This window comes from Mesorhizobium sp. Arg314, from assembly GCF_053714275.1.
Map to the genome: position 1 here is coordinate 55,018 of NZ_JBSKBP010000012.1, position 115,343 is coordinate 170,360.

90 protein-coding genes and 9 pseudogenes (1 of these 99 running past the window's edge) are annotated in these 115,343 nt (G+C 60.5%); 47 read left to right on the plus strand and 52 right to left on the minus strand.

The genetic code is table 11. The annotated features are described in order from the left end of the window. The first annotated feature begins 192 nt into the window (after positions 1-192). The gene (locus ACWGS9_RS15115; protein ID WP_320308044.1) at positions 193-1,149 is read left to right on the plus strand and encodes a LysR substrate-binding domain-containing protein; all 957 of its coding nucleotides are present in this window, start codon (positions 193-195) and stop codon (positions 1,147-1,149) included. Between the two features lie 127 nt (positions 1,150-1,276). Here ACWGS9_RS15115 and ACWGS9_RS15120 read toward each other — a convergent pair whose 3' ends face one another. After that, positions 1,277-3,487, minus strand: coding sequence for a bifunctional diguanylate cyclase/phosphodiesterase (locus ACWGS9_RS15120; RefSeq protein ID WP_454506009.1), 2,211 nt, complete (start codon positions 3,485-3,487; stop codon positions 1,277-1,279). Positions 3,488-3,607: 120 nt separating this feature from the next. Between ACWGS9_RS15120 and xseA the strand changes: the two genes are divergently transcribed. Together xseA and ACWGS9_RS15130 are read left to right on the plus strand one after the other, a co-directional pair. After that, positions 3,608-5,173 carry an exodeoxyribonuclease VII large subunit gene (gene xseA / locus ACWGS9_RS15125; RefSeq protein ID WP_454506010.1) on the plus strand — a complete coding sequence of 522 codons (1,566 nt, stop codon included), beginning with the start codon at positions 3,608-3,610 and terminating at the stop codon, positions 5,171-5,173. Positions 5,174-5,180: 7 nt separating this feature from the next. After that, a complete protein-coding gene (locus tag ACWGS9_RS15130) occupies positions 5,181-6,299 on the plus strand; it encodes a DmpA family aminopeptidase (protein WP_454506011.1) in 1,119 nt (372 codons plus the stop codon). Between the two features lie 31 nt (positions 6,300-6,330). Here the strand turns inward: ACWGS9_RS15130 and ACWGS9_RS15135 are convergent, their stop codons facing one another. The 6 genes from ACWGS9_RS15135 to ACWGS9_RS15160 all read right to left on the minus strand — a co-directional run bounded on the left by ACWGS9_RS15135 (position 6,331) and on the right by ACWGS9_RS15160 (position 11,310). Beyond that, the gene (locus ACWGS9_RS15135; protein ID WP_454506012.1) at positions 6,331-6,585 is read right to left on the minus strand and encodes a hypothetical protein; all 255 of its coding nucleotides are present in this window, start codon (positions 6,583-6,585) and stop codon (positions 6,331-6,333) included. 652 nt (positions 6,586-7,237) lie between these two features. Beyond that, entirely contained in the window at positions 7,238-7,399 is a 162-nt protein-coding gene (locus ACWGS9_RS15140) for a hypothetical protein (RefSeq protein ID WP_454506013.1), read from the minus strand. 94 nt (positions 7,400-7,493) lie between these two features. Next, on the minus strand, positions 7,494-8,663 hold the full coding sequence (locus ACWGS9_RS15145) for a sensor histidine kinase (protein WP_454506014.1): 1,170 nt from the start codon (positions 8,661-8,663) through the stop codon (positions 7,494-7,496). A gap of 153 nt (positions 8,664-8,816) precedes the next feature. Beyond that, positions 8,817-10,346, minus strand: a complete 1,530-nt coding sequence (locus tag ACWGS9_RS15150) for a helix-turn-helix transcriptional regulator (RefSeq protein WP_454506015.1) — start codon at positions 10,344-10,346, stop codon at positions 8,817-8,819. 189 nt (positions 10,347-10,535) lie between these two features. Beyond that, entirely contained in the window at positions 10,536-10,976 is a 441-nt protein-coding gene (locus ACWGS9_RS15155) for a phosphoribosyl-AMP cyclohydrolase (RefSeq protein ID WP_454506016.1), read from the minus strand. 127 nt (positions 10,977-11,103) lie between these two features. Then, the gene (locus ACWGS9_RS15160; RefSeq protein ID WP_454506017.1) at positions 11,104-11,310 is read right to left on the minus strand and encodes a GTP cyclohydrolase I; all 207 of its coding nucleotides are present in this window, start codon (positions 11,308-11,310) and stop codon (positions 11,104-11,106) included. Between the two features lie 165 nt (positions 11,311-11,475). Here ACWGS9_RS15160 and ACWGS9_RS15165 point away from each other — a divergent pair, with 165 nt between their 5' ends. Further along, on the plus strand, positions 11,476-12,327 hold the full coding sequence (locus ACWGS9_RS15165) for a GGDEF domain-containing protein (RefSeq protein WP_454506018.1): 852 nt from the start codon (positions 11,476-11,478) through the stop codon (positions 12,325-12,327). On the opposite strand, the gene ACWGS9_RS15170 is transcribed toward ACWGS9_RS15165, so the two are convergent. From ACWGS9_RS15170 to ACWGS9_RS15205, 8 genes are all read right to left on the minus strand, one after another. Further along, positions 12,328-13,311, minus strand: coding sequence for an AraC family transcriptional regulator (locus tag ACWGS9_RS15170; RefSeq protein WP_454506019.1), 984 nt, complete (start codon positions 13,309-13,311; stop codon positions 12,328-12,330). A gap of 296 nt (positions 13,312-13,607) precedes the next feature. Continuing rightward, positions 13,608-14,510, minus strand: coding sequence for a hypothetical protein (locus ACWGS9_RS15175; RefSeq protein WP_454506020.1), 903 nt, complete (start codon positions 14,508-14,510; stop codon positions 13,608-13,610). 1,012 nt (positions 14,511-15,522) lie between these two features. Further along, entirely contained in the window at positions 15,523-16,785 is a 1,263-nt protein-coding gene (locus ACWGS9_RS15180) for an ABC transporter substrate-binding protein (protein WP_454506021.1), read from the minus strand. 47 nt (positions 16,786-16,832) lie between these two features. Then, positions 16,833-17,255: a DUF4440 domain-containing protein gene (locus tag ACWGS9_RS15185; protein WP_454506022.1), complete on the minus strand. Its 423-nt coding sequence runs from the start codon at positions 17,253-17,255 to the stop codon at positions 16,833-16,835. Positions 17,256-17,263: 8 nt separating this feature from the next. Next, positions 17,264-18,319 carry an aldo/keto reductase gene (locus tag ACWGS9_RS15190; protein WP_454506023.1) on the minus strand — a complete coding sequence of 352 codons (1,056 nt, stop codon included), beginning with the start codon at positions 18,317-18,319 and terminating at the stop codon, positions 17,264-17,266. Beyond that, entirely contained in the window at positions 18,316-18,687 is a 372-nt protein-coding gene (locus ACWGS9_RS15195; RefSeq protein ID WP_454506024.1) for a TIGR04076 family protein, read from the minus strand. Before ACWGS9_RS15195 ends, ACWGS9_RS15190 begins: the two co-directional genes overlap by 4 nt. Beyond that, positions 18,688-19,176 carry a DUF3830 family protein gene (locus tag ACWGS9_RS15200; RefSeq protein WP_454506025.1) on the minus strand — a complete coding sequence of 163 codons (489 nt, stop codon included), beginning with the start codon at positions 19,174-19,176 and terminating at the stop codon, positions 18,688-18,690. Position 19,177: 1 nt separating this feature from the next. Further along, on the minus strand, positions 19,178-19,906 hold the full coding sequence (locus ACWGS9_RS15205; RefSeq protein ID WP_320308077.1) for a GntR family transcriptional regulator: 729 nt from the start codon (positions 19,904-19,906) through the stop codon (positions 19,178-19,180). 159 nt (positions 19,907-20,065) lie between these two features. Between ACWGS9_RS15205 and ACWGS9_RS15210 the strand changes: the two genes are divergently transcribed. The 5 genes from ACWGS9_RS15210 to ACWGS9_RS15230 are packed head-to-tail and all read left to right on the plus strand — an operon-like array spanning position 20,066 to position 24,804. Further along, the gene (locus ACWGS9_RS15210; RefSeq protein WP_454506026.1) at positions 20,066-20,866 is read left to right on the plus strand and encodes an ABC transporter ATP-binding protein; all 801 of its coding nucleotides are present in this window, start codon (positions 20,066-20,068) and stop codon (positions 20,864-20,866) included. Continuing rightward, entirely contained in the window at positions 20,863-21,630 is a 768-nt protein-coding gene (locus ACWGS9_RS15215) for an ABC transporter ATP-binding protein (protein WP_454506027.1), read from the plus strand. The genes ACWGS9_RS15210 and ACWGS9_RS15215 overlap by 4 nt, the downstream gene beginning before the upstream one ends. After that, positions 21,627-22,535 (plus strand): branched-chain amino acid ABC transporter permease, encoded by a 909-nt coding sequence (locus tag ACWGS9_RS15220; RefSeq protein ID WP_454506028.1) that lies wholly within the window; start codon positions 21,627-21,629, stop codon positions 22,533-22,535. The genes ACWGS9_RS15215 and ACWGS9_RS15220 overlap by 4 nt, the downstream gene beginning before the upstream one ends. Beyond that, complete coding sequence (locus tag ACWGS9_RS15225) at positions 22,532-23,509, plus strand: branched-chain amino acid ABC transporter permease (protein WP_454506029.1); 978 nt, start codon at positions 22,532-22,534, stop codon at positions 23,507-23,509. Before ACWGS9_RS15220 ends, ACWGS9_RS15225 begins: the two co-directional genes overlap by 4 nt. Further along, positions 23,506-24,804, plus strand: coding sequence for an NAD(P)/FAD-dependent oxidoreductase (locus ACWGS9_RS15230; protein ID WP_454506030.1), 1,299 nt, complete (start codon positions 23,506-23,508; stop codon positions 24,802-24,804). Before ACWGS9_RS15225 ends, ACWGS9_RS15230 begins: the two co-directional genes overlap by 4 nt. A gap of 58 nt (positions 24,805-24,862) precedes the next feature. Here the strand turns inward: ACWGS9_RS15230 and ACWGS9_RS15235 are convergent. Further along, positions 24,863-25,166 (minus strand): annotated as a pseudogene (locus ACWGS9_RS15235) (hypothetical protein). Between the two features lie 490 nt (positions 25,167-25,656). On the opposite strand from ACWGS9_RS15235, the gene ACWGS9_RS15240 reads away from it, so the two are divergent. Beyond that, positions 25,657-26,958, plus strand: a complete 1,302-nt coding sequence (locus ACWGS9_RS15240; RefSeq protein WP_454506031.1) for a glucoamylase family protein — start codon at positions 25,657-25,659, stop codon at positions 26,956-26,958. A gap of 546 nt (positions 26,959-27,504) precedes the next feature. Beyond that, a complete protein-coding gene (locus ACWGS9_RS15245; RefSeq protein ID WP_454506032.1) occupies positions 27,505-28,737 on the plus strand; it encodes a class I SAM-dependent methyltransferase in 1,233 nt (410 codons plus the stop codon). A 117-nt stretch (positions 28,738-28,854) separates the two neighbouring features. Here ACWGS9_RS15245 and ACWGS9_RS15250 read toward each other — a convergent pair whose 3' ends face one another. Both ACWGS9_RS15250 and ACWGS9_RS15255 read right to left on the minus strand, forming a co-directional pair. Next, positions 28,855-29,109, minus strand: a complete 255-nt coding sequence (locus ACWGS9_RS15250) for an ATP-binding protein (RefSeq protein WP_454506033.1) — start codon at positions 29,107-29,109, stop codon at positions 28,855-28,857. 203 nt (positions 29,110-29,312) lie between these two features. Further along, entirely contained in the window at positions 29,313-30,203 is an 891-nt protein-coding gene (locus ACWGS9_RS15255; RefSeq protein WP_454506034.1) for an adenylate/guanylate cyclase domain-containing protein, read from the minus strand. Between the two features lie 450 nt (positions 30,204-30,653). Here ACWGS9_RS15255 and ACWGS9_RS15260 point away from each other — a divergent pair. After that, positions 30,654-30,931: pseudogene (locus ACWGS9_RS15260) on the plus strand (IS701 family transposase); the annotation flags it as partial. 275 nt (positions 30,932-31,206) lie between these two features. Continuing rightward, a complete protein-coding gene (locus ACWGS9_RS15265; RefSeq protein WP_454506035.1) occupies positions 31,207-31,590 on the plus strand; it encodes a hypothetical protein in 384 nt (127 codons plus the stop codon). Between the two features lie 126 nt (positions 31,591-31,716). Here ACWGS9_RS15265 and ACWGS9_RS15270 read toward each other — a convergent pair. From ACWGS9_RS15270 to ACWGS9_RS15310, 9 genes and pseudogenes are all read right to left on the minus strand, one after another. Further along, positions 31,717-31,818: pseudogene (locus ACWGS9_RS15270) on the minus strand (SDR family oxidoreductase); the annotation flags it as partial. A 207-nt stretch (positions 31,819-32,025) separates the two neighbouring features. Then, positions 32,026-33,828, minus strand: coding sequence for an allophanate hydrolase (atzF, locus tag ACWGS9_RS15275; RefSeq protein ID WP_454506036.1), 1,803 nt, complete (start codon positions 33,826-33,828; stop codon positions 32,026-32,028). Continuing rightward, positions 33,825-34,175 (minus strand): cupin domain-containing protein, encoded by a 351-nt coding sequence (locus ACWGS9_RS15280; RefSeq protein ID WP_454506037.1) that lies wholly within the window; start codon positions 34,173-34,175, stop codon positions 33,825-33,827. The genes atzF and ACWGS9_RS15280 overlap by 4 nt, the downstream gene beginning before the upstream one ends. Continuing rightward, on the minus strand, positions 34,168-34,836 hold the full coding sequence (locus tag ACWGS9_RS15285) for a cysteine hydrolase family protein (RefSeq protein WP_454506038.1): 669 nt from the start codon (positions 34,834-34,836) through the stop codon (positions 34,168-34,170). The genes ACWGS9_RS15280 and ACWGS9_RS15285 overlap by 8 nt, the downstream gene beginning before the upstream one ends. Next, positions 34,836-36,365, minus strand: coding sequence for an ABC transporter ATP-binding protein (locus ACWGS9_RS15290; RefSeq protein ID WP_454506039.1), 1,530 nt, complete (start codon positions 36,363-36,365; stop codon positions 34,836-34,838). Before ACWGS9_RS15290 ends, ACWGS9_RS15285 begins: the two co-directional genes overlap by 1 nt. A 10-nt stretch (positions 36,366-36,375) precedes the next feature. Beyond that, positions 36,376-37,077 carry a biuret amidohydrolase gene (gene biuH, locus ACWGS9_RS15295; RefSeq protein WP_454506040.1) on the minus strand — a complete coding sequence of 234 codons (702 nt, stop codon included), beginning with the start codon at positions 37,075-37,077 and terminating at the stop codon, positions 36,376-36,378. Between the two features lie 14 nt (positions 37,078-37,091). After that, complete coding sequence (locus tag ACWGS9_RS15300; protein WP_454506041.1) at positions 37,092-38,018, minus strand: ABC transporter permease; 927 nt, start codon at positions 38,016-38,018, stop codon at positions 37,092-37,094. After that, on the minus strand, positions 38,018-39,106 hold the full coding sequence (locus ACWGS9_RS15305) for an ABC transporter permease (RefSeq protein ID WP_454506118.1): 1,089 nt from the start codon (positions 39,104-39,106) through the stop codon (positions 38,018-38,020). The genes ACWGS9_RS15300 and ACWGS9_RS15305 overlap by 1 nt, the downstream gene beginning before the upstream one ends. Positions 39,107-39,162: 56 nt before the next feature. Next, positions 39,163-40,290, minus strand: a complete 1,128-nt coding sequence (locus ACWGS9_RS15310) for a BMP family ABC transporter substrate-binding protein (RefSeq protein ID WP_454506042.1) — start codon at positions 40,288-40,290, stop codon at positions 39,163-39,165. A gap of 263 nt (positions 40,291-40,553) precedes the next feature. Between ACWGS9_RS15310 and ACWGS9_RS15315 the strand changes: the two genes are divergently transcribed. The 3 genes and pseudogenes from ACWGS9_RS15315 (at position 40,554) to ACWGS9_RS15325 (ending at position 42,875) form a co-directional block, all read left to right on the plus strand. After that, positions 40,554-41,258 (plus strand): GntR family transcriptional regulator, encoded by a 705-nt coding sequence (locus ACWGS9_RS15315; protein WP_454506043.1) that lies wholly within the window; start codon positions 40,554-40,556, stop codon positions 41,256-41,258. Between the two features lie 11 nt (positions 41,259-41,269). After that, positions 41,270-41,419 (plus strand): annotated as a pseudogene (locus ACWGS9_RS15320) (two-component system response regulator); the annotation flags it as partial. A 436-nt stretch (positions 41,420-41,855) separates the two neighbouring features. Beyond that, on the plus strand, positions 41,856-42,875 hold the full coding sequence (locus tag ACWGS9_RS15325; protein ID WP_454506044.1) for a coiled-coil domain-containing protein: 1,020 nt from the start codon (positions 41,856-41,858) through the stop codon (positions 42,873-42,875). A 755-nt stretch (positions 42,876-43,630) separates the two neighbouring features. On the opposite strand, the gene ACWGS9_RS15330 is transcribed toward ACWGS9_RS15325, so the two are convergent. Both ACWGS9_RS15330 and ACWGS9_RS15335 read right to left on the minus strand, forming a co-directional pair. Continuing rightward, the gene (locus tag ACWGS9_RS15330; protein ID WP_454506045.1) at positions 43,631-44,677 is read right to left on the minus strand and encodes an integrase; all 1,047 of its coding nucleotides are present in this window, start codon (positions 44,675-44,677) and stop codon (positions 43,631-43,633) included. Next, complete coding sequence (locus tag ACWGS9_RS15335; protein ID WP_454506046.1) at positions 44,641-44,919, minus strand: DUF6538 domain-containing protein; 279 nt, start codon at positions 44,917-44,919, stop codon at positions 44,641-44,643. The genes ACWGS9_RS15330 and ACWGS9_RS15335 overlap by 37 nt, the downstream gene beginning before the upstream one ends. Before the next feature lie 591 nt (positions 44,920-45,510). Between ACWGS9_RS15335 and ACWGS9_RS15340 the strand changes: the two are divergent. From ACWGS9_RS15340 to ACWGS9_RS15370, 7 genes and pseudogenes are all read left to right on the plus strand, one after another. Continuing rightward, positions 45,511-46,559: pseudogene (locus ACWGS9_RS15340) on the plus strand (IS110 family RNA-guided transposase). Between the two features lie 428 nt (positions 46,560-46,987). Continuing rightward, on the plus strand, positions 46,988-47,203 hold the full coding sequence (locus ACWGS9_RS15345) for a cupin domain-containing protein (RefSeq protein ID WP_454506047.1): 216 nt from the start codon (positions 46,988-46,990) through the stop codon (positions 47,201-47,203). Between the two features lie 131 nt (positions 47,204-47,334). Next, positions 47,335-48,629: pseudogene (gene blh, locus ACWGS9_RS15350) on the plus strand (bifunctional sulfur transferase/dioxygenase Blh). A gap of 4 nt (positions 48,630-48,633) precedes the next feature. Further along, positions 48,634-48,972, plus strand: coding sequence for a sulfite-sensing transcriptional repressor BigR (bigR, locus tag ACWGS9_RS15355; RefSeq protein WP_454506048.1), 339 nt, complete (start codon positions 48,634-48,636; stop codon positions 48,970-48,972). Further along, a complete protein-coding gene (locus ACWGS9_RS15360; RefSeq protein ID WP_454506049.1) occupies positions 48,969-49,379 on the plus strand; it encodes a YeeE/YedE family protein in 411 nt (136 codons plus the stop codon). The genes bigR and ACWGS9_RS15360 overlap by 4 nt, the downstream gene beginning before the upstream one ends. Further along, a complete protein-coding gene (locus tag ACWGS9_RS15365; protein ID WP_454506050.1) occupies positions 49,376-49,807 on the plus strand; it encodes a DUF6691 family protein in 432 nt (143 codons plus the stop codon). The genes ACWGS9_RS15360 and ACWGS9_RS15365 overlap by 4 nt, the downstream gene beginning before the upstream one ends. Further along, positions 49,804-50,527: pseudogene (locus ACWGS9_RS15370) on the plus strand (sulfite exporter TauE/SafE family protein). Before ACWGS9_RS15365 ends, ACWGS9_RS15370 begins: the two are co-directional and overlap by 4 nt. 212 nt (positions 50,528-50,739) lie before the next feature. On the opposite strand, the gene ACWGS9_RS15375 reads toward ACWGS9_RS15370, so the two are convergent. From ACWGS9_RS15375 to ACWGS9_RS15390, 4 genes are all read right to left on the minus strand, one after another. After that, positions 50,740-51,345 (minus strand): reverse transcriptase domain-containing protein, encoded by a 606-nt coding sequence (locus ACWGS9_RS15375; protein WP_454506051.1) that lies wholly within the window; start codon positions 51,343-51,345, stop codon positions 50,740-50,742. Positions 51,346-51,547: 202 nt separating this feature from the next. Next, complete coding sequence (locus ACWGS9_RS15380; protein WP_454506052.1) at positions 51,548-52,501, minus strand: nucleotidyl transferase AbiEii/AbiGii toxin family protein; 954 nt, start codon at positions 52,499-52,501, stop codon at positions 51,548-51,550. Next, positions 52,459-53,319, minus strand: coding sequence for a type IV toxin-antitoxin system AbiEi family antitoxin domain-containing protein (locus tag ACWGS9_RS15385; RefSeq protein ID WP_454506053.1), 861 nt, complete (start codon positions 53,317-53,319; stop codon positions 52,459-52,461). The genes ACWGS9_RS15380 and ACWGS9_RS15385 overlap by 43 nt, the downstream gene beginning before the upstream one ends. Positions 53,320-53,440: 121 nt before the next feature. Beyond that, entirely contained in the window at positions 53,441-53,836 is a 396-nt protein-coding gene (locus ACWGS9_RS15390; RefSeq protein WP_454506054.1) for a hypothetical protein, read from the minus strand. Between the two features lie 195 nt (positions 53,837-54,031). On the opposite strand from ACWGS9_RS15390, the gene ACWGS9_RS15395 reads away from it, so the two are divergent. Genes ACWGS9_RS15395 through ACWGS9_RS15405 form a run of 3 tightly spaced genes read left to right on the plus strand, consistent with a single transcriptional unit; the run spans position 54,032 to position 61,035 of the window. Next, the gene (locus ACWGS9_RS15395) at positions 54,032-57,505 is read left to right on the plus strand and encodes a TerB N-terminal domain-containing protein (RefSeq protein WP_454506055.1); all 3,474 of its coding nucleotides are present in this window, start codon (positions 54,032-54,034) and stop codon (positions 57,503-57,505) included. Positions 57,506-57,509: 4 nt separating this feature from the next. Further along, complete coding sequence (locus tag ACWGS9_RS15400) at positions 57,510-58,823, plus strand: ATP-binding protein (RefSeq protein ID WP_454506056.1); 1,314 nt, start codon at positions 57,510-57,512, stop codon at positions 58,821-58,823. After that, positions 58,792-61,035: a DEAD/DEAH box helicase gene (locus tag ACWGS9_RS15405; RefSeq protein WP_454506057.1), complete on the plus strand. Its 2,244-nt coding sequence runs from the start codon at positions 58,792-58,794 to the stop codon at positions 61,033-61,035. The genes ACWGS9_RS15400 and ACWGS9_RS15405 overlap by 32 nt, the downstream gene beginning before the upstream one ends. On the opposite strand, the gene ACWGS9_RS15410 is transcribed toward ACWGS9_RS15405, so the two are convergent. From ACWGS9_RS15410 to ACWGS9_RS15430, 5 genes are all read right to left on the minus strand, one after another. Continuing rightward, the gene (locus ACWGS9_RS15410) at positions 61,004-64,441 is read right to left on the minus strand and encodes a TM0106 family RecB-like putative nuclease (RefSeq protein WP_454506058.1); all 3,438 of its coding nucleotides are present in this window, start codon (positions 64,439-64,441) and stop codon (positions 61,004-61,006) included. The two genes, ACWGS9_RS15405 and ACWGS9_RS15410, sit on opposite strands and share 32 nt — an antisense overlap. 372 nt (positions 64,442-64,813) lie before the next feature. Then, positions 64,814-65,875 (minus strand): helix-turn-helix domain-containing protein, encoded by a 1,062-nt coding sequence (locus tag ACWGS9_RS15415; RefSeq protein ID WP_454506059.1) that lies wholly within the window; start codon positions 65,873-65,875, stop codon positions 64,814-64,816. Next, on the minus strand, positions 65,851-66,999 hold the full coding sequence (locus tag ACWGS9_RS15420; RefSeq protein ID WP_454506060.1) for a type II toxin-antitoxin system HipA family toxin: 1,149 nt from the start codon (positions 66,997-66,999) through the stop codon (positions 65,851-65,853). Before ACWGS9_RS15420 ends, ACWGS9_RS15415 begins: the two co-directional genes overlap by 25 nt. Before the next feature lie 416 nt (positions 67,000-67,415). Beyond that, the gene (locus tag ACWGS9_RS15425; RefSeq protein ID WP_454506061.1) at positions 67,416-67,547 is read right to left on the minus strand and encodes a hypothetical protein; all 132 of its coding nucleotides are present in this window, start codon (positions 67,545-67,547) and stop codon (positions 67,416-67,418) included. A gap of 10 nt (positions 67,548-67,557) precedes the next feature. After that, the gene (locus tag ACWGS9_RS15430) at positions 67,558-68,028 is read right to left on the minus strand and encodes a hypothetical protein (RefSeq protein ID WP_454506062.1); all 471 of its coding nucleotides are present in this window, start codon (positions 68,026-68,028) and stop codon (positions 67,558-67,560) included. 709 nt (positions 68,029-68,737) lie between these two features. On the opposite strand from ACWGS9_RS15430, the gene ACWGS9_RS15435 reads away from it, so the two are divergent. Continuing rightward, a complete protein-coding gene (locus tag ACWGS9_RS15435) occupies positions 68,738-71,164 on the plus strand; it encodes a patatin-like phospholipase family protein (protein ID WP_454506063.1) in 2,427 nt (808 codons plus the stop codon). Between the two features lie 36 nt (positions 71,165-71,200). On the opposite strand, the gene ACWGS9_RS15440 is transcribed toward ACWGS9_RS15435, so the two are convergent. After that, positions 71,201-73,114 carry an ATP-binding cassette domain-containing protein gene (locus ACWGS9_RS15440; protein ID WP_454506064.1) on the minus strand — a complete coding sequence of 638 codons (1,914 nt, stop codon included), beginning with the start codon at positions 73,112-73,114 and terminating at the stop codon, positions 71,201-71,203. A gap of 627 nt (positions 73,115-73,741) precedes the next feature. Here ACWGS9_RS15440 and ACWGS9_RS15445 point away from each other — a divergent pair. The 3 genes from ACWGS9_RS15445 to ACWGS9_RS15455 all read left to right on the plus strand — a co-directional run bounded on the left by ACWGS9_RS15445 (position 73,742) and on the right by ACWGS9_RS15455 (position 77,416). After that, positions 73,742-74,548 carry a hypothetical protein gene (locus ACWGS9_RS15445; RefSeq protein ID WP_454506065.1) on the plus strand — a complete coding sequence of 269 codons (807 nt, stop codon included), beginning with the start codon at positions 73,742-73,744 and terminating at the stop codon, positions 74,546-74,548. Positions 74,549-75,283: 735 nt separating this feature from the next. Continuing rightward, complete coding sequence (locus ACWGS9_RS15450) at positions 75,284-76,216, plus strand: hypothetical protein (RefSeq protein WP_454506066.1); 933 nt, start codon at positions 75,284-75,286, stop codon at positions 76,214-76,216. Between the two features lie 45 nt (positions 76,217-76,261). Further along, the gene (locus ACWGS9_RS15455) at positions 76,262-77,416 is read left to right on the plus strand and encodes a hypothetical protein (RefSeq protein WP_454506067.1); all 1,155 of its coding nucleotides are present in this window, start codon (positions 76,262-76,264) and stop codon (positions 77,414-77,416) included. A gap of 28 nt (positions 77,417-77,444) precedes the next feature. On the opposite strand, the pseudogene ACWGS9_RS15460 reads toward ACWGS9_RS15455, so the two are convergent. Then, positions 77,445-77,747, minus strand: a pseudogene (locus ACWGS9_RS15460) (hypothetical protein); the annotation flags it as partial. A gap of 437 nt (positions 77,748-78,184) precedes the next feature. Here ACWGS9_RS15460 and ACWGS9_RS15465 point away from each other — a divergent pair. Together ACWGS9_RS15465 and ACWGS9_RS15470 are read left to right on the plus strand one after the other, a co-directional pair. Continuing rightward, the gene (locus tag ACWGS9_RS15465; protein ID WP_454506068.1) at positions 78,185-79,234 is read left to right on the plus strand and encodes a DUF2278 family protein; all 1,050 of its coding nucleotides are present in this window, start codon (positions 78,185-78,187) and stop codon (positions 79,232-79,234) included. 33 nt (positions 79,235-79,267) lie between these two features. Further along, a complete protein-coding gene (locus ACWGS9_RS15470) occupies positions 79,268-80,341 on the plus strand; it encodes a DUF3616 domain-containing protein (RefSeq protein ID WP_454506069.1) in 1,074 nt (357 codons plus the stop codon). Between the two features lie 169 nt (positions 80,342-80,510). On the opposite strand, the gene ACWGS9_RS15475 is transcribed toward ACWGS9_RS15470, so the two are convergent. The 3 genes from ACWGS9_RS15475 to ACWGS9_RS15485 form a co-directional block, all read right to left on the minus strand. Further along, positions 80,511-82,538 (minus strand): hypothetical protein, encoded by a 2,028-nt coding sequence (locus ACWGS9_RS15475; protein ID WP_454506070.1) that lies wholly within the window; start codon positions 82,536-82,538, stop codon positions 80,511-80,513. A gap of 14 nt (positions 82,539-82,552) precedes the next feature. Beyond that, the gene (locus ACWGS9_RS15480; protein ID WP_454506071.1) at positions 82,553-85,138 is read right to left on the minus strand and encodes a phospholipase D-like domain-containing protein; all 2,586 of its coding nucleotides are present in this window, start codon (positions 85,136-85,138) and stop codon (positions 82,553-82,555) included. 581 nt (positions 85,139-85,719) lie between these two features. Beyond that, positions 85,720-85,887 (minus strand): hypothetical protein, encoded by a 168-nt coding sequence (locus ACWGS9_RS15485; RefSeq protein WP_454506072.1) that lies wholly within the window; start codon positions 85,885-85,887, stop codon positions 85,720-85,722. 481 nt (positions 85,888-86,368) lie between these two features. Here ACWGS9_RS15485 and ACWGS9_RS15490 point away from each other — a divergent pair, with 481 nt between their 5' ends. From ACWGS9_RS15490 to ACWGS9_RS15500, 3 genes are all read left to right on the plus strand, one after another. Then, a complete protein-coding gene (locus tag ACWGS9_RS15490; protein WP_454506073.1) occupies positions 86,369-87,472 on the plus strand; it encodes an IS5 family transposase in 1,104 nt (367 codons plus the stop codon). A 1-nt stretch (position 87,473) separates the two neighbouring features. Then, positions 87,474-87,818 carry a hypothetical protein gene (locus ACWGS9_RS15495; RefSeq protein WP_454506074.1) on the plus strand — a complete coding sequence of 115 codons (345 nt, stop codon included), beginning with the start codon at positions 87,474-87,476 and terminating at the stop codon, positions 87,816-87,818. Positions 87,819-88,144: 326 nt separating this feature from the next. Next, entirely contained in the window at positions 88,145-88,576 is a 432-nt protein-coding gene (locus ACWGS9_RS15500; protein WP_454506075.1) for a Ros/MucR family transcriptional regulator, read from the plus strand. Positions 88,577-89,241: 665 nt separating this feature from the next. Here ACWGS9_RS15500 and aepX read toward each other — a convergent pair. The 4 genes from aepX to ACWGS9_RS15520 form a co-directional block, all read right to left on the minus strand. Continuing rightward, the gene (gene aepX / locus ACWGS9_RS15505) at positions 89,242-90,168 is read right to left on the minus strand and encodes a phosphoenolpyruvate mutase (RefSeq protein WP_454506119.1); all 927 of its coding nucleotides are present in this window, start codon (positions 90,166-90,168) and stop codon (positions 89,242-89,244) included. A gap of 1,078 nt (positions 90,169-91,246) precedes the next feature. Continuing rightward, positions 91,247-92,680 (minus strand): amidase, encoded by a 1,434-nt coding sequence (locus tag ACWGS9_RS15510; protein ID WP_454506076.1) that lies wholly within the window; start codon positions 92,678-92,680, stop codon positions 91,247-91,249. 336 nt (positions 92,681-93,016) lie between these two features. Further along, entirely contained in the window at positions 93,017-93,853 is an 837-nt protein-coding gene (locus tag ACWGS9_RS15515; protein ID WP_454506077.1) for a polysaccharide deacetylase family protein, read from the minus strand. A gap of 233 nt (positions 93,854-94,086) precedes the next feature. Beyond that, positions 94,087-94,485 (minus strand): RidA family protein, encoded by a 399-nt coding sequence (locus tag ACWGS9_RS15520; protein WP_454506078.1) that lies wholly within the window; start codon positions 94,483-94,485, stop codon positions 94,087-94,089. Between the two features lie 314 nt (positions 94,486-94,799). On the opposite strand from ACWGS9_RS15520, the gene ACWGS9_RS15525 reads away from it, so the two are divergent. The 11 genes from ACWGS9_RS15525 (at position 94,800) to ACWGS9_RS15575 (ending at position 107,332) form a co-directional block, all read left to right on the plus strand. Next, complete coding sequence (locus ACWGS9_RS15525) at positions 94,800-95,615, plus strand: citryl-CoA lyase (RefSeq protein ID WP_454506079.1); 816 nt, start codon at positions 94,800-94,802, stop codon at positions 95,613-95,615. Between the two features lie 202 nt (positions 95,616-95,817). Beyond that, positions 95,818-96,306, plus strand: coding sequence for a MaoC/PaaZ C-terminal domain-containing protein (locus tag ACWGS9_RS15530; protein ID WP_454506080.1), 489 nt, complete (start codon positions 95,818-95,820; stop codon positions 96,304-96,306). A gap of 119 nt (positions 96,307-96,425) precedes the next feature. Next, positions 96,426-97,193 carry an electron transfer flavoprotein subunit beta/FixA family protein gene (locus tag ACWGS9_RS15535; RefSeq protein WP_454506081.1) on the plus strand — a complete coding sequence of 256 codons (768 nt, stop codon included), beginning with the start codon at positions 96,426-96,428 and terminating at the stop codon, positions 97,191-97,193. A 9-nt stretch (positions 97,194-97,202) separates the two neighbouring features. Then, positions 97,203-98,165: an electron transfer flavoprotein subunit alpha/FixB family protein gene (locus tag ACWGS9_RS15540; RefSeq protein WP_454506082.1), complete on the plus strand. Its 963-nt coding sequence runs from the start codon at positions 97,203-97,205 to the stop codon at positions 98,163-98,165. 566 nt (positions 98,166-98,731) lie between these two features. Then, positions 98,732-99,370 carry a TetR/AcrR family transcriptional regulator gene (locus ACWGS9_RS15545; RefSeq protein WP_454506083.1) on the plus strand — a complete coding sequence of 213 codons (639 nt, stop codon included), beginning with the start codon at positions 98,732-98,734 and terminating at the stop codon, positions 99,368-99,370. Between the two features lie 778 nt (positions 99,371-100,148). Then, a complete protein-coding gene (locus tag ACWGS9_RS15550; protein ID WP_454506084.1) occupies positions 100,149-101,201 on the plus strand; it encodes a polyamine ABC transporter substrate-binding protein in 1,053 nt (350 codons plus the stop codon). 226 nt (positions 101,202-101,427) lie between these two features. Next, positions 101,428-102,291: an ABC transporter permease gene (locus tag ACWGS9_RS15555; RefSeq protein ID WP_454506085.1), complete on the plus strand. Its 864-nt coding sequence runs from the start codon at positions 101,428-101,430 to the stop codon at positions 102,289-102,291. Beyond that, positions 102,284-103,066, plus strand: a complete 783-nt coding sequence (locus ACWGS9_RS15560) for an ABC transporter permease (protein ID WP_454506086.1) — start codon at positions 102,284-102,286, stop codon at positions 103,064-103,066. The genes ACWGS9_RS15555 and ACWGS9_RS15560 overlap by 8 nt, the downstream gene beginning before the upstream one ends. After that, positions 103,063-104,127, plus strand: coding sequence for an ABC transporter ATP-binding protein (locus tag ACWGS9_RS15565; RefSeq protein WP_454506087.1), 1,065 nt, complete (start codon positions 103,063-103,065; stop codon positions 104,125-104,127). Before ACWGS9_RS15560 ends, ACWGS9_RS15565 begins: the two co-directional genes overlap by 4 nt. 267 nt (positions 104,128-104,394) lie before the next feature. Further along, entirely contained in the window at positions 104,395-106,035 is a 1,641-nt protein-coding gene (locus ACWGS9_RS15570; protein ID WP_454506088.1) for a carboxylesterase/lipase family protein, read from the plus strand. Positions 106,036-106,840: 805 nt separating this feature from the next. Then, complete coding sequence (locus tag ACWGS9_RS15575; protein ID WP_454506120.1) at positions 106,841-107,332, plus strand: thioesterase family protein; 492 nt, start codon at positions 106,841-106,843, stop codon at positions 107,330-107,332. Positions 107,333-107,475: 143 nt separating this feature from the next. Here the strand turns inward: ACWGS9_RS15575 and ACWGS9_RS15580 are convergent. The 4 genes and pseudogenes from ACWGS9_RS15580 to ACWGS9_RS15595 all read right to left on the minus strand — a co-directional run bounded on the left by ACWGS9_RS15580 (position 107,476) and on the right by ACWGS9_RS15595 (position 113,183). Next, positions 107,476-108,956, minus strand: a pseudogene (locus ACWGS9_RS15580) (NAD-dependent succinate-semialdehyde dehydrogenase). A 1-nt stretch (position 108,957) separates the two neighbouring features. Beyond that, complete coding sequence (locus ACWGS9_RS15585; RefSeq protein WP_454506089.1) at positions 108,958-110,238, minus strand: 4-aminobutyrate--2-oxoglutarate transaminase; 1,281 nt, start codon at positions 110,236-110,238, stop codon at positions 108,958-108,960. A 74-nt stretch (positions 110,239-110,312) separates the two neighbouring features. Further along, positions 110,313-111,959 (minus strand): electron transfer flavoprotein-ubiquinone oxidoreductase, encoded by a 1,647-nt coding sequence (locus ACWGS9_RS15590; RefSeq protein ID WP_454506090.1) that lies wholly within the window; start codon positions 111,957-111,959, stop codon positions 110,313-110,315. Between the two features lie 108 nt (positions 111,960-112,067). Beyond that, positions 112,068-113,183, minus strand: a complete 1,116-nt coding sequence (locus tag ACWGS9_RS15595; RefSeq protein WP_454506091.1) for a nitronate monooxygenase — start codon at positions 113,181-113,183, stop codon at positions 112,068-112,070. A gap of 428 nt (positions 113,184-113,611) precedes the next feature. Here ACWGS9_RS15595 and ACWGS9_RS15600 point away from each other — a divergent pair, with 428 nt between their 5' ends. Beyond that, positions 113,612-114,400, plus strand: coding sequence for an SDR family NAD(P)-dependent oxidoreductase (locus ACWGS9_RS15600; RefSeq protein WP_454506092.1), 789 nt, complete (start codon positions 113,612-113,614; stop codon positions 114,398-114,400). Between the two features lie 510 nt (positions 114,401-114,910). Here ACWGS9_RS15600 and ACWGS9_RS15605 read toward each other — a convergent pair. Then, positions 114,911-115,343 carry the 3' portion of a MaoC/PaaZ C-terminal domain-containing protein gene (locus ACWGS9_RS15605; RefSeq protein ID WP_454506093.1) on the minus strand. 44 nt of this gene lie beyond the right edge of the window, so 433 of the gene's 477 nt are visible here — the last part of the coding sequence; its start codon lies beyond the right edge, outside the window; its stop codon occupies positions 114,911-114,913.

A 115,343-nucleotide genomic window follows, 5' to 3' on the forward strand; every position in this document is an offset into this window, starting at 1 on the left:
GCGCCTTGGGAGAAGCGCCGTTCCGGTTTCCATTCATTGACGTGATGCATGCCGTTGTCCCCAAAACCGGGGACCACTTTTGGGCGACATGCACTGCTTTCATGTGGACGGTGGCAATTTGCCATCGCGCGATTGATTAATCCAACGAATGTTTTTAATCTGTAGCATCAACATCAATGATAGGTTGGACCGATGAAAGCGCCGCTCGACCTCGATCAGTTGCAGACCTTCATCTCGATTGCCGACACCGGCAGCTTCACCCGCGCGGCCGAAGAGGTGCACCGCACGCAGTCGGCGGTGTCGATGCAGATGCGGCGGCTGGAAGAGCGGATCGGCAAGCCGCTGTTCGAGAAGGACGGCCGCACCAACAAGCTGACCGAGGAAGGCGACCGACTGCTTTCCTATGCGCGGCGGCTGATCTACCTCAACCGCGAGACCTTGGCCGCCTTCGACGACCAGCGGCTCGAAGGCACGATCCGCATCGGCACGCCGGACGACTATGCCGACCGCTTCCTGCCCGAGATCATGGCGCGCTTCTCGCGCTCCAACCCGCGCGTCGAGCTGACCGTCGTGTGCGAACCGACGCCGGGGCTGGTCGAGCACATCAAGCGCGGCAATCTCGACCTGGCGCTGGTGACGCACAACGACACGCGCGGCCAGTCGGAAGTCGTGCGGCGCGAGCCGCTGCTGTGGGTGACCTCCGCCAACCACGCCACGCATGAGCAGGAAATCCTGCCGATGGCTTTCGGCCGGCCGAACTGCATCTGGCGCCGCGCCGCGGTCGACGTGCTCGACCGGCAAAAGCGCGACTACCGCATCCTGTTTTCGAGCTTTTCGGCTACCGTCATCACCGCGGCCGTGCTTTCGGGCCTGGCTGTCTCGGTGCTGCCGGAATGCGCGCTTCGGCCCGGCATGCGCGTGCTTGGCGAAGCCGACGGCTTCGGCCAGTTGCCGGACTGCCGCATTGGCATCATGCGCGGCCAGACCTCGCAGCCGGAGATCGTCGACGCGCTCGCCCGTCACATCGCGGAGAGCCTCGACAATATCTCGGTGCCGATCAGCGAAGAGGCGGGAAGCTTCGACTTTGCCGCACTCGCCTTCGCCAAGATGAAGCGGGTCAAGGCAAACCAGATCATGCCTGGATGGTAGGCCGGGGCAATTCCAGGAAAAGTGTCGAGCGGTTAGGCTCGGCGACTTCGCCGTAGCCTTCCGTTCGGAATTGCGTCAAAACAAAGAGATAGAGCGGTTCGCCGTTTCCGTGAAGCGGTGAAACGCTCTAGGCGCGAGCGGCGGAACGTTCCTGGTTGGCGGACGAAACACCCGGCAGTGCAAGCAATTGGCCGGGCTCCAGCGGCGGCGACAGCAGATAGCCCTGCAGCTGGTCGCATCCCATGCCGACCAGCAAGTTCTTCTGCTCGTTGGTCTCGACGCCTTCTGCGGTGACCTCGACCTTCAGCGCCAGCGCCAACTCGATCAGCGCCTTGACGACCGCGGCGGCACTTCTATCCTCGTCGAGCAGGCGCACGAAGGAGCGGTCGATCTTCAGCTTGTCGATCGACTGGCGGCGCAGATAGCTCAGCGACGAATAGCCGGTGCCGAAATCGTCGAGAACGATGCGGATGCCGGATTGACGCAAGGCCGCGATAACAGAAGCAATCGTGTCATTGTGCTCCAGCAGCACGCTCTCGGTGGTCTCCAGCTGCAGCCGGGCCGGATCCAGCCCGGTTTCGCTCAGGACCGATGCGACCTGCTCGGCAAAGCCGGCGTCGCGCAACTGCATGGGCGAGATGTTGACGGCGATCCAGGGCAGTTCGGTCGTGACCGCGAAGCGGCAGGCTTCGGTCAGCGCCCATTTGCCGAGCTCGCCGATCAGCCCGCGTTCTTCGGCGATGGCGATGAATTGCCCGGCGGGCAGCGCGCCATGCACCTCATGACCCCAGCGGATCAGCGCCTCAGCGCCGAGGATCCTGCGGCCGTCCACCGCGAAGACAGGCTGATAGGCGAGCTTTATGCCGCCGTCGCCATCCAGCGCCTTGCGGAGTTCCGCCTCGACCTTGCGCTTACGCAACAAAAGATCGTCCATGTCACCGGCGAACACCTGGTAACGGCCGCGGCCGTTCTTCTTCGCCTCGTAAAGGGCGATGTCGGACTTTCGCAGCAGGTCATCCGCGTCGGTGTCCGATCCGGACGACAGCGCGATGCCGATGCTGGCGCTGACGAAGACCTGGTCGTCGATCAGCCTGAACGGCTCACGCAGCTTCAAGAGCAGCCTTTCGGCGATATCTTCAGCGCTTCTGACGTCGGGAACGTCGAGCAGGATGATAGCGAACTCGTCGCCGCCGAGCCGCGCGACGGTATCGACTTCCCGGATGGTATGCTTGAGCCGCGCCGCCGTCTGGCGCACGAGCTCGTCGCCGGCCGGATGACCGAGCGTGTCGTTGATATGCTTGAAGCGATCGATGTCGAGGTAAAGCAGCGCCACCCGCGTTCCGTCCTGGCCGGCGAACAGCAGCGTGCGCCGCAAGCGATCCTCGAACAGCGCGCGGTTGGGTAGGCCGGTGAGCGTATCGTGGAAGGCGAGGTATTGCGCCTCATCCTGGCTGGTCTGCAGCGCGGCCGAGGCACGCCGAAGCCGCCGCAGCAGGAAGGCCAGGACGCCTCCCGCCAGAAGCAGCGCGATTGCCAGCGCCGGGGCGGTCTTGCGCACCAAGGTTAGACCAGGCCGTTCCTGGTCCCAGCCGATATAGCCAAGGATGACACCGTGAGAATTGAGCAGCGGAACGGCCGCCGCACCGACTGGTGCCGAGAACGGCAGCAGATGGGCGCCGTCGAGCAGGTATTTTTCGGCGATCTTGCCGATGACGACATCGTTGATGAACTCGACAGACACATGCAGATATTCGCTGCCGGGCTCCTGCTTGAGCCGATCCGTGCTCGGCACCAGCGGCATGACGCTGAGAATAGCCGGCCGGCCGCCGAGCGACACCAGATCCTCAGCCACCATTTTGGCCGGCTGGTCGGTGGCATCGAGCTTCGGCGGCTGATTGAGCATGCCGCGCAGTTTCTCGATGGTGGGGAATATCTCCGGCTTGTCGGCGTCATAGGCAGACGGATCAACCACCTTGCCTTCCTGCATCGCGTGGATTGGCCGGTCCGCGGCATCAAGTATGTAGACCCGGTTGTGGCCGTAGTAGGTATAGAACCAGACGCTGAGGTTCTCCTCGATCCAGGCCTGGTTGCCAGCTTTCACGTTGGTGACGGAGTCATCCCAGACGGTGACGCTTTCCTGCTCTCGCTGGACCGCCGCAACCTGGTTCTTCAGGCCATCGGCGATGAATATCTTTTGCCGTTCGAGCGAGGTATCGTCGACCTGGGCTGCGGCGTAGAAGCCGAAGCCGACGACCATGGCCAACGCGAAAGCGGCGAGCGTCAGCACGGTCAGCGTGACCTGGTGCGTCAACGGGCTGCTGTTGTGGCGTGCGCTCATCGCGTCCCTGGCCGGCTCTCCTGCCGCCTGTCAAAGCAAATCGGACTTAAGATCGCGTTATAATATTAGCGAGGTTTCTCCGTGCTTGACGCGAGCCGATAAGCGTTCCCCAATCGGGCGATGAGTGAAACAGCAACCGAATCACGCAGCAACGCCACCGAATACACGGTGAGCGAGATTTCCGGCGCGTTGAAGCGCACTGTCGAGGACGCCTTCGGCAATGTGCGGGTGCGCGGCGAGATTTCCGGCTATCGCGGTCCGCATTCGTCCGGCCATGCTTACTTCGCGTTGAAGGACGACCGCGCGCGGATCGATGCCGTGGTGTGGAAGACCACGATGGCGCGGCTGAAGTTCCGCCCCGAGGAAGGCATGGAGGTCATCGCCAGCGGCAAGCTGACGACCTACCCCGGCAAATCCAACTACCAGATCGTCATCGACAATCTGGAGCCCGCGGGCGCCGGCGCGCTGATGGCGCTGCTCGAAGAACGCAAGCGCCGGCTGCAGGCCGAAGGCCTGTTCGAAGCAAGCCGGAAGCGGTGGCTGCCATTCATGCCTCAAGTCATCGGCGTCGTCACCTCGCCGACCGGCTCGGTGATCCGCGACATCATCCATCGCATCAAGGACCGGTTTCCGCTCACTGTGCTGGTCTGGCCGGTCAGGGTCCAGGGCGAGACCACGGCCAGGGAGGTGACGGCAGCCGTCAACGGCTTCAATGCGCTGACCTCGGACGGCCCCATCCGCCAGCCCGATCTCCTGATCGTGGCGCGCGGCGGCGGCAGCCTCGAAGACCTCTGGGGCTTCAACGACGAAGGGCTGGCGCGGGCGGTGGCGACGTCCGGCATCCCCGTGATCTCCGCCGTCGGGCACGAGACCGACTGGACGCTCATTGATTTCGTCGCCGACATGCGCGCGCCGACGCCGACGGGTGCGGCCGAGATAGCCGTGCCGGTCAGGGCGGACCTGGAGGCCACCTTGGCGAGCCTTGGCGCGCGGCTTAACGCGTGTGTCTCGCGGCATCTGGAGCGCAAGCGCCAGGCGGTGCGTGCCGCGGCGCGCGCGCTGCCTTCGCCCGACCAGTTGCTGGCCTTGCCGCGCCGCCGTTTCGACGATGCGACAAGCCGCCTCGGCCGCGGGCTGACCGTGAATATCGAGCGCAAGCGGGCAACGCTGGAGCGGCAAAGGCTGACGCCGGCCACGCTGTCGAGGCGACTCAACGAAGCGCGCACGCTGACCGGCCGTGATATTGCCCGGGCGCGGGCCGCGTTCTTTGCCATCGTGCGCGAACGGCGCGCGCGCTTCAAACGCACGGCGGCAAGACTGTCGCCGGCGCCGATCGTCCGGCGCCAGAAGCGGCAGACCGACACGCTGATGGGACTGTCGCACAGGCAGGATCAGGCGATGGCGCGGCGCCTCGATCGGCTGCGCGCAGCGCTGACCCAGGCCGACCGGCTGTTATCCACGCTGTCGCATAAGGCAGTCCTGGCGCGTGGCTTCGCGCTGGTCAAGGACGCCGACGGCGCCGTCATCAAGCGGGTCGCGGAGCTGGCGCCGGGGGCGTCGCTGCAGCTGGAATTCGCCGATGGCACCGCCGAGGCCATCGCCACTAGCGGCGGCGCGCGGCCGAAGCTGGCCGCGAAGTCGCCCGCGAAAGCCAAGGAGCCAGGCAGTCAGGGTTCGTTGTTCTGAGGACCGCATGAGCAACCACGACCCGCACCTTCACACGCCTTCGCGCAAGCCGCGCCTGCGTGCCTTCGGCGTCGCCCTCGATGGCACGGCTGGCCGCTTCAACGCCATCACCGACGTACCGGGCGTGTCGGTGGGCTACACGACACTGATTTCAGGCCACGGTCCCCTGCAGGTCGGCAACGGTCCGGTGCGCACCGGCGTGACCGCGATCCTGCCAAGGCCGATCGCCGATCTCGCGACGCCGGTATTTGCCGGTGTGTTCAGCCAGAACGGCAATGGCGAGCTGACCGGCACGCACATCATCGAGGAGACCGGCGCCTTCAACCTGCCGATCACCATCACCAACACGCATTCCTGCGGCGTGACCCGCGACGGCACGCTGCGCTGGATGAACCAGGTGTTGCCCGCCGCGCTCGACGGCGCCTGGGGATTGCCGGTAGCGGCCGAGACCTATGACGGCTTCCTCAACGACATCAATGGCCATCATGTCGGCTTCGACCATGTCGCCGAAGCGCTTGACGGGGCAATGGGGGGCGCCATCGAGGAAGGCAGCGTCGGCGGGGGCACCGGCATGATCTCGTTCGGCTTCAAGGCCGGATCCGGTACAGCCTCGCGCATCATCGAATGGCAGGACAGGCGTTATACGCTCGGCGTGTTCGTGCAGGCGAATTTCGGCAAAAGGCACAATTTCACCATTCGCGGCCGCCGCGTCGGTCCCGAGCTGGTCGAACCGACGATTCGCGAGGCTACGACGCTCGCCGAAAAGGGTTCGATCATCGCAATCGTCGCCACCGACGCGCCTTTCCTGCCGCATCAGATGAAGCGGCTGGCGCGGCGCGTGCCGCTCGGCATCGCCATGACCGGCGGGTACGGCTACCACAGCTCCGGCGATATCTTTCTGGCGTTCTCGACCGCCAATCCGGAAGCGGCGCTTGGGGCCTCGGGCACTATCGGCCGCGCGGAATTCGTCCCGGACGTCGACATCGACCCGTTCTTCGACGCGATCGTGCAAGGTGTCGAGGAGGCGATCCTCAATGCATTGATCGCCAACGAGGATATGACGGGGCGCGACGGAAATTTCGTGCCGGCGCTGCCGAAGGCCTGGCTGAAGGAAAAATTCGGCTAAGAATGACCGCCAGCCTGTGGCGGGCGGGTATTTATTCCGCGGGCTTGTCCGGCTTGGCGTCGCCGGTGCCCTCTTCGGCGGCTTCCTCGAGGCGCGATGCGATCAGTTCCTGGATATCGCCGACCTCTTCCTGGATGTCCTCCAGGAGAATGCCTGCCTCGGCGGCCTTGGCGCAGCACTCCTTGGCAAGGGTCTCGGCCTGCTTGTCGACCTCGATCGGCAAATGCTGGCATTGGACTTTCTCGCCAATCCACCCGCGCAAGAACTCGATCGCATGTTCACTCATACTGCTTCTTCCCTAGCGGCTAAGCCGGTTGGTAGCCATGAACGTCCGCACCCCCGCAAAGGATGCATGCCCCATTCGAGCCGAGTCGGCCTCGACCGGCAAGACATCTTGCCTGTGGGACAAGACATCTTGCCCATGGTCCGCAGAGCCGAAGGAATGGAGGGGTTCAAGGTGCACGTTCAGATCGTTGAGGATGGTGGTACCGTTGGCTGGGATCGCTACGCCACATTAGTTATTGTTTTTGCTCTATTTTTTCTTCTTTTGGCAGCGAATTCGTATCACAATGGGTATCGCAAAACGCACCCAGCCATTGCCAAGGGCAGGCGGTATATAGAGACGTCCTCCTTGAATGTCGACTCCGGAGCCATTCTACTTTTGCAGGGAAGCCTATCGGGAGTTGCAGTTCGCATTGAAGTTCCGAAGGCCCGTAGAGGTAAGACTGGAAAACAATGCAGCCGAAGGAGCGTCAGCATAGCGCCGCCAATGGCGGGACGCGGGACCGACGGCCCCCGGCGAGGAGCACCATATGGGTCCGTTGCGACGAGAGGATCCTATCGAGAACGATACCGCATCCAATGTTCGTCCGCAGAGGCGGCGATAGGGTTGCGTAGTGCTATTTGAAGCTCCCGCAACTGCCTTCACTAGCATCTCTTTATCGTGTCCGGTGGCGATTGAGGTGGCGCTCCAGCACGCGCACCAAGGTGATCAGCAGGAGATTGGTCGCCAGGTAGAGAGCGCCCGCAATGGCGAATATCTCGAACACCGCGAAGGTGCTCGATATCCTGCCGATCGGCCTCATCGTCTTCAAGGACATGGAAATCCAAGAGAATTTCGCCGACAAGGCGAAGAAGCTCGGGATCAAATGCTTCGGCTTCCGCAGGGGCTGCGCTTGGGCGCTGCTCCTTGGTTCACGCGCATCCGCTGCTCTCGATGTCTTTTGGAATCTCGACGACAAACCGGGCGCCTGGCCCCGGATCGACCGAGACCTTTCCTTGGAACTGATCGACGATCGACCGAACGAGGCGCATTCCGAGGCCCTTGCCGCCCTCGAATATGAAGTCGCTCGGCAAGCCGACGCCATCGTCGCCCACACTGAGGCGCGCGATCGGTCCCTCGGCCTTCAGCTCGACCCTGATGCTTCCGCGACGACCGTCAGGATACGCATGCTTCAGTCCGTTCATCACCAGCTCGGCGACGAGCATACCCGTTTTCATGGCGCGCTTTGAACCGAGGACGACAGGGTCCGCGCGCACCTCAATCCCATCAATATTTCCCGGACGATGGACGGCGAGCGCTCCGCAAATCCCATCAAGGAACACCGCCATATCGACCCTGTCGCTGCCCGACGCGCGATAGAGCTGATCATGTGCGGCTGCCACGCTCGCGATCCGCCGGTGCGCCTCCTCGAGGGCGTTGCCGGCTTCGCTGTTGCCCAGCCGACGCGCCTGAAGCATGAGCAGGCTGGAAACCAGCTGCAGGGAGTTCTTCACCCGGTGATCGACCTCCTGCATCAGCATCTTGTTCTGGGCCAATAGCTGATCTTTGTCCGCCAGAAGCTTCTCGGCCTCTCGAAGCGCCTGCCGCTCTGCCTCGAGCGATCGTCTCAGCTCCAACTCGTTGATCACCCGGCGAGCGAGCGCTTTAAGCAAGGATTTTTGCTTTGCCGTTAAGTCACGTGGTTGGTGATCGAGGATGCAAAGGGTACCGACATGTCCGCCGTCAGGCGCCAAAAGGGACGCGGCGGCATAGAAGCGTATGGAACTGTCCGGATGCGTTTGTAGAAAATTCCTGAAGCGCGCGTCCGCGGCGACGTCGCGGACGACGACGATATCGTCAGGCGGCAAAACGCGCGTGCAAATCCCGGGCGGATCGTCAATACAATCCTCAGGCAGGCCGGCAACGGCTTGGATCCATTCATGCTCCTCGTCCACGAAATTGATTGCAGCGACGGGCGCATCGCAGACTGCCCTCGCCAGCTGAACAATTTCATCAAATTCCGGTGCCGGGGTGATCCGGGCTGCGTCGTAACGGTGCGAGACGACGAGCCGCGTATGCTCAAGATCTTCGGCAAATTGCATGGGCTCTCTCCTTATGAGCGAACCTTGCCGAAGGCAGGTGGTGGGCAGAGTGAGTGCGCCTATTCCTTGGGCGTTCGCCGCCTCTTCATACGGCCCTGCCAAACTATTCCGTAGACACGCAAGGACCAAGCCGTCCTAGTAATCTTGTATCATTCAGCGGCGCGGATGCCGCTTGGGCTCGGGCTTGCGGTTACCGGTAAATCCGCGCTCGCGGGCCCAGACAACCGCACCCGCCCTGTCATGCACGTCGGCCTTCATATAAATCCGGGCGACGTGGTTGCGAACAGTATTCTGCGTCACCCCTAGCTTTTTAACAATATCGATATTGCTCAGCCCTTGACACATCAGGCCGAGCACCTCCAGCTCCCGCGGCGTCAAGTCCGCCAGGCTCACCGTCGGCTTATCCGTTCGCCCCGGGCGGCGCAGATGCGCGAGCTTCTCTATCACCGTGCGGCTGAACCAAGATGCGTCCCGCATAACGGCCTCAATTGCGGCGATCAGTTCCTCTTCCGAACGTTTGCGCTCCGTAATGTCTTGAATGACGGTGAGCACACACTCCTCGCCATGGATGCTGACCGTTTCGGCGGAGACGAGGCAGTCAAGCAGCTCGTCATGCTTGGTTCGCAATGGCAGCTCCAAATTACGGAAGCTCCCCGATGCTTCGAACGCCTTCTCCAGGTGCCTGCGCGAGACGTTGTCCGCCCAAATCGCAAGCTCGCCCCCCGTCCGCCCAATCACCTCTTCCGGCTCGAAGCCGAGCACAGACTGGAAGGCATCGTTGACATCCAGGATGCGCAGTCCCTCGCGCGTCGACAGCATCGTGGGAATGGGCGTCAATCGGAAGGTTCGGGCGAAGCGCTCCTCGCTCTGCCGCAGAGCGTCTTCCATCTGCCTTCGAGGATCCATGTCCATGAAGGTGAAGAGCATGCATTTGTCCTCCCAAATCTCGATAGGCTGACCAGCTACGATGACGGCCTTGGATTTCCCATCGGAGAGCCGAAGTATGGATTCCATCTGAGGAATGGTTCGACCCTCACGCAGACTGGCAAGCGCTGCGTCCTTCCTCTCTGCGTTCTCCAGGACGTCAAACTCATAGGCCGACCGACCCACGATGTCGTCCTTTGAAAAGCCTGTCATTGCCAGAAAACCAGGGTTCACCTTGACGTAACGCAGGTCCGAAAGGCGGCAGATAATTGCTGGCGCGGGATTGGCCGAGAAGGTCCGTTCGAAGCGCTCGTCGGCGCTGGTCTGCTGTGTAAGATCTTCTATTACCAGGACATGAGATTCAGGACTGCCCTTCGCGTCCGGGACAGCGAAGCCCCGGAACCGCAAAACACGCCGGCGATCCTCGGTCGCGTCTGCGCTCATCCGACCAAGTTCCGCGACCACCTCACGGAACTCCTCCCCGGCCAGCAGACGGTCGATGGGATACTGGCTGTCGGCCAGCACGTGATTGTTCCTGTACTTCAGCTCGAACCGCCTGCGGTAGTCGGCTGCCGAAGTACCCAGCTGGGCAAGCTCTGAAACATTGTGAAGGGCAAGCGCGCTTTCGTTCGCCCACACCATGCTGCCGTCTGGATCGACAAGAATTATGCCCTCGCCGAGGCCCGCGATGATCATCTGTAACTGGCGCCGGTTGACCTGGCGCTGCAAGGCGATTTGCTCTGGAACCGTTTGAGGCATGGACGTGTTTCCGCTCGGAGCCTCTGCCCCTGCCAGGCAAGCCGCTGCACCTCTCCAGCTAGCGCCTCCCCGCGTCAGCTTTCCAATCGTCGCGCGCACCAGCGGGATGGCGCCTTCACAATTCTGCGCGATAAGTCTCTCTCTGCGCCAAGTGTCCTGCCCGTCCGGGAAGAGCCGAACCGCAATCGGTCACGGACCACAATTGAGCCGGCGGCCGGAGGAGACGGAGGAAGTTTCGGAGGAGTTGCCGCCGGAGCCGCGCCGGATTCGGTGAGCCCCCATAAATCGCGACCGGATCGAACGTCTTCTCTGCCTCTTCGCAGGCAAGAAGGATTGGGGTTTCGCCAACAGGACCAACGGGAATGGACCGATAAAACAGGAGCGATAGCCGACGTGGCACCTCGCGCTCCCCTCGACTTGGACCCTTGGCCAAATCGCGTCCTGATCATCGTCGGTGCGAATCTGTATGACCTTCTGGACCAGCCCGCTCGTCGCACCCTTGTGCCACAGGCATTGCCGGCTGCGACTCCAATAGCGGGCTTCGCCCGTCTCGATCGTCTGCAGCAAAGCCTCGGCATTCATCTGGCCCATCACAAGGACCTCGCCTGATGCGGCATCCGTCGCCACCACGGGGATCAAATCGACGGCGTTGAACTTGGGTGAAAGGAATGCACCCTTGTTCGACGGCCTCGACCGAGAGCCTTGGCCGGAATTGAACAGGGCGTTCGGCGTTGGCGAAGCTGGTCATCCGAAGGTCTCACGCGATGCCGAGATCGACGACAGGAAGTCTCGCTTTGAGTCCCGCATCCGTTTCGAACGCGCCGATCAACCGGCGCGCCACCATGGTGACGCCAGGCTTACGAATGCCACGGGTCGTCATGCACCTACGCGCCGCTTCGATCACCACGGCGACGCCCTTCGGCTTCAACACCTTGTTGATCGCGTCGGCGATCTGAGCCGCCAACGTTTCCTGGATCTGGAGTGGCTTGGCACGCTCGCTGGCAGATATGACGGATCGTGCAGCATGCAGACAAATCGCGCTGCAAACTCACTGCCCGATGCGGGTTGTCTAAAGTTCTAATGATTTCGGAAACCGTCCGAGTAACTGTGCTGTTCCTACGCTGCACGCATGGACATCCAGCCGCCGCTTCTTCGAATCACATCGAACCGTCAGATAGTCGTCATATCGGCGATCATCACGTCGATCTCGGTCGCGGCTCCCGTTGGGTCGATAGCTATTGCACTTGCCTTCATGCCCGGGCTGCCGCCACAAGCCTATTGGGGCGTTCTCGCACTTGCCACGATCATTCCGCTGGTTATCGCGCCGCCAATCGCTGCCGGCGCCCTTAGCATCCTCAAGCTGCTCACCATCACGATAGATCATCTCGACAATTGCGTCCGCTATGACCCGCTCACAACCGTGCTTTCCAGAGTCTACCTATTGGGGCAAGTACGCCAACAGCTGGCCGGCGGCGGGTCGTTCCTGATGATCGACGCGGACCACTTCAAATCGATCAACGACACCTACGGACACGACGTCGGAGACGAAGCGCTCAGGTGCCTCGCACAAGTCCTCAAAACTTCCCTGCCGACCGATGCGTTGGTGGGACGGCTCGGCGGTGAGGAATTTGGCGCATTTCTGCCGCGGGTAACGGATTACGATGCGGGCAGCGTGGCGGACGGCCTGTGCGAAGCCATGCGGAATTCCGGCAGAGTCATTGCCGGCCACCGCATCGACCTCACGATCAGTATCGGGGTGGCTGGCCATCGTTCAGAACGTACGCTTGAGCAGACCATGAAACTCGCCGACAAGGCTCTATACTACGCCAAGCGAACTGGCCGCGACCGTTATCACATTCATGACGAGAACGATTTGGTAAGGAGCAGCGAGATCATTCCACGAGCTGCGGTGCATCAGGCTCGGGAAGCTGCGGTATTTTTCGCGGACGCATCGCGGCGGCGATTTCGCAAGGTCATTTAGTTAGGGCTTCTGGCGAAGCAGTTCTGTTGGGAAAAGGCCGTAAGCCGCCTTGAAGTACCGACTGAACCGTCCGGCATTGGTGAACCCCCAACGCAAAGCAATGATCTCGATGGAGGCCGTCGGGTTTCGAAACAAATCGGCCCGCGCGCGCTCCAGCCGGATCTGCCGTTGATATGCGCCAATCGAAACACCCACGAAACGCCGAAAGCCAGCCTGAAGCGATCGAAGGCTGACGCCCGAGAGATTGGCAAGTTCCGTCCCGCTCGGAAGCAGCTCGGCATGCGCATGGATGAAATCGAGTGCGAGCTTCACATGCTGGGGCGCGATCATTGGCGGTGGTCGGTGCAGTATGTCCGAATGGGTGTTTGGCCAGGTTTCGAGTACCAGATCGACAAGAGCTTCACGGATCCGCTCGGCGGTCAGGCTTGCGCGGTTGAGCTGCGGACCAAATTCAGGGCTGGTGATGCACCGGACCAATGACCTCAGCGCGCTGGCGCCTCCGGAGCCCATGTCGATAGATGGCTGGAAGATCGGCTTCTCAACGATGGGACGATCAAGCAGAACCGATAATCGTCCGGTCAGCAACGGCCGATCGATTACGACACCGCAAAAGGCGTGATCGGACAGAAAATCCACCGAGCGACAGGCCATACCGTCGGCCGCGACTGCTGCGGTCGGCGAGCTGGCGAAGCTGTCCCGATGCTGGTGGAAGACCGTGTTGCCGGCGGTCGGAAAGAAGAAGAACACGCCATCGTAGTGCCGCTGCGGTATCAGTTTGAACTCGCCTTTGACCGCGCTCCGGCTGAAATCGATGCCAGCGACGACGCCATACGTCCCCGACATCGTGAAGCGATCGCTCGACTTGAAAGGCTCTATCCTCACAGGCGCGAAGCGCTGGTTGAGAAGATCCGCTAGGCTGTCGGCTTCCTGTAGCTCAAAATTCACTACCGACTGGTGCGAGCGGGCCAGCGCCCGTTCCTGCATGACGGCTCCTCATCTCCGAAAAAATCCCAAACGACCCGTTCACGGCTGCTCCGCCGGCGTTCCAGGCGTCTTGCAAGCCTACCGGCCTAAAGTGCCAAGCCAGCGTTCATCGCGAGCTTTGACTTTGAACTACCGTGCCCGCCTGAGAGAATTTTACTCTTCGACTTTGCGACGGGCGCGAGTCTCTTACGAAGGAGATAGCCATATCCCAATGGTCATTTTGATGGGCATATGGCTATTTTGGTGGGCATCTTCTCTTGCTAACCTCAACGGAGCACGAGGAGTATTTATCCGGGCTACCAACACACCCGAGCGGCTCGTCCTGCCGATGATTTGGCCTGGCGGGCAGCCCGTAGCATCAGCGCGAATTCGAGAGCGGTCAGCGTCTCGTACAATTCGATAAAGCTCGGGAGAATCTCGATTGCCTGCCCGCCTGGGGCATGAAGCGCGAATAATCCCTGCTGCTCCCCTTTCTCAATTATGCGTCTGACGTGTCCGCGCGAAACCCAGAAGCAGCGCGCGAGATGTCCGTACGCGCAAGAGACAATAGCCGGCTCTGCCCGCCCCCTGTCGGTCAGAGCAATCCAAAGCTTGAACATCACCTCGCGCCCAGCATTCTGCATCTGAAAGAGATGACACTCTGGAAGAGCTGACACCAGCCGTGCGCCGTTCGCGTAAAGACGCAAGCCTTCTGAATAGTACCTGCCTACAAATTGCGGGTCATCTCGCATAACTTGAATGTAATCGTGGCCGTCGGCGAGTAATTGGATCGGCTTCAATGTCGCCAAGGTGCTGGCGGTTGCAACGGCGAGACCGCGCTCGGTCGGTTCAAAACGCTTTACGCGCCGATCAGAATGCGCCCGCACCTGATTGATATAGCCGGCGTGCTTCATAAGAGCGACGAGGGCAGCAACGCGATTTGGTCCTGTCAGCCCGAACTCGACCGCGAAGGCCTGGAGGCGCGTGAGGGTAGCACCCGAACTTGGATCGTGAGGATCCCGCGCGTAATGCATCGCCAGCAACGCGATACAAATCACGTAGCGCGCCTCTTCACTCATGATCCGGATGAGCGAAGAGGTCTTTTCAAAGTTGTTGGATACGAGTTCCGCGTGAAGCCGAAGGGCTGATTGAAATTCAGGATGCTTTTTCAGCGCTTTCGCATCTTCAATTACCCATCCCGGCAGATTGAGATCGTCCATAGCCCGCCCGAACCCCGGCTCTTTGATGTCCCGAAAGCCTTCGCTGCATCGGTCGCATTGCTCTAGCCGGCCGCCAATCTGATTCGAAGATCGCGGTCTTCTCAACTTGCCCCGTGTGGCCGAATTTATACGCAAGCAATTCGTCACTTTGATACGGCATGCAAGAATGGTTGTCGCTGGACAAAGCAAGACATGTATCCATTCGATACGAAAGGCCGCCGTATCGGACCGGGCGGCGGCGTGTTGATCCGATAGCGGCGGCCTTTCTCACGCGCCGGGCTGCTGGGGGCTGGCTGGGTCAGCAGCCCGGACTGATCGCTCAACGAGTGCGAGGACAATACCCCCATCCTCGCCCTGGTTGGCGACGCGTGATCTATGCGGTCAGGCGTAGAACTTGACCGGTCGTAACGTCTCTGCCTCTCGCCATGACAGCTCGCTCTCCCCTCCTGTCTTCCCGAAGGCCGCCATGTCCTAGGGCATCAGCGCCACAAGCCTGCCTGAGCCGAGATGGTCAAATGCCACTCCGCTATGGTCCGGCGCACCACCAGGCTCATACGCCGAAGACGGTGCCGCGACGCTGCTGCCGGGCGCAGGATCGGTATGACCAAGCCGACCAAGAAAAGAGGCCGCCCCGCTATCGCGTCATAGAAGCTTAACCGACCGGCAGTGGCTAGCTGCGGTTGAACCAGACGACTACGATTTATGCGCAGATCGTCTTGGCGGCTCGTTTTTGGTCTGAACAAAGCCGTGAGACTCCCGGTCGATCACTAGATCCCGGTGCGACGTGCCGCAAGCCCAGCGAAGCGGCCGGTCCGCTCACAGGGTGCTCAGCTTCCACAGTGAACGGCCGGAATGGGCGCCGAACGTAGCATTCGGGGCTCAAATTCTGCCGTCAGACGACCCCAGAAACACAAGATGGCGTGAAATGGGGTATTTAACACTGACTTACTTATCCGCGGCCGCGCGACCCCGGATCAGCAATCCGGGGTCCAGCTCTACGTGTCGAACGCTTTCATTTGTTTAGCTTCGCCTGCAGGGCATTAACGTCGTCCGTCGTCATCTCGCCGTCGGTGGCCACCTTACCGTCGACGATCTTCCACAGCCGGAACGGACCAGTGATGTCGCCGTATTTGTCGAAGGACACCGGGCCGATCACGCCCTCATAGCGGATCGGCTTGCCCTGCTTGATCAAGCCAAGCGCCTTGGCAAACTCCTCCTTGCCGGCATAGATCGGCGTGCCGGCCGGATCGACGGCCTTGAAGATCGCGTCCCTGATCTTGGCCGGCTCCTCGGAGCCGGCGAGGGCGATCGCAAGTCCGACGATGGCGCCGGCGTCGTAGGAGCGGTCGGCTGCCGGGTTCGACGGCTCGATACCGGAGAAGGCCTTGTAATTCTTGTTGAAATATTCGGTCGAGGCGGTCGGGCTGGTGCCGGAGGACGTGCCGTAGGCATCCTTCAAGTAATCGGCGCCGACGGAGTCGATGAAGTCTGGGCTGTTCATGCCGTCATTGAGCAGGAATTTCTGCACGCCACCCTGCGAAATCCAGGTGCGGGCGATGGTGGCGCCGTCGACGGGCGTGCTGACGAGATAGAGCCCGTCCGGCTCGCCGGCCATCGCCGCGGTGACTTCCGAGGCATAGCTCGACTGCTTCTCGTTGTAAGGCGTGTCGGAGACGATGGTGCCGCCGAGGGCTTTGTAGGCACGCGAGAATTCAGCCACCATGTTGACGCCGAAGTCGTTGTTGACGTGGATGATCGCCAGCTTCTTGAAGCCCTTGTCGATGGCGTATTTGGCGGCGGCGACACCCTGCAGCGCGTCCGAGGTGATGGTGCGGAAGAAGATGCCGTTGGTCTTGCCGTCGCGGCCGAGTGTCGTCAGCGTTGGCGAGGACGAAGCCGGCGACACCTGGACTATCTTGGCCGGTCCGGTGACCGAGGTCAGGATCGGGATCGACACCGAGGATATGATGCCGCCGATGATGGCCGGCACCTTCTTGACCTGCACGAGCTGGGTCGCTGCGTCGACCGCAACGTTGCCCTGACTCTGGCTGTCGCGTGTGTCGGTCGCGAGATCGCAGCCGCGCACGCCGCCTGCATCGTTGATGTCGCGGAACGCCATCTCGACCGACTTCGCGCCGGCCTGGCCGTATTCGCCGGCCGGGCCCGTCAGTTCCATGACGAGGCCGACGGTGATCTTGCAGTTGGCCGCATGCGCCGCGCTAGCCGCCATCAGCAGACCAAGCGCGGTGCCGATCTGGAATAGTTTCTTTGTCATTTTCATAGCTGTTCCCCTTTCGTTACACGACTTCCTGCTTTGCCTGTTCAGTCTTCCGGCATCTGCAGCCAGGTTTCATGCAGATGTCGCCATTCGACGCCGTTCGGTGCCGATGAATTGGTGGTGAAGACGGCGCTCGACCGCCTCCGGCTCTGCTTGCCGGCGTGCCGCTGCGCCTCGATATAGGTGAGGACAATCACGTCGCCCGTCCCCCATCCGGGCCGGATGTCTTCGATCGAAATGGCGAAGTCGCCGTCGAAAGTTGCGCGGCTGGCTCGGACATGGTCGAGCACCGCGTCGCGATCGAGCCACTGGCCGCTCGGGGGGATCATCGAGAATCCTTCCCCGATCACGTGCTCGAACCGGGCGAAATCGGTCGTGCAGGCTCGCCTCCTGTCGAACCAGTCTACGAAGAAGCGGTGCAGATCGACAACCTCGGCGCTGGCACGGGAAAGAAGCGAAACGTCCATGGCCGTGCTCATTTCCTGCCGGCGTTCAGGTTATAATGCATGATCGAGCCGTGGCGGCCGCGACGGTCTCGTTCCAGCGCATAGACATCGCCTTCGAGCCCGGGGCTCTCGGCAATCGCCGAGGCAATGGCCGACATGTCCTCCGCGGACAACACGACCTCCATGATCCGCGCGTTCGCGAGCGCATGCGCCTGGTTGCGGGCACCGACGATGACAGCCGCCACCTGAGGCTGTTCCAGCACCCAGGCGCTGGCGATGGTGGCGATGTCGACGCCGTGACGGTCGCCTGCTGCCTTCAACGTTCCCAGCAGATGCTGGAACAGGTCCCAGCCGCCGAAATCGTCGATGATCAGCTTGTACTTTATCAGTGAGCGGTTCTCGAGCGGCATCGATGGTTCGGCGGCACCCAGCCATTTCTCGCTGAGGAAGCCGCCGGCCACGGACCCATAGCAGAGGAAGCTGACACCGTTCTCCACGGCAAGACCTGCAAGGCTCTTCGCCGGACGCTGGTCGAGGACGGAATATTGCAGTTGCTGGCTGACCACGGGCACGCCGGCCGACAGGATTTCGGACAGGCGCTGCGTATCGAAATTGGTCGTGCCGACATTGCGCACCTTGCCCTCGGCACGTATCTCGTTCAACCAGCCCATCGCGTCGATGTAGCGGGGCTGCGAATAGTCCCACCAATGGAATTGCACGAGATCGAGCCGCTCGGTCTTGAGCCGCCGCAGCGACTGGTCGACGATGCCGCTGATGTAGTCGCGGCTGATGCTGGCAAGCCACTCAAGGTCGGGCACCAGCTTGGTGTGCACCTTCATCCGGGCGGCAACGTCGAGGCCGCGTTCGTTGGCGAGCCGCAGCCGGGCGGCCCCGATCAGTTCTTCCACGCCGGTGTAGATGTCGGCGCAGTCATAGGTGAAGATGCCTGCATCGAAGGTGGCGATCAGGTCGCTAACCGCCTGCTGCCGGTCGATCGCGCCATGCCCGCCGGCAAGCTGCCAGCCGCCGCGGATGACGCGCGAGACCGTGTAGCCGGGGCTGAGCTCGAACGTTTTTGCCATCATTTGTCCTCGCTCTTGTCTTCACCGTCGGGCGGCAGCGGCACTGCCGTGGCTTGGGCGTGGCTGAAGCGCCGCTTGCCAAGCCGAACGATCCTGAGCCGGCTTGCACAGTTGGGATCTGGGCAAGCGATCTCTGCATCCGACGTCATCCAGTCGTTCGGGTGCGTCGGGCGCTGCTTTGCCGCCAGCAAAGGCAGGACGGCGGCGATGGAATAGATCGAGAAGCCCTGCCCTGGCGGCATGGACAGCATCTCGCCCCTGAGCTCGAAATGATCGCCCGGCTTGGCACCGCAATAGATCGGCTTGCCTTCGGGGATGACCGCCTCGACGCGGAGGTCGAAGAGTTCGAAGCTGTCGTCGCGCTCAGCCATTCATGCCTCCGCCCGCGTAAAGGTGACGTCACAGGCGCCGTTGCGACGAATGATGCCGCAGGCCGCTGCAAACTGTTCCCGCTGCTCAGGCAGCACTTGGGCCACCACGCTTCCAGCCAGCCAGCCGATCGGAAACAGCAAACGCGCGCCCTGCCCGTAGAACAGGCCGATGTCGAAGATCGCGTTGGGGTTGCCGCCCCACATGCGCGCCGGCACGTAGGAGAGCACGATGTCGCCGGGCTGGGGCGTCAACGTCGCATTCTCCGCCGGCAAGGGCCGCGCATAAGGCTGGTTCTCGAGATGGGCAGGTGGAATCGGGCAGGAGATCTCGGGACCCGTCCACATGGCGTGAATGCCGGCAACCACGCGCGGCTCTTCCAGATAGGCCCACAGGAAGCCAGCGTTGTCGGGCGCCTTCTCCGACTGCAGAAGCGCTGTTGCCGACAGGCCGGAGCGCGGCTCGGTGAGCTTTATGGCGCGTCTTGTCATGTCACTCCGTTCTGGCCCTGGATTGCAGCTTGTCGCGCAGGAAGGCGAAGGGACGGCTGATGTCGGCCACCAGCGCCTCGCGCGCGGCCTGCGCGTCCTGCGCCGCAAGCGCGGCAACGATGCTGCGGTGATAATGTGCGGTGTCCACCTCGCCGGCTTCGGAAAAGGCGTAGATGGCGACGCGGATGCACGGTCCGGATTGCAGCCAGAGGCTCTCGATCATCGGGATCAGCACCGCCGAGCCGCAGGCACGATAGATTTCGAAATGGAAGCTTTGGTTGAGCGTCACCTCCCGGTCGACGTCCTTCTTGTGCTTCAGCGCGCGGATCTCGTCCCATTCGCGCAGCAGGGCCTCGATGGTCGCGATCTGGCGCGGCCCCATGCGGGAGGCGGCGAGCGAGATCGCCTCCCCCTCGATGAGGACACGGGCGCGCAGCAGGTCATCGATGCGCTCCAGCGTGATCGGCGGCACGCGCACTGAGCGGTTGGGAAGCGCCTCCAGCGCTTTTTCGGTGATCAGCCGGCCGAGCGCCTCGCGCACTGGCATCGTCGACGTGACGAGCGCGTCGGCAAGGCCGCGGATAGTGAGCACCTGGCTTGGCTCGAAGAGGCCGCCGATGAGCGCGCGGCGAAGCTCCGAATAGACGCGGTCCTGCACGGTCTCGCGACCGACGGGCGCGAGCTGCGCGGCGAGAACCTCGTTATTGCGCTCCACGGCTGCCTTTTGCATGGCGTTCCCGACTCTAGCCCTTTTTTGGCGGGGGCCCTTTTTGGCGGGCCGGCCCGTTTTCGGCTTGCGGAGAAAATTAAAGCCGAATAGCGTGATCAAAGCAAGTGTGATCACATATCAAATTCAGGAAGCGATGAACGTTTCCGGCCTGAGGAAATGATGGGAGAGACGGAAAAGCGGCATGGGGCGGAGGCCCAGACGCCGGTCCTGGCGGCGAAGAATGTCGTCAGGCGCTTCGGCGGGCTTGTCGCTGTCAACAATGTCTCTTTCGATGTCCGTCCGGGGGAGATCCTCGGCCTGATAGGCCCGAACGGTGCCGGCAAGACGACGATGTTCGACCTGCTCGCCGGCAGCATCCTGCCATCCAGCGGCGAAATCTATCTCGGCGGCGTGCCCGTCTCCGGCGAAGCCGCCCACCGCCGCATCGGCCGCGGCCTCGGCCGCACGTTCCAGATCCCCCGGCCCTTGCCCAACCTGACGCTGGTCGAAAACGTCATGCTCGCCGCGCAGGGACAGAGCGGAGAGCGGCTGCTTGCCAACTTCCTTGTGCCGTGGCGGGTCGCCACCGAGGAGAAGGCAGCCGCGAGGAAGGCCGCCGAGCTTCTCGAACTTGTCGCGCTTTCGCGGCTGGCGCACGAGCCGGCTCGCGTGCTCTCAGGCGGCCAGCGCAAGCTGCTCGAACTCGCCCGCGTGATGATGGCCGATCCGGCGATCATCCTGCTTGACGAGCCCGCGGCCGGCGTCAACGCCACGCTGCTCGAAGTCATCATCGACCGCATTCGCGACATCAACAAAAGCGGCATCACCTTCCTTTTGATCGAGCACAACATCGACATGGTGACGCGCCTCTGTGATCGCGTCCTGGTCATGGCGAGCGGCGAGTTGCTATGCGAAGGAACGGCCGACGAGGTGGCGCGCGATCCGCGCGTCATTGAAGCCTATCTCGGAGGCGCGGCATGAGCGACGTCGTGCTGGCAGTCCACGATCTGGAAGCCGGCTATGAGCCCGGCGTGCCCATCGTGCGCGGCGCCTCGATCACCGTCAACAAGGGCGAGATCGTGGTCGTTCTCGGCCCGAACGGCGCCGGCAAGTCGAGCCTGATCAAGGCAGTCGCCGGCCTCGTCCCGATCAGCCGCGGCACCGTGCTGCTCGACGGCAGGGACATCACTTCGGCGCCCGCCCATACCATGGTCCGCCTCGGGCTCGCCTTCGTGCCGCAGACCGAGAACGTCTTTCCGCTGATGTCGGTGGAAGACAATCTGAAGGTTGCCTGCGGCATCCTGAAGCCACGCGAAATCCCGGCGCGCATCGCGGAGATGTATGCGGCCTTCCCCGATCTCGAGCGGCAGCGAAAAACGGCAGCCGGCAACCTCTCGGGCGGGCAACGGCAGATGCTGGCGGTGGCGCGGGCGCTGATCGTGCGTCCGAAGGTGCTGGTGCTCGACGAGCCGTCGGCTGGCCTTTCGCCGAAATTCGTCGCCATGGTGTTCGAGATGCTCTCCGCCATCCGCAAATCCGGCGTCACCATCCTTCTGGTCGAACAGAATGCCAAGGCTGCGCTTGCCATAGGCGACCGCGCCTATGTGCTGGTCGAAGGCAAGGACCGGCACGAAGGCGCCGCCGCCGAACTCTGGAACGATCCGGTGGTCGCGGAGCTCTATCTTGGTCAGCGCCCGAAGAGCGACGGCAAGGCCATATCCTCCGGCAAGGGGAGCGCTGCATGAGCCTGCAATTCATCGTCGACGGACTGCTGACCGGCTCGATGATCGGCCTGGGCGCCATCGGCGTCACGCTGACCTATTCGATCCTGCGCTTCTCGAATTTCGCGCATGGCGACTTCATGGCTTGGGGCACTTACGCGACGCTCGCCGTCGTCGGCGCCATCGGCGCAATGTTCGGCAAGGTCGCACCGATCGGCTCGCTCTCCTTCGGCTGGCCGCTGATCGTCGCGCTCGTCGTCGGGATGGCCTTCACCGGGCTGCTCGCGCTGCTGCTCGACCTGGTGCTGTTTTCCCGGCTGCGCAAGCAGGGCCAGGCCATCATCGTGGTGATGGCCAGCTTCGGCGCCTCGATGGCGCTGAGAAGCCTGCTCGAATTCACGTTCACGTCTCGGCCGACCTATTTCAGCCGGGCCATACAGATCGCCACGCCGATCGGGTTCGGCATCCGCATCACCCCGGATCAGATCGCCCTGCTCCTGCTGACGGCCCTCCTGGTGACGGGCGTCCATCTCCTGATTACACGCACGCAGACAGGTCGCGCCATGCAGGCGCTCAGCCAGAACGCGGCGCTCGCCCGCGTCGTCGGCATCGACGTCGCCAAGGTCGTGCGTGTCACCTGGATCATCGGCGGGGGACTGGCCTGCGTGGCCGGCGTCATGATCGGCATTCTCATCCAGATCCGACCCTTCATGGGCTTTGACATGCTGCTGCCGATGTTTGCCGCCGCCATCCTGGGTGGCATAGGCAGCGTGCCGGGCGCCGTGCTTGGCGGGTTGATCATCGGCTTGGCCGAGGCCGGCGCCGTGCAACTGATCGGCGCCGAATGGCGCGCGGCAGTTTCCTTCATCATCCTGATGGCAGTGCTGTTTGTGCGGCCCATCGGCCTCTTCGGGGTTCGCGAACGATGATCGATCTCGTCGGCTACGGCGCCTTCTTCCTGACCACGGCGTTGATCTTTTCGCTGATCACGCTGGGGCTGAACCTGCAATGGGGGCTGACCGGCCTGTTCAATGTCGGGCTCGCCGGCTTTGTCGCGATCGGCGCCTACACCTCGGCGCTGCTCACCACGCCGGCCGATCCCGCGCGGCTTGGCGGTTTCGAGCTGCCGATCCTCATCGGCTGGCTGGGCGCGATGGTGGTGGGCGGCCTTGCCGCGGCGCTGACCGGCATCGCCACGCTGCGTCTTAGATCGGATTACCTGGCGATCACCACCTTCGGCGTTGCGGTGGTCGTGCAATTGGTCGCGCTCAATGCCCAGAAGCTCACCGGAGGCCCTTTCGGTATCGGCTTCATTCCGCGGCCCTTCGGCGGCCTCGCCGAAACGCCGCTGCTCTTCAACCTGTCTAACCTCGCCATCGTCTCGGTGGTGACGCTCGCCGCATACCTCGCGCTCGAACATCTCTCCCGCAGCCCGTGGGGCCGCGTCCTGAAGGCGCTGCGCGAGGATGAGCGTGCAGCGATTTCGCTCGGCAAGAGCGCGCGCTTCTACCGCGTGCAGGCCTTCGCGGTGGGCGGCGCCATCATGGCGCTCGCCGGCGCGCTGCAGGCGCATTTCATCGGCTTCATCGCGCCGGACAACTACCTGCCGATCCTCACTTTCCAGGTCTGGGTCATGCTGATCGTCGGCGGCTCAGGCAACAACCTGGGCGCCGTTGCCGGCAGTGTACTGGTCTGGGCGATATGGGCCGGCTCGGGCGCGTTCACCAGCGTGCTGTTCTCGCCTGAGCAGCAGGCGCGCGCGGCCGCCCTGCAGATCGTCGCTATTGGCATGATGCTATGCGTCATCCTGCTGGTCAGGCCGAGCGGCCTGCTCGGCGAGAGGCCGCGCCGCGTTCGCACGACGAAGGCTGTGGGCCGAGCCCCGGAGAGCAGCGGCCCATGAGCCGGACGCAGCGATCAACCGGCCTATCGCTCTGGCATGCCACCGCTCCCGATCACCGTGTCCGGACAGCGCTTGAAAGACGGCTCGACGTCGACCTCGCCGTCGTCGGCGGCGGCTTCGCAGGCCTGTCGACCGCACTCCACGTTGCCGAGAGAGGTATTTCCGTTGCTCTCCTGGAAGCAGAGATCATCGCCTGGGGGGCGACGGGCCGCAATGCCGGCTTCGTCGTGCCGAATTTCGCCAAGATGGATCCGTCCGCCATCATCGCCCATCTCGGCCAGGACCACGGCGGACGCCTGATCGACTTTGCCGCCGGCAGCGCCGACCTGGTGTTCGACCTCGTCAAGCGGCACGGCATCGATTGCCACGCCCTGCAGAACGGCTGGATCCAGCCGGCGCATTCGGTTGCGGCCCTCGAAAAGGTGAAAGCCCGGGCCGGCCAATGGGCGGCGCGCGGCAGGCCCGCAGTCACGCTCGACAGCCCAACCGTCGAGCGACTTACCGGCGTGCGCGGCTATGCCGGCGGCTGGATGGATCGTTCCGGCGGCCTGCTCGATCCGGTCGCCTACGCGCGCGGCCTGGCGGACGCCGCCGAAAAAGTTGGCGCCCGTATTTTCGAGCACAGCCGCGTGACGGCGATCGAGCGGACTGCGCAAGGCTGGACGTTGAAGACGCCGTCGGGATCGGTGCGGGCGGGAAAGGTTCTGATTGCCACAAACGCCTATGGTGGGGAGCTCAATCCGGCTCTCGGGAAAACTTACATCCCGCTTAGGGTATTCCAGATCGCGACGGCGCCGCTACCGCGCTCCATACGCAGCCGGCTGTTGCCTGGCGGACAGGGTGTCGGCGACACGAGACGCAACCTTTTGACTTTTCGCTTCGACAGCGAGAACAGGCTGATCAGCGGCGGCATGCATGTTGTCGGCGCCGGCGCCGAAACGCGGGTGCCGCAAGCGATCTGGCGGCGCCTCGCCACGCATCTCGAGCTGCCGGACGTCCCGCCGCTGCAATATTCCTGGTCCGGCATGGCGGCCGTCGAGCCTGATTTCTTGCCGCGCCTCGTAGATCTCGGTCCGGGACTGATCGCGGGCTTTGCCTGCAACGGCCGCGGCATCGCCATGACTACGGCCATGGGCAAGGCGCTCGCCGATTGGGCCGGGGGAATGAATGCGGGCGACTTGCCGCTTCCCTTCGCTCCGCCATCGCCGATCTCGTTCCACAACGTGGTCCGTTATGCGCCGAACGTCTTGCTCGCATGGAGCATTTTGCGCGATCGGCTGGAACGGACGCGTTGATGGCCGCTAAAGCGCGTCGCGCTAAAACGGATTCAGGCGACGCGCCTTGGTTTGAGCGTCACGCATCGGGATCGATCGGTGTCACTCCAAGTAGCTTCAAAGCGTTTGCGAGCATCCGGATTCCCTGTGCCTCCTTCTTCTTGGCGCAGTACCGGTTTCCCTTTCTCTGAAGAGCTTTCGCCGCGGTGACCTGCGTTGCCGCGGTATGCGTTTCGAGGGCTTCGTCAACTTGGCGGCTGAGATTTGTGCAACGCTCGGTCCGAGTGAGCGGCGCCACCTTTGTATTGGAGGCTCCGGCAGCGCCCCGTGATTAGCGACGCGCCGACAAACGCACCCATCAAGCTGACCGAGATTCTTTGCATCGCTTGTCGCAATTGCAAACAAGTGCTGCATTGCTGCAGCCGATGGACTGACCCTCAAGCCGATGGTACGTGGAAGCTTCGCCAACGATTTCTGCCAGCACATGGAAATGGCCGATCGGTAAATCCGTAGGCTCCTTCGCAGCAGCATATCCATGTCGGTTGAGGAAGTGGCCACGAGAAGGATTGTCGGTGCGTTGGATCCTTGACGATACGCGGAGCGTTCTGATGATTGTCCTCGAAATCTGGTCAGGCGATCAATACGGGCGTGATGCGCTATGCACAGCGGGTGGCCGTGCTTGCGCCGCACTCCCATCCGCTGCTGTGGACGCCCCAAGCGCTATGCGATCGGCCCAATAGGCTTCACCGATCTCAAGCGGCTTGATTGACAAGCCACGCACTGCGACGGTTTCGATAGAAATGTGGCCGACCTCACTTATGATTGACTGGCCGGTAGGTGGGAGCCGCAACGAAAGCGCCTATATCGGCAGCCATGGATGCATCGAGCGACCACCCGCTGAACGACCAGCTTCTCTCGGACATCCAGCGCCGGTCCTTCGAGTATTTTCTCAAAGAGGCCAATGCGGCAAATGGCCTGATCGCCGACCGCAACGCTCCAGGGGCTCCCGCCAGCATAGCCGCGGTCGGGCTCGCCTTGTCGTCCTATCCGGTCGGAGTCGAGCGCGGGTTCACGACGCGCACCGCCGCCGTTGAACGGACGCTCGCCACGCTTCGCTTCTTCTGGGATGCGCCGCACGGGCCAGAACCCGACGCCACCGGACACAAGGGCTTCTACTACCATTTCTTGGATATGAAGACAGGACGCCGTGTCTGGAACTGTGAACTGTCCACGGTTGACACGGCGTTTCTGCTTGCCGGCGTTCTGGCCGCCGGCACCTATTTTGACGGCGACGATGAATCCGAACTGGAAATCCGCCGGCTCGCCAAATTGCTCTACCGCCGCGCCGACTGGCGCTGGGCGCAAAATGGCGGCGCGACCGTCAGCCACGGCTGGCGGCCCGAGAAGGGCTTCCTGCGCTACCGCTGGGAAGGCTATGATGAGGCGCTGATCCTCTATGTGCTGGGCCTCGGCTCGCCGACCCATCCGCTGCCGCCCGAGAGCTACGCAGCTTGGCTATCCACCTACAAATGGAAGAAGATCTATAGCCGGGAACTCGTCTATGCCGGTCCGCTCTTCATCCACCAGTTCTCGCATATCTGGATCGATTTCCGCAGCATCCGCGATGCTTTCATGCGCAAGCACAGCAGCGACTATTTCGAGAACAGCCGCCAGGCGGCCTTTCTGCAGCGCGATTACGCCATCCGCAATCCGAAGGGCTTCAGTGGCTATGGCGAGAATTGCTGGGGCATCACAGCCAGTGACGGCCCAGGTCCGACAAAACGCCGCATGACTGTCGGTGGCCGCCGCTTCTACGGCTATCTGGCGCGCGGCGTACCCTTCGGTCCGGATGACGGTACACTGTCGCCATGGGCGGCGATTACATCATTACCTTTTGCGCCGGAGATCGTCCTGCCGGCGCTGCGCCATTTCCAAGAGATGGACTTGCACGAGGGCAACCCTTACGGCTTCACCGCAAGCTTCAATCCGACGATCGCAGCTGCCGACGGCCGGTCCAGCGGCTGGGTGTCGCCAAACCATGTCGGCATCAACCAGGGGCCAATCGCCTTGATGATCGAGAATTACCGGTCGGACTTCCTGTGGCAACTGATGCGCCGCGTGCCGGCCATCGCCAGGGGGTTACGCAGAGCCGGTTTTTCCGGCGGCTGGCTATAGAGGGTTTGGCTGTTGAAGCGCGACGAGGGCGAGCGCAGCGCCTATCGTCGATGGTGCCAATGGTTAGGATTTCTTATCGCCGTTTGGGTTTGGTACCGGTGCCTCCCGCACGTCTCGCGGCGGCGGATCGACATGCTCAGGCTCTGGTGCGTTCTTGTCGTGGGGGCGGACAGGCGTCTTCTTTGGGCCGGACTTCGGCGGCGGCCGCTCTTGGGTTTGGCTTGGCATCAGTCTCACTCTCCTACCTGAAAACCGGATAGGCCCGCTCTTTGTTCCGATGGCGCCAATGAATAGCCAGCCACCATCGGCAACGGCTATCTGCGCCTGGGTCAATTTGAAATTTCGGCCAGATCCCAAGGGGCAGTGCCCCCGAACTAGCCCGCTTCGTTTCCCGCTAGTTCAATGGGGATTTGAATCAAGCTCGGGACTGCTAAACTTGTATGAGTGGAGGGCAGTGAGAAACCTCCTTAAGACGAGCATGCGACGTCGCCTAATCAAGGAATCTGACCGTCTCATAAAGGCTGCAGCGAGCGGGGGCGGAATGCAATGAACGTTATGTTGCGTCATATTCTTAAACGGCTGGTACGGCAGGGAAGCCTTCGTGTCACCGGGCCGGATGGCCGGGTCGACAAATTCGGTGACGGGAGTGGCGAACCGGCTCACATCCACATCAAGTCAAGGCGAGCTGAGCGCTCCATAACCTTCGATCCGATGCTCGCCCTGCCCGAAGCCTATATGAGCGGCGAAGTCGACATTCCTGAAGGCGGTGTGCTGGGGCTGATGCGCATCGTCTTTCAAAACATCGGCAATGCCGGCATCGATACGGCATGGACGAAGGCGCTCGACCGGATGCGGCATGCGTTCCGGCGCTTCCAGCAGATCAATACCACGTTGCGCTCACGCCGCAATGTCGAAGCGCATTACGATCTGTCGGTTGAGCTCTACAAGTTATTTCTCGATAACGACATGCAGTACTCATGTGCGTATTTCCAACGATCGGACATGACGCTCGAAGAGGCTCAGTCGGCCAAGAAGCGTCATATCGCCGCCAAACTGAAATTGAAGCCCGGGCTCAAGGTGCTCGATATCGGGTCGGGTTGGGGTGGGCTTGGCCTGTATCTGGCCAGTTCTTTCAAAACAGACGTGCTGGGCGTGACGCTGTCGAGAGAGCAACATGCCGTTGCCACCGAGCGGGCACGTTCTGAAGGGGTGGCAAGCCGCGCCCGTTTCGAGGTCAAGGACTATCGTGAACTTGGCGAGCGTTTCGACCGCATAGTCTCGGTAGGGATGTTCGAGCATGTCGGCGTCAACCACTACGGCACTTTCTTCGACAAGTGCGCGACGCTGCTGGACCCGGATGGTGTTGCCCTGCTCCACACCGTCGGCCGTTCCGGTCCGCCTTCGGTGACAAGCGCCTTTGTGCGCAAACACATTTTTCCAGGGGGCTATGTTCCGGCCTTGTCGGAAGTGCTGCCGGCGATCGAGGAAGCTGGACTGGTCGTCACCGATGTGGAGGTCCTGCGCCTGCATTATGCCGACACTTTAAGACAATGGGGTCAACGCTTTGCCGCCAACCGGGAGAAAGCCAAGGCGATCTACGACGAACGCTTCTGCCGGATGTGGGAGTTTTACTTGGCGGCCTCCGAAGCCTCATTCCGCTGGCAGGATCTTGTAGTTTTCCAGATCCAACTCACCCGCAGGAACGATACGCTGCCGAACAGCCGCGATTACATAGCTAAATGTGAGAAGTTGCTCGAATTGCGGGATTTGGCTCACTGAAATAGGCATTGTGGGTCACGACGTCGCCGAGCAAATCACAATTGGGCGCTCATTTCCTGGCGACGCAGACGAGCAGCCCGCCGGAGGACTCGCACGAGGCTGGCGCACGGGCCGTATCTAAGTCAAGTCGATTTGGGCCATAAGCCGCTGCTCGATATGGCGAAGCGGATAGGTTGGACCGTCTGTCTGAATGACGTGACAATGATGCAAAGTCCGGTCGAGAATGGCAGAGGCGAGTGTCTCGTTCGCCGGCCAGCATGGCGGGCTGTTCAGTGGTGGATCAATTCTAACGCCCCAGGTTCGCTCGGGCAGCGCGCGCAATTCGACTGGCCAAGCAGAGAGTTTGAAAAATTCCAGGACCCAAGTTGCCACCGGTTCCTCGAATGACCGGATCGGGGGGTCGAAACGGAAGGTCAGCTTTTCGCAGTCCAACTTGGAAAGCAGACGTTCCTAGATTTGTCCTTGGCACCCATCGATGAAGGGTCGATCTCAAGGGCTGTCAAACGGTAGGACGCGGCATCGATGGCGTCAGCGAACCAGCTTGACGCCGGTCGCGGCCGACGAGTCCGGCCAGGTCAGGCTGAGACAATTTCGTAGTGAAGAACCTGGGCGTCGCCGAGGGACGACTTCAGTCCAGGCGAGATGACGCCGGAGCCGAAGAGGAGAATATCTTCGCGGCGTACGAATACTTCATGGCCGGGTCCCATCGACACAAATGTTCCCGACGAGCTTCGCTCGACAAGCCGGGCCCTGCCATTCGAAATAGTGAAGGTCGCGTGGTGCCTTGAAACCCACGCCCGGTCGACGACAATATTGCATTCCGGGGATCGGCCGATGGTCACGAATTCGTTGTTTCGACAGGATCGCAACTGATCTCCGTACCGGATGACCAGATTGATCTGCCGCGGCGGGGCGGAGCGCCTGCCGACAAAGGTGCCCCGGCTGGCGATGTGTGTACTGAGGGTTCCATCGTCGCCCCCCAGGGTATAGACATCGAAGAGTTCTTGCTTCCCCTTGAAGTCCATTTTGTCGAGGAGCCGCAGTGCCTTGCGGCTGCCCGCGGAAAGGGCTTCGAAGAAGCTCTGGCTGATCAGCACCTCCCCGGGGTTGGCCGTGGTGGACAACCTTGCGGTGACATTGACAACGTCACCGAATACCGCGCCCCGCGCGCGAATGACCGCCCCGAAATGCAATCCGATACGAGCGATCAACGGCCCTTTCGTCAATTGGCTGCTGATTTGGCAGACGGCCCCCAGCGCCGTCTCCGGGCTCTCGAACAGGCTGAGTACATCATCGCCCTTCGAGTAGATGAAATCACCGCCGTGTTGGGCGACGATCGCTCGCATTGCGTCCAGACAGCACGAAACCTGCAGCAAGGCGGCATCGTCGCCGATGCGCTCATAGAGCGGCGTGGTGCCCACGACATCAGCTAAGAGGACTGCGGCAAGACGCCTTTCCTGATCCATCGATCTCGTATCTCGCTCCGAGAACGCAGCGTGTATAACACACCGAGTTGCCTGCACCTATCTACTTGCGCGCCGCGGGGCCGAGGCGATGCTTCGGGTGATCGTCGCGGACGGACAGGCGTCTGCCTTCACTCATCTCTCCAATTCACGTCACCGGCAAAGGCTTTCGCGATAGAAAGCAGCGGCCGATTATCAGGAAGCGACATGAGGCGCATTGCAATCACGGCTCCACTCTGGAGGTGGAGCCGCTTTGGTCAGATCTCCGTTGCCTAGGCAAGTTCAAGGGCGTTGCGAAATGAGGGAACAGTGTCTCCATATTGATCCTCAAGGACGTGTCGGCCTTGTCCGTCGTACCCAGGACGGTCCTTTTGGGAGATCTCGTCAGCATTGGCATCACCTATCGGCCGGAAATGCACGACGAGGAGATCAACACTGTCGAGGGTTTCCTTGCGCGTATGCGAACAGGCGCATCAACAACTCAAAGAGGAACTCGGCCTCGATCGCTTCGAGGGGCGCTCATGGACCGGCCTTCACCGCCACGCCCCAATGACCATGATTGCCTACGCCTTCCTGCAATCTCGCCGCCTCAAACAAGCGAGAGGGGAAAAAAGAATCCTCGGCCCGCCGCTGCAACCAAGCCTACCCGCCGTCAGGCAAGCCATCCTCTCCGCGCTCGCATAACCGCCCCCAACCAAATGCCCGCACTGCAGCAGTCCCATCCAAGCTAAAAGTCTGCCAAAGTAGTGCTAGTCTGGCCTTCATTTCCCAACGCCGGCGCAGCTCCTCGCGGAAAACGCTTCTGGCCTCCTGCCGCCCGGCTTTCCGAGGCCACGGCTCTGATCAGCGACCTGGAAGACGGTAAGCGGGTTCCGGGCAAGGCGGTAATTGTGATGGATCGAGTGAATTGCCGAACGCTAAAAGATACCAATCCTCAATGGCGACATCTTGTCGCCGAACGATAGACTGCCACTTTCGCAATCCCGTAACTTCATGGAGAATTTCAATGACGCGAATACTGTTTGTCGGCCAGAAACCTGAAACCGTCGACTTCTCGGACCCGTCCTTGCCGCCCGGCTTCAATGCCGAAAAGATCAACGCCGGGATCGCTTTGGGCGTGGCGAAGATTGAGGAACGGGGTTGGCAGGGCGATACCTGCATGATCACGCCCGATACCGTTGGATTTGCGGTACTCAAAAGAGCGCTGGGCGATGCTGCGTATGATTGCGTGGTGATCGGAGGCGGCCTCAGGCTGCCGCCCAAGGGCCTACCGTTGTTCGAAACCGTTGTGAACATTATCCACAAGGCGGCGCCGAACGCTGCTATAGCCTTCAACACAAGACCCGAGGACACCGCAGATGCCGCTGCCCGTCAACTCCCCACGGGTTGATGGGCCTGCTGCGGATGTGACCTAGAGAAGACAATTTTGTCGGTAGTGCATCGGGCGGTGGCACCTCGCCAGAAGCCGCGGTTTCCGGCCTTTTGAGCCAGACCCTCGCGGGGAAGCGCAGAATGCTCAGCGGATTCCCGCCAGGTTGAAGCCGCCGTCCACCAATATACTGTGGCCGGTGACGAACCGCACGTCGTCCGTGCATAGCCAGACGGCGACATCGCCGACATCTTCGGGTCCGCGATGCGTTTCAACGCAGCGTGCGCCGCAACGGCGGAAAGCATGCTGTCGGGCAGGAGTTCGTTCATTGGGTCCTGGTCACGCCGGGGCTAACGTTGTTGATGCGGATCCCGTCGGGGCCGACCTGAGAAATTCAGCCTGCCTCGGTCGGTGGCGCCAGTTGCTCTTGCCTTCGCAAAGTCCGTCCACGGGTGTTCAAGCGGGAGCACGATCTGACAGAAAGCGGCGCCAGCCGCCGAACGACGAGATGTCGGAAGCGCCCAGCAAGCCGACGGATTCCACCAGAAAGCCTTTGGCGGTGCTGCCGTCATCAAGTTCGATACTGCCAATGCCCAGCGGCGGCGGGATGGCGGCCACAAAGTGGCCGAAAGCGGCGGCAGGTAGCCGCCAGACCTCTACCTCGATCGCAGTGCCGCCGTTCCCGACTCGGACCAGCCCCGGCTTGGGCATGGCCTGGCCAGCGAGCTCATAAAGCTTGTATGAAGAGGCCGTCCTCATCGCCCGGCAGAACCGGGCACCGGCATCCTTGAGCTGGCCATTGAGCGGCATTCCCGAGAGGTGAGCGCCAACCACCACCAATTCGATCGTGCCGTCTTCGGCCGATGCGCCGACAGGCTGTGCGCTCGGCTGTCGCCAGCCGGTCGCGCCGAGGGTGAGACCGCTCGCGGCATGGAGATCGCGCGCGACGGACGCCACAAGGCCGTCCACTCCGGCGGCCGCAAGCAGCGTGACGCTCATTGGCAGGCCGTCATCGCGCGCACCGGTCGGCACGGCGATGCCGCACATGTCGAGCAAATTGACGAAGTTGGTGTAGGTGCCGAGCCGGCTGTTGGTCTCGACCGGATCGGCGAGCACGGCGGCAGTGGTGTAATGCGTCGGCGCGGTCGGCACGCAGAACAGGTCGACCGAGGCGATGACCGGGGCGAGCCTGGCCCGGTAGGCCTGCAAGGCATAGAGGCCGCGGAAGGCGTCCGCCGCCGACAGCTTCCTGGCGCCGCCGATGATCTTACGCGTCACCGGATGCACGGCGGCTTCGTTGGCTTCCATAAAATCGCGGATCGCGGCATAGCGTTCGGCCACCCAGGCGCCCTCGTAGAGGAGGTTGGCGGTGGCGTAGAAATTGCCGAAGGGAATCTCGACTAACCGGCAGCCGAGCCGGGACAGCATGGCAAGCGAGTATTCGAAGCCTGCGTGCATCGCCGCATCGCCGAAGAATTTCAGGTCGGCTTTTGCCGGGATGCCGACGCTCAGCACTGGCGGGCGGGCGGCGAGCGGCTGGACTGCGATGTTGCGCGAATAAGCATCGGCCGCATCGCGCGCGGCTGCGACCGAGAACACCCGATAGGCGTCATCGACGGTCAGCGCGAACACCGAGACGCAGTCCAGCGTGCGGCAGGCCGGCACGACGCCGGCCGTAGACAACGCACCGACGGTCGGCTTCAGCCCGACGATGTTGTTGAGGCCGGCCGGGATGCGGCCGGAGCCGGCGGTGTCGGTGCCGAGCGCGAAGGAGACGATACCGCGCGCCGTCGCCACCGCCGACCCTGAGGAGGAGCCACCTGGGACCAGCTCCGGGTCGATGGCGTTGCGCGGGATTGGCCAAGGCGTGCGCACGCCGACAAGGCCGGTGGCGAACTGGTCGAGATTGGTCTTGCCGACGACCAGCGCGCCGGCGGCCTTGAGCCTCGCCACCACGGTGGCGTCCTTGTCCGGCCAGTAAGTGTATTCGGCGCAGGCCGCCGTCGTCGGCATGCCGGCGACGTCGATGTTGTCCTTGACGGCGAAGGGGATGCCCCACAGCGGTTTTGCCACCGGGTCGAACGGGTCGAGCGCTTCGGCCGCGGCAAGGAGATCCGCCCTGGCGGTGAGATGGATGAAGATGCCCGGATCATCAGCTGTCTCGATGCGGGCGAAAATCGTCGCGATCACGGCGGCAACGCCGACGCCGCCCCGATAGGCCGCGTGCAGGCTCTCTATATCGAAGTGGACATCCCTCATTTCGTCTCCCCCAGAATGATCACCGGCAGGTCCCACTGGATCAGCACGACGCAACCGTCCGTCGTCCACACCGAATGCTCGGTCCCGACTGGATTGAGGATCACGCTGCCGGCAGGATAGTCGCCGTTCTCGTCGCCCTGGGTACCTTCCAGCACGACGATGGTCTCGAGCCCGACGTGGCGGTGGCGCGGCACGCTGGCGCCGGGCCGGTAGTTCAGGATGGCGACGGATGGTTCCACCGGACCACCCTTCAGAAGCCAGTGCACGGTGATGCCGTCACGGAAATGCTCGAATGCCAGATGGCGCCAGCCGCCGTCGAGCAGGCCGGCAAAAGCAAGGTTAGGCATTGGCTATTCCCTCGAGCACCTGGTCGGTCGTCGCCGTCCAGCCGACGATGGCGCCCTGCGCCGTGATCATGGCGATCGCCGCCGCCTTGAACTCCGGGAAGTAGCTCTCCGTCGCGTCCTCGGCCAGCAGGCACTCATAACCACGGTCGTTGGCCTCGCGCATCGTCGTCTGCACGCAGACTTCGGTGGTGACGCCGGCAAAGACCAGTTGCTCGGCGCCGAGCCTCTTGAGGGCATCGCCGAAGGAGGTTGCATAGAAGGCGCCCTTGCCCGGCTTCTCAATGACGATCTCGCCGGGCAGCGGCGCAAGTTCGTCGAGGATCGCCGTACCCGGCTCGCCGGCGATCAGCACGCGGCCCATCGGCCCGGCATCGCCGATGCGGATCGACGGATTGCCGCGATTGCGCTTGGCCGGCGGCAGGTCGGAAAGGTCGGGTCTGTGACACTCCATGGTGTGGATCACCGGCAGGCCGGCGGCGCGAAAGCCCTCGATCAATCTCTTCACCGTCGGCACGATCGCGGTCACGCGGCCGACGTCGTTGCCGAGGCTGGCGCCGAAGCCGCCGGGTTCGGCGAAGTCGCGTTGCATGTCGATGACGACCAGCGCCATGGTCCGCTGCTTGAAGGCGAACGGAAATGGCTGCGCTGCGATTTCCGCCATCAGTGATGTCCCGCCATGTGCTCGCCGATTGTCTGGACACTGGCCTGTGCGATCGGTGTCTCGTAGACCAGCGCGCCATCCGACATGACGAAGATGCGGTCTGAAAGCTCGAGCAGTTCGTCAAGATCCTCCGACATCAGAAGCACGGCGGCACCCGCATTGCGCGCCTTCATGATGCGGGCACGGATCTCGGCCACGGCCGAGAAGTCGAGGCCGAAGCACGGGTTGGAGACGATCAGCAGATCGACTTCGCCGGTCAGCTCGCGGGCAAGCACGGCGCGCTGCACATTGCCGCCCGACAGCGAGGCGATCGGCGAGGCAAGCGATGCGGTCTTGACCTTGAACTGCTCGACCAGCCTGGCGCTGAATGTCTTGATGGCGCTGGCGCTGATCCAGCTCACCGGCTTGCCATTGCTGTCGATGTCGAAGGTGCGGAAAGAAATGTTCTCAGCCACCGTCATCTTCGGCGCGCAGGCGTTTTTCAGCGGCTCTTCCGGGATGAGGCGGACATTGAGCGCCCGCGCCTCGGCCCGGGTCGCCGCATAGGCAGCACCGCGCACCATGACTTCGCCGGCGTCGCGCGGGCGCTGCCCGGCCAGCACTTCGAGGAATTCCTTCTGGCCGTTGCCGGAAATGCCGGCGATGCCGACGACCTCGCCGGAGCGCACGCCGAGATCTTCGATCCGGATCGACTTCAGGCCAGTGCGGTCCGGCGCCTTCAGCGCCTTGACCTTTAGCACGATCTCGGCATCTGGCCTGGGCTCGGCGCGGCTGTCGAGCGCGGCGATCGGCTGATCGCCGATCATCATCGCCGCCATCTCTCTGTGGGAGAGTTCCGATACTTTTCCGGTTCCGGTCAACCTGCCCTTGCGCAGCACTGTGATGTCGTCGGCGAATGCGGTCACCTCATGGAATTTGTGCGAGATCATCAGTACGGTCAGTTCGCCCGCTTTTGTCATGTCGCGCACCAGGCCAAGCACTTCCTGCGCTTCGCCAGGCGTGAGCACGGAGGTCGGTTCGTCCAGCACCAGGAAGGAGCGGCCGAGATAGAGCTGCTTGACGATCTCCAGCTTCTGCTTCTCGCCGGCCGCAAGCTCGGCCACCTTGACGTCGAGCGGCAATTTGAACGGCATGCGATCCATGAACACGGCAAGGTCGCCACGCTCCTTGCGCCAGTCGATCACGCCGGGAACCTTCCCACGCGAAATGACCAGGTTTTCCGCGCCCGTCAGCGACGGGACGAGCGTGAAATGCTGGTAGACCATGCCGAGGCCGAGCGCCGAGGCGTCCCTCGGACTGGTGATCGCCACCTCGCGGCCGTCGACCAGCATGTCGCCGGCGGTCGGGTGATAAAAACCCATCATGCATTTGACCAGCGTCGACTTGCCGGCGCCGTTTTCGCCGAGCAGTGCGTGGAAAGAGCCGGCCGGCACGTTGATCGAGACGTCGCCCAGTGCCGTGAAGGCGCCGAAACGCATGGTCGTGCCGATGGCCTCGACACCGACGGCTTTTCTGACGCTGTCGCTCATCGCGCCCTCCTCATGGCAGCTGCGCGACGAAGGACGCCGAGTTCGACACCGCGCCGAAGACGCCGCCCTGCATCTTGATCATCTTGATGGCGGCGAGATGATTGCCGTAGTCGGTCGCGCCGCAGCAATCCTCCAGCATCACGCATTCGAAGCCGCGGTCGTTGGCCTCGCGCATGGTGGTATGGACGCAGACATCGGTGGTGATGCCGGTGAGCACGATGTTGTCGATACCACGCTGGTTGAGGATCAGCTCCAGGTCGGTGGCGCAGAACGATCCCTTGCCCGGCTTGTCGATGATCGGCTCGCCCTTGGCCGGATAGAGATCGGGGATGATGTCCCAGCCCGGCTCGCCGCGCACCAGGATGCGCCCGCAGGGACCGGGGTCGCCAATGCCTGCATTGATGCGGCGCGAGCGCCAGCGCTTGTTGGCGGGCAGGTCGGCGAGGTCGGGACGGTGGCCCTCGCGGGTGTGGATGATGGTGTAGCCTTTCGCGCGCATGACCGACAGCACCGACTTGATCGGCTCGATCGGCGCGCGCACCAGCGAGAGGTCGTAGCCCATGTGGTCGACATACCCGCCCGGTCCGCAGAAATCAGTCTGCATGTCGATGATGATCAACGCCGTGTTGTCCGGGCGAAGTTCGCCATTGTAGGGCCATGGATACGGGTCGGCGTCGATATAGCGCTGGGTGATTTCGGCTCTGGCGTTCATGGCAAAAACTCCAGTTACTTGGTGATCGACAATTCGCCCGGCGCGCCGGCAAGCGAACGGGTCGGCGACGAGGTGGCGATCATGATGACGAGGGTGAGGATGTAGGGCGCGGCGTAGAACAGGTAGTAGCCTTGCGTGACGCCGACCGACTGCAGCGCCGGCCCGAGCGCGCCGGCGCCGCCGAACAGAAGGGCAGCGGCAAAGCAGCCAAGCGGGTTCCAGCGCGCGAAGATGACCAGAGCCACAGCCATCAGCCCCTGGCCGGACGAGATGCGCTCGGTCCAGCTGCCGGGATAGTAGAGCGACAGATAGGCGCCGCCGATGCCGGCCAGCGCGCCGCCGACGCCGGTGGCGACGAGGCGCACCGTGTTGGGGTTGAGACCCATGGCGCGCGCGGCGTCGGAACTGTCGCCGACGACGCGCACGATGAGGCCGGCGCGGGTGTTGCGGAAAGCCCACCACAGGACGAGTGAAAGTGCCGCACCGATCAGGAACAGGACGTTGACGTCGAGTGCCGCCTGCACCTGCGGAATGTCGGACCAGTCGCCGAAGGGAATGGCCGGAAGGTTGGGCGCCTTCGGCTTGATGAACGGCTTGCCGAAGAAGAAGGCGAGCCCCGAGCCGAACAGCATCAGCGCGATGCCGATGGCGATGTCGTTGACTTTCGGGAATTTGCAGATCCAGCCATGAAACAGGCCGAAGCAAAGGCCAGCGGCCGCGGCGGCCAACAGACCGAGCCATGGCGAGTCGGTCATGACCGCGACCGCATATGCGGTCATGGCGCCGAAGACGAGCGTGCCTTCGAGCCCCAGATTGATGCGGCCGGAGCGCTCGGTGATGGCTTCGCCCAGCGAAACGAAGATAAAGGGCGTCGACACGCGGATGGCGCCGCCGAGGATGGCGAGCGGAACGCCCCAGAGGCCGATCTCGGTTGCGTCCATCAGGAGGCCCTCTGCCACAAATCGGGATTGAAGGCCTTGAAGCGGCCGTACAAGGTTTCGCTGAACAGGATGACGATGAACAGCATGCCTTGCAGAACCAGCACGGTGGCGTCGGGGAGGTCCATGCGGCGCTGGATCAGCCCGCCGGACGCGTCGATGCCGCCGAGCAGGATGGCGACCGGAATGATGGCCAGCGGGTTGTGGCGAGCGAGGAAGGCGACGAGGATGCCGGTGTAGCCATAGCCGGCGGCGAGCGAGCCGTTGGCGCTGCCCTGCACCGCAGCGACTTCCAGCATGCCGGCAAGACCGGCAAAGCCGCCGGCAAGCGCGGTAAAGCCAACGATCAGCGGTCCGACGGCCAGCCCCTGCACCTGCGCTGCCCTGACATTGCCGCCGGCAATGCGGGCGGCAAAGCCCCAGCGGGTCTTTTCGATCAGCACCCAGGAGAGCACGCAGGCGACGACGCCGACGGCAAGCCCCCAATGCACCTCCATGCCCGGAATGTTGCCGATGCGGTAGATATCGGCGAGCGGTTGGGTCGAGGGCTTGTTGAGCGAGGCCGGGTCGCGCAGCGGCCCTTCCACCAGCTGGTTCATCAGGGCGATGGCGATGTAGGCCATCAGCAGGCTGGAGATGGTTTCGTTGACGGCCCGGTAGTGGCGGAGCGCGCCGACGGCACCTATCCAGATGCCGCCGGCGGCCATGCCCGCCACGCCCATGGCAAGAATGACGATTGATGATGGCGCGCCGCTCAGCGCCACGCCGATGGCAGCGGCGGCGACGCCGCCGAGAACGATGGCGCCCTCGCCGCCGATGACGACGAGGCCGAGCCGCGCCGGCAGCGCCACGCAGAGCGCCGCCAGCAGGAGCGGTGCTCCTCGCGACAGCGAGTTCTGGATGGAGAACCACGAACCGAAGCCGCCGCGCCACATGGTTTCATAGAGTTGGACCGGCGACTTGCCGACCAGCGCAATGAACAGGCTGAACAGGACCATGCCGACGAGAAGTGCCGCGAGCGGAATGACGAAAGCTTCCGCCCGCCTGGCGATCCATTCGAGCGCCGCCGGATATCCCCTGGCACCGAGCATCGGCACCCCCGTACTGCTGGTCGTATCCGTCATGGTCCCCGCCTCCGCGCTCGGCTTCAGGCGGTCGAGCCGACGACGCCCTCGACGAGATAGTCCATGCTTTCGAGCTCGATGGCGGTCTCGGCGAAGGCCTGGCCTTCCGTCGCCACGACGGCGCCCTTGTTGCTCTTCAGCGGGCCCTTGATGACGGAGAAGCCGCCCTTCATCATTTCGGCCAGGGTGGCGTCGAATTGCTTGCGGGCCGCCTCGCCGACGGCGGGACCGAGCGGGCTCATCTTGACGAAGCCGTCGGCCAGTCCGCCGCGGGTGAAATTGGGCAGCGGCGTGCCGGCGATGAGGTCGTCGACGAACATCTTGTAGACCTTGGCCCAGTTCCACTCGGCGCCGGTGAGGTATTTTTCCGGCGCCAGCGGGCTCTGGTTGGCGTGATAGCCGCAGACGAAGGCGCCGCGGCCGGCTGCCGTCTCGACCACCACTTTCGGGCTATCGACATGGCAGGTGATGACGTCGGCGCCCTGGTCGACCAGGGCGTTGGTGGCCTCCGCCTCCTTGACCGCCAGCGACCACTCGCCGGTGAAGATGACCTGGCAGGTGATGGTCGGGTCGACCGAGCGGGCGCCGAGCAGGAAGGAATTGATGTTGAGCAGCACCTGCGGGATCGGCTTGGCGGCGACGAAGCCGAGCTTCTTGCTCTTCGAGGTGTGGCCGGCGACGACGCCGTTGAGATACTGGCCCATGCCGATATAGCCGAAATAGGAACCGGCGTTCATCGGATGCTTGTCCTTGTTCCACATGCCGCCGCAATGGCGGAACTGCACATCGGGGAATTTCGCACACATGGCCAGCATGTGCGGATCGAAATAGCCGAAGGAGGTCGGGAAGATCAGCGAGGCACCGTCGAGGTTGATCATCGATTCCATCGTCTTCTGAACGTCGACCGTCTCGGGAACGTTTTCCTCCTCGACGACGGAGATGCCATCGATGCCCTTCAGCGACGCCGCCCCCTCGGCATGCGCCTGGTTATAGCCGTAGTCGTCCTTCGGGCCGACATAGATGAAGCCGACGGTGGCGGCGGCGGCGAAGGCGCGGCTGATCGGAAAGGATGCCGACGCCAGGCCGAGTGCGGCTCCCGCGGCGGAGGTCTTGAGCATCTGGCGGCGGTTAAGCATGAATCTGTCGGTCATAGTGAATGCTCCCCTTTAGGACCCTTTTCCGGGTCGGTTAACATGCCGTCAAGAAAGTGCATGCAATCACCATGCCAGTTTCTTAATTGCAATTTGTTCAATAAAATCAGTTATTGTATCGAAGGCTTGTGCTCATACCGGAGGCAATTGCATGCACTTTCTGCCTTGAAACCAGCCAGTTTGACAGTCAGATTAAAATAGAGGCATAGAGGTCAAACCGAGTCGAAGGGCCTAACGGGTCGGCCGCTCTACGAGAAGACGGGATGGAGGAAACTTTGTCGGGGAAGCGCAGCTTGATCAGGTCGGGCACGACCGTGGATCAGATGGTGAGGGCGATCGGCGACCGGATCGTCACCGGCTACCTGCGCCCAGGCGAAAAGCTGGACGAGACCTCGCTCGCCGCCCGTTTCGACGTATCACGCACCCCAGTCAGGGAGGCGCTCGGCCAGCTCAGCGCCATGGGCCTGGTCGAAAGGCGGCCCAACCGGGGCGCTATCGTCGCTGTCGTGACGCAGGTGCATCTCGCCTCGATGTTCGAGAGCATGGCCGAACTGGAAGCGATTTGCGCGCGCTTCTCGGCCGAGCGCATGACCAGCAGCGAGCGACGCGGGCTCGAGATCGAGCACCAGGCTTCGGCGCGGATGGTGCAACTGGGCGCCGAGGAGGATTACGAGCATTTCAACACTGAGTTCCACAGCCGGCTCTATCGCGGCGCCCACAACGAGCATATCCACGATCTCACCGTCATGACCCGCAGTCGGTTGGCGCCCTTCCGGCGCGCTCAGTTCATGCTGCCCGGACGGCTGGCCAAATCCTGGCAGGAACACGACCTAATCGTCACCGCAATCATGCGCGGAGACGGCGTCGCTGCGGGCAGAGCCGCCAGGGATCATGTCTCTATCGTCAGCGAGGCAAGCGCGGTGTTCGCGGCTGATGGCCGCAAGCCAGTTCGGCGGGGCGTGGCCTGAAAATTCCAGACATTCCGAATCTCGGTAGACGCGTCCTGGTGATCGATGAAAATCGCATCCGTGCCTCGATCATCGAGGCCGGTCTGCGCGAGGCCGGCCATCTGCGGATTACCGTCCTTCATGATGTCACCGGCATCGCGCGGCGGATTGCCGAGATCGAGGACGCCGGCGGCCGGGCCGGCTGGATAAAGCGGCGATATTGAGGAACTCGGGATCCGCATGCGATAGCCGTCTACGTCAAACTGATGATGGCAAAATTAGAAAACAGGAGATAGCCTCTACGCCTCATTCGGTGCTCGGCGTTGCCGAGGGTGGTTACTAGTATTGATCTTTTGGTGCGGCATCCAGCGCCACGGCGTGCGGTAGGTGGAGAAAACAATAGCGGTGAGGGCCGCGGTCCGGTGAGGTTCAGCGATGAATCATCTGCATAGTACTAGGTCGGCATGTCTCCGCTGTGATTTCACCTTTCTTAAACGACAGCCTTTGATTTTGCTTCACGGGATACATGGCAGGGGGTGTAACGCCATACTGTTCCTCGTTCCGGCATGCCTCGTTCTGCTGTTGGCGTCTCCGGCAAATAGTCAGTCGGCGCCAAAAGTGTCAGCGGTTGCCGCGGCCAACGACGGCTTGTCGGTTGTGACGACGGAACACGCCGATATCGGGAAGGAAGCGGGCAAGGCGCAACCCAGCCCGTCCCGTGTATCTGGAAAGCCGGTGCTCTGTGATGCACACGCACTCAGGGACGGCGCACAAACCCCGCCCAGCGAGCATAAGGAGGCTTTACGCCGCGAATTGGCCGCAGCACGGGCGGATCTGGAAATTATGCAGCGCGGCGCACGTGAGGCAAGCGCCCTGGCAGCCAAGCAAGCACAAGCCTTAAAAGAGCAGCAGCGAACAGACGAAGCGCTCGCGCTCGATCTGGAGACGGCGCAGCGCGTTATCGAAAGTTTGATGGCCGAGGCCAGACTCTGGAACAGCCAGGCGGCCGCGATTGGAGCGCCCCCCGCTATGGCGGCCTCCGAAGCTGCTGCGAAGCAAGCGCTTGATGACGAGCGGCACAAGGTTGAGCTCTTGGAACAAGAACTCACCACGGCTCGCCGAACTATGGATGCACTTAAGACAGGCGCAAATCTGGCTGCGGTCGAGCACACCAACGCCATAAAGGACCGACAGGTGGCCGAGGCCGCTCTAAAGCAAGCTGGAGAAGCAAGCGAACTGGAACGCAAACGAGCAGATTCGGCCATACGTGACCTCGACATTGTTCGCAAGGAACGCGACGCTTTGAAGCAGAACTCGATAGAGTTGAGTGCGGCGCTGGACCAAGAGCGTGAAAGGGCTGCCCGCCTCGCGCGCAGCTTCGGTGCCGCGCGCGAGGCGATTGACACTGTCAAGCGTAAGCCTCGCACTGCGGCTGTGGAGCGCGCGCCGAAAGTACGTACCCCCACGGGTGCACTTGCAAGTACGCTACCGCGTTCGAGCGTCCAATCAACCGAAAAACAGAAAGTGAAGGTCCAAAGGTCACCGCAACCTGCTCTGCTGACAACCATCGATCTTCCCGCCGCATTGCTCCCAACGCGACCACCGAAAAAGCTCGACCCGGCCAGTGAAGACGAGTGAGCGAATGTATCCCGCAGGGAGTATGACGATGAAAAAATACGTCGCAGCCGCGCTAACGATCGGGATCACAATTGGGCCCGCCTCCGCTCTTGAAGCAGGCCTGGGCGGTAAGGCCGGCGGTATCGGGGTCGGGGCTGGATTGAGCGCCGGTTCGCAAGGCGTATCTGTGGGGGTGGGTTCGAGCGTCGACGGTGTAGGCGGAGCAAACGTTGGAGCTTCGGTCGGCAACGGAACAATCGACGCAGGCGTTAGTGCCAGCGGCAATGTCGGTGACACAAGCGGAGGCCCTTCGACGGGTATCGGTGTTGGCCAAGATCCAGCCGCCGAGAACGGATCGGCTACCGCTCCCGGCAGTCCGGCCGCAGCCACGACAGCTCCTGCCTCTGCCAGGACCGCCGGGCAATCCATCGCCCTGCCGCCCGTCCTCAAGCCTTCTAGATCTGGATCCGGGAGGGTCACCAAGGGCTATCCCTTTGGGTCTCTGGCACCAGTGAAAGCGAAGCCCGGTACGCCAGCCGCTGTGGTGCGCGCCTGCCGCGCGGCGATCATGTCCGCCGCGACGCCGCTTGGCGCCGTCCGTGTCAACGCGGTGAGCGCAGGTGCCTTGCGTCAACGCCGAGGCGCACTCACGGCGCCGATCCAGGTGCGAATAGACTACGCAAGACAAGGTGGCATCGAAGTCCGGCAGGCGCGAGTTGGTTGCCGCCTCGATGCAGCGGGTAGGGTCACTGCAATAATATAGCGTCGCCAGCGTGTCAGACGATCGCAGGATCGAACGGCAGCACGATCTTCATAAGTTCTTCCTGCCACATCTTCATGTCACCGCCCTCGCCATATTTCGGTCGGTCTGTTGTGTGGCCCATCAACATCCGTCGAAGCTCTTCGCCGAGCCTGGCATTCTTCATGCGATCTTCGAATGAATGACGCAGCGAATAGACGGTGTGCTTGCCCGTTGGAAACAGCTTGTGCTTCTCGAAATGCTTGTTCAACAGGGCTGAAAGCGCCGCCTCTCGGTCCTTATAGCGCGGAAAGCCATTCGAGTGCTTTTGAAACACCGCCAAGGCAACACCGACCAGTGGCACCTTGCGAACAGACGACTCCGTCTTGATCTCGCAAGGATCCTCGGGGTCGTCTCGTGGCTGAATATCGATGTAGGGCACCGACGTGTCGAGATGAATGACGCCGGCGTGGAGATTGGCCAGCTCGCTGGGTCGAGCGCCGGTTTCGGCAAAGGCCAGCACGATGCCGCGGGCTTCGCTGTTAAGGCTGGCGAGCGCACCTCGAGCGAAAATCTTGTCCCGTATCCAATCGGTGGGGAACGGTGGCCGAGTGCGCTTCGACTTGTCCCGGAATGACAGATCAGCAAACGGGTTCTTTCGTTCCGGAAAGCCGAGATGCCGGAAATAGCCGTCATAGAGAGAACGCAGGTTGCCGATGTTTCGGTTGCCCGTCGAAGCGGATCGTGAGGCTGCGCCCTGTTCCGGTGACACGAGATCCAGCCAGTGCTTGTGGACTTTTCGCCCGTCATCTCGTGTGATCTCGCTCATCGGCTTGTCGCCGAGCAGTTCGATGAACACATTGACGCTCATCTCGCGCTTGGCCTTCCAGCGCTTGCGCTGGTCGGGGCTTTTCATGCGGAGCTCGTCGCGGGCTATTTCCGAAAAGTATAATTTCAACGCGTCGGAAATCTTGTCGTCCGGGCGAGCAACCTTGCCCAGGACGGCATCAACAGCCGGAGATTTGGGGGAAGCACTAAGGGTACTCTCTACCCTCTGCAACACGATCTCGAGCGGATCGGCCACCAGGATTTCAGCGAGTGGCCGATAGACGAATTTGAGGCCCAGAGCGCATTGTCCGCTGCTTCGTGGAGATCCCTAGCTGTACGGGCCTTTCCCCTTTCGGCGGTGTCGAGCGCTCGGCGCAGCAGAGGACCTCGATGATCGAGGCCGAGAACGTCCTTGGGGACACGCCGGCGATAATGATACCGGCCAGCTCGAAGCTGCAGGAAGCGGTCCGGATCGTCCTCTTCGCGTCGGCGTCCCATCCGATCAGGCCCGCATTTGTATCACAATACGTATCACAAATCCGCAAATCGGCGCGCCGCAATTGGCGTCTTTCGTAGCTATTTCAATGAGTTACTGGGGAAGAATGGTGGTACCGTTGGCTGGGATAGCTACGCAATCTAGTCTATTGTTATTGCTCTCTTTTTTCTATTCCGACGACGTATTTGTATCACAATAGGTGTCACAAAATGTAGCACAAACCGCCCGCCCTTTGCCAAAGGCACGCGGTATATAGAGACGTCCTCTTTGATTGTCGACTCCGTCGCCATTCTACTTTTGCAGGGAAGCCAAGTGGGAATGCGGGATTTGCGGTTCGCAATCGAATTTACGGAGGCCCGCAGACAGGAATACAAGGCAGCCCAAGGGGCGTCGGCACTTGCGCCGACCTTCTGGGCCGGGAGGCGGGGGGCCGACTGTAGCGACGAGACCGCGCAACTGCGGGAGCGTCGGCATAGATGGGCTAATCGGCTTCGTGCCCATCTTATCCGTCCAGAGAGAGGGGTTGAACCGCACTGCCGATGATAAAGTAGCTTGTGGGAACAGGCACAACCATCATGCAGAGGAGCGCAGCCATAAAACATTATGCCGGCCTCGATGTCTCGGTCAAAGAAACCAGCGTCTGTATCGTCGATGAAAACGGGAAAGTATGCCGTGAACGGAAGGTGATCTCTCACCCCGGAGACCTTGTTGCCATCCTGCGTGATCCGGCATTCAGTTTGGACAAGGTCGGCATTGAGGCTGGACCCTTGTCCCAATGGCTGTTTGAAGGACTGGCAAAAGCTGGCCTCCCGGTATTTTGCATCGAGACGCGGCACACCAAAGCTTTCCTGGATGCCCTTCAACAGAATAAAAGCGATCGGAACGATGCACGTGGCATCGCCCATATGATGCGGGTCGGGCTGTTCAAGGACGTGCACGTGAAGACGCTCACTAGCCAGAAGCGCCGTGCCTTTGTTAACGGCCCGATCGTTGCTGCAGGAAAAGGCGATCGACCTGGAGAACGAGATGCGCGGGCTCTTGCGCAACTTCGGACTGAAGGTCGGCCATGCCTCGGGCGGCATGTTCGAGCGAAGGATACTCGAACTCGTCGAACACGACGCTGAACTGGGCGGAAATCATGGAGCCACTGCTCGCTGGACGACGTATGTTGAGAAAAGGTCTCGCCAAACTCGACAAGAGGGTTCTAACCGAGGCGAAGGAGGATGAGGTTTGCAGGCGGCTGATGACTGTGCCTGGCGTTGGACCGATTGTCTCGCTCGCCTATGTCTCGACGATCGATATTCCCAGCAGGTTCCGTCATTCTCGATCGGTGGGAGCGATATTGGGTCTTACGCCCGTACTGAAACAGTCCGGCGAGATGAGTCGCGTCGGCCACGTCTCTCTACGCGGGGATGCCATGATGCGAAGGCTGCTCTACGAAGCTGCCCAGTCGATGATGACGCGCGTAGTGAAATGGTGCTGGCTGAAGGCATGGGCCATGAACATTGCCAAACGGCACGGCAGCAAGAAAGCCAGGGTCGCATTGGCGCGCCGGCTCGCTGTTGTCATGCATCGCATGTGGGTGGATGGCTCGGAGTTCCGCTGGGCGAAGAAGGAGAATATCGCAAACGCGGCGGCATAGCCGTAAGCCGTAAACAGGGTATAGAGGTTCAAATTCAAGGTTCCGCGTAGCGGCGGAAGACGTCCATCGCGGACGATGGTGATGTGAGTTCGTGGCGGCGTTTATTCCGATGATCCGTCATCAGGATGCAGCATAGATTGGGCCACATCATCCACTGGACCCCATCATGGGAGGGCCGAGCGCCGATCCCGAAGAGAAGCGCGGGCCGCGACAGACGCTGGACGCTAGACGAGCCGGACGCAGACAGAGATTGCCTCCTCTGTGACGTAGCCCTTTCGGCTGGAAAGCGCCATTAGCGGTAATCTGCGCGTGGATCATGGCGTCGGCCACAGACCAAGCCGTCCACGTATCCGGAACCATTCTTCAGCCGCATCGGAAAACGGGAGAAACGGCCACTCGGCGACTTGTTCGGTTTAAGGAACTTTGGCGTGAACCTTGCCAAACTCGCTCCAGGCGGAGAGTCCTCGCTCTTGCATCGGCACAGCAAGCAACTCGTGAATCGAACCTTGAACGACGTCGTCTACCTCGAGGTGGGCGACCGCACCCCAGGAGACGAAGGGACCTATCCGAACGACGACCTCAAAGCCGCGTTGGATGCGGACGGGAAGTGGCAGTACACGCACAAGGATGGCCAGCCCTACTAAGGGCATTCATGCTGGAGGCCACGGTCATCCGGACCGCAACCTGGCCATACCTCGACAAAATTATGCATCAGGATCTTGCTATCTGTTCATTATACATTATATATAAATATATATCGAATCAGGAGAAGACAGTGCCCCTCACCCAGATAACAGAACGGCTTTGGGTCACTTCGCAGCCGGAGGTCGATGACTTCGGCCGTTACCGCGACCAGGGTTTCGCCAGTCTCATCAACGTGCGACCCGATGGCGAGGACGCCGATCAGCCCGGCAATGCCAAGGAGAAACATGCGGCTCGTCACGTAGGAATGGAGTACACCTTCATTCCGGTTACAGGTCCGTCTATCACCGAAGCGGACGTACGTGCATTCCAGAAGGCTCGCTCCGATGCGGGAGGCAAGGTGCTGGCCCACTGCAAATCCGGGACCCGAGCTCTGCTCCTCCACGTCATCGGCGAAGTCCTCGACGGCCGCATGGAGCATAGTGATGTCCTTGCGTTCAGCCGGAAACACGGTTTTGATCTTTCGTCAGCGGAGACGTAGCTTTCACGTCATCATTCGATACGACCGGAGGTGAAAGGCTTCTTCGATCGGCGCACTTGGAGCGTTCAATATGTGGTCTCCGACCCCACGACGGGCAAGTGCGCGATCGTCGATCCCGTGTTGGACTTCGACGAGAAGTCCGGAGCAACGGCGACGAAAAATGCCGACGCCATCCTTGAATACGTCGCGTCGAAAGGGCTTCAGGTCGAGTGGATTCTCGACACGCATCCCCATGCGGACCATTTCTCGGCAGCGCCATACATCAAATCCAAGACAGCCGCGCCGACTGCCATCGGTGAACGCGTGGTAGATGTCCAGAAGCTATGGAAGGGCATCTACAACTGGCCTTCTCTGGCCACGGATGGCTCGCAGTGGGACAAGCTCTTCGCCGATGGCGAGGAATTCACAGTCGGATCGATCAAAGGACGCGTCATGTTCTCGCCTGGCCATACGTTGGCTTCGGTGACTTACGTGATCGGCGATGCCGCCTTCGTTCACGACACGATCTTCCGACCCGACAGCGGCACGGCGCGCGAGGATTTCCCCGGCGGAAACGCAACTCAACTCTGGAGCTCGATCCAGGCGATCCTGGCGCTTCCCGAGGAGACTCGACTGTTCACGGGTCATGACTATCAACCGGACGGACGCCAGCCGAAGTGGGAAAGCACCGTCGGGGAGCAGAAGCGGCAGAACCGCACATTGTCGGTCGCGATGTCGCCAGCTTCGTCAAGATCAGGACCGAGCGCGACAAGACTCTACCCATGCCGAAGCTGATCCTGCATTCGTTGCAGGTCAATATCCGCGGCGGGCGGCTGCCGGAGTCCGAGGACAATGGGAAGCGATACCTCAAGATACCTCTGGACGCCCTGGAAGGCTCAGCATGGTGACGACATGAACTCCACGAAAATCGAAAAGCGAATTGTGGACCTCACCGACTTGCAGGCCAAGGCTTCTGAGGTCTCCGAACTCCTGAAGACGCTCGCGCATCCCATGCGGCTGATGATCGTCTGCACCCTCATCAAGAGCGAGTATTCCGTCAGTGAACTCGAGGAAAAGCTCGACATCCATCAACCCAATCTCTCGCAGCAGCTGACCGTGCTGCGGGAGGCCGAAATCGTCGAAACCCGCCGGGAAGGCAAGCAGATTTACTACAGATTGACGGCGCGTAAGGCGGAGCGGCTCGTCGGCGCGCTCTACGATATCTTCTGCGCCAGCGGAGACAGCGAATGAACGAATATCTTCCATCATTGGCAGGCGGCATGCTGATCGGGCTTTCGGCCTCGATGCTCCTGCTCCTCAATGGCCGGATCGCCGGGATCAGCGGCATTGTCGCGAGACTTGCGCAGGGATCGAAGATCGGGACCAACGCCCTCTTCGTCGTCGGGCTGATCTTCGGGCCGATCCTTTATCGCCTCATGGCTGGCGAGCCCCCCGCATCAACGATCTCAGCCTCCTGGCCGTCGCTGATCATCGCAGGGCTGCTTGTCGGCTTCGGTTCTCGGATGGGCTCCGGCTGCACCAGCGGCCATGGCGTTCTCGGGCTTGCACGGCTGTCGTCGCGGTCTTTGGTGGCCGTTGTCACCTTCCTGACAACGGGTGTCGTGACCGTCAGCGTCATTGGAAGGCACTTGTCATGACGCATAGTGTTCCCAAACTCGCAACTGCAATGGCCTCCGGTCTGATATTCGGCCTAGGTCTATCGTTCTCCGGAATGTTGGATCCCGTTCGCGTGCAGGGCTTCCTCGACGTGTTCGGCGCATGGGACCCAAGCCTCGCCTTCGTTCTCGGCGGAGCTGTCACCGTCGCCGCTATAGGCGTGGTGGTATCCCGCCGTCTTGCGCGGCCGGCATTCGACGCAGAGTTTCATCTACCGGGGACGCGGGGGATCGATCGACGCCTCGTGGTCGGCTCCGCCATGTTCGGTATCGGCTGGGGTATTGCGGGATTTTGTCCTGGCCCGGCGATCTCCGCGCTAGCGCTAGGGAAGGCTGAGGTCATCGTCTTCGTCGTGACGATGGTGCTCGGAATGATCGTTCATGACAGATGGGCGGGGCGAGCCAGATGAGCACTAGCGTCATTGCCGCGATCGGCTCGGGCGGACTGGTGGGCTTCATGCTCGGTCTGCTCGGCGGAGGCGGCTCGATCCTCGCCACCCCGCTCCTCCTTTACTTGTCGCGGTGGCACAGCCGCAATATCGCAATCGGAACAGGGGCTCTGGCGGTGTCGGTCAATGCCTTCGTCAACTTCGCATCCCATGCCACAAAGGGCAAGATTTGGTGGCGATGCGCCATGGTCTTCGCTGCTATCGGATCGATCGGCGCGCTCGCCGGATCGTCACTCGGAAAGGCGATGGATGGATCGCAACTACTGTTCCTCTTCGGCGTCGTTATGGTCGCCATCGCGACACTGATGCTACGTGGACGTAAGGTCTCGCAAGCCACTCCGCGGCCCGTTGACGCCAAGATGTGCGTGACGACCACCGCTGTCGCACTGGTCTCTGGCCTCGCCTCCGGGTTCTTCGGCATAGGCGGCGGGTTCTTGATCGTGCCCGGTCTGATGGCCGCCACCGGCATGCCTATGATCAGCGCCGTGGTTCATCGCTCCTGGCGGTCGGAGCGTTCGGATTGGCAACCTCGATCAATTATGCGGCTTCCGGGCTCGTTGATTGGGCATAGCCCATTTCATCGGCGGCGGCGTGGTTGGTGGCGTCGCGGGCATGTTGCTGGCGACAAGGCTTTCTGTCTACAAGAACCTGCTCAACAGGCTATTCGCAATACTGATTTAGGTCGTTGCCGCATATATCCTTTACAAAAGCAGTTTCTCGTTGTTCGGGTAAACTGGTCAGAAGCAAATTCTGCTCTCGGCCTGATTGGCCGCTTTGGGCCGACTGCGGCCGAAGGCCTTGCCACTTCCAGTCCTGGAATAGGCCTGAACAGAGCTTGACCTAACCCCGCCGATTAGAGAAGGGCCGCCAAGGGGCGATCGCGGTAGGGACGCTCATTGCTGAGCGCCCCCCGCACAGATCTGGAAACGGTGTGCGTCAGCTTCTCGTTCGAAGCCTACCACGATGTCGTCCGCGTAGCGCACGATGATCATATTGCCCGTGGCTGATCGCTGCCGCCAGCGGTTAGCCCAAAGGTCGAAGACGTAGTGCAGGTAGAGGTTCGCGAGCAGTGGCGAAGCCACCGATCCCTGACCCGTTCCCAGTTCAGACGTCGTGACGATCCCTTCTTCCAGAACGCCCGCCTTCAGCCACTTCTGGATGAGACAGATGATACGCTGGTCGCCGATCCGATGGTTCAGGAAACTGATCAGCCATTCTTGGCTGACCTGATCGAAGAACTGCTGGATGTCGGCATCCAGTATGAAGTTCACCTTTCGCTTTTCAATCCCGACCGCGAGTGCGTCCAGCGCATCGTGCTGGCCGCGTCCGGGCCGGAAACCATACGAGAACCCGAGGAAGTCTTCCCGTAGATCGCGTTCAGCACCGCGACCGTCGCCCTTTGGACAATTTATCCTCAAGGGCGGCGATGGCGAGCGGGCGTTGGCGTCCGTCCGGCTCTGGGATGTATTGCCGCCGTGCGGGGCTCGCCCGATATGCACCTCTTTGGAGCCTATCGAGCAGATTCTCGATCAGGTGATCAAGGTCCGCTTCGTAGGCTCGCCATGTCAGCCCCGTCGACACCGGGGGCTGCATCACGCCGTAGAGCCGGTTTCTCCGGCGCTCGGACGCAGGACCGACGGCCCCGGCGAGGAGCGCCGAACAATAGAACTCGCCCGATAACATTCAAATTCCCGAAATCAATCAATGCTTCTTCGGGCCATCGGCTTCGGGTTTGATCCGTTCCTGGCCAAGGATCTTCTCGAGATCCGCATAGGCACGGCGATGCCGATCCTCGGGCATGCGTTCCAGATTCTGCAGCTTCCAGCGGACGGAAGGCAGGTTCTGGACGCCTTCGATCCCGAGCAGGTTCCAGTCGGGGCGGCGGGCCTTGAAGGACAAAAGGAAACTACGCTGGTCCTCCGTCAGCGCGTCATTAATGCCGGCAATCAGCCGTTCGCGGACCGCCAGCAGTTCGTCAAGGCTGACCTCAACCTGGGACATACGCATGAATTCACCTTCGTAGATGCCTGCAATGTCCTTGCGAGTGGGTTGCAGGAGCTCAGCCATCGTACGGTTATGGCTGATAAGGTAGACTAAAAAGGTCTTGATCAGGTCTTTTGTAAGCCCCTCGTTTTCGAGCAGCAGTTTGACATCGAAAAGATCGCGTGGGTGCTGGCGGTCGAGGGCAGCGCAGATTTTTCCAGCGTAGAGGTCCGGTATTGATAGAAGCTGCATCTCGACGTAGCCGAACTGCTCTTCAACGGTGGACGATACCTCGCGGAGTTCTTGTGGAAAGACCGATCCGCGCAGGACGGGAGAGAGTTCAATCTTGATGCGGTCGCCGCCCTGCGAGACGAAGAGGCGCAGCGCATCTGGCTGGTTTTCGAAGGAACGGACAATCTCAGTGCCAGGCATGGCTGCGATGATTGCATCCGCGATGCGGCCAAGAGCGTCGGCGATGTTTCGGAGAGCGGCATCGCGATCGTCCATCGGCAGATAGACAAGGTCTACGTCGACCGAGAGGCGCGGCAGGTCGCGGATGAAAAGGTTGATTGCCGTGCCGCCCTTGAGGGCGAACGATGTTTCCGTCGCCACGATCGGCAGAGTGCGCGTCAGGAGGCGGATTTGCCTGTAGTATGGGCTGGCGGTGTCCACATCTCCTCCGGAACCGTTATGCGGTATCTTGTATCGAGTCTGCCGCCCTTGGCCAGGACCCTGTTACCACTGCCAAGGCCACGCGCATCGAGAGTTTCAGGATCGGGCAACTTGCTGAACCATGGGTATGCCTGCCGCTCGGCCATCCAGTAGAACAGCCGGCGGACCTTGACGCTGGTGCATTTGCGCAGAAGCTGCTCCATGCGACGCGGCGAGAGCGTGGTCATTCCCTGCAACAGTTGGTTGGCATGCTCGAACGAGATCGTACCGGGGACATCCATCAGCACTTCCAGGTAAGCTCGCTCGGGCGATGACATGGCAAATGGCCACGCTGAGGCACGCTGCCCCGGGGCGTCTGCCTGGGTCAGGACACGCTCCTGTGTATCGTATTCCCGGTAGATCAGGCCCGCGCCGCCAAGAGAGGCAAGGCGGTTATGACGGGTAAACTGCACGCTGGGCAGCGCATCCGAAAGCCAGGCTGGCAACGGGTCCTTGCCATACAAGTGTATCGTTCGTTGGCGAGATAGCGGCAGGAAGTGCGCAAAACCGGCAAGCTCAAGCGCTGTCAGCCCTCCCGCAGCCAGATCGGCCATGAAGACATTCTGCAACGAGCAGACAACGCTTTGCCAAATCAGGTGTGTACCCGGCCGCACATATACCCCTGGTGCGAGGGCGTGGAGTTGTTTGCTCTTGAGTAGATTGTCGACCGCGTGACGGACAAGGTCGGGATTCTGCCTCGAGAGCCATTGCTTCGTGACAGGAAACCCTTCCGGGATAAGATTCAATAGCAATTGTCGTCGGGTGGCGTTCGTGGGCATCTGTTTCCGAAAATCGTCTGTTGCGGCGATGATCGCCGCAGATCGATATTACTTTAAATACCATACCATCGGAAGGTTTGCAATTATTCCGCTTTGCGGCGATCATCGCCGCAAAGAGCATTTAGGAAACCTGGCCCTCTTCAAGCCAGCGGCCGCTCATGCCGACGAAATGACCAGCGCCATGCATGTAGGCTCCGGCCAGCCGGAAGCCATGGTTCAACGTGGGGCTGCGCGGTGCAGACATCGCGGTCATTTTCAGGACCCGCCATCGTCGCGATATAATCGCCGCAGCGATTTTGCGCACCCACGAATCTCTTTCGTATGTAGCCATCCCGGCGGTATTGATGGACCAACCGGCCGAGGCCATTTGTAATTCCGTAATATGCCCCTGAAGGATGCATGCCTGATGCAAACATCCGTGCCGAGGCAAGACTGGCCAAAGGCTCGAACCGAAGCGGGGATTGTGGGCACTCGTGGCTGGCAGAAACAACGCCACCCAGCCGATCGCCGTCTTCATTTACGCAATCGCTTTGCGCGCCCGTCGTGAATCCTTTGGCTACACCTGGCTATCTATGTTGAATTTGTGACCGCCACGCGCGCAGCGCCCTTCAACCGGGCGACAGGTTGTGGATATTGTGTATGGTTAGTTCTGTCCAAGTAAGATTTTTGCTGCCATGCCTTTGCAATGAGACTTTCAGCCCTCGCTATCGCCTTGGCCATCACGACTGGCTTGGCGGCCGCCGACGAACTTACGCCTGCCAGGATCGCTCAAAAGGTCCTGCTTGAGCGCGGCTATCCGATTGGCGCCGTCGACGGCATCTGGGGGCGCCGTTCGGCAGCCGCCATGTCCGATTTGCAGAAGCGGCTTGGGCTGCCTCAGACAGGCCAGCCGGACGCCCTGACGCTCAAAGCCCTGGTGACGATATCCAAGCCCACCGCACCAGACTTGGTCGATCGAGGTGTGAACACCGAGAAGAAGACCGACGCTGTCCCCGCACCGCCCAAAGCGGAACCAATCGTCCCGACATTGCCCAAAGGGGTCACAACACCGAACCACGATGTTCCCGAACAGGAAACTCTCGACGCGTCGGGCGGTGCTGGCCACGCAAATGCGGTGAGGCCCGACGTTCCGCCTGCTCGACGACCGATCGAGAGGTCTGCGAACAACAATGCCGCCCCTCTTCCGCCGAACGACAACAAGGACACCAAGCCGGCAAGCCTGTTGTTCGTTCTCGGATTGTCGGCCTTGGGGATCTATCTGTTTTCTCGATCCAGAGCTCGACGGCGCGCGCAGCCGGTCAGAGTCGAACCCAGTTTCGAACACGCTTCGGTACCATCGCGAAAACAGGTAACCGGCACGTCATCGCCAGTGGCCAATCGGCCTCTGACACAACGCAAAGAGCGACCGAGCCAGGTTTCAAGCCACACCGGGACGAGCGCCAGTTTGCAGCGGCACAATGCTGCCGTGGACGAATATGTCAGCGGCCATCGAAAACGCGGTCGATTCAACAGGATCGAAAATGAACTGGTCCAAGCGATCGTTGCTGAGTTTGGCGCTGATGCCAGCGGAGCAAGCCAAACCGCGGCGGCGCTTCCTGGTCTGGAGAGACACGATGCGGCGGTGAATGAGCTCGTCGTGTCCCGGGCGGTCGGAAGCCAACCTCTTCCGACCACAGCTGGTTTCCCTCAGGCCAGAGTCAACACGAAGGTTGGTAACGACGGTGGCTCGGAACCCCCGAGCCTGCAGAGACATAACGACGCAGTGTCTGAATTCGTCGCGTCCCAGCTGGCCGGCGGCCAATTCCACGCCCTTGGACCTGGCATTGCCCCAGCCAAAGGCAGCGATGGAGATCCTGGCGGCAGACCGGCCGCAGGCAACGGCCATTCGAGTGCGCAAAGCTTGCAGCAGCACAGCGCCGCGGTGACTGCATTGGTTGAGGCTCAGGCGGCCAAGGCAGGGGTCATTGACGCTGCCTCCAAACCAGACACCGGCGGGCGGCAGGACCTTGGCGGCTTGATCGCGCCAAGCTTGCACCAGCATAGTGCTGCCGTCTCCGCCTTTGTGCGCTCCCGGACGCTGGAGCATGAGCCGATCGACGCCAAGGCAGCCAGGCCTGGATGGACCAGCCTGCTTCCCGGTGCGAAGCCGCGTCGATCATCGGCATGGGTCGCGGCCGACCAGGAGGTCACAGTTGGCGGCCGTCGCCTGACTAAAGGGCTCGTTTATGTTGGTGAGCAGTTGAAGCCGCAGAATGGCTGGCTGCAGCGCGACAACTGCCTGATCGTACCGTCACTGCAGGTCGGCGCGCGCGCGGATGTCTCGGGCCAGTATCTGGACTACTGGCCGTCTTACGAACGCCTGTCGCCTTCGTCGCGGGCGGCATATCTCGACTGGCTGGCCTCCGACCGCGCAAACCCCGCGACACCCGTAGGCTATGTGTTCCTTTATTTCTACGGCCTGGAGCGCCGGCTCATGCTTGATCGGGCGATCGACGACCGCGCCGCCGTGCTCGTCGAAGTCGCGCGCTTGATCTCGGTCTATGGCGAGAACCGATCGTTCAGGCGCTACAGCGCCGAACTGATCGGCGCCGCACGTGCATTTGAAGTCATGCCGGATCATGAGGGCGAGCCCGCCATTGGGCTCGGCGATCTGCCGATCGCCGACAGGGTCGAACTCGGACGCCGGGCAAGCTTGCGCCAACCCATTCCACCCGCGCTGCTGCTCTCCCTGGCTGCCAATCATCCAGAGACGCGGCTGAAGGCCCCCGTGCGACGGCTGCCGCAACTTGTCGCCGAATGCTTCTGCGCCCGGGTCGTTCAGGATCACCCGAATGGGCTGTTGGTTACCTTGCCTCGTAATGTTCGTGCCCTCGAGGTTAATTACCGTGCAGCCAGCAGCACGTTCGAGGTCCCGGTCGTCGGTAGCGCACAAGCCATTCCCGACGTTGCGCAGTTGGCCCAGCCGCTCGGCTACGCGAGGGGGCTCCTGGCGTCGATTTCGGACGAGCTCGACGAGTATTCCCGTGAAATCGGCAAGGCCAACGGCGTCCCCACCACGCTGCTGGGATTGTCGAAACTTCCGCCTGGCTTGAGGCACAGACAGGCCGCCGCCGTGGCGCCCGATTCCCTCGCGAAACTCAACACAATAGCGGACAGCCGCCAGATCCATGGCCTCAAGGACCTGCTTGCGCTGGTTGGCCTCAAGACCGACGTGTCCACGAAGATCGGACTGCGCGATCTGTCGCGATGCCTGAACGGCTGGGGGTTCGGCCTGGTTCCTGATCCGCATTTCGTGCCCAAGATCCTGGCCGACCGCAGCGGGGTGCTGGTGTTTCGAGCGGATCCGGCCAGTTCCGCCGCTGCAGACTCCAGCGAGGAATATCGGCTCACCTACGTGACTTTGGCGCTCGGGGTCGTGATTGCCCAATCGGACGGACGACTGAGCGAGGCCGAAGGCCGGTTTCTGTCTAGGCTGGTCCTCGAGACGCCCGGCCTTGGCGACCAGGAGCGACGCCGGCTGGTCGCGGATCTTGTGTGGCTGGAGGCCAATCCGCTTGCCGTGGCCGACCTCAAGGAACATTTGCGCAAAATGACGGCGGCATTTCGGACAACCCTGATGGCGCGCCTCGTTTCCGTTGCCGCGGCCGACGGTGTCATCGATTCGAGCGAGGTGGCCGTGCTCGAACATCTGGCCAAGACGCTCGGCCTCGATCCGTCAGGCATCTATCATCAGCTGCACAGCACCAGAAGTGCTGCCGACGACGTTCCTTTGGTGGTCGCGCCCGAGCTTGCGACAGAGCACGCCATTCCATCCGAACCAAGAAAGCAAGGCGAGACCGTGAATGCCGATCGCCTTGCGGCGATCCGGGCCGAAACCGCCATGGCAAGCACATTGCTTGGCGAGATTTTCGACGACGAGGAAGAAGGCCTGGCGGCAGAGATTGCGCCAGCGCCTTCAGTCAACGGCGAACTCGATCAGCGACATCGCGCCCTGCTCGACGAATTGGTCACCCAAGGCCAATGGCCGCGCGGCGACTTCGACCGCCTGGTTCGCCAGGCCGGCCTCATGCCTGGCAGCGTCATTAGCAAGCTGAACGACTGGTCGATCGATCGCTGTGACGAACTCGTCCTTGAAGGGGACGACCCGATTGTGGTCAATAGCGCAGCAATACTTGAGAGTGCTTGACGATATGTCCCAGAAGGCAACGATCAAACCACGCGATCGCGACACGATCATCCAGGCCCTGAGAGCCGGTGTCGTGCCGCGCCATGGCCTGCAACATATTCAGGTCGGACGACAGCGCGAGATCCAGGCGGTAGTCGGCGATATCGACCGGATCGCCGCGGGCGGATCCTCGGTCCGCTTCATCATTGGAGCCTATGGCGCCGGCAAAACCTTCTTCCTGTTTCTGGTCCGCCAGATTGCCCTGCAAAGAAAGCTCGTCGTGCTCCAGGCGGACCTCGGCCCCGATCGCCGCATCCACGCCACGGGCGGGCAAGCGCGCTCGCTCTACGCAGAATTGGCGAGAAGCCTTGCAACGCGAACCGCGCCGGACGGAGGAGCGCTGAGAAGCGTCATTGAGACGTTCATCGCGCAGACCGGCGAGCTGTTACCCGGTCAGCCGATCGAGCAGGCGATCAACTCCCGCCTGGCCCCGCTGCGGGAAATGGTCTCGGGCTACGACTTTGCCGCCGTTGTCGCTGCCTATGCCCGGGGCTACGAGGAAGGAAACGAGACGCTTCAGGAGGCAGCACTTCGCTGGCTGCGCGGCGAATACACCACCAAGACGGAGGCCCGCGCGGACCTCGGTGTGCGAACCATCATCGACGACATGGCCTTTTACGATGCCTTGCGGCTTTTGGCCAAATTTGTGCGGATCGCAGGCTTCGCCGGACTGCTGGTGTGCCTCGACGAGATGGTGAACCTCTACAAATTGCAGAACGCGCAGGCCCGCAAGCAGAATTACGAGCAGATCCTGCGCATGTTCAACGACAGCCTGCAGGGAACGACGGAAGGGCTTGGCTTGCTGTTCGGAGGCACTCCGGACTTTCTGCTCGATACACGTCGGGGGCTATATTCCTACGAGGCCTTGCAGTCCCGCCTGGCCGGCAATAGCTTTGCCTCCGATAACCTTATCGACATGGGCGGCCCGGTCATCCGTCTGCAGAGCCTTGCTGTCGAGGAGCTGCTGCACCTTCTGGAGCGGCTTCGGGACGTGTTCGCCGCTGGAGACAAGGCAGCCTACCTTGTCCCGGATGAGGCCCTGCAGGCGTTTCTTGAGTATTGTCGATCTAAGATCGGCGAGGCCTACTTCCAGACCCCGCGAAACACAGTCAAGGCCTTCGTCGATCTGTTGGCCGTGCTCGAGCAGAACCCTTCGAGCAACTGGCGCGAGCGGCTGGGCGTGATGGAGATTGCTCCCGATAACGGCGCGGTGGCGGACCGGTCTTTCCTTCCCGACGACAACGGCGTTGACGACGACCTTGCCACCCTCCGGCTCTGACGGCATCGCCGCCTTCGAGAGCCTGGCGGAGCCTGTCCGGCGCTGGATCTGGAAGCAGAGATGGTCGAGCCTGAGGGACGTGCAGGCCAAAGCCGTTCCGGCCATCCTGCCAGGTGGCGACGTCATCGTGTCGGCGCGGACCGCGGCCGGAAAGACCGAAGCTGCGCTTTTGCCGTTGTTGACGCGCGTCCTGCGGCGGACTGAGCGTAAGCCTGGCTTCGACATCCTGTATGTCAGTCCGCTCAAGGCGCTCATCAACGATCAGTATCGCCGCCTGGAGAGCCTTTGCGAGGATTGCGAGGTCTCGTTGCATCGCTGGCACGGCGATGTCTCGTCAGACGCCAAGCAAAGGGCCCGGTCACGGCCCTCGGGAATCGTGATCATCACGCCCGAATCCCTGGAAGCAACTCTGATCTGGCGCGGGGCGGACGTACCGCAGTTGTTCGGCGCGCTGGAGGCGATCGTGATCGATGAGCTCCACGCCTTCATCGGCCGGGAGCGCGGCATGCAGTTGCAATCCATCCTGACCCGTATCGAGATCGCCGCCGGACTTGATCGTGTCGATCGTATCGGGCTCTCGGCGACGCTGGGCGACATGCGGCTAGCGGCCGACTTTCTCCGACCAGGTGGCGGCGACAGCGTGCGCCTGGTCGAAGGGAAAGATGAAGGCAACGGCCTCAAGTTGCAGGTTCGCGGCTACGCTAAGCCGGTCCGGACTGTCGAGGCCGATGCCGAACAGGCGCAGTCTTCCGGCACCTCGACGGTTCACAGCGACGTTGTCGGTGACATCTTCCGGTTGCTCAGGGGGCGCAGCAATCTGTTTTTCGCCGGTTCCAGGCAGCGGGTCGAAGCCTATAGCGACGCGCTGCGCGAGATGTGCGAGCAACAAGGGCTGCCGAACGAGTTCTTCGCCCATCATGGCAATCTGGCGAAGGCCGAGCGCGAGGACGTCGAGGAGCGCCTGCGGGAAAGCGCCCGGCCGAGCACCGCGATCGCAACCTCGACGCTCGAGCTCGGCATCGACCTCGGCGACGTGGAGACCGTCGCCCAATTGGGTCCAGGCTTTTCAGTCTCGTCGCTGCGCCAGCGGCTGGGACGGTCCGGCCGCCGGCCAGGCAATCCCGCCATCATGCGCATGTTCATCATCGAGGAGGATCCGGACAGAGTGGGCCATCCGGTCGACCGTCTACGCCTGGAGCTTGTCCAGGCGATCGCAATGGTGGAATGCATGCTGAAGGGCTGGGTGGAACCGCCCGACCCGGCCGGGCTGCATCTGTCGACCTTACTGCATCAGACCTTGTCGCTGATCGTTCAGGCGGGGCCGTTACGGGCAGCCACCGCTTACAAGGTGCTTTGCGGGCGCGGACCTTTCCGGAGGGTGAGCCGCGATATCTACGCGCAGTTGCTGCGCTCCATGACAAGCGCCGACCCGGCGCTCATCGAGATGTCCGGCGATGGCGAGCTCATGCTCGGCAAGGCCGGTGAGCAGCTCACCTACGGGCACGAATTCTACGCCGTCTTCGAAACACCGCTCGACTATCGTGTGCTGCACGGATCAAGACAGCTTGGCGTGCTTCCGCTCGACCACGTCGTGGCGCCGGGCCAGACGCTGATCTTCAGCGGCCGGCGCTGGAGGGCCAAGGACGTCGATGACAGGGCCCGCGTGATCCTGGTGGAGCCCACGACAGCGGCATTGCCGCCAACGTTTGGCGGTGACTTTGGCGGCGTACATGACACGGTTGTCGCTGAGATGCGCTCGCTGCTCAGCGGGTCCATGGTGCCAGTCTATCTCGACCCCATGGCGCGGCGCATGCTTGAGGATGCGCGACAGGCATTCATCGACTTGTCGCTTGACCGCAACGCGATGGTGCCGGTCGGCCGCGGCGTGTACGTCTTCCCATGGGTGGGTACCAGGAGGCTCGACACGCTTGCCGTCGCGTTGCTTGCCGACAATTTCGAGGTCGCAGCCGATTCACACCGCCTGGAGGTCGACGACTGCTCCGCTCCGGGACTGCTGGATGCCTTGCAGGCAATACTGACCGGTCCCACCCATGAACCGCAGGAGCTCGCACAGATGGTAGCCAAGCCGGCGATCGCGAAGTTCGACCGCTATCTGAGCGCGGAATTGCTCGGCGAGGTCGCGCTGGCCGAGCGCCTCGATATTGCTTCCCTGCCGGCTGTCATTGCGCGAATTCTCGACCCTCCTGAGTGAGGTTGGTGACAAGCTGGCCATTCAATACCGTCGCCATTTCGAGGTACCGACAGAACGCGTTGGCCAACTGCATCTGCCGTGGCGTCCGGCAGTCGGGCTCGAAGACGCTCGGACTTGCAACGACGATGCAAAGGCATTTCGCCCGCGACGTCGCCACATTGAGCCTGTTGGCGCTGTACAGGAATTCCATGCCCCGTGGCGCATCGGCATAGCTCGAGGTGGTCACCGAATAGATGACGATAGGCGCTTCCTGGCCCTGGAACTTGTCCACCGTCCCGACGCGTGCGCCCGGCAAGCGGTCCTGGATCTCGAAGACCTGGGCGTTGTAGGGAGCGATGATGAGGATGTCTTCCAGCTTGAGCTGAGCTTCCACCCCTTCACGGTCCCTCCAGCGCGCGCCTGCATTCAGGATTTCCTCAACGACTTTGCCTACCCGGTCCGCTTCTTGAGGGCTTACGCTCTGATTGCCGGCATGAGGCACGGGAATGTAGCGCAGGCCGGCACCGCCGAACGGACCGTCCATCAGGATGGACTGGTTCTCCAGGCCGGGGCGTGGATGCAACCTGCCTTCGTAGAAGAGCTCCGAGGTATAGGCGCAGATCGAAGGATGCAGGCGCCAGGTCTGGTCAAGGAACAACCCCTCCTCCTCGCCTATCGTCTGGAGTCCAGCCAACAGATGCTCGAGGGCCGAGACGTCGGCGCCTTCCGGGTGCGTGCCCTGCATCGGCTGCTCGAGCTGCTGCGGATCGCCAAGCAGGACAAGGCCTGTCGCGGCCGGCGAGATCGCCAGCACATTGGCGAGCGACATCTGCGCGGCCTCATCGATGAACAGGACGTCGACGGCGCCGACAGCATCTGGCCGCGACCACAGCCATCCCGTACCGGCAACGACATGCGCGTCTCTCCCGATTGCGCCCAGGGCCTGGGCGTTGTCGGTCGAAAACGAGATATGGGCGGTGTCCGGGATTTTCTCGGCCACTTTGTGCACACACCGGAGATCAATCCCCTGCCGTGCCGCTTCCTCGATCGCGGCGTCTAGCAGGTTGCGAATGACCTTGTGGCTGTTTGCCGTGACGCCGACGCGTCGCCCTGCTCGAACCTGCTCTACGATCATCCGCCCGCCGGTGTAAGTCTTGCCGGCGCCGGGCGGCCCCTGAATCGGCAGGACGCCGTCAAGTGCCGTGACGAGGCGGCATGCGGCCGCCGCAATCGCCTCATCAGGCCTCCGCAACGGAGCGCCGCCGACATCCGGCGGCAGCCGTTGCAGAAGATCGCGTGCCGCCTTGAAAGGTCCGGATCCGGATATGCCGTGCAAGGCGACATGCTCGCCGATCCTGACCAGGGATTCCGCCAGCACCTTGCTGTCTACGTCGCCATGTTCGAACACTGCGCCGGGATGAACCGCAGCGGTATCGCCCCGCTTCTTGACGTCAATCAACCGGTTTTCGAGATCGACCTCCACCACCTTGCCAAACTTCCCGCCGCCGACGCTGCGCAAGTCTTCTCCGCCGCGAAACTCGGCCTCCTGCGCGGGGAACTGATAGCGATGAACCGGCGCCTTGGCCGTTCCCCCCACAGCCTCCTTGAAGGTCAGGCCGGAGATCGCCGCCCGTTCATCGAACAGCTCTTCGACCGAAAGGCCTGCAAGGCGGAAATACTCCCACCAGGTGGCTTTCTTCTCCCGCCGATGCCAGTCCAGGAGATTGGCAAGGACATATTGGCCGTGCTGGGCAGCCGTCCGCTGAGCGGCGTCGACCGGGATGTCATCCATCAGGCGCGCCGCCAAAGCCTCGATCCGGGCCTGCCGGGCGGTGAGCTCCGGCGTCGCTTCCTCGGGCACGAGGGCCGGGCGCGGAACGGCCGCGCCGTCGCTTATGGCACCCGCGCGCAGGCCCTCGAGCCAATCGCGAAGGCTCGCAGTCGAGAGACAGTCATCCCGGTTGTAGCCGGTCACCACTTCGCGATCGGCCTGGGTGATGCCGGCCGGATCGCCGAGCTCGAGGCAGGCCTGCACCTTGCTCAGCGCATGATTTGCGTCCTGCAGCGCCACGCCTCGGACGAAGCCGAACAAAGGCTCCAGCTTCTTGATGGAATAGCTTTCGACGCTCGCCCGGACCGCGTGCCGGACCACCCCGTAGAGGTCGACGAGGATCTGACCGCGCAGCAGCGCATCGACCTGCTCCTCGCGGGTCGCGTAGCGCCCCATGAGCCGTTTGAGGGCACCCGGCTCATAGGGTGCGTAGTGATAGACGTGCAGATTGGGGTGATGCTGGCGACGCTCGGCAACAAAGTCGATAAAGCGCTCGAACGCCTCCTTCTCCTGCGCCGGCGTGAAGCACCAGTCTGCAACATAGCTCAACTCGCTCGAGCCGGTCCGGAAAGCATAGCCAAACAGATATTCCCGTCCGCCCTCACCAACGAAGGGGTCGCCCTCGAGATCGAAAAAGACGTCCCCATGGTCGGGTTCAGGAAGGCGGCACAGGCCAAATCCGGGTTCAACCGGCAACCGCTCATGCAGGAGCTTCCCGTGGGCGCGGCCCATCATCTGGATCCGCGCCTGCTCCCGAATTCGAACATAGGAGGACGTCGCACCCCGGTCGGGCTTCCAAGGCAGGGGAAGAGCGAGTTCGGCGAGCGCCGTCATCGTTGCGACACCACGGCGCTCGAGTTCGTTTCGCTGGGTGGCGCTGATGCCGGCAACCAGCGAAAGGTGGTCGTCCTCGTGCCGGCGCTGATCGCATTGCCTGCGCCAGCGGCAGATGTCGCAATATGGCACCGGCTCGGGGTAGACATTTTCGCCGGCATCAAGCGCGGCCTGAAGCCTGCTTCTGACATAGCGAAAGTAGGCGGCGTAGTCGCTCAGGCGAAACTGTTCCGGGCGGAACTCGGTCAGAGGCGCCACGACATAGGCAAACTCCGGCTTGAGACCCTGCACCTCGGCGAGGAGGTCGGAATAAAGACAGAGCTGGAGAACCGTCCCGCCCTTGGTCTCGCGGGCGAGCTTGGTGTCGATGACTTCATAGGACCAGGCGCCGAGCTTGCTGGGGACTTCGATGCGGCGAAGAATGTCGGCGCGCCCAGCGAACGGAGCGATCCGCAGGGCAGCCTGCACAATGACCGGCGCGCCGGCGCGCATGGCACCCAGCGTAGCGGCCATAGCCTGCCGGTCAATCCCTGTTCCCTCGATGAGGGTTACCGCCAACCCGGAGGCGCGTAGATGATCGACGTAGGCGGCTTCGTGCTGGGCGCCGCGCTGCTGAAGGATTTCAAGCAGCGGGTCCCAGACATAGGGTTTCTTCAACGCGCCGTCGGCGACGAGGCGGTCGAGCGCCGTCAGATGGCCGCAATTTAAGTGACCGACAAGGTCGGACGCGCTCAGCTGTATATCTTTGCCGATTCTATGCATTGTAATAACCTATTTAAATTCGGCAGTCCCCTAGATTGTAAGCAGAATATGACTGTGTCATCACCTCCCTGACAGGCAGTACGGGCACGATCCTATCCATGTTGTCTATAGTGAATATAACAATTCAACAATATTGCAGAGATGCCAGATCGTGAGCCCCCAGATCACTGGTGAGGCAACTTCAATTCAGCTGCTGCCGAGTTCATGGACTGACCGCGCAGAGAAGTCCAATGCGACCGGATCACTGCTGAGGGCATCGCTCGTGTCACGACAACCATCGTCACGGTCGACGCCCGGGGCGGAACGTGGTTTTGCGCCACGCGATACCGGCTCATTCTTCCCCAAGGCCGGCGTGACGGATGAAAAGCTCGATCACCTCTGTTTCCCAGCCGGTTCCGGGCGCAGCCGCGTCGCTGCGCCTTGTTTGCCGACGGAGCTGTTGAGCAAGCGCTGTACCTCGGCTTCGACGCGGTTTGGCGCGAGGCCGGCCACGCCGAATCTGTCAAAAAGGGACGCAAGCAATGGCGTGAGGCACTCGGCCAGCCGGTCCCCGATGGCATCGGCGGGGATCCTTGCCTCCAGTACCGCCTCGTCGCTTCGCGCAGCGTGGCCCTGGACAATCAGGTCGTTGAGCGGGTTTGCCCACGATCGCAGGACGCGGCCGGTAAGCCCCGTGAACATGGCGCGGAAATGGACTACCACGGAAGCATCCGGACCTTTCCGCAGCAACGAGGCAAGACTTTGCGCATGCAACAAAACCTCGCCCATGCGCCATAGAGGAAGCGTCGTGTCGAGGATGCTTCCAGCCGGGAATGTTTCCTCACCATCCTCCTGATAGCCGCGGATGAGAAACATTTGTCCCGACGGCGCGGCCCGCCAGAAATCGCAGAATGCGGGCCCGCCTAGCCCGCGCTTGATCTCATCGCTTTCGGGTGGAAGCCAGCATTCTATCATTCCATCGATCTCGTATGGTTTGATGGCTTCCCGCGTCGGAATCCAGAATGGCGGCCAACCCGTCTTCCTGACCAAGGCCTTTTGCAGGACAAGTTCGAAGGTGGACGGCTCCAGCGTCTTGAGATCGCCCTCAAGCCAGTAGTCGAACCGGTACCAGCCATTCGGAAAACGCGCCGGCGAATCCTGCGGAAGCGGAGAGACCAGTTCACGCCAGCGTTCGAACGCATCTCGCACAAATCGAGCCTGGGTATCTTCTTCGGAAGGCTCGTCGACCAACCCTACCACGCGCAGAATGTCGAGCGCCTTGGCGAGCGTGAGTGTCGTTTCGCCACGTTCAAACGCCGCCATCGTGGGATGGCTTACACCCGCCAGGGCTGAGTGCTCCTTTTGCGTCAGGCCTTCGGCCTTGCGACGGCGCAGGGCCTCTTCTACCAATCGCTGCCACGCGAGCGGGACTATGGTTCCAGTATTCTCAGGCATGAATTGTCCACGATCTCCTTGAACCTGTGGACGAAACCGTCGGGCGCCTCGGCTTCAGGCGGGCGAATGATGGGCGCGGCCTTCTCCACCTGGCGTTTCAACTGGTTCAATGTCTGGTCGACAGCCCTGTCGGGAAGCCCGATCTCCCTGCCGAAAGCACGAAAAGTCGCCTGATTGGCTGCGTCCAGATGGATCTTCTGGCCACTGATCGACAGCGCCAGGGTCTGGTCGAATCCGTCATAGAGCGCGGTATTGACCACATCATAGGCAGGAGATAGCCGCAGGCCCGTCGGCGTCTCCAGCAGGGAGAAGTTTTTCAGATGGGCATCGCAGTTTCCAACCAGAGTAAACACGATCAGCCGGCTGAAAAACCTCAGCAGGTCGATCGGCGCGCGTGAAGAATGCCGGCGGATGATTGCAGCAATATCCTCATAGGCCGCATCATACTTGCCGGTATAGTCCCGTCCCTTTGGTTTGCCGAGGATCTGGGCGCAGTCTTCCAGACGCAGCTTCTCACCGTTGGCTTTGCGGTCGAAACGGGTGACGATGAGCGCCGTCTCGTCGACGGCGGCGATGAAAGCGGTCTGGAATGCCGTCACGTCCCTTTCCCCGAGAACAGCTGCGGCCCACCTCAGGCTCAGGAGTTCGTTGCGAACGAGACTGTCTATCCGGTCCGAATTGAATTTTGCGATGTAGGGCGCGGATCCCGCAGCAGCTGCGGGAATGAATTTGCTTTCCTCGTCCTTGGTCACGAGCAGCTTCCTTTGAACGCCGGAGACCGTGCGTCCGGGCGTGGCCGTTGCCTCGGTGATTTCGGGAAGCTTCGCGGCATCCTCAGGCGGCCGGATGCTGACCGCCCCGATACAGTCGCGGCCGTAACGAAGCAGCAGCCCGAGATCGTCTTCTTCAAGGAGATGCGCCGACCGGGCCTGTTGCTCGCGAAGCCATCCCTCCGGCCCCAGGTGCTGGAAGAATGGGTGCAAACCGCCCTGCCATTCGTGCTCGCGCTGGGTGGAAGGCAAGCAACAGGCGATATCGCCTTTATTCCAGCCCGGATGGTAGGCAAAGCGCGTTCCGCCGTTGGCCGTTTCCACCAACGAGCCAGCGGTTTCGTCCTTGAACAAAATGTCAGCGCTTCTCAACACCATTCAGCTTGGCCTTCACTTTCGGTTTGCAGCATTGTTTTCAAGGATAGAAACTCATTCATAGCTGCAATATGGTTGCCGATCGTTAAAAAATCAATCTATGGCTTAATTCTTTTAATCCTAGAAAAATTCTGAAGCCATAATTTCAAGTTTTTGACCAATTCCATGGCAAAATCCCTCCTGTGGAGCCAAGAGAGAGAAAAACCCTACCGCAGCAGGCCGATACGATCATGCCGCCAGCCGTCATCACGACAGGACCGTTCGGATCGCCGGCCGCCAAATACCACCGAGGCTTGAACCGACCGGCGCGCACCACGAAAGCCCTCGTAGGCCATCGGCCTGCGGGCATTGGAAATTTCACTTGCGGCGCGCGAAAACGGCGCCAAGCCTCGCAGCTACTTCTTTACATGCTGCTTCTGCGCGCGGGCATCCTTTTCGGATTTCAAACTCGCGCCAGAGCCGGCAACTCCTGCGGCCTTTGGCTTGGGCGCCTGCTTCTTCGGATCAGCCTGGTCTTTTTTCGCCATGACGAGCTCCTTACCAAATCCTCAGAAAGAAATACGCTGCGTGAAGCGCGATGCCGGTCGCCAGACAATAGGAAGCCCACAACAGGGCGTCAGCACGGCGATCATTGACCTTGCTGTTGCGCTCCGTGGCTACGGAAAAATCCGCAATCCGCAAATCAAAGAACCGCTCGTCGGTCATGCCCTCATGTTCCGGAAACTGCCCGATGACGTCGTCAGGGCTGTTCAGCGCCTCAAAATTGGCGACGCGACCTCCCCAGACAATCATCAGGAACCCGCAGAGCATGCTGCCTATCGCAGCGGCAAGCACGACCTTGGTGACCCAAGGCAGGTTTCCTGATCTATCGGCGATGTAAATGATAAACGCGGAATAGAACGTGATCAAAGACAACAGCCTGCCCGAGTGCTGATTGAGAGTGCCTTCGCGCGAGTTCTCTTGATCGTAAAGGAGTCTGAAAAAATCATACTGCCCCTGCGTGGCCATGGCACCCTCGCTTCGTATGACTTGCTCATCGCTGGACGCAAGTGTCCAGAACTTGCGAGGTTTGCTGCAAGCCCAGAACAAGCAATCTTGCTCCAACTCAAGTATAAATTTCAACAGGCTCCGACAGTAATTGACATGTTTCTTTTGCAGGCTTAACCATTGGCCTCTGGCACACCAATCCAACGATGGCGTTCGAGCTTCCGCGCTGCGCTGATTCTGATGACGGGGCAGGTCGCTCGACACCATGGTTGACGTCAGGAATTCCCGCCATGGATCATCCCGGCCCTCGGAACGAACAAACCGGTCTCTACAATTGGCTGGGGACGAATGCGAGGCGCTTCGTTCGCTGGTGGCGGAGGTTTGACGCCTTTGTAAACCAGCCGCTGCCCAGAGGCCGGGCGTGGTACTGGACCTGCGTCGCGCCAGATGGGTACGCGTGGTTTGTGCCGGTCCTGTCGGCCATGTTGATCGCGGCCATGGCCCTTGGCCCCACAATTCGGTTCGTGCCCGCCACAGTCGCGCTGCTAGCCCTTGGACTCCTGCTGCTTCTAGCGTTGCATATCGCCGCGTGGTTTCAACCATGGGTCCAGAGAAATCTGCTTGCCGGGCAACTCGCGATCCTCGTGATCCTCGTCACGCCACTGCTCGTTCTGGCCCGCCCGAAACCTACAATGAGCATTCGGGGGCCCTGCGCCTGCATGTCGGCATCGTGATCACCATCATCGTAGTCGTCGCGCTTGCTGCAGCAAGGTGGGTGGCCGCGCGGTTGTTCAGCGTTGTCGGAAGAAACGACCTCTCCCGGGCGCTTCCCAAGGTCGAGTTGTTTCCGCCAACGGATCGGTATGACTTCATAGGCACCAGCCCCACGGCCGCGCTGGTTTCGGCGTGGCTCATCGTGCCGGTCCGTTACCCGGTTGAGCTTCTTTTGCCCGGATCGCTGCTCGTGCTGTTCGTGCCCGACCGTTTTCTGTGGTCGGTATTTGTCATCGTCGGCTTCCTGGTGTGGTCGGCACTCTTCCTTGGCATGCTCTTCGAGAGATTGATGGAGGTTCTCAAAACCATCGGTCGTCTCTTTTTCGTCGGGCCACAACTCGCCATCAGCCTGCTCGTCATTGTCGTTGCCCTGGCGCGTTTGGCAGACGTTCATTACGTCACATACCTGTTCAATGCCGGTAGCGGTGGCTACGGCAACACCAAGATCATGGCCTATCTCGCGCTGTCGTATGTGGGGGCTTGGTACTACGCATTCTGGTGCGATCAATTTGCGGCGCGCAGGGTCATTTGCCTGCTTGGCGGCAGCGAATGCTCCGACCCGCCGTTTGAGGTGAGGTATCGCTATGACGGGAGGCCGAACCTCAGTCCGATCAAAGAGGAAGACCGTATCATTGCGCTTCACGGAGCCGGGCGACTAAAAATTCAGGGCGAGTACAAGGAGGGATACGAGGCCCGGGGGATTGCCTTGCAATTCCAGACCCCTTCCGAACTGCTCGAAATTTTTCGCAGACAGATCGAGCAGATGCCGCAAACAAAGTCGCTGGTCTCCGATCCGCTACCGAGCGTGCGCGACTTCCAACGCTCGGCCCGGGTCTTTCCGGTGATTACCAGCGCGCTTGCGTTCCTGCTGATAGCGGGGCCATCACTGCTGTCCTTTTTCTACGCGGCGCAGCCGGCGGAGCTCGAAATCCACCTGACTACGGCAAGGAATCTCAATCCCGCAAGTTTCCTGCTGTCTGACAGCCCGGCGACGGGCGTTTGCCCACCGCTAGGCCCGAACGATGCCAGGATCGCGGTGGTGGCCTCAGGCGGCGGCACACGTGCTGCGATATACACTGCATCGGTGCTACGCGGCATCGCAGAACAGGGCAAGATATGCAACGTGGTTCTCGTCAGCGGCGTATCGGGCGGCAGCGCCGCTCTGGCTTATTTCGCCTTGCATGAGGGCGAATTACGGCGGCCCGGCTCACTTGATGAAGTATCTTGGGGAAAGTTCTCTGACGTCATGGCAAGCCCTTTCATCGAGGATGTCCTGGATCGGGCGAGCGATTTGAGGACAACTTTTGGAAGGCGAAGCTGGCAACCCGCGGCGTGCGATGAAAGCCCTCAGCAAAATGAGCAAGTTTCCGGCTGGATGCCGGCAAGGAGCCGGTTGGGCAACATTCTGGCGGAGTCTTTTGTCTGCAAGATGGGTGCAGCAGCAATGGGAGCCCCCCATTTTGGCTTGATGCTGAATACGTCGTTGCTAGGCTCGTTCGACGCAAAATCCTGCAACGCCACAAATCTTCCACTGCCGGAACTCATTTCCAAATGCGGCAGCGTGCTCGACGGCGGCGTGGCCGGCGGGCGGTTGGTGCTGACGAACCTCCTGGCGCCAAAGCAAGGGGGGGCTGACCCATCATCCGTAATGAAGATCGTTCCCCTCGATGATGAAAACATCTCAATCGCACGTGCAGCCGCGCTAAGCGCGAATTTTCCGCCGGTGTTCTCTGACGCCGCTATCGATGTGGTGCCCGAGGGACAGCGCTATGGCGGGCAGCGCTATTGGGTTACCGATGGCGGCGCCGTCGAAAACCGCGGTGCAATGACTCTCTATCTGTTTATTCGGGATGCGGTGAAGCATCTGACGAAATCTTCACGTCTGGCCCCGCTTCGTATCGTGATCGCCGACGTGACGGCATCAGCGGGAGCCTACGAGGAGAGCTTCGGCTTCAATTCGGTGCTCGGGGCGGGCGGACAACTCGGCCTAGGAATGGAAGGAGAGGTGTTTTCCGACATAAAGGACACGTACTGCGACCATGGTTCGGTCGCCACTGTCCATGAGATTCCCATGCCGAAAGTCCTGCGCGACGGAATTGGCACCCACTGGCTGCTTCCGGGGTCATTGACCTTCACTTTTCCCGACCAGGCTGCACGGACGCTGTACGCGGCCGACGTGCAGGAACTCGTTCTCGCATTGCATAGCAAGAGCAGTCGCGAGTTTGATCACCCTGACGACGCCAACACGGTGCTCGAGTGGGCCAAAGAAGATCCCATCCACAACAAAAACTGGAACGACTTTCTAGAGGTGCTTTCGACCAACAATCCACACGACCTCACCTGCGATAGGCAGCCAAAAGGCGGCGCCGTTTTTCTCCAGTAGTGCATTGCGCACCGATCGGCGACAAGCGGCCAATCCTCAGCCACCCGCCTGCCGCATGGCCTCGGCCTGAAGCCGGGCGTAGACTCCTTTTTGCGCAAGAAGGTCTGCGGGACTGCCTTGTTCGACTACGCCGTTCGGGCCCAACACGACGATATGCGAAGCAATTCCGGCGAAGACCAGCTTGTGGCTGATGAGGAGCACGGTCTGCCTGGTCGCCTGCCAGTGCTTTTCGATCGCCGGTGCGATATCCGACATCGTGAATACGTCAACGCCTGCCATTGGCTCATCCAGGACGAGGATTTCCGCCTGGTCCAATAGGATACGTGCTGCTGAAAGCCGCTGGGTCTCGCCTCCGGAGAGGTTCTTGGCATCCCACCTTAGCCGCCCGGTCCCTCCCGGCTTCAGATTTACCATGTCGAGTACACGTTCCAGCTCGGCGTCCGAGAATTCGACTGCCTCAGACGCAAGCCGAAGGTTTTCCTCGATCGTGCCGTCGAGGATCTGATCGAGCTGCGGGGCGTAGCTCATGGCCCGGAGAAGGTAGCGGGAAGACCAGTCGGGCAACGGGGATCCGCCAATGTTCACAATGCCGCTGTCGGCTTTCAGAAAGCCGAGGCAAAGCCTGCCAAGCGTGGTTTTTCCGCAGCCCGAAGGGCCAAGGATGAGCGTGGTGGAATTTGCTGGAATGGTCAGATTGAAATCGTGCAAAACTGCCTTGGCAGAGCCAGGGGGCGTGTATTTGACCTGGTCGAGGATGATGGGACATCCCACTATCCACCCGTCCGATCTGCCATCGTCAGCGGAACCTTCCTTGACTCCGAGAACAGCAACGAACGAGGCTACCACCGCCTCGCTACGTCGGATCGCGTCATAGCCACTGATCAGTTCGCGCGCCGGCGCCAGCAGCGTTCCATAAAACGTTATTGCGAAAATGACTGGAACAAGGGGAGTACCCCTATCATCCGGGGTTGTTATGAACTGCGGAAGGTTGATCGCCAGGGCAATGATCAGTCCGAGGAGAAGGAGTTGGCCCCATTTGTTGATGAGATCCTGAATGGCGGCGTACCGGCTCTCGACGCCGTCGGTGTTCGCCTGCAACAGGGCGACCGAGCCGACCAAATCCTGCAGGACGGCCTTGTAACGGTCCGCCTTGTCGAAGGCCAGGAGGACCTCGCGTGCGTTGAGCAATTCGGTGGTGCGGGACTGAAGCTCGTTGACGGAAGTGTCGAGCGACCTGCGGCTTTTCTTGAGTTTGCGTGCAAGCATTTGCGATACGATAACCTGAACCGCAATGATGCAGACGCAGGCTATGGTAATCACCACAACCTTTGCACCACTGGTGGCAATGGCCGATACCAGCGCGAGCAACTGCTGGGCACAAGTGAGAAGGTACGTGTAGGTGTTGCTGACCGAGTCGGCCCCGCGGTTGATGGATGAAGCCAAAGTGACGTTGCCAGTCGCGTAGTCAGGTCTGTCATTTGCCAACGCGATGTCGACCGCGCCGGCCCGGTCGAAACATCGTGCAAAAGCATCGGCGCGCAGCTGGCGATAGATCTCCGAGCTGATCACAGCGCGTGCCCGGCCGCTGACCGCGGCAACGAAGGCTATGACTAAAGCGAGTACGAAGCACGTGAGCAAGGCGCCGACCACGTTCCCCGCCACGCCGGATTGCCAAAGGTACTTTGCGACCGGCGAGGCCGTCTGAGGGAGGTGTTCGAACGAGCCCCAAAGCATATCGCTGCTCAAAGGACTGACGGATGAACGCTCGTTGCCCAGACGGTTGACGATCAGCGAAAGAAGCTCCGCAAAGGTCGTCGCCGCGGCGCCAGTGACAAACCCGGCACCACTCACGATCAACAGGAGAACCCACCTTCTGCGCAGGATGACGCCAGCACTTCGCCGGGTGACCTGTATCAGTTGCCAACCGTGACCTTTGAATAATCTCGTCATGCCCCCTCTCCAGTCTCACGGGAAACCCGCCAGAAATATTACTGCGATCTGCCAGTGATATCCAGCAGGCCAGAACGGCTTGGGACAAAAGAGAGGCTCATCCGCTGAAATTTGCCAGGTCTATTCTATCGTTGGTTTTGGTTCCCGCGCTTGCCTAAAGTGACTGGGTGAGTTCCGTCCAAAGAAAATGCGTTGCGGTCAATGCGAATTTCCGACCTCTGTATTTTTACGCCTCGTGTCAGCATTGGGCACAGGCCGCACTTCCATTCGAAAGAAAGGACACCTGTTCACGCCCGAAACTTGCTTCCCTTGCCTAAGTCATCTCTTCCACCGTGGCATGAATTCGACTAAGGGAAATACCGGGTTCATTGACTAGGAGGCGTTGGGGACCGTGCTCGACAATCCGTGACGGGTTCGCCGCGGGCACGCCGCGGGCATCCAAACGGCTTCGCAAAGAGCAACCGCCGTGGCGACGCGGCGCACGGCGTGCGCCAGCCGCAATCACGAAACAGACAAGGAAGATGTGCGACGCCGCCCGATGCCGGGGTTGTCGGCAGCCCGCGCAACAGGCTGGACATGTCTTAAGGCGATCGAAGAATGCCATTGCTCTTTTGCAACATCGCATGGATGGAGCATTATGCGGGGAGAGATCCCGAGGATCCGCCCAGGGGCGGGGGACGTTTCCCGGAGACCGAGGGCTATTGCGGGGAGGAACTGAACTTCCTTGCCTGCGAAGATGGCTACGTCTATGGCCACTTCGAAACCATAAAGGGCGAAGAGGACCGGCTGGTCAATATCGAGCGTCTGGGGGCCGGCCCCAACGACGAATTCCTTGACGGCGTGGATATTGTCTGGACGGCCCCCGTCGAGGGCCGCGATCCGCGCTGCGTGGTGGGCTGGTACCGCAACGCGCGCATCTACCGTGACCGGCAAAGGTTCAACGGCCAACATCCGTCGACCCGGCACATGGTCGATGAGATCATCAGCTTCCGCGTCAAGGCAAGGACCGAGGATGTCCGGCTGCTGCCGCCCGATCAGCGAGGCAAGACTCTGGAGCGGGGCCCCGGCTGGAGCGGCCAGGTCAGTTGGTGGTACGCGGAGGACTCAAAGAACAGGAAGGCGCAAAGTTTCGTCCGCGCCATCAAGGAGCTTCTTGAGGAACGGTCAAAACCGAATGGACGCAAGCCGGCGGTCGAACGAAACAAGAGGCGAGCCGGCGAAGCCGCTTCCAGCGCCTATTCGCGCTATGTCAGCGCGTATGAAGCAGTCATCAATCCGCGTCATAGCAAGCTGCAGCGGAAATTCGAACGGTGCCTGACAGGTCTCTATCCGGGCGTCGTCTTCCCTCCGACCTTTTGCGACGACCTGCGCTATATTGATGACAGGGGCGAGGAGGTGATGGTTGAGATCAAGCCGACCGACCGACGACCCTGAGGTTAGCGATCCGAGCGGCAATCGGACAACTCCTCGACTACAGGCAGCACCAGCGCTGGACCGGCAAGCAGCTGATCGTCGTTGAGAACCAGGTGACGAACGCCGACGACCGGGCGCTCGCCTTTGACAATGGCTTCGGGCTGGCCTGGCCGAGCAAGGGTAGCGGTTTCACCTTTGCCTGGCCTGATAAGCGGGCGGGAGCCCGGCGCTGAGGTCGCAACCAGGCGCAGAATTTCCCGCAGCCGTGCTCCCCAGCGCACTAAAGTGTTTCATCCCGAGTTTTAATGGTGCACTATTTTCCTAGCGCTTGGTCTTCTTGGCGATCTGGGCCATCCGGCCACGCTCTGCTCTGTCCACATCCACAGCTTGAATCATAACCCAGCCTCACACGGAACCCCCGCCGGCCGATTTTCAAAACGGTCTTTAAGCAAAATGCCGACTTGGCGTGAGCCAAAACCATCCGCCGCCCCGTAAATACCAAATTACGGGGGTGAAATCCGGCAATTACTGAACATTATCGACAAATATTTGCGATACGTACGAAATCACGGCGCCTAATTGACCCATTCAGCGCGGCAATCAAACCATCTATACTCGGGAACCTGTCCCCCAAGGATAGTCTCCTGCGCGATCCTTCAACTTCGTTTACCCCCTCTAGCATTATTTGTCGCTAATGGTACAACTGTTAATATTCAGAGTCGAGTCTGTTTGCCGCCTTCAACACGTAACGCATTGTTGATCGCGCAGATCGCCAGACAATTTTTTCCGATCAACCAAAGGGTTCGTTCCATGCGCCGGATGGTCAAGGTCCTGCTCTTCTCAACCCTCGCGCTGGGAGCGGAGGCGCAAGGTCTTCAGCAGCCCCTGACGCTTGGACCCTTTTTGCGGGTCGAGAAAATCGAAGGGGTTGATGTCAGCGTTCCCTACACGGTGGCGGTGAGCCAGACCAAAACCTCAGTGGAGACCAGGATCGACGCAACGGTCGTTGCCGATTTGAATGACATTGCGGCAAAGATCGGACCCATCCTGGCCGCCCTGCCCCTTCCCAGGGACAATTGCCGATCCTTCAGCGCAACCAATCCGGTGGTGTCGCTTGACCGGTCAACTCTCGGATACCAGTTTGGCCAGGCCGTGCTGGAACTGACGGGATCGATAGTCCTTTGGGCCTGCGTCGAGAATCCGGTCCACAAAACCAAGCTCGATATGCAGGTGAAGGATATTGGCTTCGGCGTGAAGACGAAGGTCCCCGTCGTCGTCGACATGGGACCGGGAGACCCCACAAAGACGACCATAGGCTCGCAGCCGTTTGAAGCGACATTGCCAGCGACCCTGGTCGTCCCGCAGGCAAATTCAATAGCGCTGCAGTTCGGACGGCCCGATATCAAGCTTGGCGGCCAGTATGCATCCATCACCAACGGCGTGCTCTCCCTGGCGGGGATCGACATCAACGCCGAGGCCGGCAAAGCGCTTCAGCGCGCGATCAACCCGGACGACCTGCGCCAGGCAGTCCCATCCATCGAAGGCATTGAGCCCAAGGCTTCGCCGGCGCAGTTTGTCGAGAAAGAGGGGCACCTTGCCGCGCAGATCGAAGTGTCGGCCGTCGTCGACGGCTCGGCTGCCCTCAAGCTGTTCAAGGCGCTTATCGCAGCCATCTTGAAGGGACATTGAAAGGTCCTCCTCCTTTCGGATTTGTCGACCGGCGAGGTTTGAATCATGACGCACGAAACAGAAGCCAGCGATGGTGACCGGCAAACCAACCGAGCCGGTTTGCATTTGGCTGCTGGCGCGCGGGCGCGCGCCGGCACGATAGCGCTTCCGGTCATAGGCGCGCTGTTCGGGTCGCAGGCCTTCGTGCTGGGCAAGACCATCGTGCGCGCCTTCAATTTCCTGTCCCCCGGTGCCAGGCCAAATGCGACATCGGAGGCGCAGGCAGGGCTGCTTACCATCGGTATCGGATTGCTTGTCGTTGTCGCCGCGAAGGCCTTGCTGTCAAAACGCGATTCCGAAGCCAACGACCATCTCGTGGCGACGACCGCGACCACGGTCATCGCGGGAGCATTCTCCATCCTCAAGGAAATAAGCGATCCGCAAGCCGCAGGCCCGGTGTGGGCTTATGCGATTTATGTCGCGGCAGTGGCGCTCTTGTTCGTCGTCCCGACATTTGCGCTGCCCGGCGCCTCGACCAAGAGCGCCGCTGAGCTTTATGCGCGCAGCGCGATCGCGGCGCTAGCCGGTCTTCTGGTTGGAACAGTCATTCAAGTCTTCGTCGCCGTCCTGCCAGGAATCTGGTTCCCTAAAGGCACCGCGCTCGATGGCCAGCAGGCGCCCTTCTTTCAGGTGGCACCCATGGGGATTGGCCTTTTGATGCCTGCCTGGGCGCTGGTGGCGTTCGATCCTGCCTTGAGGCCGTTCGTCTGGGCGGAGACATCCCGGGCAAGGAGGGGCTTGTGGACTTCTATCTACGTGGCATTGGCTGTCATCCTGTGTCTGCTCTACGGGCTGGCGGCAGACCACGGCAATGTCGTGGTGCTCCTTTTGATGCTGCCCTCCCTGCTGGCGATCGGCCTGGTCCTCTGGTTTACGAGGCTGGGCGAGACGGTGCGGAAGGAGGATCGTCTCGCGGGACCGCGAGGTCCGGTCGTTCTGGTTTCGCGGTCGTTCGCCTCGGTCTGGCCGGCGGTTCTGGCAGCAGGATCGCTCGCCGGTTGCGCCTCAGCCTGTGCGCTGCTGCTTCTGCAGGGCCTGCCGCCGGCGAGGATCCCTGCGGTCATCTTCGTTACCGCTCATCTTGCAGCCTCCGCGGGCGCGGCCCTGGCTTTCGGTGTCGGGGCGATCGCATCGCCAGGGGAGCGTTCCAACCGCGCATAGCCAGGACTTCAGGACTTCCGTCGTCGCCTCAGGCTGTACCCGAAGACTGCTCCGGATCAAAACCGCTCGCAACCCCTGGGGATCTATCGAAGCATGCGCGCGAGTAAGGCTTGCTGCGATCGAAAGCTGGTGCCGTGAAGAACTGGATCGGGTCGGTGTCTTCGATGATCCGGCCTTCGTCCATCATCACCACGCGATCGGCGACCTCGCGGGCGAAGCTCATTTCATGGGTGACGGCGATCATGGTCATGCCCTCGCGCGCGAGCTCCTTCATCACCTCCAGCACGTCGCCCATCATCTCGGGATCGAGGGCGCTGGTCGCCTCGTCGAACGCGTCACCTGTTCCAGTCGTGGCAAGACAGGCATCTCGATTTCTTGCCCTTTCCGTTCGACAAGGAGCTCAACGGCTGGATATTTTCGAAGGTGGTTAGGTTGGAGCAGCCTTGTACCTGCAAGGGGGCGCTGGGGGAGCCGCGACTTTGTCGGCTGAGGCATCCTGATTGAGAGCGGCAGTCGCGCCGGCGGACAGATTTGACAGATCGGGCTTGAAAAGCCTGCGCACGCCGGGCAATTTCGACTTCGTCAACTTCACAGCATCGTTTTGTGATAGCCGCCGCGCATCTCAACCGCCAGAGCGGCAAGGCAGCTCTCAGTAACGTGATCACTTCGACATCATCAAAAAAGGAAACAGGACTGGCAAAGAGTGGGCCACTCATTCTATTGCTGCTTATTGCCAGCATCAATAAATTCTTGGGGGGAGACAAGTAGATGGCCAAGCGCAAATACGGCGTCTTGCGGGGGAAGGTAGTTGCCACCGCCGAAGAGCACAACCAGTCATCGCCGCACTATCAGATCATGGTCATGTCGAACGGCACGCCCTGGCGGATCGCCGTCAATATCCAATCGACGGATACTTCCGGCGGCCCCGACAAGGCTATCGTTCTGTACAAGGTCGATGAGGACTTTCGACATCCCACACTCGAGACTGTGAAGAAGCTCCCGGACGGTTTCAGCGCGCTGCCGGTCGGCCCCGAAAGCGGGGCACTCGATTACATTCGCGGCAACCTTTTTGATCCCTCCGATATGCGCCTGCTGCCCCCGGATTCTTCCGATGGTAATGATCTGAATACGGTTCTGGATGCTCATGTTCAGCGCGCGAAGTCCGAGCAGGACGCAGTGATCTTTTCCTTCGGCCAGCCCTGGGGTCCTGAGAACAAGCCGGACAAGACGTTCAAGTTCAAGCCCAACCAAGGCGTGCACGACATTCACATGAACCAGGGCAACCCGGTTGCGGGCGGCCACGCCGGCGACAACGGTGTGTGGCAAGACGGCGGGGTTCTGATGTGGTTTCCCAGCTCGGACCGCTGGGTGGCGATTTTCCTCGCATTCCAGAGCCAGTCCTGGCACACGGATGACAGGACCGGAATGCCAATTGCGGGCAGCACCGGCGCCGAGGCCGATCAGTTTGATGACCAGCATCGCCGCTTGCCCGATCAACAGCAAGCTGCGGCAGCAGCCGAGATTGTTGCCGTGCGGTTGAAACAAGGCGGCGGGCAAGGCACGGCCGTGATGCTGCTCAACACCAGCAGCGGCGTTGTCGACCTTTCCGAGTGGTCAGTCGCCACGTCCAAGCAGGACAGGCTGGCACTGGACGGCAGTCTAGCGACCGGTGCGACGCTGGACGTACAGGTGCCTGCCAGCTTTTTCCGCAAGGGCGGCGGGAGTCTGACGCTTCTCGATGGCCAGGGTCTCAAGGTAGACGGCGTCACCTACCCAGCATCCGGGGGCGCTCGGCGCGGCTGGATCAAGGTTGCCTGAGTCACACGGGGTTTGACCTGAAGGGAGGCGGCTTTGCCACAGGATGGATCTATTGCCCAACCGGCGGGACATCTGCGGCTTCACTTCGACGAGGACAGGCACGCCAAGGGCCCTCGCAACCTTTCAGCGGTTGAGCAGATTGGCTCGACGCTGTGGTTAGGCTCTGACGAGGGTTCGTATCTCGATCGGCTGTCAACGGCCGATCACGCGAATTACGACGATCACATGGCCTATGCGCTGAGCGACTTCTTCGACCTACCGGGTGGTTCGGACGGCGAGGTGGACCTTGAAGGACTGGGCGTGGACCGAACTGGAAAGCGGCTTTGGTTCACCGGCTCGCACAGCCTGCGGCGCGAGGTGCCGAAAATCGGCGACGATGGACGGGAGACCGCGCACGCGCTTCGCAACATCAACCGGCAACCCAACCGATTTCTGCTCGGTAGCGTAGGGTTCAATATCGATGCGAATGGCATCGTTGACCTGGTGCCGGGCAGCGGCCAAGCCTTGCCGTTCGACGCAGGCGGCAGTCGGCTCGGCGAGATGCTGGCCAACGATGTGCTTATCGGCCCGTTCCTCGCGATCCCCGCCAAGGAGAATGGGCTGGATATTGAGGGCCTGGCGGTCGATGCCGACATGGTCTTTCTTGGGCTGCGCGGACCGGTCCTGCGCGGCTGGGCGGTCATCCTGCAGCTCAGCCTCGAGCAGACGCAGAAGGGCCTGCTTGAACCGCAGCCACTCACCCAGAAAGGTCGTCGCTACCTCCGCCACCTGATCAACCTGGATGGCCTCGGCATGCGCGACCTTTGCGTATTGAATGATGATTTGCTGGTGCTGGCCGGACCGACCATGGATCTGGACGGACCGATCCGGCTGTTCCGCTGGCGCAACGCGCTTAAGATGACAAGCGATCAGCGTGTGGACGGAAATACTCTGGAGGTCCTCTTCGATATTCCCTGGGGCTTTCGCACCGACCATGCCGAAGGAATTGCTCTCTTTCGCGCTCCCGACCGGGCGGAGCCACGGCTGCTTGTCGTCTACGACAGCCCGGCCAAGAGCCGGCTGCACCAGGGGCACTACTTCGAGGCCGACCTGTTTTCGCTCCGATAGGCCCGAAGGCGGCTAGCGTTCAGAAGGACCCATCTGAAAACGAAGGGCGTGCTCTCGGGGATCAGATATCGACCTTACGCGAATCATAGCGAACCAGCCTCCATTGGATCAGATCCGCGCCCCTCCCCGCCAGAAGTTGATCCGCTGATCCGGTGCTGGCGTCAGAGTGCTAGAACTTGGGCAAGCTAATCTTTGGCGGTGGGATTTTCGGCAACTCGATTTTCGGAAGCTCGATTTTCGGGCAGGGATTGTGAGCGCATAAGTCACCAGCGCCCTTTGCGATTTTGCCCGGATCGCTGCGTTCAAACGAGCCGGAAGGGTCGGCGACCCACTCCTTAAGCTTCTGCGTGCTTACCTCGTGGCCGATCCTATCAGCCATTTGTTGAGTGAATTTGCCGATAGCGACAAGGAATTTCACAAGCTCATTGTTGGGGCCAAACTCGAGATTGCCCAGAGTCACCGCTGTTGATCCCTCACCCGTGCATGTGCTCTTCCCGGGTTTTGAGACGGCATCCTTGATTTTCGATCGCTGTTTTGCCAGGTCGACCGTGTCCATCGGTGTGGGAGCTTGGGCAAGGGACGAATTGGCTGTCAGTAACCAGCCTCCGGTGGTAGCGACTGCCTTGGTGATTTCGATAGTGGCGTTCAGGTAGCGCCAGGCGGGTTCGACCGTAAGCACTCGATCCTTCGTGGCAACGGTTAAAGGCCTGCCATCCTTGTCGCGGCTATCGATTGTGCGCGGCAAGTCGTCGAAAATCGGGATGGGCGCTATGATCCCAAGATCGACAGGCTGCTCGCGGACAATTCCGACGCTCGGAACCTTCGTCCAGCCGAAATCCGTCTTGGGGGTGCCATCGGTCCTCAGGTCAATCTTTACGGATCCGCAGCTTCCCACAGGCCGCGCGACAAGCACGTGCGTGTTATCAACGTTGTCGACGGTAAAGGTGAGGCCGGCACTCAGATTCGCCGAAGCCTTACCCACCAACCCCATTGTGGTGCCGACACCCCCTCCAATTAGCGGATCGACGTGGACATGGACCTTTGCGTCGGCATCGACGTCGATGCTCGTCTCGATATGTATACCCTTTCCTGGCTCCCAACTCGGAACAAGCCCGGCTAAGAAAGCCCCACCCGTCAGCGAATTGTCGTCGACGAACTCGGCGAAAACGCCGCCCTTTCCGAGAATGTCATCGCTCCAATCCTTTTTTGCGATTTTTCCTTCGATCTTCGTTGATCTGAAGGACAGGCGACGCTCGGCCGGCGGAAGCGTGATGACGCGATCGAGCGCGGAAAGTAAGAGCTGTGAACTGATCCACACGGCTGCATCACTTGCGGGCGTTGAAACAGTGTCGATCCTTGCCCGAATTTCGCTCGTCTGACGCGCCAGATCTTCTTCTGAAATGCCATCCGGCTCCCGCAGCGCATCACTACCGGCGACCGGTGTTTCTGAGGTCAGGAGCCACAACCCGTTCTTGAGGAATAAAGGCAACATTGCTGGGAGCGAGCCAACGAGTTTGATGCTCGGGATGGTGAGCGAGTAGGTGAGCGTGGATCCAAGATCCTTGTTGATGGAGATCGTTCCGGAACGCTCGTCGCCAAGATCAACTGAAATACTATCCTGGATGGGCAGCCTTATCGGTGTGCTGTCGATCATGCTCGCAAGCAGGTTGCTCGAGATGAGATCGGAAGCGAACTTGCCAGCCCTCCAATCTAATCCGTACCATCCAATCTTCGGTACAATTTCGATTGGAATAAGCCGGAATTGGAGTGAAGCGGTCTGCGGATCAGTCTGCTTTGTTCCCGCAAAGACGAGTTCAGCGACAGCTTGGGCTTTCAACGTGACATTGCGGCCCGGCGAAGACGCGGATAAGGCAACCGCAACCTCTACGAAGGTCGATTGCGATCGAATCGTCAGATCGTCGAAGGTGATCGTGACGTCGTCCTTCCGGGACAGAACCGTGGTGCCCTTCAGGGCGCTTGTGAGGACAGACAAGGATTTATTCGATAGGAAGAAGCCGGCCGACCATTTGTCGGGAACAGCTCCCACCGCCTCAACACGTTCTGCGAGCTTTGCTGCCTGCCACTCGAGCTTGGCCCGGTCGCGCGCATATCGGATGCCAGAATTCTCGTGCCATAACCACAACGCGCCAGCCACAATGACCGTGACCAGCATTGCCAAAGCTGTCAGCGATCGCATACCGGCCTCCCCAATCAACGTCCCAGGATTTGAGAAAGCGGAACTGCGACGTAACCGGGATGCGGTGTCGTGTCATTGGCAGCAGTCACGATGATCGGCATCGGCAGCGACTCGTCAATCTTCGTCGGGCCGATCCGGTCCCAGTCATAGAGAAAGACGTCCTGGTAGAACTTCGCAATGTCACGGTCATAGAAGATCAGGCTGGCGTCTCGGTTAAAGCCCGTTCCCGCGGTGGTCCAGTTGTGGCTTCCAATCAACACCGCTTCGCCGTCGATAATGATACCTTTGGTATGACAATTATTTTGTTTGCGGATTTTCGCGGTGTCGAAACCGTAGTCTTTGGCATTGCTGATCGTATCGCGATCATCTGGCCCGAACGAACGGAAGATAATCCGAACTTCACGGCCGGCCCTTTGCTGCGCCAGGAGGGCATCGAGGAGCTTTCGGTAATCGTCACCGACAGTCTTGGTGTTGAAGCTTTGGTTTTGAAAATAGATCGTGCTTTTCGCGGACTGGATGAATGGCAGCACCGTATCGATATAATTGTCGGGCGTAAGGACCGGCTGCACGTCTATGGCACGAGCGTCTGTAACCGGCTGGAAGTAGCGCGGTTTGGCTATGGCTTCATCGGCCGCCAGATCAGCGGGCACCCACACCAGTGGCTCACCAGACACTGTCTCGGGTGCAGCCTTCGCCTCCTCCAGGTCGCGCAGGATATGGGCTTCGAAGAGTTCGCTCAGATCCTTGTCCTCAAGCACCACGTGCCACTCGCGGTTATATAGTCTGAGCGCGTTCGCGTCCGCCTGGTTGGTAAGGGGCGCGACATCGGGCTGGTTCGAACTTTGCCAATTGCCACTCGACAGCCACATCGCCGAGCGGTCGCGAACGGCAACCTTGATGTGGTAGGCGGAATCGAAAATACCGCCCTTGCCCACGCTCGCCGGCGCGAAGCTGAACTTGCTTCCCTTCTCCTCACGTATCTTGTCGACCGCTTCGTAGTCGGTGAAATCGCCCGCATGAACCTTGCCGCCCATCTGCAGGACAAGCGAGATTGTTTCGGCTTTATTTTTGACAGCGTCCAACACGCCGTTGAGCACGTTGACGGCTCCGAAATCGTACATCGCAACGACCAGCGACTTCGTGGTTTCTGCAAGGAACGGCCCCAGGACCGGCCAGCTTGCGTCCGGCCCTGTGTGCAAGGTGAACGTCGTCGATGTGGTGCGCCTTGACAGCGGCAGGTCGGGCCGCTTCTTGTAATTCGTGTGCCAGGTCGCGGGCGCTTCCTCGTCGAGACTAAGTCCCATGAGATCAGCGGTCGAGGCAACCGTAATGTCGGTGCGTACCCCGTTGACGTAGGAGGGCAGCGGCATGACGCCTCGCGACTCGAGCGCGCCGAGGTCAACCTTGCGCTTTACCGCTATCACAACCGCCCGCTGATCGGTGATGGCGCCGTTTTCGAACCTGTAGCCTGGTTTGACGGCGACCACGTCTTCGCGGTTTGCAAGAAGGGCGCGGGCGGCGCGTACGGCAGCGAGCGTCATTTCCTTGTCGGGAGGAGGGCTCCCCGGTGGCGGAGCCGAAGTGTTGGGGCCTGAGCCGGTACGCGCCTGCTGCGCGCTGCCCTGGCTCCACCCGAAGGAAGGAGCCGGTCCCAGGCCACCAGTCGGCGCCGCGGTGAACATCGGCATCGCTGAACCGTCGATTTCGACGGTAATCTTCAGCGGCACGGTGAACGTGATCCCGCTTCGCCCGGAGTTTTGATTGCCGCCCCCGCCGCTATTGTCGGCCATTGTCGTTCCTCCAGTGTTTTCCAGCAACCCGCGAGCACGCGCAAGGCACCGTTTTAGCTGTTCGATTGGGATTGCGTCATTCTCGACGAATTCAACTCCGCGATAATGCAGCGCCACTACCTGCCCGGTGCCAATGTCGATGAGTGGTGACCCAGAGTTGCCGCCCAAAGTGGCGCAAGAATGAGTAATGTTATCGTCGCCAATGCCGAGCAGGTTGCCCACCGCCACCCGCTTCTTGTCGTAGATGCCCCCGAAAATCTTGTTGGCGAGTTGCTGGTCCGAGAACCGGACGTCGCTCGCCGGATATCCGACCACAGCTACCGGCAACTTCGCGGGAGGCAGGTCGTTGGCGAGCTGCAATGTCACTCGGCCGGCGGCCGACTGGCTTTGCGCGAGCTTCAGGAAGGCGATGTCAGGCAGACCGTCAGGTGCAATCCAGACGACTCTCTCGACCGCCACGGGGTCGGTAGCCGCGTTGCCGTATTCCTGAAGGAAGTCGATATTGGCGCCGATCGGCGTGCGCGCGTCAAAGCCCAGCTTGAAGGTGAACCCTGCCCCGCTGGTTTGCGCAAAAAGGCTGGCTACGTGCCGATTCGTCACCACAAGGCTATCGTCGATCACCCAGGCCGTACCGACGAACGGATTATCGAAGTTGCTCACGTCGACACGGCCGATCGAGGCCATGCTGCGATTGAGCAGGGCCGCCTTTGCCGACAGGATCTCTCGCCAGGCGGTCGCTTCGGCGCGAGCGCTGTTGATATCGATAGCGCTGTTCTGGACCAGAAAAACCGGCGTGCCCACGGCGAACACGATCGTCTCGTCGTTGGTAACCGGTGGAGGAGGCTGGGCCGGTCCGCCTGCGCCCAAAGGTGGCGGTCCGCCGGGCCCGGCCGGCCCACCGGCTCCGGGAGGTCCGCCGGTTGGCAATGCTTCGCCAGCCGGCTCTACCCCTTCCTCGACAGGTTGGCGCATTGTCTGAGAGATACCGCCAAATCGCGCGTTTATAGCTTTGGTAGCCTCAGCCACCCATTGGGTTTGCTGACCCTCCTTCTGTATTTGATTTATATTTGCAAGCACCTCCGGCGAACTTGCATCCGCAATTTGCTGTGCTATATTTCGCAGTCTCTGCGAATCGGCGACGGTCATCACTTGCCCCTCCGGTCCAGATACATAGGCAAATTCAAGAAAACCTAGAGCACATTCTCCACACCGTTAGTCGGCGCAGATTTCTGGATGCTTCCATACGATAATTGTAGTTCCCCAGCGGACAGGACAACTTGGAACACAATACATCAATCGTTTCTTAAATACCAGATGTGTTGTAGTGGAGCTCGATGGCGAACTCGGGGCCTTCTTGAAGCGAGCGTTCGTCGGCGGGGCCCCACGCGGGCTTATGGGGCGCGCGGGTCAGTTTCACCGACGATCTCAGAGGCGCTCCCGTCGGACTCGTCCGCCGGCATCACCGCGAGGGTGCCGTCATCAGCGCGGAAGATGACGATGCTAACCATCAGGCTGGATGCGGGGCTGAAGGCGAAGGCGTTGGCTTTTGCGAGAGACATCTTCCGGCTCCTGTTGTCACGCGGGGATCGATCCCCGCGTGACAGGCGCCCGATCAACCTCGGGTGCGCCGTCAGGGGCAGTTAGCCGATCGAGACCGTGGGCCAAGCCACCCCAATTCCTTACGCGGCGGCTATCAGGCCCGGCCGCGGGGCAGTATTTTTTACGCAACGGACGCTTTGACGTCAGGTTGTCGTCAGGAAGGTTGCCTATTCAGTTTCCGCCGCCGATATGCTGTGCCTGCCCACCCGGCCTTTCGTGCGGCACGCCCTGCTCGTGTACTCCTCTTTGGCGGGCAGGGCGCCATTCCTCGCGGTCCTCGCCGAAACGCAGCGTTTCCTGGACTAACTTTGCCAGAATAAGCTTTTTGCCCGAGCCCCCTATATTCCAGGTGGCTCAAGATCTAGCAGGCTGTTGAAAAAGGCGCTCGCCGCGGGCTGCTGACCGTGATTCATTGTCTCCGAAGGGATTCGGAGACGATGCATGCGAGGCGGAGACGAACAGACAGGCGAACTGTTCAGCTATGTTGACCTTGAGGCACGGGTGCGGCGCAATCATCCGTTGCGGGCGATCCGGTTGATCGTGAGCGAGGCCCTGTCGGCGCTGGAGCGTGACTTCGCAGCGCTGTATTCGCCGATCGGGCGGCCTTCGATCCCGCCGGAAAAGCTGCTGCGAGCGATGCTGCTGCAGGCGTTCTATTCGATCCGCTCGGAGCGGCTTTTGATGGAGCGGCTGGAATACGACCTCCTGTTCCGCTGGTTTGTCGGCATCGGCGTGGACGACGCAGCCTGGGATCATTCGGTGTTCTCCAAGAACCGTGACCGGCTGCTGGAGGGCGACATCGCTGCAAAGTTCCTGGCGGCGGTGCTGGCGCAACCCAAGGTGAAGAAGCTTCTGTCGACGGATCACTTCTCGGTCGACGGCACGCTGATCGAGGCCTGGGCGTCGATGAAGAGCATCAAGCCGAAGGACGGCCCAAGCGGTGGTCATGGCGAGCCGCCGGCAGACGGCGGAGGACGCAATGCGGAAGCGGACTTCCATGGCCAGAAGCGGTCGAACGATACGCATGCTTCAACCACCGACCCCGATGCCAGGCTCTACCGCAAGGGGCGGGGCAAGGAGGCCAAGCTGTGCTTCATGGGGCATGGGCTGATGGAGAACCGCCATGGCCTGCTGGTCGATGCCTGCCTGACGCTGGCCGACGGGCATGCCGAGCGAGTGGCCGCACTGCATATGATCGAACCCTGCGCCGACCGGCCGCAGGCGATCACGCTCGGCGCCGACAAGGCCTATGATGCTGAGGACTTCATCAACGAGTTGCGCTCAATGAAGGTGACGCCGCATGTAGCGCAGAACACGAACGGCCGTAGTTCGGCCATCGACGGGCGCACCACCCGGCATGGCGGCTATGCTGTCAGTCAGCGTATTCGCAAGCGCATTGAAGAGGCGTTCGGCTGGATCAAGACGGTTGCCGGTCAGCGCCAAACCAAGTTCCGCGGCCGGGACCGCGTCGGATGGGGCTTCACCTTCGCTGCCGCCGCCTACAATCTGGTGCGGCTGCCGAAGCTCATCGCTGGGACCAGCTGACATGGCCAAGGTTCCAGCCATCGCCAAGGCCTTTGCCGGTCGCTGGCGTATCGTCGAAATGGATGTCTGGGACAACGATTTCCTCGATCTCGTCGAAGAGGCGCATCTGACGTTCAAAGGCGCGGCGGACGGCGAGATCGCCTTCGGCGCCCTCAAAGGCTTCCTTGATGTCCGCTACGGCGCGCGAGACGGCTCGGCCGGCGCGGAATTCTCGTGGGAGGGTCACGACGAAAGCGATCCCGCTTGTGGTCGCGGATGGGCGATGATCGGCACCGCGGGTCGCCTCGTCGGCCACTTCTACATCCACAATGCCGACGATTCAGGCTTCGTCTGCGAGCGCGCCTGACTTCTTCAACAGCCTGCTAGAATAAAGAGAACGGGTTTTCGCCTAATCGCTCGGCGACTGCGTTCTCCTGTGGTCGCACGGTAACGACAGGCCACTTGCCCGTTCGGCTGTCGGCACTCAAAAAATTGGCCGCTTCCGTTGGCGTTCCCACCTTCATCTCTGACCCTCGGCCTTCAGCACGGTGACGCGACATATCGACTTCGCTGCCGCATTGACGCCAGGCGTGCGCCCGGTCAGCGCAGATTTTCAGTAATGAAGTGCAGATTCATCCTTGATTGTGCCGATTGGGCGATCTAGGAAGACAGCACCTTAAGAGGGAGGAAACGTTGTACGACGAGACTGTCAATCTGATCGAGCTAACCGCCGATATCGTTTCGGCTTACGTCAGTAAGAACCCTGTGCCCGTAGCGTCTCTGCCGGGCCTGATTGCCAGCGTGAACTCGTCACTCTCGCGAATTGGTCAGCCAACTGAACCCGAGAAGCCGGCCCAGGCTCCAGCAGTCAACCCCAAGAGGTCAGTGTTTCCCGACTACATAATTTGCCTCGAGGACGGAAAGAAATTCAAATCCTTGAAGCGTCACATTGCAGTTCACTATGGGCTTGCTCCCGATGAGTACCGCGAAAAGTGGGGATTGAGGCCAGACTACCCCATGGTTGCCCCGAACTATTCGGCTTCGCGGTCGGAGCTTGCGAAATCTAGCGGGCTCGGACGCAAGCCTATGCCAACTCGAACGAAGCGAAAGGCTACGGCCAAGTAAACCCAGGCCGTCGCCGGTGTGCTTTTTCAAACACAACAGCCCTTACATTCAGGCCATTCGCGTCATCCGGACAGGCGCCCTTCTGGCGGATCTGCAACAAGTGTCCGGCTGCGCGGGTCAAACGTCGTATGGCGACTTCGGATACTGGTTACCTGCCACTCAACCGTCATCTAGCGGCGTTAGAATCTCGACCGTTTCAGTTACGGGGAGCGGGGTTGAGCAACCGGCGGAGACGTGAAGCCCAGATCGAGCGCAGCGTCGGAGCCGGTTGCGGTGAGGACCCCGGCGAACGTCGCCGGGGACGTGGTCGCAGAGCTCCGCATCATATCGGAGGGCTCTCGATCGTCCCGTCCGGATAATGGCGTCCGGGCTCGCTGCGGCCGAGCCGTCACGCCGGAAACGGAACGTTGTATGCGCCGTTTACCCGCACGAATTCGGTACTGGCTGGCGGACCACCTAGCTATTGATACTCTCGTTGATGGGCCTTGAACGCTCCATCGCGAATGGTTGGTGCGAGGTCACTCCAGACTTCACCAGCGGTCAGATCAATGATGTCGTCGCCCAGAGTCGGCAGTGCCCTTGCCGCTGGCGCGGCCGTGCCCGATGCACGGAACAAGCTTGTCCGTATTGCAAGGATATTGCGCCTCCTCGTCTTGTTTCGCTCGTCAGAAAACCTTCTGTGGTAGATATCTCTCTTCGGCCGCAGCCAGTTCCTCGTATTTGAGCAACTCAAACAATTCGCCCAGCGTTGCCACCTCACTCTCTATACCGGCGACTGTTTCTTCCCGAACGAGCCGATCGCAAATGCGGCGCATGGCAGTGATCGCTGCGCGCAAGTTGTGGTTGGCCCAGATCACCATGGAGATCCCTGCGGCGCGATACGCGGAGACCGGCGTGCGGTAATATGTCGTGGGTACAATGACGACTGGAAGCCGGTTCTGCCAGGCGCGACTGAAGGCGAAGATCTCCTCCGCATTGGACTTGCGGGAATGGATGAGGATGGCATCAGCGCCCGCCTCGGCGTAGGCATAGGCGCGCGCCAGCGCCTCATCCATTGCACGGCCGGCGATTAGCGCCTCGACACGCGCTACCAGCACGAATTCCGGATCCGGAATTCGGTCCTTGATCGCCTTGAGCCGCCCACAAAACTCGGCAGTTTCGGCGAGGGCGTGTCGTTCCCCCACGAACGAATTCATCTTTGGAAACGTCTTGTCCTCGATGCAAACGCCGCTCGCCCCATATCGGCGTAGTTTGCTGGCCATGAGGCGGGCATTGTTGAAATTTCCAAATCCGCTGTCGCCGTCGACAAGGATCGGAATCTGCACAGCGTCTGCCATACGCTCCACAACATCGACAACCTCGGACCAGGAGGCTTCGTTCGCATCGCGATAGCCGAGAGTTGATGCGATCGACAGGCCCGACGCCCAAAGCACCTTGAAGCCCGCGCGCTCCACGATCGCAGCCGAGAGACCGTCATGTCCTTCCATAGCAAAAGTGAGCTCGCTGGCGGTGATCAGTTGAAGCAAACTTTCGCCCGCAGGACCGTTGGAAACCGTATTTTGCGTAGGTTGCTTTGGTACACCGCTGCGCATCATCATCCCTTCCCCTTGCAAACGGCCATAATGGCTGTTCGTCAATATTATTCAAGTTAGGATTGGATAAAATCAGTAACGTTCATGCATTTTTGGCTTAATAATATGTACATAATGTTTAATTTTTGTTCAAACATACAGCGCATCTTATAATGCTATGGGCGCAACTGCCGCGTCATTCACATCACGGCCGCGTGAACCGGCAGGAAAACCGCGCGTCGGCGGTTCGTTTTCACCGATCGTCTGGCTTCCTCGGTGCATTCGCGGCCTAGTGAGCGGTCAGCTAAAAACCCCACGCGTTGTCACCCACGTAGCAAGATGGGCGACGCCTCGAGATGCTCGAACGGCAAGCACGTTGACGCTGGCAGAATTGACCGGAGCCTGCGAGCTGTCAGAGCCGCGATCGCGAGCGGCATCATCATCGCCGAGCTACACCACCTCGCGGGGCACAACCGGGCCAGGAATTTTTGCTGGCCGGAATCAGGACTTCGGCTTTTGGTGCGCAATGTTCCGACAAAGGCCAAAGTCGGCATGTGGGCCGGGAAATTGCAGGCGCCTTGGGAGTGCGAGCGGAACAAGTTTGCTTGCGCGCCTGAAGTTGCCGAAAAGGGCCCATCTATTGCGCTAATTAGGATAGCCGCCCGCAAGAAGAGACCGCCCTGCGCGCGTCATTTGAGCGCATGTGGCATCGCGAGAGCCGGCAGTGGAGGCAAACGGCCGCCCGACAATCAAGCCATGACCGATCCGGCACTCCACGCCACCATCGGTGGGCGCCTATGCTAAGACCCGCGAAAAATTGCGAGGCTCCTCTGTCGGACAAGCGTCAACTGCTCAGAGACGGGGCGCATCCAAAGCCGCAGCCTAGCTGCAAGCGATAGTCGCGAGCCAATTGGTGGCTCTAGCTTGGCCTCCTGTGCGTCACATCGGTCTTTCACCGAGGCGGAACCATGCCACATAATCATGCTGAACCCACCGCCCATCGCGACAGTGTATTGACTTTTGTCATCAGGCTGCGTGCACATTGTATGCGCCCTCGTAAAGAGTTGGATTGCAAGTAGGGTCTCGCCTCTGGAAGTCCTCATCCTTCCGTTGGAGGACGTCGGTCGAACCAAGGTGCAGCTTCCTCCAACCGTGCCGATAGCCGCATCAGGTCTGATTCATGACCGAAGCGCGAAAGCAGTTGCACGCCGACGGGGAGCCCGTCGATGGACCAATGCAGCGGGAGGCTCGCCGCCGGCTGACCCGATGCGTTTATGATCGCCAGGAAGGTTGCGTAGCGGCTCACTTTGGTGCGGAAGCTGCGGAAGTCATCCTGCATGGAAATGGTCCCAAGTTTGGCCGGGGGTTGGGTCAGCGTAGGTGTGAGGACAAAGTCATAGTCGACCATATACGTTTCCAGCTGGCGTCCGACCGTGTGAAACCGTGTGATGGCGAGCGCGTATGCCTCTGCACTGAGGGTCTTGCCAATGTGATACGCATCAAGGATGGCCGGCTCCAGCTGTGCCTGCCAACCGTCGGGGCTGTTGCGGACCTTCCCGTTCACCAGCACCGTAACATTGGCTGCCATCACCTCGATCTGGGCATTGACGAATTTAGAGAACTGGAGCGGTGGGAGCGGTGCCTGGACGACTTCATGGCCCATTGCAGTCAGCAGATTTTCCGCTTTCTGCAAGGCGGCGAGGCATTCTGGATGGATCGGAATATCTTCGAATCCGACGGCCCACTTTGCAATTCGCAATGGCCTGTCAAACACCTTATCTAGCTGCTGAAGATAAGAGGACGGTTTTGCAGGGGCGGCATATGGCGCGCCCAATTCCATGCCCGCCACGCCATCAAGGGCAGCGGCCGTATCGCGAACGGTCCGGGAAAGGACGCCATCAGAAGCCAGGCCGCCCCACCCTTCACCTCTTGCGGGACCTGCGGGAACGAGACCTCGTGACGGCTTTAGCCCGTAGATGCCACAGCAAGAGGCTGGGATGCGGATTGACCCTCCGCCGTCGCTGCCATGCGCGATCGGCACGATGCCTGCCGCCACGGCAGCGGCCGCGCCGCCGCTGGATCCGCCACTTGAGTGAGCCCGGTTCCACGGGTTGCGGGTTGGCCCGCCATTCTGGGCGGCTTCCGTCGTCGGAGCCATGCTGAATTCTGGAACGCACGTCCGACCGAAGGGCACAAAGCCATCGGCCAAAAAACGCGTGGTGATTGTCGCGTCAAACGCTGTGGTGAAGCCGGCAAACAACCGCGATCCCATGGAACCTGGCAATTGGGTATAGGCAAGCCCGGAGTCCTTGAGGAGAAATGGGAGCGCACCGAACTGGCCCTTTGGTGCGGCTGCCTCGGCCGCTTTGCGCGCCAAGTCAAAATTCGTGTAGCAGAGCGCGTTGAGGCGCGGATTGAGGTCCTCGGCACGCCTGATTGCGCAATCCATGATCTCGAGCGGGCTTACGCTCTTGCGACGAAGATGCTCGGCCAGATCGAGGCCGTCCAGCTTCTCGTAATCTTTCGTATCCATGCCAGTTCCTCAGGCTATTCGCGTTCTGCTTTTTGCTGTTCGGCACGTCTGCTGAGAGCTCTCTTGTCGACCTTTCCAGTCATGCCCTTGGGTAGCTCGGCATCAAAAAAATTGTTCGCGGGACTTTGAAGTCGGATAGCCGATGCTCAAGATGGATGCCGACCTTGGGCCGCAGACACCAAGGCTTCATAGACCGATTTCAAAGGAGTGTGCCTATCAGCCATCGTGTGCGATATCCTTGCTCAAGGCCAAGCGCGCGATCGACGGGGATGACGCCCACCTACTGCGCCCAGCCAGCGTTTGCCGGTACCAGCCTGCTGAGCCATGCAAACGAGATCATGACTGGCGCAGCAGCAGTTCGGCGCGACGCCCGGCCTCGTCAGCGGCGGTCCGAAAAACCACCCCGGGGGTAGCCCGCATGTGATCGATCAGTTGCGAGAGCATCTGCATGCGTGGTCCACGACCGATTACTTGCGGATGCATCGTAAGGGTGAATACGCCATCACCAAGCGAATGACAGAAGTCGAACTCTTCTCTCCAGAGTTCGTAGACCTCCGTGGGCGTCCGCAATCCGAGGTACATTGGCTTACTGAGGAATACAAAATGTGGAAAGTCGTCCAGCTCCCAGGCAACGGGCAATTCGATCACTTTCGAAGGGATGCCTGGGTCGTAGCTGTCTTCGTCGGCGACGTAGCCCTTCCGGGCCAGATATGGGCGATAGTCATCGGCCATCATGCTTGAGTCGTAGACGAGGCCACGCTTCTCGAACAATTCGATAGAGTTGGCCGAAAGGTCCCATGCTGGAGAACGATAGCCCTTCGGTAGAAACTCGGGCCCGAGGACCGACTGAAGTTTGGCAATGGCGCGGTCCAGCAGATCCGCTTCTTGCTGGCGGGTCAGTCCGACCGGCGTTTCATGACAGTAGCCGTGGAGCGCGATTTCGTGACCTTCATCACGGATACGGAGAGTTTGTGATTTGTAAGCAGCTGCGGAGTGAGAGGGAACAAAGAAGGTTGCCTTGACTTTTTTGGATGCCAGCAAGTCAAGAATGCGGGGCAGCCCGACCAATGCCCCGAACTCACCTCTTGAGAGAGCCGTGGCGGTCGTCTGACGCATCGTGCTGATCCAGAGTGAGACCGCATCGAAATCGAACGTAAGGCAGACCGTGGTCATCGTCTTGTCCCCGGGGAAGCGCCTCCGACAGACCGCGCCCTCACCATCGCCCGGCGATGCCGGGCCGCCAAAAGACATACGGAATGGCTTTCGTACCATTACGTATGCTTGATATTCCAGTCCGTATGCTACTGCATTGTCGTCAGAATGCAAGAGGGGGCTGCCAGGGCCAAGCCTTTTACATCCGAAATAGTACGTTTTATATACCCATAGGCACTATGATACGTGAATGGCTACCCGGCCCCGTCGGGAACGACCGCCAGGACTTCGATCTCTGCGTAAAGCCGAGAATCGTAAAGTCCCGCCTGCACCATCACGCTCGCCGGTGGGCAGTCCGAGTTGTAATAGCGGCTGCGAACTTCCTTGATGGTTTTCAGAAGGTCAGGCCTGAATTCGCCCACGAAGCAGGTTGTCCTGGCAACGTGTTCGAAGCCGAGACCGGCTTCGGTCAACGTTCGTTTGAGATTCTCAAATAGGGCCACGATCTGGTCTTCTATCGAGGTGACTATCGGTTCACCCGAGGCATCGGTCCCGACATGCCCCCCAGAAACGAAAATCCCGTTGCCCTTGAGGATGATGCCCTGGGAAAGCCCAGGCCAATTGGTTCCAGGAGCATTGACAGCACAAAGCATTGTTTTCTCCATGTTCCGTTAGCAAAGCCGGTGCCGCAGATGGGGCCACCCCATACCACGACGCCCTTTTACATACTGATTCGTATGAAAGCTAGAGAAATTAACCTCCCTCGCCCGACGAGCTTCGAGCGCGGGAAAGCGCGGCTGCCAAAATGTACTATTGAGTATGTTTTACCGATTAGGTAGTATGCCTTTGGTGGCGAAGCAGTCACTCGCCGAAATATCGACGAATGCGCGAAGTGCGAATTCGCGATCACGGGTAGGCCAGCACGGACGGCAGGCTTGCAACAACTGTGGTCACCTGTGAGGTAAACATGACAAAAGGGACGCCATCCTACTGGGTCACATCCGTAAGCGAAATCGCAAAGGACGGCATTTTCATCCGCGGGTACCCTATGGGAGACGTAGTCGGAAAACTGCCCTTCTCTGCGATCGCCTACCTGATTATCCGCGGCAGACTGCCGACGCCGGGCGAAGCTCGTCTGATGGATCTGATACTCTCCTCCATCCTTGACTTCGGCCTTCAAAAATCCGGCACTGTAGCCGCGCGCGCTGTCGTTTCCGTCAACCCTCAAATGACCGCAGGTCTTGGTGCTGCTGTCCTGGCGGCCGGCGAGCATGCGCTTTCACCCGAAGACACCGGTCGTTTCATTGCCACAACTTACGCAGCGTGGAGGCAAGGCGGCGAAACAATGGAAATCGCAGCCACAAGGCTGGTCGAGGAACTACGCACTGCAAAGCGACGGGTCCCCGGCTTCGGACACCAGATCTTTCGATACGTCGATCCACGCGCTGAGAAGCTGAAGAAAATTGCGCAGGAACAGGGCGTTTGGGGGGAGGCGAATGAATGGTATGCGGCCGTCCATGTGGCTTTCCAAACTGCAGCAAACAAACCTGACCTTGTCATGAATGAAGTCGGAATGCTCGCAGGTGTTATGGTCCAGATGGGATTCACACCTGCCGAAATGTGCGGACTATCCATTCTGTCGACCCTGCCAGGTCTCATTGCACACATTTCGGAAGAAATGCAGTCTGGGGTGAGGAACCGAATCGTACCGGATACGCACGTCGATTACGCGCAGCAACGTCGGGACCTCACCTGCGATCTCAAGGCTTCAGGTTGGGAATGATCGCTCGTTGGCTTGCTCGGGCGCCGCGACACTTCCACGGTTGGGCACGCCGGGCCAGCTTGACATTACAAACTGCCTAGTAGAAAATGCATTCTTATCGGTATAAAATGACACCGAGCCGCCTACAAAGGGCTCGGCGATTGTTTGAAGGAGCGCTTCAAACAATGTCGTGCGTGCCAGCTGGATTTGTAAGGAGAAATTGATGCACGCAAAAGTTGACGTTGGCACTCTTGGGGTTGGGCCCAACGCCCTATTCTTCGACGACTTTCAGGTTGGGCAACAGTGGCTGACGCCGCGCCGTACGATTACGGAAACGGACGTGGTCATGTTCGCCGCTATGACAGGCGACCATAATCCGGTGCACACCGATGAGATTTATGCGAAGTCAACACCGTTCGGTGAGCGTATCCTGCACGGACCCGCCGTCTTCGCCATCGTGACCGGGCTCGAGTTCCGGCTGGGCCTGAAGGAAGGCACTGCAATTGCCTTCCTTGGTATGACTTGGGATCTCAAGGCACCGGTCAAAATCGGTGACACCATCCATGTTTACCAGCGTGTTGACGGCGTCCGTCGCGCCTCCAATCCAGCGCGCGGAATAGTGAACTTTTGGCTCGAAGTGCGAAACCAGAAAGGAGATATTTGCCAGGAGGGCGTGTGGAAGGTCATGTTCCACGCTCGCCCACAGGCGTAGCGGCTGCAGTCGCGCAGCGGCGTATAGGCCCCGGCAAATTTGAATAATCACGCGCTGCAAGGTGGGTACGGCAATACGACCTGGCCCCTTTCCAGCGCTAGAAGTGAGAGCGATCGGAAATGGAAATCTTCGTCCTCATTAAGAAAGTGCCCGATCCGAATTTGCCGGAACAGTTTGTAACGGTCTCCGAGGCGCAGGATGAAATCGTTTTCCATCAGGCATCCCAGTACTCCGTCAACCTCTACGATCTGAACGCGGTGGAGTGCGCTATCGGCTTGAAGGAAGCGCACGGCGGTTCGGTCACGGTTGTGACGGCTGACGATGCATCGGCTGATCAGTATTTGAGGCGCGCTCTCTCGATGGGGGCGGACCGTGCCATCCGCGTGGAGCTGGCTGCGGGCGACAGGCGTGATCCTTTCAAGACGGCCCGGGCGATCGTCGGCGCAATCCAACAACAGACGGCTCCCTCCCTCATCATCGCCGGCCGTCAAGCGTCAGATACGGATGCGGGTTATGTGCCCTTCCTTGTCGCTCACGGGCTGCGGATCCCGGCGCTATCGCCAATTGTCGCCATTAGAGCCGTAGCGGCCAATAGCATGGTCGTTGGCAAGCTCTGCGACGCCAGCATCGACGACTACGAGATTGCACTTCCAGCTTTACTGGTTGTCTCAAATGAAATGAATAAGCCGAGGACGCCTTCACTCAAAGGCGTGATGACAGCCAAGAAGGCGTCGATAGAACTGTCGAGCCCCCCCACCGATGACGTCAACGCAGTGCGGCCAAAATATGCGCCCAAAAAGCGCCAGCGCGCAGCACAAACCACTCAGTTCGTCAATGGCAGCGATGAAGAGAAGGCGGCGGCGCTTCTGGCTGCGCTCGGCAAATGAGGCAATGGCATGAAAACGGTACTTTTTGTCCTTCATAACACGCTCGAGACAAGAACGTCGGAATTCGCCACGCTTGCCTCTCTCGCGGAAACCCTTCGTCGCGCCGGCTTTGTTGCCACGCTTCTGGTCGTTGCGGGGCCTGATGGAAAAAGCGTTCGCGTCCCATATGCGGCATCCTTCGAAACGATTACCGCAACACGGGCTGAAGCCGACATCGGCGATGGCGCCGATTATCTGCTGCGGCTTGTCGAAAAGACCTGTGCCGCGAAGGACGTGGGGTTGATTGTCGCTTTCGGCAATACGGCCAATCGCAATTGGGCTCCTCAGATTGCCGCCTCGCTCGGTGCCGAGTATTTGACCGCCTGCGAGACTATCCACGTTGTCGACGAGGAAGTCACCGTGGCCGGCCCGGTAATGGGCGGTCTTTTGCAAAAAACGATCGCTCTTGGCGACCGAAAGGCAGTGCTTCTCTACGCCGGCGACCCCTTGAGCGCAGGCTCTGATCCCGCGGAATCTGAAGTGTTGTTGACGGTCATCGGCCTCGACAGAAAAGGTGTCCGGTTCGTTCGAGCGGAACCTCTCCCGGACAGCGGCGGGATACCGCTGCGCGGAGCAGGCAAGATCGTGTCAGGCGGCCTGGGAATAGGTTCGGGTGACAAATGGCGTCTCATCGAAGATTTTGCAGCCAAGGTCGAAGCAGCTGTTGGTGCAAGCCGTGCCGCGGTTGAAATGGGCTGGGTACCTTCGTCGAGACAGGTCGGATTCAGCGGTCAAAAGGTCAGTCCAGATGTCTATGTCGCCGTTGGCATTTCGGGCGCCGTGCATCACCTTGCCGGCATTGGCGGTGCCAAAAAGGTCGTTGCCATCAACAAGGATCCCGAAGCCAATATATTCAAGGTCGCTGACATTGCGATCGTCGGCGACTACGAGCAGGTGCTCGCCGCAGCGATGCGCAAGCTCGAGACCGCCTGAACCAGGGCCCAGACTGCCGGGCCGCCGCTCGGGAGCGGCGCATAAGCCCGTTGGGGCGCTATCCGCAAATTGGCAGCCGCCGTGCGGAATTCGAGGCCTTTCCTGTCCCCGCGGGGAAGCACCTTCTTCGAAACCGGGCCGGCGTTCTGACATTACGCGGGACCGGATGACCATTATCCACAAGTTTGATCACCCGGAAGGATTGTTGGTGGCCGCTGGCGCCGGGCATGATTTCGGATGGCGTCGGCGATCGGCCTGGCCGTGGCCGCGCTCGCACTCCAGGGGCAGACCTCGGCCCTTCTAGAATCGCTGACTCTGGACCGCTTTACGGGCATTTCGCCTGATTGGCGGGGGACAAGAAGCGGAACGCCGGGATCCTTATAGCGCCTCGTTTTTGAGTTCCCAGCAGTGCTGCGGACATGGGAGGGAGTGAACAGAAGATGCTGACACGAGTAGGCACAGTAGCCTCCCAGGAGGCCGGAATGAGCAGGTGGCGAGATCTGGCTGCGCTTGTGTTTCGTTTTTTTATACCGTAAAGAACGAAAAAATACTCAGAAAGGCTCACAATGGCCGTCGAATCGCAAAAAGACTCGGGAAAGCCTAGCATTAGGGGCAAAATCAAGCGGCAGAAGACCGCCATGATCCAGGAGGAAATCCTGGACGCTGCCTCACGTCTGATCGCGGAGCGCGGCTTTCGCGCCGTGACCGTGGACGACATCAGCGCCGAGATGGGTTTCACAAAGTCCATCGTCTACTACTACATGAAGAACAAAAACGAGATTCTTTGGCGCATTTTCGAGAGAATTGACGAGACATACGCTAGCGGCCTTGATGAAGCGCTGAAATCCGGTGGATCACCAACTCAAGTGCTTGCTGCCGTAGTAAGACAGCACATGCTGAATGTGATGTCTCACCATGAGTGGAGCACTATTTATAATCGCGACGAGAATGAGTTGACTGACGAGCAGCGCAACATCGTGATGTCGAATAGACGTAAGTATAGCAAACGGATACAGGATTTGTATGCTAAGGGCGTAGCTGATGGGACGCTTCGGGACACTCCACCTTTAATTGCCGTTTGTTGCTTAATTGGCGCCTGCAACTGGTCATACACTTGGTTTAAGCCAACGTTCAAATACACCACTGAAGAGGTAACCAGCAGCTTTGCTGAACTTCTAATCAAGGGTGTCGCTTTGCAGGGCTAAATCAGGCCAGCCGATGCTGATCTGCTTTTGAGCCTCTGTGTTCAACACCCTGCCGCAGACCAGCATTGCTCGACGGGCGCCGTTGCCCATGGGCCTGGCCCGTCTGCCGGTCCGGACGGCCTGGGAACTTTAGGAGCTGCAGCGCCGCAGACGAGCTTCGTCGAAAACAAGGTCACGAAACGTCTTGACGCGGCCGAGGCAACCCCGGCCATCAGCCTCACATCGCTGCTTGCGTGGCGAGGTCGATGCCCCCTGCCCTAAGCTGGTTGTTGCTTGCTAGGCGGCAGCCTTTGTTGAGCAAGCTCGGCTCGATATGGCTCAAGTAATTGGTGTGTTTGAGGTCCGCTGACAAGCGATCCAGGGTGTCGGCTGGTAATAGCCTGCGGATGAATGGCGTTCGCTCCTGCGTTCGGCACCAGCGATCCCCGCCCCCCTGCCGCCGCGACAACCCCGAGCCTCATGGAATAGCGGCATGGATTGCGTCAACACCGATAAGGGCCAGTTCGTCCCACGTTTGGTGACATAGAACCAAGGGACGCGGCATGTGCGTTGTTCTTGCGACTACCCGGGGATCTTGGTCGCATCTCAAAAGTCCGTGGTGGAGCGGCTATTGACCTTTTCGTGGTTTCGGTATTATTCTGCACCCATGCGTCCATAAAACAATCTAATCGGTATAAAACGGCCTGGGGCCGTCAGGCGCTGGGGAAGAAGTGTGCGATCGGTTGGAGCGGTTCTGCCGACGTTCTGCAATGCCCGTGTTGGGTAGGGAGAAAATCAGATGTTGAAGTTCCTGAGACAGGCCGCGCCGCTCGCGTCGGCCGTACTTTTGATGGGTTCGGCCGTTCAGGCGCAGGCCGAAGACCTCACCTTCGTGACATTCAGCGGCTACTATCCGCCGGATCTCTTCGCTGAATTTGAGAAAGCGACCGGCATTCACGTCAATCTGGTCGAGGTCGCCACCAACGAAGAGACCATGGGCAAAATGATGGCCAGCGGCGGCGCTGGCTTTGACGTGATGGTCGTGTCAGCCCCGTTCGTCACTGCCTTGCAGAAGCTGGACATGTTGTCGGAGATTGATCAAAAGAATGTCCCGAACAGGTCCAATCTGTATCCGGAAGCGTTTAAGCTCAGCTATGATCCAGGCTTAAAATACTCGGTTCCCTATGCCTGGGGAACGTTTGGGCTCTGTTATCGTGACGATCTCCTGAAGGTCAAGCCAACCAGTTGGTGGGACATCCTGAAGCCTTCTGACGAGATCAAGGGCAAATACACCTTGGTTCCGGATGAGCGCTGGTTCATGGAATCTGCGCTGCTGGCCAATGGCCTTTCGATCAATGACGTGTCGGAAAAGGCTCTCGAAACGATCAGGCCTAACCTGATCGCCGCCAAGAAGGACGTGCTCGCCTTCGACAACTTTACCATGGGAAGCAGGCTCGTCTCTGGCGAAGCCGTGATGTCTGCAACCTGGGACGGATGGTGCTCCATGGCCATGCGCGACAACGCCAGCATCAAATACGTGGTTCCAAAGGAAGGTACCGACACTTGGGTCGACTCATTTGTCGTTCCGAAAAAAACTGCACACAAGGAAGCTGCCGAGAAGTTCATCAACTTCGTGCTGGATGCCAAACATCATGGCTGGTTGGTCAGTCAGTTGCTCTACAATGTCCCCAACAAGGCGGCCATGGACGCAGCGGATCCGGAACTCGCCAAGAAGTATTCCCCGCTGAGGATCCCGGCCCAGGACCTTCTCAAGAATGAGATCCTCAGCGACCTCGGGGCAGATGCGCCGCGTATCTCGAAGTTTGTTACCGAGGTCATGTCGCAGCCTTAGGCTGACCTCTCGACCTACTAAATGCCGGTCAGGACTCTGACCGGCATTGCCGGCTAATTCATTGTAGGATGAGGCCAAGCGAATTTGCCAAGAATGGTTCGCGCTTGTCCAATTGCACTCACGGGGAAGTGCCGTGTGGGATGCGTGGCGCGTTAAATGCCATGTGGACGACCTGAATTCGCCGCTTGGTGGCTACGCAGACTAACTCGATCTGGGATGCTGTACGATGAACAGGAAGGTAGGCTCAGTTCTTCTTCTGGCACCGGCCTTGGTCTGGTGGCTGGCTTTCCTGATCGTCCCTTGTGGCCTGGTCCTTGCTTATACTTTTATGGATCGCGGCACCTACGGCGGCATAGAGCCGGACTTTACGTTTCACAACTTGATCCGGGCTTTTGATGGGCTCTATCTCGAGATCTTCCTGAGGTCAGCAAGGATTGCCCTCGAGGCAGCAGCCGTCTCGTTGATTGTCGGCTATCCGGCCGCCTATGCCATTTCGCGCGTAACGCCAAGATGGCAAATGCCTCTGCTATTTGTTGTTATTTTGCCCTTCTGGAGCAACTACCTTATCCGCACCTATGCGTGGATCGTTTTGCTAAACCGCGCAGGTCTGGTGAATCAGACCCTGATATCGGCAGGGATTATCCACGAGCCACTTAGTCTGCTATACAACGAAACCGCTGTCGTGGTCGGGCTGGTCTACAGCTATCTGCCATTCGTGATCCTCACAGTCTATGCTTCCATTCAACGCCTCAATCCCGAATTCTCGGAAGCGAGCGCGGACCTCGGCGCGTCTGCATGGAAAACGTTCATTCGGGTGACTTTGCCTCTGACGGCGCCCGGAATAGCTGCCGGCGGCGTTTTCGTGTTCGTTCTGTCGATTGGCAACTTCATCACTCCGCAACTCCTGGGCGGTGGCCGAACCAAAATGGTCGGAAATTTAATACAAGACCAGTTCACGGCGGCTCGAGACTGGCCTTTCGGCTCAGCATTGGCCCTCGTTCTCATAGTCATCATGGTTGGCCTCTTGGCGTTCCAGAGCGCGGTCCAACAACGAGTTCGCAATGTCGAGAAGGAGGAAGAGAGTGCGTAACGCCACCCGGCTTCTGTTCGTCCATCTGGGATCAACTCTGCTTTTTCTCTATGGCCCTATCGTCGTCCTGGTCGTCCTGAGCTTCAACGCGTCAGGTCTGCCAACCGCTTGGGGCGGGTTCTCGTTCAAGTGGTATGGGAAATTGGTGAACGATCCGGCGATCATAGGGCCACTTGTCAACACCTTGATCGTGGGCTCGGCCACCGCTCTTTTGGCGACGGTGATTGGAACCATGCTCGCACTAGGTGTTGAGCGAATGCGGTCATCGCCCGTGGTCGACGGCTTGCTTCTGACGCCAATGGTGATCCCCGACATCGTTCTGGCCATTGCGCTGTTGAGCTTTTTCGTGACCGTTCATATGAGCCTCGGCCTGCATTCCATCATCATTGCGCATGTGGTGTTCAGCATAGCGTTTGTGACCGCCGTGGTCAGAGCACGGCTCGACGGTTTCGACCATTCGTTGGTGGAGGCGTCTATCGACTTGGGAGCAGACCGCTGGACAACTTTTCGGCGTATAACGCTGCCAGCCATTGCGCCTGGTGTTATTGCAGGGGCCTTGCTTTCGTTCACATTGTCCTTCGACGAATATGTGATCGCCTCTTTCACTGCCGGTCAAACCGGCTCATCTGAAACGCTCCCCATGCACATCTATGGGATGCTGCGGTTCGGAATTAAACCCGACATCAATGCCCTGGCTGCGCTCACCCTGGCGGTAAGCTTTATTCTGGTTTTCGCTGCCCAGCGATTCAACAAGGGGGTCTTTGAAGACCTATGACTGTTTCTAACGTTATTCAACTCAAGAACATCGTCCTGAAATACGGCAGTTACATTGCAGTCGACGACGTTTCAGTCGACTTCAGGGAAGGCGAATTCTTTGCGCTTCTAGGGCCGTCCGGATGCGGAAAGACCTCTCTGCTGCGAATGGTGGCAGGGTTCGTTCAACCCTCCAGCGGCGAAATATTGCTCGATGGCAAGGACCTCGTAAGTATGCCGCCGCGTCGGCGCCCGGTTAATATGATGTTTCAGTCTTATGCGCTTTTTCCGCACATGAGCGTTGAAGGCAACGTTCGCTACGGCCTCGAGATGGCCAGATTACCAGAGGCCGAGATCCGAAAACGCGTCTCCGACATCCTGGAGACCACTCATCTCACCTCCATGGCACGCAGACGGCCAAATCAACTCTCTGGTGGCCAGCGCCAGCGGGTGGCGCTGGCGCGATCCCTCGTCATGAGGCCGCGGGTCCTGTTGTTGGACGAGCCGCTCGGAGCCCTGGACAAGAAACTGCGTGAGGCCATGCAACTCGAGCTCAAGCGTCTCCAACACGAAATGGGAATCACCTTCGTGGTGGTTACCCACGACCAAGAAGAAGCTCTTGTAATGGCGGACCGGGTTGCACTCATGCGAGCCGGCCGCATCGAACAAGTAGGGTCTTCGGCCGAGCTCTACGAACATCCGGCATCACGCTTTGTGGCAGATTTCATCGGCAAGACCAACTTCTTGCAGGGAAGGGCTGCCAGCAAGACAGTCGTCATCGAGGGCTTTGGTCAATTGACTGGCGATGTGGAGGCGACAGGTCCTGTCACCTATTCGATCCGTCCCGAGCGGATCCGGCTGTCGAAATCCAAGCTCCCAGGGTACGAGAACAGCTTTCAAGGAACCGTTGAAGAGATCCACTATCAAGGCCAAAATCAGAACGTCATGGTCCGATTGGCAGGTCAGCCCGATCTGACGGCTGTGACGATCCCAGCAAATGATCCCGAGGCTGCGAAGATCGAGACGGCCGCGACAGTATGGCTGGGTTGGAATGCCTGCGACGCGCGTATCCTGACCCGCTGAACAGGCTCTAGTGGAGATGTCCCCATTGGCGTTGTGAGAGGCCTGCAAGCGGTTTCGGCGATTTTGCAGCGCGCTCTCACGGCGGACGGTGCACGCTGCAGATGCCTGACGGCCAGCCACGGTCTTTCATTGTCCATACTTAACCGGACGCCCGGAAAAAGCGATCTGAGGGCCCTCCAACACTCATGTGCGGGCTGCCGTCTCTCATTCGATGCCGGGCCAAGCATGTTTCTTCGACCATGAGGCTTCCCGGAAGAGGATGAAAGAATGGCAGCGCATAACGTCGAACCAGGTGATATCGTCACGGATTCACGCTCAATCGTCGATCGTGCGAACGGATTGACCGGACCGGTGGTGGAGACGACTGAAGGCAAACTGCGAGGCAGCGCGACCAATCGGTTAAAAACCTTCAAAGGAGTCCATTACGGCGAAAGCACTGCGGGCAATCACCGTTTCCGGCCACCGAGGCAAGTCGTGCCCTGGTGCGGAGTGCGCGAAGCGACGGCGCTTGGCGATCCATGCTTCCAGAACAATCCGGATTGGCAGCACTGGAAAGAGGCAAGCAACGGAAGTGAAGACTGCCTGGTGTTGAATGTCTGGGCACCAGTCGATGGCCAGAAAAGGCCGGTTATGGTCTTCTTTCACGGTGGGGCGTATTTCTATGGCTCTGGCGGCGCACCGATGTACGATGGGGGGCGGCTGGCCGAGAAAGGCGATGTGGTTGTGGTGACGGTCAATCATCGCTTGCACATACTGGGTTTCATGCATCTGGCCGACCATTCAGAGAAACTCAAAGGCTGCGCAAATGTGGGACTGCTCGACCTGGTCGAGGCCTTGCGCTGGATAAGGCGCAACATTGCGGCGTTTGGCGGAGATCCTCAGAATGTGACGATCTTCGGGGAATCCGGCGGCGGCGGAAAGGTCAGCTGCCTTATGGCAATGCCGGCGGCGGCTGGTCTGTTCCAAAAGGCGATCGTGCAAAGCGGCTCCCAGCTCCATGTGCGCTCGCGCGAAGATGCTATGGCGGACACAGTGGCAGCTCTGAGGTCGCTGAGTATTGACCGAAAGAACCTATCAGCGTTGCAATCCGTGCCGTTGCAAACGCTATGGGACACATACATGAAAGTCTCGCAAAACACCCTGAGCGGCGGTTTTTCCAAAATGCCTTTCTCGCCTGTCATTGATCCAGACACATTGCCTTTCCAACCGGGCTCCGCGCATGCCATGGAGCTTTCGAAAGACGTCGCGATGATTGTCGGCGCCAACGACGCCGAGGGGATTTTTTATCTGCTGCTCCACAATCAGTTGGACGAACCCAAAGACGATCCCGCCGCGGTTGCTAAATTGCAGGCAGTTTTCCCGCGCGTGCCGGACGCCAAGAGGCCGTTGCTTGCCGAACTGCTGCAGCTATACCGGCAGAAGGCGCCGGCGGAGAATCTTCTCAACCTCACGGTCATGATCTCAAGCGAACTCTGGATGGGACGCGATGCGACGCAGCAGGCGGAAGATCGCATCAAAGCCGGATGTGCACCCGTTTACCTCTATCGTTTCGGGTGGCAGGAACCTTTCATGGGGGGCTATTGGGCAATCCACGGCGCGGAACTGCCCTTTATCTTCGACAAGCTCGAGGTCAACAATGTGTGGGGGGATGAGGATACCCTTGCCGGCCGGCAGTTGAGCGATCCGCAAGGAAAGCGATACACCCTTCGGGATGGGGTGACGGATGCTTGGTCAAGCTTCGCGCATGCCGGGAGGCCGATCTCGACCACGTTGCCTGATTGGAAACCCTACTCGATTGAGACAAGGCCGATCATGCGGTTGGATGCCCATTGCGAAGTCGTCAGCGATCCATTCGGTCCAGCAATTCGGAACGTTCTTGCATCTCTAGATGCCGGAATAGGTGCCTGATTCTTCCAGACCGGGGCGGCGCGGCACAATCCGGCCCGCGCAGCTGATACTTTTGCGGGCCAACTTTGCAGGCCGACTACCCTGCCCTCCACACAGTTTCGTGACGAAGGAGGGGAAGCCTAAAATAGTTCTAATCGCATCTCATACCCACTAGAATAAGTTAATCCATCGTGGTATGTTAATCCTACGCAATCGTTTGATGCTTGGTTAGGGATCGAGGTGATGCCGGATGATTGCCGGCTCGAACTGAACAACTCGAAGATGCTGATGAACCCGTCTGACAAAAATCTCCTTGGGACAGGCATTGCGGCTCAACGAAGCAGGCAAGAGTTGACCGTAGTCTCGATCGGCTCCAGCAGGGCCGAACAGGCGATCAAAGCGGGGCCCACCGTCCCGGCCAACACCGGCGGGCTGCCGTCTTATCCGTCCAGGCCCCGCAGATCCATGGCTCTGCAGACATGTTCGCCGCTGGTGCGGCATGCGTTCCCCGGCCCTCCCAGGCCAACTCGGTTGTCGCTGAGCCCGTCTCTGCGACAACCATTTTTTTTCGATCTGTCGGCCTTGCTGTGCGAGGCCATATCGTCGTGGGACCGTCCCGAATTGACCTTGGCCAAGATCATCACGGTCCAGCACCCGCCTGGGTCGATCGCCGACCGCGGGTCCGTAGCCGACCGCGTCGAGGCTCCGGGCTCCGAATTGGCCTAAATCTGGATACAACGTGACGTTCCTGCCGTTCCCGGTCGGTGCATTCGGGCGTCTTCGTAGCATGCTCCATTCCTCTCCCATCCATGCGGGAATATGTTTGATGTCTTCATCTGTACAGGCAGTACCTTGCCCTCTTCGACTATGGCGCGGAGCCGTTCTACCGGAATGGCTGGACTACAATGGGCATATGACCGAACACCGATATCTGCAGGCATTCGGAGAAGCTTCGGATGCTCTCTACCAGCAGATCGGGGTTGATTTTGGTAGCGCCGACGAGGGAACCTATTACACCCTGGAGACCCACATTCGTCATCGCGCTGAGTGCAAGCTTCGGACTGAGCTTTGGACGGAAACCGAAATCCTCGCCTATGACGAAAAGCGGCTCCATCTGTGGCATACCCTCTACAGCGCCGCGGGCATGCTACTGGCAACCGGCGAGCACCTATCAATTCACGTTCGCAGATCAAAGGTCGAACCCGCATCCGCAGCCATGCTCGAAAAGATCGCGAGCATTTTTCACAACCAGCGGGGCCTTCCGATGCCGTCGGGCACCGGATCGGTTCTGAAAAGACCTCTTTCGTTTAGCCGCTAGGGCGCACGCTGTGGGTCCATGCTTGCTCGGGTGACTTCGATTGGTTGCAGACTCCTGCGAACGTCGGTTTTGTCACGGTCTCGTAACATCGCTTGAACGGCAGGTATGGGGACGGCCTCGAAACGGGCCCACACCTGCCGATATCAGATGCTCAGGCAAAGATACTTTATCTCTACATAGTCCTCGATGCCGTACTTGGAGCCTTCGCGGCCCTGGCCGGACTGCTTGATGCCACCGAATGGCGCGACCTCGGTGGAAATGAGCCCCGTGTTGATCCCGACTATGCCATATTCCAATTCCTCGGCAACACGGAAGATCTTCGAGACATCCTTCGAATAGAAATAGGAGGCGAGACCAAATTCGGTATTGTTGGCCATTTCAATCACTTGGTCTTCGGTGTCGAACTTGAAGAGCGGCGCAACTGGTCCGAACGTTTCTTCCCGCGCGACCCTCATGTCCACCGTCATACCGGTCAGGATCGTCGGCTGGAAGAAGAGGCCGCCCCTTTCATCGGGCTTACCGCCAACGGTCGCGCTCGCCCTTTTGGAAAGGGCATCGGTGATGTGTTCCTCGACCTTGGCAAGCGCCTTCTTGTCAATCAGCGGACCAGCAGTCACGCCGGCTTCGAAGCCGTCACCCACCTTCATCTCCCGGACCTTGGCAGCGAGCTTGTCGGCGAAGGCGTCATACACGCCCGCCTGGACATAGAAGCGGTTGGCGCAGACGCAGGTCTGGCCATTGTTACGGTATTTCGAGAGCATGGCGCCTTCCACTGCGGCGTCGATATCGGCGTCGTCGAAGACGATGAAGGGTGCATTGCCGCCAAGCTCGAGTCCAAGCTTCATGATTTGATCGGCACCCTGGCGCATGAGAATCCGGCCAACTTCCGTCGAACCGGTGAAGGTCAGCTTGCGGACCTTGTCGTTGTCGGTGAATTCCTTGCCGATTGATGGCGAATCCTTCGAAACTACGACGCTGAAGATGCCAGCGGGAACGCCGGCGCGTTCTGCCAGGACGGCGAGCGGCAGTGCAGAAAGTGGCGTCTCGCCCGCGGGCTTGGAGACGATAGCGCATCCGGCAGCGATCGCCGGTGCCATTTTACGGGCAAGCATGGCGTTGGGAAAGTTCCACGGGGTGATTGACGCGACCACGCCAACGGGCTGCTTGATCACGATAATGCGCTTGTCGCCCTGGTGGCCGGGGATGGTGTCGCCATAGACGCGCTTGGCTTCTTCGCCGAACCATTCGACATAGGAGGCACCGTAGAGGATCTCGCCCTTGGCCTCGGCGAACGGCTTGCCCATTTCCGTGGTGAGGATGGTGGCGAGATCATCGACATTTAGCAACCATGAGGTCGTACAACTTGCGCAGAACCGCCGCTCGCTCCTTGCCGGTCTTCCTGGCCCAGGCCTTCTGCGCGGTGGAGGCGAAGTCGATAGCACGCTTGGTCTCAGTGCGATTCATGTCTGGCAGTGCCGCGACGACTTCGCCATTTTGACGGGTTGGTCACGTAGAACGTCTTGCCGCTGTCGCTCGTAGCTGTCCATTCGCCGCTAATCAGCGCCTTGTCAGTCGCCAGTGAAGGATCCTTCAGCCGGGAAAGAAGTGTATTCGAGATAGTCATGTTAGGCCTGCCCGGCGCATTCGGTCAGGGTTTCGTCGAGGATGTCGAGCGCCTCCGCAAAGACATGGTCGGGTATGGTGATTGGCGCCAGGAATCGGATCGCGTTGCCGTAGACGCCGCAGGTGAGCAGGATCAGCCCTTTATCCAAGGCCCTCTGGCGGACCTTGTTTGTGAAATCGGCATTTGGCGTCTTGGTGCCGGGAATGTTGAACTCGACTGCGTTCATGAATCCCGGACCGCGGACATCGGCGATCTGGGGGACCGCGTCGACGAGGGACTGCAGGCGCTGCTTGAGACGGTTGCCGAGGGATTCGGCGCGCTGGCAGAGTTGCTCTTGCTCGATCACGTCCAAAACGGCGTTGCCGGCGGCAATGCCGATTGGATTACCGCCATAGGTTCCGCCAAGGCCTCCCGGGGTGGGCGCGTCCATGATCTCGGCTCGGCCGGTGACTGCCGCGATCGGGAAGCCGCCACCAAGGCCCTTGGCCATCGTGGTGATGTCGGCTTCGATACCGTAATGCTCCATGGCAAAGAGCTTGCCTGTACGGGCAAAGCCGGTCTGCACCTCGTCGGCGATGAGCAGGATGCCGTGCTTGTCAGCCAGTTCGCGCAGCTTCGCCATAAAGGGACGGGGGACCTGATAGAAGCCGCCCTCGCCTTGGACCGGCTCGACGATGAAGGCTGCCACGCGATCGGGGTCTACATCGGCCTTGAAGAGCTTGTCGAGCACTGAGAGCGCATCTGCAACGGAGGTTCCGTGCAGTTCGACGGGGAAAGGAGCGTGAAAGACATCGGGCATCATGGCACCGAAGCCGGCCTTGTAGGGGACGACCTTGCCGGTCAGCGTCATGCCCATGAAGGTGCGTCCATGAAATGCACCGCTGAACGCGATGACAGCGGAACGATTGGTGGCGGCGCGTGCGATCTTGACCGCGTTTTCGACGGCTTCCGCGCCGGTCGTTACGAAGATCGTCTTCTTCTTGAAATTGCCCGGAACCGCATTGTTTAGGCGCTCGGCAAGCCGGACGTAGTTCTCATAGGGAACGACCTGATGGCAAGTATGCGTGAACTGGTCGAGCTGGGCTTTTACCGCATCGATCACCTTGGGATGGCGATGGCCAGTGTTGACGACGGCGATGCCGGCCGCGAAATCAATATAGCGGCGCCCCTCGACATCCCAGAGCTCGGCATTCTCAGCCCGTTCGGCATAGATTTGCGTGGTGACGCCGACGCCGCGCGAGATGGCGTCCGCCCGGCGCGAGGCTATTTCTGCATTGAGCATTTTGATGTCTCCAAAATTGGCGATGCTGCCGCCGGACGGCGGCGAAACCGCTGGCACGACGCTGCGTGCGAACGCTACATATTCGGGTAGTTCGGCCCACCTCCGCCTTGGGGCGTGCTCCAATTGATGTTCTGTAGCGGATCCTTGATGTCACACGTCTTGCAGTGGACGCAGTTCTGGAAGTTGATGACAAAGCGAGGGCTTTTGCCTTCCTCAGTGATCACTTCGTAGACGCCTGCGGGGCAATAACGTTGCGCGGGCTCCGCAAATTTCGGCAGGTTGATTGCGACCGGAAGCGAGGGGTCTTTCAGCTTCAAGTGCGCAGGCTGTGCCTCGTCATGATTGGTGAACGAGAACGCGACATTGGTCAGCCGATCGAAGCTTATCCGGCCATCCGGCCTGGGGTAGTCAATGGCCTTATGATCCATTGCGAGGCCGGTGGATTCGGCATCGGTTTTGCCGTGCCGGAGCGTGCCAAACACAGAAAAGCCGAACGTATTGGCCCACATGTCGAGGCCGCCGCCGATCAGCGAAGCGACAAGCCCAAACTTGGACCATAATGGTTTGACGTTCCGGACCTTTCTAAGATCCTTGCCGATGGCGCCGTTCCTGACCTCGGTCTCGTAGGCAAAAAGCTCATCGCCTTGTCGGCCGCTGCGGATGGCTGCATGGGCAGCATCGGCTGCCGCCTTGCCCGATAGCATGGCGTTGTGATTGCCTTTGATGCGGGGCACGTTGACCATTCCGGCAGAGCAGCCCAGCAATGCAACGCCTGGCGCGACCAGCTTCGGAATTGACTGCCAGCCGCCCTCGGAAATGGCACGGGCTCCATAGGCGACTCGTTTGCCGCCCTCGAGCAGGTCGGCGACCATCGGATGATGCTTGAAGCGCTGGAATTCCATGTAAGGATAGAGAAAGGGGTTCTTGTAGTTCAGGTGCACGACGAACCCGACATAGACCTGGTTGTTTTCCAGGTGGTAGATGAACGAACCGCCGCCAGCATTGGATCCCAGCGGCCACCCCATCGTATGGGTCACGGTTCCCAGGCGGTGCTTGGCAGGATCAATCTCCCATATCTCCTTCATGCCGAGGCCATATTTCTGCGGGCAGTGGCCGTCGGAGAGGCGATATTTTTCAATGACCTGTTTGGAGAGTGAACCACGGACCCCTTCACCCAGGAAGACATATTTGCCGTGAAGTTCCAGTCCCGGCTCGTAAGCCGGACCAGGTTCCCCTGTCGCCGGATCCCTGCCGAATTCGCCCGCAACGACCCCTTTCACGCGGTCGCCTTCAAACACCAGCTCGGAGGCTGCCATGCCGGTGAATATCTCGACGCCCAGGGCCTCGGCCTGTGCGGCCATCCAGCGACAGACGTTGGCCATCGATACAACGTAGTTACCATGATTGTTCATCAAGGGCGGCATCGGCCAGTTTGGGATGCGCAGCTGGCCCTTTGGCCCCAGAATATAGAACCTGTCCTGCTTCACCTCGACTGAGATCGGAGCACCACGTTCGCGCCAGTCGGGAATAAGGGAATCAAGCCCGCCGCAATCCAGCACCGCGCCCGAAAGGATATGCGCGCCGACCTCCGAGCCCTTCTCCAACAGCACGACCGACAGGCCCGAATCAAGCTGCTTGAGACGGATGGCCGCGGACAATCCCGCAGGTCCGGCGCCGACGATGACGACATCGTATTCCATGCTTTCGCGTTCAACGGTCATTCGCCCATCCGCTGTTGTCTTTTCAGTCTTCGCGCTCATCCCAGTGCCAGGGTCGCAGCGCCGCCGCCCGCCCTTGATGTCGCCGGCATCTTCGGCAGTGCAACTGGTTCAGAAGGAAGTCACATTCTGAAGGCTGTCCAGAGCTTCAACGTACTCGTTGAGCAAACGCTCGATCTCACCCTTGACGGTCGTTGGACCGTTCATGTCTCCGACGGCCTGACCGACCGAGTATGTCCAATAGTCAAGGTTACGGCCGCGTTCGGCCCGCTTGTAAGGATAGCCATTCAGGATCGATTGCATTGGCCAGCTAAGGGGCTGGGGCGCTCCAGGCCGCTGCCACTCCTCGACATACTTGGTGTACAGCATGCGTCCCTGCTTTCCGGTCATCACTTTGGCAATCCGGGCATCTTCGGAAGCCGCGGCGAAGAGCCTTTCGCGCATTTCGACGCTCAGATCGCTTTCTGCCGTCCCCAGCCAGAGGGAACCCATCCACACGCCCTGGCAGCCAAGAGCGAGCGCGGCAAGGATATGGGAGCCGCGGGTAACCCCACCGGCGGCGAGGACGGGAATGCCTTTTGCTGCTTCCACGGTCTGCGGCCACAGCACCATGGAAGCGATGGATCCAACGCTGCCACCAGCTTCGGTTCCCTGTGCGACCAATACGTCAACGCCGACATCGCGTTGCTTAGCGGCGTGTTTGGCGCTGCCGACCAGTGCGCCAACCTTCACGCCATGCGCGTGTGCTTCCTTCACAACCCACTCCGGCGTCACGCCGAGCGCGCCGACGACGAGTTTGACAGATTTCTTGCTGAGAACGACGTCGAGCTGCTCGCGGCTCTTCTTGTGCGTCATCGACATTTTTTGAGCGTATTCAGCCATGTATGCATTTCGGTCATCTTCCGCGATGTCCGCTATGCCGGCGTCATCGAGCATGTTTTTGACGAAGGCCAGGTGGCTCTTCGGAATCAGCTTGAGATACTCTTGCGGGCTCTTTTCCTCGTCGCCGCCGGTGCCGGGAAACACGAGATCGACGGAAAACGGCCTGCCCTCCACTCGCTGTTCGATCCAGTCAATTGACATTTCGAGCTCTTCAGGCGTCATCCAGGCTGCTCCGAGCGAGCCCATGCCGCCAGCCTTGGTGACTTCGGCCACGACGTCGCGGCAGTGCGAGAAGGCAAAAATGGGAAGGTCGATACCGAGCTGCTTTGCCAATTCAGTTTTCATGTTTCACCTGCTGTTCGGTTGCCGCGACCGGGCTGTCGCCGCCAGGTCGGCTGTTTTTGTTCGCCAGAAAAACCACCGGCCGGCGGCATCGGCGATTCGCTCGAAAGCTACCAATGGGTACAATTAACATTATTATGAGTATGTTTGTAAAGAGGTGAGTTGTCTGCCGACCCAGTGTGGGTGTGACCGCTGCCATGAGTGCGAGGTTTCACAGGTGATCATCACCCGCAATTTTTACGTCCTCTGGCGCTATCGACGCATCAAGGCAGTTGCGCAATCCAGCGAGTACTGTAATATACGGATGAGTATGAGGCGGCAATCGTTGCACTAGCCCGGAAGGGCTTCCGCATCAGTGTCGAGTCCTTTTTGGCGTTCGGGAATGCATTCCCTCCACCTGGTGGGAATGCTGTTATCAGAAGGAAAAAATTATGTTCGACTTTAAGGGAAAAGTGGTCGTCATTACGGGTGGCGAAACCGGCATTGGGAGAGCAACGGTCGAAGCTTTCGCACGTGCGGGCGCAAACGTTACGATTGCTGGGTACCTCGAAGACCAAGGCCAAGATGTCGTCAGGTCTCTTGCCGGTGAGGGCATTAAGGTTGATTTTCTGAAGACCGATGTTCAGCAAGAAGAATCGGTCGATGAAGTTACCGCGGCCGTGATCTCCAAACATGGTCGTATCGACGTGCTCGTGAACAATGCCTCTATCTTTGACGGCTTTGCGGGCTGCCTCGAAACCACCAATGCCCTGTGGGAAAAGGTGATCAACACCAATTTGCGCGGCACTTTCTTCTTCTGCCGGGCGGTCCTCAAGGACATGGTCGCGCGCGGTGAGGGGCGCATTGTCAACGTCGCGTCCGTCGGAGGCATCATTGGCGGTGCCGATGGCCTTGCCTACACCACATCGAAATTTGGCGTCATTGGTCTCACGCGCCAGATGGCGGTCGAATTCACGTCAAAGGGCGTTGGCATCAACGCTGTTTGCCCGGGGATGATCCAGACCGACATGCGTACGCATTCCGCGCGCATCCTGGGGGATGACGCTCCCAATATGGCACGAGGCGTTGGTGTCAATCCTGACGCGCTAAAGCGTGTCCCAGCAGGCAAGAAAGGCGTGCCGGCCGACATTGCGAACGCGATTATGTTCGCTGCGTCACCGTTTGCGAGCTACATGGCGGGTCACTCGCTCGTCATCGACGCCGGCTGGACTATCCAGTAGCGGCGACGCCGCCAGCGCCAGCCGTCCCTCATTCGTCGCATTGGCTGCCCTTAACGTGCAGCCAATGCTTTGCTAACGGAGATCAATTCGACCTGCTCTCGATTGTCCTAAAAGCGCCCGGTGCGGCGCCGTCGGGCTGAACCGCACGACTTTTACCCTCCGTGCAGATGGGCTGCTGGTGACGAAAACCGAAGTCCAAGAAATCGGCGTGGCGACACGCGAGCCACTTCCGAGCTAGACCAAGGAGCCAACCTCGTTAACGGAGTGCAATCGGCCCCGGTGCTGGCGACAATTGTCCCGTTCAGCGAAGTCGGGGGTTGCGCAGTTGTTTCGACCTGGAGTTAAAAGAGCCCGTGGTCGTAGCATTGTCCGAGACCAAGGAGCATTTTTCACAACACCCACGCAAGCCGCCGGGCGCTCGCACGGAGCTGCCCTCCCCTTTGGCGTCGGCAGCCAGACATTCCGCAGGTGGTCAATCGTCAATTCAGCGGCTCCATAGAGCGGGCAAGCTCAAGGCCGGCGGTGAAACATCACCTTCCACACGCCCTGCTGGCAGATCTCTTCCCTTTGGTTGCGCACTTCGACCCAAAAGTTGACGATACCGCGCGACGGATGGGAGGTGGGGCGAACGCTCTCGACACGCTGGTAGACGTGGATGGTGTCGCCGATCTTGACCGGTGTCTTGAGGTCCCAGGTCATCCCCAGAAACGCGATCGCCGTGCCTTCCTTCAGACCCAAGCGAAACTCAAGGCCCGTCGCAATGGCGAAAACGGCGGGCCCATGCAGAATGCGGCCGCCGAACGGTGTGGCCCTAGCATAAATTTCATCGGTGTGAATTGGGTTGTAGTCGCCGGTCAACGCGGCAAACATCACAATGTCGGTCTCAGTGGTCGTGCGACGGGGCGTCAACCATTCTTGCCCGACCTGAATGTCGTCGAAAAAA

Bases quoted from the DNA above. Each gene is read 5' to 3' on its own strand.
- ACWGS9_RS15205 (WP_320308077.1), bottom strand. From the start codon at position 19,906: ATGCAAAAGGCAGCCGTGGAGCGCAATAACGAGGTTCTCGCCGCGCAG.
- ACWGS9_RS15445 (WP_454506065.1), top strand. From the start codon at position 73,742: ATGGAGCATTATGCGGGGAGAGATCCCGAGGATCCGCCCAGGGGCGGG.
- ACWGS9_RS15245 (WP_454506032.1), top strand. From the start codon at position 27,505: ATGAACGTTATGTTGCGTCATATTCTTAAACGGCTGGTACGGCAGGGA.
- ACWGS9_RS15180 (WP_454506021.1), bottom strand. From the start codon at position 16,785: ATGACAAAGAAACTATTCCAGATCGGCACCGCGCTTGGTCTGCTGATG.
- ACWGS9_RS15475 (WP_454506070.1), bottom strand. From the start codon at position 82,538: ATGCGATCGCTGACAGCTTTGGCAATGCTGGTCACGGTCATTGTGGCT.
- ACWGS9_RS15410 (WP_454506058.1), bottom strand. From the start codon at position 64,441: ATGCATAGAATCGGCAAAGATATACAGCTGAGCGCGTCCGACCTTGTC.
- ACWGS9_RS15600 (WP_454506092.1), top strand. From the start codon at position 113,612: ATGTTCGACTTTAAGGGAAAAGTGGTCGTCATTACGGGTGGCGAAACC.
- ACWGS9_RS15115 (WP_320308044.1), top strand. From the start codon at position 193: ATGAAAGCGCCGCTCGACCTCGATCAGTTGCAGACCTTCATCTCGATT.
- ACWGS9_RS15185 (WP_454506022.1), bottom strand. From the start codon at position 17,255: ATGGACGTTTCGCTTCTTTCCCGTGCCAGCGCCGAGGTTGTCGATCTG.
- ACWGS9_RS15550 (WP_454506084.1), top strand. From the start codon at position 100,149: ATGTTGAAGTTCCTGAGACAGGCCGCGCCGCTCGCGTCGGCCGTACTT.
- ACWGS9_RS15525 (WP_454506079.1), top strand. From the start codon at position 94,800: ATGACAAAAGGGACGCCATCCTACTGGGTCACATCCGTAAGCGAAATC.
- ACWGS9_RS15495 (WP_454506074.1), top strand. From the start codon at position 87,474: ATGGCCAAGGTTCCAGCCATCGCCAAGGCCTTTGCCGGTCGCTGGCGT.
- ACWGS9_RS15595 (WP_454506091.1), bottom strand. From the start codon at position 113,183: ATGAAAACTGAATTGGCAAAGCAGCTCGGTATCGACCTTCCCATTTTT.
- ACWGS9_RS15255 (WP_454506034.1), bottom strand. From the start codon at position 30,203: ATGGATCAGGAAAGGCGTCTTGCCGCAGTCCTCTTAGCTGATGTCGTG.
- ACWGS9_RS15565 (WP_454506087.1), top strand. From the start codon at position 103,063: ATGACTGTTTCTAACGTTATTCAACTCAAGAACATCGTCCTGAAATAC.
- ACWGS9_RS15545 (WP_454506083.1), top strand. From the start codon at position 98,732: ATGGCCGTCGAATCGCAAAAAGACTCGGGAAAGCCTAGCATTAGGGGC.
- ACWGS9_RS15195 (WP_454506024.1), bottom strand. From the start codon at position 18,687: ATGGCTGAGCGCGACGACAGCTTCGAACTCTTCGACCTCCGCGTCGAG.
- ACWGS9_RS15175 (WP_454506020.1), bottom strand. From the start codon at position 14,510: ATGGACGATCTCAATCTGCCGGGATGGGTAATTGAAGATGCGAAAGCG.
- ACWGS9_RS15225 (WP_454506029.1), top strand. From the start codon at position 22,532: ATGATCGATCTCGTCGGCTACGGCGCCTTCTTCCTGACCACGGCGTTG.
- ACWGS9_RS15400 (WP_454506056.1), top strand. From the start codon at position 57,510: ATGTCCCAGAAGGCAACGATCAAACCACGCGATCGCGACACGATCATC.
- ACWGS9_RS15520 (WP_454506078.1), bottom strand. From the start codon at position 94,485: ATGCTTTGTGCTGTCAATGCTCCTGGAACCAATTGGCCTGGGCTTTCC.
- ACWGS9_RS15425 (WP_454506061.1), bottom strand. From the start codon at position 67,547: ATGGCGAAAAAAGACCAGGCTGATCCGAAGAAGCAGGCGCCCAAGCCA.
- ACWGS9_RS15465 (WP_454506068.1), top strand. From the start codon at position 78,185: ATGGCCAAGCGCAAATACGGCGTCTTGCGGGGGAAGGTAGTTGCCACC.
- ACWGS9_RS15315 (WP_454506043.1), top strand. From the start codon at position 40,554: ATGGAGGAAACTTTGTCGGGGAAGCGCAGCTTGATCAGGTCGGGCACG.
- ACWGS9_RS15385 (WP_454506053.1), bottom strand. From the start codon at position 53,319: ATGCCCACGAACGCCACCCGACGACAATTGCTATTGAATCTTATCCCG.
- ACWGS9_RS15455 (WP_454506067.1), top strand. From the start codon at position 76,262: ATGACGCACGAAACAGAAGCCAGCGATGGTGACCGGCAAACCAACCGA.
- bigR (WP_454506048.1), top strand. From the start codon at position 48,634: ATGAACTCCACGAAAATCGAAAAGCGAATTGTGGACCTCACCGACTTG.
- ACWGS9_RS15165 (WP_454506018.1), top strand. From the start codon at position 11,476: ATGGACATCCAGCCGCCGCTTCTTCGAATCACATCGAACCGTCAGATA.
- ACWGS9_RS15170 (WP_454506019.1), bottom strand. From the start codon at position 13,311: ATGCAGGAACGGGCGCTGGCCCGCTCGCACCAGTCGGTAGTGAATTTT.
- ACWGS9_RS15335 (WP_454506046.1), bottom strand. From the start codon at position 44,919: ATGGGACGCCGACGCGAAGAGGACGATCCGGACCGCTTCCTGCAGCTT.
- ACWGS9_RS15530 (WP_454506080.1), top strand. From the start codon at position 95,818: ATGCACGCAAAAGTTGACGTTGGCACTCTTGGGGTTGGGCCCAACGCC.
- ACWGS9_RS15510 (WP_454506076.1), bottom strand. From the start codon at position 92,680: ATGGATACGAAAGATTACGAGAAGCTGGACGGCCTCGATCTGGCCGAG.
- ACWGS9_RS15240 (WP_454506031.1), top strand. From the start codon at position 25,657: ATGGATGCATCGAGCGACCACCCGCTGAACGACCAGCTTCTCTCGGAC.
- ACWGS9_RS15555 (WP_454506085.1), top strand. From the start codon at position 101,428: ATGAACAGGAAGGTAGGCTCAGTTCTTCTTCTGGCACCGGCCTTGGTC.
- ACWGS9_RS15130 (WP_454506011.1), top strand. From the start codon at position 5,181: ATGAGCAACCACGACCCGCACCTTCACACGCCTTCGCGCAAGCCGCGC.
- ACWGS9_RS15285 (WP_454506038.1), bottom strand. From the start codon at position 34,836: ATGGCGGAAATCGCAGCGCAGCCATTTCCGTTCGCCTTCAAGCAGCGG.
- ACWGS9_RS15140 (WP_454506013.1), bottom strand. From the start codon at position 7,399: ATGTCCTTGAAGACGATGAGGCCGATCGGCAGGATATCGAGCACCTTC.
- ACWGS9_RS15575 (WP_454506120.1), top strand. From the start codon at position 106,841: ATGTCTTCATCTGTACAGGCAGTACCTTGCCCTCTTCGACTATGGCGC.
- ACWGS9_RS15390 (WP_454506054.1), bottom strand. From the start codon at position 53,836: ATGAAGACGGCGATCGGCTGGGTGGCGTTGTTTCTGCCAGCCACGAGT.
- ACWGS9_RS15430 (WP_454506062.1), bottom strand. From the start codon at position 68,028: ATGGCCACGCAGGGGCAGTATGATTTTTTCAGACTCCTTTACGATCAA.
- ACWGS9_RS15120 (WP_454506009.1), bottom strand. From the start codon at position 3,487: ATGAGCGCACGCCACAACAGCAGCCCGTTGACGCACCAGGTCACGCTG.
- ACWGS9_RS15210 (WP_454506026.1), top strand. From the start codon at position 20,066: ATGGGAGAGACGGAAAAGCGGCATGGGGCGGAGGCCCAGACGCCGGTC.
- ACWGS9_RS15190 (WP_454506023.1), bottom strand. From the start codon at position 18,319: ATGATGGCAAAAACGTTCGAGCTCAGCCCCGGCTACACGGTCTCGCGC.
- ACWGS9_RS15230 (WP_454506030.1), top strand. From the start codon at position 23,506: ATGAGCCGGACGCAGCGATCAACCGGCCTATCGCTCTGGCATGCCACC.
- ACWGS9_RS15590 (WP_454506090.1), bottom strand. From the start codon at position 111,959: ATGACCGTTGAACGCGAAAGCATGGAATACGATGTCGTCATCGTCGGC.
- ACWGS9_RS15265 (WP_454506035.1), top strand. From the start codon at position 31,207: ATGACGCGAATACTGTTTGTCGGCCAGAAACCTGAAACCGTCGACTTC.
- ACWGS9_RS15440 (WP_454506064.1), bottom strand. From the start codon at position 73,114: ATGACGAGATTATTCAAAGGTCACGGTTGGCAACTGATACAGGTCACC.
- ACWGS9_RS15540 (WP_454506082.1), top strand. From the start codon at position 97,203: ATGAAAACGGTACTTTTTGTCCTTCATAACACGCTCGAGACAAGAACG.
- ACWGS9_RS15570 (WP_454506088.1), top strand. From the start codon at position 104,395: ATGGCAGCGCATAACGTCGAACCAGGTGATATCGTCACGGATTCACGC.
- ACWGS9_RS15585 (WP_454506089.1), bottom strand. From the start codon at position 110,238: ATGCTCAATGCAGAAATAGCCTCGCGCCGGGCGGACGCCATCTCGCGC.
- ACWGS9_RS15280 (WP_454506037.1), bottom strand. From the start codon at position 34,175: ATGCCTAACCTTGCTTTTGCCGGCCTGCTCGACGGCGGCTGGCGCCAT.
- ACWGS9_RS15290 (WP_454506039.1), bottom strand. From the start codon at position 36,365: ATGAGCGACAGCGTCAGAAAAGCCGTCGGTGTCGAGGCCATCGGCACG.
- ACWGS9_RS15150 (WP_454506015.1), bottom strand. From the start codon at position 10,346: ATGCCTCAAACGGTTCCAGAGCAAATCGCCTTGCAGCGCCAGGTCAAC.
- ACWGS9_RS15305 (WP_454506118.1), bottom strand. From the start codon at position 39,106: ATGCTCGGTGCCAGGGGATATCCGGCGGCGCTCGAATGGATCGCCAGG.
- ACWGS9_RS15220 (WP_454506028.1), top strand. From the start codon at position 21,627: ATGAGCCTGCAATTCATCGTCGACGGACTGCTGACCGGCTCGATGATC.
- ACWGS9_RS15360 (WP_454506049.1), top strand. From the start codon at position 48,969: ATGAACGAATATCTTCCATCATTGGCAGGCGGCATGCTGATCGGGCTT.
- biuH (WP_454506040.1), bottom strand. From the start codon at position 37,077: ATGAACGCCAGAGCCGAAATCACCCAGCGCTATATCGACGCCGACCCG.
- atzF (WP_454506036.1), bottom strand. From the start codon at position 33,828: ATGAGGGATGTCCACTTCGATATAGAGAGCCTGCACGCGGCCTATCGG.
- ACWGS9_RS15415 (WP_454506059.1), bottom strand. From the start codon at position 65,875: ATGCCTGAGAATACTGGAACCATAGTCCCGCTCGCGTGGCAGCGATTG.
- ACWGS9_RS15135 (WP_454506012.1), bottom strand. From the start codon at position 6,585: ATGAGTGAACATGCGATCGAGTTCTTGCGCGGGTGGATTGGCGAGAAA.
- ACWGS9_RS15515 (WP_454506077.1), bottom strand. From the start codon at position 93,853: ATGACCACGGTCTGCCTTACGTTCGATTTCGATGCGGTCTCACTCTGG.
- ACWGS9_RS15200 (WP_454506025.1), bottom strand. From the start codon at position 19,176: ATGACAAGACGCGCCATAAAGCTCACCGAGCCGCGCTCCGGCCTGTCG.
- ACWGS9_RS15300 (WP_454506041.1), bottom strand. From the start codon at position 38,018: ATGGACGCAACCGAGATCGGCCTCTGGGGCGTTCCGCTCGCCATCCTC.
- ACWGS9_RS15365 (WP_454506050.1), top strand. From the start codon at position 49,376: ATGACGCATAGTGTTCCCAAACTCGCAACTGCAATGGCCTCCGGTCTG.
- aepX (WP_454506119.1), bottom strand. From the start codon at position 90,168: ATGCGCAGCGGTGTACCAAAGCAACCTACGCAAAATACGGTTTCCAAC.
- ACWGS9_RS15310 (WP_454506042.1), bottom strand. From the start codon at position 40,290: ATGACCGACAGATTCATGCTTAACCGCCGCCAGATGCTCAAGACCTCC.
- ACWGS9_RS15145 (WP_454506014.1), bottom strand. From the start codon at position 8,663: ATGCAATTTGCCGAAGATCTTGAGCATACGCGGCTCGTCGTCTCGCAC.
- ACWGS9_RS15535 (WP_454506081.1), top strand. From the start codon at position 96,426: ATGGAAATCTTCGTCCTCATTAAGAAAGTGCCCGATCCGAATTTGCCG.
- ACWGS9_RS15485 (WP_454506072.1), bottom strand. From the start codon at position 85,887: ATGTCTCTCGCAAAAGCCAACGCCTTCGCCTTCAGCCCCGCATCCAGC.
- ACWGS9_RS15215 (WP_454506027.1), top strand. From the start codon at position 20,863: ATGAGCGACGTCGTGCTGGCAGTCCACGATCTGGAAGCCGGCTATGAG.
- ACWGS9_RS15490 (WP_454506073.1), top strand. From the start codon at position 86,369: ATGCGAGGCGGAGACGAACAGACAGGCGAACTGTTCAGCTATGTTGAC.
- xseA (WP_454506010.1), top strand. From the start codon at position 3,608: ATGAGTGAAACAGCAACCGAATCACGCAGCAACGCCACCGAATACACG.